The following is a 115,343-nucleotide window of genomic DNA, read 5'->3' as shown; positions in this document are numbered from 1 at the left end:
ATCAAGCCAGTGTAAATATTTTCTATAATTAGGCTGACTCAATATCTATTCTGCCCTGCTTGAGTCAGCCATTGTTTGTTTATGCTTCTCGAATGACAAGGGCATTTAATGCACGAGTTTCCGACGTAATCGTAGTTACGCCAGTCAAAATTCCTCCATCTGTTTCAATAACGATACGGTAAACGTGTGTTCCAACACCTGGTCTGTCTACCCAAGCAAGATTCGGGAATAAAGATGTGGTGGAAGCAACACCTAAAATAGGGATTAAAGATTCAATATCAAGTGATGCAAGTGGTGTAAATGCTCCGCCATTTGTAGAGCGTTCTAGACGATAAGTAATACCTGTTACTCTAGTGCCAACGCCAAGTACGGCCACTGCGAGTGATAGTTCAACCATTGAATCTAATTTTACTTCCTTCATCCCCGCTAAGCGTAGTGATTGGTTCAAGAGTAAGCACAGGAGTGGCGGTAACGGTTGCCGCTACGATAGGAACGGGTAAATCGGTTGTAGATTGTGTAAAAACAATCGTGGAAATAAGCCGTCATTACATAAGCAAGCCATTATACATCGCTTCCTTTCCGATAATTTATGCTTTCGCATCTATTGTAGTAAATGATAAATATAAGAAGAATATTCGGACAAATGACCATTGTTTCACCTATTTTTTCAGTCCTGTAGCGCCAGCACCTTTTGTAGGCAATTTTTTTCAGATTACCTCTAGGAAATTGCGTAAAAAGAAAACGACAAAAGCGATTCTATTTTCTCGTAATTCAAGTTCACTGAACGGGAGGGGAGAAATTTTTTATAATATTAGGGTGCGATCGCTTTTCTAAACGGCCTTTATGATGTTTAGCAGATGTGTGGCAAAAATTTTAATTTCATCCTCTTTTTTTATAATTTTTGCAATGAGAATATGATAGGATTGTAATGAATCACTTCATTAGGAGGCGGTAAAATGAAATTTTTGTACATCCTTTTAGCCTTGTTGGGCGGAATGATGGCAGGAATTCAGGCGCCTATCAACGGAAGCCTCGGTAAAAAAATCGGCAGCGTTGAAGGAGCATTTACTTCCTTTTTTATCGGAACGCTTTTTTTAACATTTTTGGTCTTATTTTTTGGAAAGGGACAAATCACCTATGTGTTTCAAGTGCCTAAGTGGAATTTGCTTGGCGGCTTGCTAGGGGCTTTTTTTGTGACTTTTGTCATTCTTTCTGTGCCGAACGTAGGGGTGGCTTTAACCATTTTTGCGGCAATCATTGGTCAAATCGTCATTAGCATTATCATTGACCATTTTGGCTTGTTCGGCGCGCAAAAAATTCCGATGAACGTCAACCGTTTGCTGGGCCTGGTGTTTATGCTGGCTGCTCTGTTCTTTATTTACCGAGGCAGTGTTTCATCATAGAATAGGAGGGGTTTCACATGTGAAATAATATGGTATCAAAGGGGATTGACATGCTACGGCAATTGAAGATGATTCAGAGCTGAAGAGAAAAATGCGGGAATTTTCTTAGTTTAGAGAGGTAATGGTGATGGGGTTGAATAACAGATGGAATGCTTTTATTTATAAATGTTGGGCGCCTGTTTATGATTTCTTTTTCAATCGAGGCTTGTTTTATTCAGCAAGAAAAAGGGTATTTGCGCAAGTGAATGTGGCAGAGGGGAGCAGGGTGCTTTTTGTCGGTGTGGGCACTGGGGCTGATTTAGCGTTTTTTCCGTTAGATAAGATAAAGGTCGTCGCGGTGGATTACTCTATCGAAATGCTGAAAAAAGCCAAAAGAAAATATCCCAATATTGAATTTATGCAGATGGATGCCCAATCTTTATCTTTTCCAGATTGTTCGTTTGATATGATTGTCGCGAGTTTAATTGTCAGTGTTGTGCCAAATCCGGAAAAAGCAATATTAGAGATGGCAAGGGTAGTAAAAAAAGGAGGAACAATCATTATATTCGACAAATTTGCGCCTAAACACAAAAAACTTTCAGTTGCGAAAAAAATTATTCGCCCTGTCATCAAGCTGTTGGGGACGGACATAGGCGTTTCATTTGAAAAGGTTTATAAGGCAATCAAACATGAATGCTGTGTAATTGAAGATTCCGATATAATGATGCGCGGCATGTATCGAAAGCTTGTCTTGAAAAAATAGCTGGCGTACATAGCAAACTTTCAGATTAATAAGCTTACATAGAAACGATATGTGCAATACAATAATGATAGAGAAGGCTGAAGAAGCGGACGCTAAAATGAAAATCGGCGTCAGTTTCTGTTTATTGTTGCGCTTGCGCCAAAAAACTTAGGTCGGCTTCAGAAGCAATTCGCGGTGGTTAATGCATGAAAAGCGGTCAATAGATGAATGAGGGAACTGACATGGAAGGGGACTCTGCCGGTGAGAAAGGAATTTTGTTGGTATATTTGCGCGAAAATGCAACTCGGCATTCAGGTAAAAACTTCTTATTTTTCGGCAAAAGTAGAGGATGAATTCGGGAGACTGGCCAATTTTTCAAAGTCTATACAAAATTAAGAAAATAATTTCAATTTTAAATAGTATTATAATTGTTTAGCCTGCTGATAATGTTTCCTGCATGAAGGGGGAAGAAAGAATGAAAGAATTATCGACTGCGCATCCATCTAAAGTCCGGGAATATATTCGCAGAAATGAATGGAGAAAGCCTACATCCGGTCTTGCTAACGGCTTTACTCAGGCGAATTTAGTCATTTTAAAAAAAGAATTGGCTTTTGAATTTTTATTATTTTGTCAGCGCAATCCTAAGCCATGTCCGGTGATCGATGTGACAGAACCAGGGTCTCCGGTTCCACGGCTCGTTGCACCTGATGCCGATTTGCGGACAGATCTTCCGAAATACCGAATTTATCGAAATGGAGAATTAGTGGAGGAAGTCGATAACATTATTTCTTATTGGGAAGATGATATGGTCGCCTTCTTGATTGGATGCAGTTTTACTTTCGAGAAAGCTTTGCTGGATAACGGAATTCCGGTTCGCCATATTGAATGCGGTACCAATGTACCGATGTATAGAACGAACATTCCTTGTGTCAAGGCTGGGCGCTTCGAAGGGCCTATGGTTGTCAGCATGCGTCCGATTCTGGAAAAGGATGTCGTGCGGGCCGTTCAAGTAACGAGCCGCTTCCCAGCTGTTCATGGGGCTCCTGTCCATATTGGGAATCCGGAATCCATTGGCATTCAAGATCTTCAAAAACCGGATTTTGGTGACCCTGTTCCGATAAAAGAGGGGGAAGTTCCGGTGTTTTGGGCGTGTGGCGTGACGCCACAGGCAGTGGCGATGCAAGTAAAGCCGGAATTAATGATCACCCATGCCCCCGGCCATATGTTTATTACTGATTTACGCGATGAACAGTTTGGCGTTCTATAATGAATTGGACGAAAAATAAAGGGATCCCGCTTTAGAATACGCATCTTTGGCCGGATTCCTTTATTTTTTCAATGTTTGCAGAAATCGCTGAAAAGGTGGCCAAGCCTTAATTATTTGGGAAAATCCTATTCTTGGTCCAGCAAACTTGGATCTCTGGAAAATAAAACAACAGTTTGCCGTTTCTTTTTCCAGCAATTCTGGAACTTCATCGAAAGGTGACTGTTTTAAACGATAAAAAGGCAATCGGAAAGATCGGGCCTGCTAAGCCGGGACAGAAGCGGCATTGGTTCGCTTCTCGCCAGCTCGGCTTTAACATTCAATTAAAAAACGTTAGGTAATGGCGCAAAAAATCAGGGAGGGATAATGGAAGAAAATGCTTGCGGACACGTGGAGATAAAAAGCTGCTCAATGACTTAGTTTAAAACAAATGATAGATATTGTTTGATTTTCTTTAAATAAAATGTAATAATTTTTTTTACAGAAGAAGAGCTATTTATTGTTGCGCACTTTGTTGTAATTTTTTAATAAACACTTTAAGTGGTGGTGAATTCGATGGATAGAGTAGAAGTAGGGGATTGGGTAAAAGGAAAAACGAAAAACGGGGAATTGATATACGGCTATATTGAAACAGCAAATGCACTACAAGAAACCGTCAAAATAAAAGTGATGGATTCTGATAATAAAGAAATTGTTGGAAAGACCGTTGAAACGCTAAAGCATTGGGTGAAAAAACTCCCTATATCGACCTTTGAGGACGAGGAACAAATTAAGGCGTTAATTGATATTGCTTTACAAACCAAGGATAAAAACTGGTTTATGGAACTGTCCGCCAAATTAAAAGCAATAAGGCAAGTTGCAAATGAAAGTGAAAAAAAGAATGACGATCACCCTTCTTTTAAAACAGATCGAGAACATACAGCATGAGAGGCTGAAGTGTGGAAAAATATCAAGGCGCGCGCAATCCGTCCAAACACGCTGAAAGAATGGGAAGCAAGTGGGATCGGTGAACAACGAAAATAGGTTTTATTTTCACAAATCTTTAAGGGATCGCGTTTTGCGGCTTCTACTGGTGCGCTGCCGATGGGACAAATCTTTCCGGTACGTTAGAAGCGGTGGCGCCGTATTGGAAGCAGGTGAACATCTCCGAGAGCCGTCGGAATCGGTGTGGTTTTGGAAACGTTGCGACGATTGAGTCATTGGACGAGGGCGAACCCGTCGATGATTCCGCGCTGTTTAAGCAGCTGAAAAAGATCGGTTTTAATGGGATAATGGCTTTCAAGGCTAGGGAGAAGGAGGCGGCGCTTGCAGTAAACTGCGCTGCCTATCTCGAAGCGTTCTGTGACATGGAGCGGCGTCTTGAGGCACATCCGTACTGGGTGGATTTGAAACTGGTTCCGTAAAATATGATTTCTTGGAAAGATGTATATGTAATGCTTCTTTTGCTGGTGAATGAAGGGGCTGCATCCCAAACGTTCGGGGGCAGCCCCTTATTGTTTGGGGCGAACCTTCATGGTCTCTTCGGTGCGAAGGTGGCCAGATTCTCTCTGTAACGAAATGGAGTATATTGTTGCTCTCCATTTCATTTGTTTGCTGTCAAATTTTTTTAGAAAAATATTCATATAACATTCAAAAACATAATGAGTCTATACCCGTTTATTTTCTTACACTAAAATTTAGCGGCGTTGCATACGGCCATAATGGTCAAATTTACTATTGTGATATATGTAACAGACAAAAGGTTTATTTCTTTATATGAATTTTACAAAAAGGGTGTAGAACAATGAGCAATATGAAATGGTTTCCATCTCGATTTAATGCGATTTCACAAACAGAAAGCGGAGAACTCATTCTTTACAATAGTTACACAGGCGCGATCGTTGTTGTGACAGCGGAAGAGAAAAAAGTTGTGCTGCAAGCATTAAAGCGGAGCGGCATCGACCGAGAATTATTGCCTATCGAAAAAACGCTTGTCGAATGCGGGTTTCTTGTTCCGGAGCAAGCAAACGAGGAAAAACGTGCCCAATTTTTGCACCAAACTTTACATCGAACGGATGTGATGCACCTTATTGTGCTTCCGACAGAAGCATGTAATTTTCGCTGTACATACTGTTATCAAGATTTTTCGCGTGGAAAAATGCGCCGCAATGTTGTTAATGGGCTAAAACATTTTTTAAAAAATAAAATCCCTAGACTGGAGCATCTTACTGTCAGTTGGTTTGGCGGAGAACCGTTATTAGCGTATGACATTATCGAAGAATTAAGCGAAGCGATCGTAGAATGGACCGATCGACATGGCGTAACCTATCAAGCGGAAATGTCCACGAACGGCTATTTTTTATCGAAACAAACATTCCAAAATTTATTGAAATATAAAGTGAATCGCTTTATGGTGACACTTGACGGAAGCAAAGACGTGCACGATGCACGCCGGGCTCTTGCGAACCGAGGACCTACGTATGAGACGATCATAAACCATTTGCTCGATATACAGACATTAGATGATTCTTTTGAAATTTACATTCGCATTAATTTTGATGAAGGCAACCTTTCACACATTCCGCGTTTTTTAGAAGAGTTGGCCGGTTATTTCGCGGGAGACTCGCGCTTTCAAATTTTTTGTCGCCCTGTTGGAAAATGGGGCGGCGCGAACGATGAAGATTTACCGATATGCGACCATCGTACAGCAGAGACAAAAATATGGGAGTTTACAGAAATGGGCATTCATCGTGGGTTAAATATGAGTTCGATCATTGAATCGATGTTAATGCCTACTGGGGCAGTTTGTTATGCAGCTAAGCCACATTCGTTTGTCATTGGCGCCAATGGTCAAGTGTATAAATGTACTTGTTTCCTTCACGAGGAATATAACCATGTTGGACGGCTTCATGACGATGGAACGATGGAAGTTGATTTTGATAAATTAGCTTTATGGGTCACGTCAGGAGAAGAACAAGACGAACATTGCCAAGCTTGTTTTTTTCGTCCTGCATGTCAAGGGAACCATTGTCCAATGTATCGCATACGTAAAGGAAAGCGCCCTTGCCCTTATGAAAAACGAAAAATTAAGCAAGTGTTGCGCCTAATTCATGCCCAACAATCTAAAATAAAGCAACAGTGACGCGCTGATTGGGGCAAAGCGTTTTAATGATTGGCGAGAGCACATTTCACAATAATGGGAGGAGGTGAATGATATGCGGATTTTGCGTCCTGCTGTTTCTCCAGTCACAGCGTCTAACTCAGGCAGACTTTCTAAATCTGTTCCGGGCAATTTAAAATAATGTATTTAAGCTTAGTATAATTTCTATCACTTGTCGATTTCTCCCCCTCACCAGAGAGAATGGAGTTGCCAAACTGTCGCTTTTTCCGAAGGATGTGCGTGTAATTGTCTTTTGCCAATAAAATGAAAGAGGGGCTCAATCCCAAAAGTTCGGGAGCAGCCCCTTGAATGTCATTATTTGGTGCAACCTTTCACGATCGCTTTGAGAGAAGGCGGCCGATTCCCGTTTAATTAGATGAGAAGAGAGAAGAGTTTCTCGGAACGGTTCGTTTTTGTTTTCCATTCTCCAGAAAAGCAGTTCGAATTAAAGCCATAGTTAGAGCTTGGTAGGAGTAAAAGAGGATTTGCTGAAATAGTTCTTAGTTAAATTTGTATAATCTGTTGTTCTAACCGTCTGTAATTTGTAAAAAAATATGGTTTAGAGATAGATCGGCGATAGTTATCCGTCAGAAATCAAGAAAAAATTTAAATGTTAAGTTTTATTACAAAGAATATTGAAAAAAATCGAAATTTTCTATTGACAACATGATTATGATCAAATTAATATGTATTTAGGACAGAAAAAGTTACATAAATCAAATTTATGTTACATTTATTTTGCATAAATATGTAATAAAATATAACACATAAAGATGTAAATTATGTTTAAGGTGTCATTTCTATTTTTTAAATATTATAAATATTTATATTATTTTTAAAAAATGAAAGGAGGTGGTGACAAGGGAGGGGAGCAATGAAGTTAAAATAGTGTTGGCTTTTATGTACACATTAAATTAATACCTAGTCTGTGGAGGTGAATGGTATGAACGGTCCTCATGATTTAGGTGGAAAACGTGATTTTGGCCCAATCATTAAACATGATCAAGAACCTCTTTTTCATGAAGAATGGGAAGCAAAAGTACTGGCGATGCATTTTGCTTTACTTGGACAAGGAGTAATCAACTGGGATGAATTTAGGCATGGTATAGAACGGATGGGATATGTTTATTACCTTACTTCAAGCTATTATGAACATTGGCTTGCTTCACTAGAAACCGTATTGGCCGAGAAAAATATCATTAACAGTGAACAGTATAGAAAGAGAATTAGGGAAATAGAATATGGCATGAGTGTACCTGTCAGCGAAAAGCCTGAGTTAAAAGAGTCTTTGTTATCCGAAGTGATCTATGGCACGAAAATATCATCCGAACGGAGAGAAAGCACTGTATCTCCGCGGTTTCGTCCTGGAGATAGAGTGAGGGTAAAACACTTTTATACAAACAAGCATACTAGATGTCCTCAATATGTCATGGGGAAAGTAGGAGTTGTAGAACTTCTTCATGGGAATCATGTTTTCCCAGACTCTAACGCTCATGGTGATGGCGAGGCTCCGCAACCGCTTTACAATGTGCGCTTTGAAGCAAGAGAACTGTGGGGAGGCGAGGCTCACGAAAAAGATAGTCTAAATCTCGACTTATGGGATAGCTATCTAACTCACGCGTAAAGGAGGAAAAATCATGAGTGTACAAAAAGTTCATCACAACGTTCTGCCTGAAAAGCCTGCTCAAACTCGGACAAAGGCTTTGGAATCGCTGTTGATCGAATCTGGATTGGTCTCCACTGATGCCCTTGATGCGATTATTGAAGCCTATGAAAATGATATTGGGCCTATGAATGGGGCAAAAGTTGTTGCAAAAGCTTGGGTTGATCCTGATTACAAAGAAAGATTGCTTCGGGATGGGACTTCGGCTATTGCAGAGCTTGGCTTTTTAGGGTTGCAGGGGGAGCACATGGTTGTTGTCGAAAATACGCCTAAAGTTCATAATGTAGTAGTTTGTACGCTATGTTCCTGCTATCCGTGGCCTGTCCTAGGCTTGCCTCCTTCATGGTATAAAAGTGCTTCATACAGGGCTCGAATTGTTTCAGAGCCAAGAACTGTACTTAAAGAGTTTGGGCTTGAACTGGATGATGATGTTGAAATTAGGGTTTGGGACAGCAGTGCTGAAATTCGATATTTAGTTCTTCCAGAAAGACCTGCAGGTACTGAAGGGTGGTCGGAAGAGGAACTGGCTAAACTTGTAACGCGTGACTCTATGATCGGTGTGGCCAAGATAAAGTCGCCTGTTAAAAAATAAGGGGGGACAAAAATGGTTCAATCAAATCTTCAAATAAAACCGGATGAGATTCTACCTGAACCTAGGAGAACAGAAAATGAGCCGGTTTTTAATTCCCCGTGGGAAGCCCGGATTTTTGCTATGACAATCAATTTGTATGACAAAAAATTCTTTGATTGGGAGGACTTTCGACAAGGATTAATAGCTGAAATTGCAGTTGCGGACAGCCTTCCTGAGAATGAACGACCAACCTACTACGAAAGTTGGCTGGCCGCTTTGGAAAAGTTGTTAATCAAGGATGGTATATTAACAAAAGAACAAATAGATGAACGCACTAAAGAATTGAAAGAAGGTATAAGAAAAAGTTGCTAGATCTTCCTATATTAAACTCCTCGCTCCTTTCAAAAAGGAGTGGGGAGGCTGTTTACCGAATTTATAGTGGAGGCTGTCGCATAGTAAATATGAACAAGGGCACCTACATCAAAAAAACTTAGTGTGTGGAGGAAAAGAAAATGGCGACTTGGGACTTATCGCGAATGAAGCATCACGTCTTCATATGCAACGGTAGCAGTTGCATGCGCAAGGGCGGCGAAGAGGTGACGAAGGCGATCCGGAGTGAAATTGCTGCCACCGGGATGGATGATGTGATTCATACGAGTCGGACCCGGTGCAACGGGAGATGCAAAGACGCGTGCGTCATTATCGTGTATCCGGAAGGAATTTGGTATAAGGACGTCACCCCTGCAGATGCCCCGGTGATTATCAGGCAACATTTGATTGGAGGAACACCACTGGAAGAAAGAATCAGCCATCGCTGCGTCAACGGGAAGTTCATACGCAGTCGAGGTGTAGAGACCGGAACGTTGAAAGCAACAAAGTTAGCTATGCAAAAAGATTTGCAATGATAGTGATGTTGAAAAAATGTAACCTTCTAATATGTCGATATGAAAAAAGATTACGAATACAACGTATGTGTACACGTCTTAATATAGAAAACAGTGGGTTCCACTTCTATGATCAACTCTGCTTTCTATAGGCCTTCATCTTTATTAGAATGCAAATCTTCATAATGTTATGACGAAGTACAATCGTTTCTTATGCATGAGCGACTAACAGTTTTTGCGGGTTTATCCTTACTGTTTTATGTGCAATGTTTCTAGTTTGGCGATGTCATTTTGTGCCTTATAAAAAATGATAACACATGTTTAACAATTTTTCAATACGGTGAACAACGATAAATGGCGCAAATACATCATGTTGTTCAGGTTGCGGATAGGGCAGTTTTTGTTTTGAAAGTAATATGGGGACGAGACTTGTGTTGTTCTACTGTTAGTAAAAGCGGATATCAAAGCAAGTAGAGTAATAGATCCGCGATAACTGTCCGTCACGAAGAAGTTAATAAGATAACTACATAAAGTAGGTTAAAGAAAATGGATTTTTTCAATTATCGAAAGGATTAAGCAACGTGAATCATTTACATTATCGTTTTGAATAACTTTATTTGTTGGAAAGGAGCACGATTCGTTTGGAATGGATATCATTTTCCTTTTATACCATGTTGATCGGCTTAAGACACGGGATGGATTCTGATCATATTGCTGCAATTGCCGATATGGTCGGTGCGGAAAAACAGAGAAACCAACAGTTGAAACTCGGGATCATGTACGCGATTGGGCACGGAGCGATCGTGTTCGTAATTGGGATGTTGGCGATTTTCGCCGGCACGCATTTGCCAGTTGGCTTTTTGCGAGTGATGGAACTTTTTGTTGGACTAAGTCTTTTGCTATTGGGGATGTTTATCCTTTATTCAGTCGTTCAGCAAAGAAACGACTACGAGTATCAAGGCCGCTGGAAGATTTTATCTGCCACGATTTATAAGCTTTTTCGGCGAAAAACGCTGACGGAGGACAAACTTTCCAAATTTGGCATCTTCGGCGCCTTTGTGATTGGCGTCATTCATGGAATTGGTGCGGAAACTCCGACACAAGTAATAGTGATCTCTAGCAGTGTTGGTTTGCAAAATTTGTTTTTTGCTGTAGCACAGCTATTGCTTTTTGTTATTGGCGTTTTGATGGCGACAATTTTTATGACGTATTTTGCCTCATGGGGATTTATAAAAGCGAAATTTAAGAAAAAGCTTTATTTGATCCTAGGTGTCCTGACAGGCTTTTATAGCGTAACATTAGGCATTTCGATTATCGGCGGAATGTAAGGAAACAGTGATATTTGTTGTTTTTATGCATTTCAAGCATGTCCATTATCGCTTGCTACCGTTTAAGGGAGGTGGTGCGCTCGAAGGAGAGGGGAAGCAGATTCATCATTCATTACAACATTCCAATCAAAAAAACTAAAAAAGAAGGAGGAAAATTAATATGAGACACGGGGATATTTCCAGCAGCAACGATACGGTGGGGGTAGCAGTCGTTAACTATAAAATGCCGCGCTTGCATACGAGAAAAGAAGTAATTGAAAATGCGAAAAACATTGCGAACATGATTATCGGCATGAAGCAGGGACTGCCGGGAATGGATCTTGTCATTTTCCCTGAATACAGCACGATGGGTATTATGTACGACAGGAAAGAAATGTTTGAAACAGCGACAACCATTCCTGGTGAAGAGACGGAAATCTTTGCTGAAGCGTGCAGAAAAGCAAATACTTGGGGAGTTTTCTCATTAACGGGGGAACAACACGAAGAGCATCCGCATAAAAACCCTTATAATACGCTCGTTCTAATCAACAATAAAGGAGAAATTGTACAAAAATACCGGAAGATCATTCCGTGGTGCCCGATCGAGGGATGGTATCCCGGAGATACGACATATGTGACGGAAGGGCCTAAGGGGATTAAAATCAGCTTGATTATTTGCGATGATGGAAACTATCCGGAGATTTGGCGTGATTGCGCGATGAAAGGCGCGGAATTGATTGTCAGATGCCAGGGATATATGTATCCGGCGAAAGAACAGCAAATCATGATGGCAAAAACGATGGCTTGGGCAAACAATGTATATGTCGCTATCGCAAACGCTACAGGTTTTGACGGAGTATATTCTTATTTCGGCCATTCAGCGATCATCGGTTTTGATGGTCGGACTCTCGGTGAGTGCGGCGAAGAGGAAAACGGAATCCAATACGCGGAGATTTCGATTTCCCAGATTCGCGACTTCCGCAAAAACGCTCAATCGCAAAACCATCTTTTCAAACTTTTGCATCGCGGATATACTGGAAAAATTCAATCTGGCGAAGGTGACAAAGGGGTTGCCGAATGTCCATTCGATTTCTACCGTACATGGGTGATGGATGCGGAAAAGGCAAGAGAAAATGTGGAAAAGATTACGAGAACAACAGTTGGCACTGCGGAGTGCCCGATTGAGGGGATTCCTCATGAAGGCAAAGTGAAAGAAGCAAACGTTTAAGGAAAAGAAACAAGAGGAGAGAAAGTGGAGGGGGTTAGACCAACTCCCTTCACTTTTCGCAGGAAGAAATTAGGAAAATAATTACATTTATAGAATATTTATTGAGACAACAAAGATTGCAGGGCGAAGACACTATACCACTGGAGGAAATAAATAGAAATGAACATAAGGATGTAGGAAAAAGAACATTGTTCGTGTTCTTTGGTTGGCAATTCGAAGGTGGCGATTGCTGTGGCAGCTAGAGATGCTTTTGTATTTCTATGTTTGTCTTATAAATCATATAAAGTTGATTAGTTATTATAAACTCTTGTTCTATCTCACTGCTTAATGTAGGTTCCATTACCGCATTAGCTTCGCTAACAGCTGCATTAGCGCTCAAGAATGGTTTTGGTTTATTTGGGGGAATCGCTGCTGGATTAGGAACGGGTTTAGTAATTGGAATAATCAATGGACTTCTTATACCAAAGTGGCGATCCCTCTATCGAAAGCAGGGGCTTAACAATTAGTGCATTGAGTTGTCACGGGAATCCGCTTCATCCGAATAAAAAGTTTGCTGCTCAATCCCATGAAGTGTGGAGAAAAACGGTGTTGTTGGCTGAACGTTTAGAAGTGCCTATTGTTAACGGATTTTCCGGATGCCCCGGAGATCGCCCGAACGCAAAATATCCTAATTGGGTGACATGTTCTTGGCCTCCAGAATATTTAGAGCTATTGGATTGGCAATGGAATGAAGTAGTGATTCCTTATTGGAAAGAAGAGGAAAAATTTGCGGCATTACATGGAGTAAAACAAATCGCATTTGAAATGCACCCTGGTTTTGTCGTATATAATCCGGAGACGTTATTAAAGTTAAGGGAACATGTAGGACCTAGCATTGGTGCTAACTTCGACCCAAGTCATTTAGTATGGCAGGGCATTGACCCGGTGGAAGCTATTAAAAAGCTAGGACGTGAAAAGGCCATCTTCCATTTTCATGCAAAAGATACATATTTGGATAAAACGAATATTCGGGTGAATGGCGTATTGGATACAAAACATTACAGTAACATTTTAGATCGTGCATGGACATTCCGATCCGTAGGCTATGGCCATGATGAGAAGGTTTGGAAGGATATTGTTAGCGCCTTGCGTGCAGTAGGGTATGATTATGTTCTTTCCATCGAACATGAAGACATGCTTGCGTCTATTGATGAAGGATTAAGCAAAGCGGTAAATTTATTAAAACAAATTCTTTTCAAAGAAACATTAGCGGAAATGTGGTGGGCTTAAGAATTGTTTTGTTAGAAATAAACGCTGTCTTTTGCCATAAAAAACGTTTTTGCGGGAATGCTATGTAGCGGCTGACGGGCGAATGCCGAAGTGTTCATTCTGTTTGTCAAAACATTGAATATGACGAGTATTGCATAATCATAATTAAGGAAGAACCTACGCCAAGTTGGCAAACAATTAGCGCCCTTAGCTTGACTGAAAAGGCTAAGGGCGTTTGGCATGAAAGAGGTTAGATAATAATAAATTCAAAACTTCCGAATATTTTTACTTCTTTTCCAACTAGGAACCCGCCTGTTTCAAGAGCCGCATTCCATGTCAAGCCATAATCTTCGCGGTTAATTTTTCCTTCGACATCAAAACCGGCGATGATGTTTCCAGTCATCGGATTTTTCGACTGTCCGTTAAATTCGACTTTGAACGTTTCTGTTTTGGTCACGTCTTTGATCGTTAATCGACCTGTTACTTCATACTCATGATCGGAAACTTTTTTGACAGAATCGCTGATAAACGTAATCGTTGGATAATTTTCCGCATCGAAAAAGTCCGCTGAGCGAAGGTGGTTGTCTCTGTCTTCGTTTTTTGTATCAATCGAGGCTGCTTGAATAGTTGCTTTCACTTTTGCTGATTCGAGCTGATGGATGTCACCTTCCACTTTAATATCAAATTCGCTGAACTCCCCTCTTGCTTTAGCAACCATCATATGCTTTACCTGAAAAGATATGGAACTATGAATTTTGTCCAATTGAAAGTTTGCCATTATTTCTTCTTCCTCCTTTTGTTTTGATATAATCATAACCGAAAAATATCTTGAATTCAAATATTTTTTGTTTAAGATAAAAAATATTTTGAGTTAAGAATGAGCTAGTTCCGAAAAGGAATCATGAAGCAGTGGAAACGCGCATATTGCAACCTTTCTCCATCTTCATTTTAGCGGTGTTTCTTAGTATTGCCGAACAACATGTGCCGCTTTCTTTTGATAGCGGATGCATGGTAACATTAGATTAAGTGTGATGCAGGATAGAGAGGAAGAATAATCATGATGAAGCAGTTGAGCATTTTAGCAAAAATTGAAAATCAAATGGAACGATTTTCGCGGGCGGAAAAAAAGATTGCAACGTATATTATGGAACATGCGGAACTTGTGCCAAACATGACGACGAAGGAACTGTCGAGAAACGCGGGAGCTAGTGAAGCAAGTGTCGTGCGGTTTTGCAAAGCGATTGGCATCGGCAGCTTTACTGCTTTAAAACTGGCGCTTGTTCGCGAATTGACGATAGCGGATATGAACATTAACGATTTTTCGATTATCGACAAGCAAGATACTCCGTATGACTTATTCAATAAAGTGACCTATGTCAACAAAGCGGCGGTCGAAGCGACGACCACAACGATTGATAAGCGTGAGTTGGAAAAAGCGGCGGAAGCAATGGTGAAGGCGAGCAAAATTTTATTTTATGGAGTCGGTGGCTCGGCTGCTTCCGCGATGGATGCGTGTTACAAATTTACGAAGCTAGGTTATGTGTCGGTGATGTCCCCCGATTTTCATACGATGCTTCCGCTTGTCGCAAATTTAGAGGAAGGGGATGTGTTTGTCGCGATTTCCACATCGGGAAGAACAAAAGATGTGCTGGAAATTGCGAGATTCGCAAAAAAACAAGATGCCACGGTGATTGCCATTACCAAACTCGATACGTCGTCACCATTGTATAAAGAAGCGGATATCAAGCTATGCCTTCCGGATGTCGAGCAAGACCATCGCATCGGAAGCATGGCATCACGAATGACGCAACTGAATATCATTGACGCGCTTTATTTAATTACGTTCCACCGAATGGGAAGCCTTGTTTTGGATAAATTCCATGAAACAAGAGAAGAAGTGGTGCGGTTGCGGAGATAAATCACGTTTATGGAAGCGGGCAATCAATGCCCGCGTTTCTCTTTTTTTGTATTTGTATATAAAAATTTTTTTGAAAATGGAAGAACAGATTGATATTTTGTTTCATAATTATATAATTAAATTAAGAAATAAAATTTCAAAAAGATGGAGAAGGTGACGAGATTGCTAGAACGCTTAACAACCGAACAACGAAATAACAAAACGCGGAATTTAGATGAAATGACGACGAAAGAAATTTTACAAGTGATGAATGAAGAAGATAAAACAGTGGCGATTGCCGTTTCAAAAGAATTAGCACAAATCGAAAAGCTTGTGCAAAAAGTGATTGCATCATTCCGGCAGGGTGGCCGGCTCATTTATATGGGAGCTGGCACGAGCGGTCGTCTTGGAATTTTAGATGCGGTGGAATGCCCGCCGACATTCGGGACGGAAAAAGAGATGGTACAAGGGCTGATCGCGGGAGGTTTGGAAGCGTTCACAAACGCGGTAGAAGGAGCGGAAGATAATGAAGAACTTGCGGTAAGAGATTTACAGTCGATTGGATTAACGGAGAAAGATATCGTTATTGGCATCGCGGCGAGCGGACGAACGCCGTATGTGATCAGCGGGCTTCGATACGCCAAACACATCGGCGCCACTACAGGAAGCATTGCCTGCAATAAAGGAGCGGAAATAAGCAAGTATGCTGATATCAGCGTGGAAGTGGAAACAGGCCCGGAAGTTTTAACAGGGTCCACCCGTCTAAAAGCAGGTACGGCGCAAAAGATGGTATTAAATATGATTTCCACCGCTTCCATGATTGGAATCGGAAAAGTATATAAAAATTTAATGGTCGACGTGCAGGCAACAAATGTTAAATTAAAAGAACGAGCCAAACGAATCATTATGCAGGCTGCCGATGTGGATGCCAAAACGGCAGAGCAGTATTACGAAGCGGCACAAGGACATGTGAAAACGGCGATTGTCATGATTTTGTTGCAATGCAGCTATGAGGAAGCGACAGAGCGCCTGCAAAAAGCGAATGGATTCGTCCGCCAGGCGCTTCAATAAAAAGGAAAGGGAGAGGTTGAAATGAAACGGGAACAACAAATGGCTATTAAAATGTTAGAACGACTTGGAGGAAAAGAAAATATTGCGCGCATCGCTCATTGCATGACGAGAGTGAGAGTGTCGCTATACGATCAGCAAAAGGCCGATATCGCAGGACTTAGAAACATTGATGGTGTTATGGGGGTCATTGAAGATGAAACGCTGCAAATCGTTGTCGGTCCTGGCGTCGTCAACAAAGTAGCGGCCGCGCTTTGCGAATTGACGGGGTTAGAGCTTGGGGAAGTGATTGAAGAAGATATTGCAGCGCAGAAAAAAACCGAGATTCAAAAGCGTAACCAAACGCCGTTTAAACGGTTGTTGCGCAAAATCGGCAGCATTTTTATCCCGCTTATACCTGGGCTTGTTGCATCGGGAATCATTAACGGAATCGCCAACTTTGCCAAAAACGCCGGTGCTGATCCAACGGAAACATGGCTGCAGCTATTATTGGTTATTGGCGGCGGCATTTTCGCTTCGCTTGGCATTTTAGTCGGATACAATACGGCAAAAGAGTTTGGCGGTACCCCTGTGTTAGGAGCAATCGCCGGAATTTTAGTATTTAACCCGGCGCTTGCCGATATGAAACTATTCGGGGAAGCGCTTACACCAGGACGGGGCGGATTGTTTGCGGTGATGTTGGCAGCGTGGCTGATGGCGGTCATTGAAAAGCGCGTCCGAAAATTTGTTCCGAATGCGGTGGATATTATTGTAACGCCGCTTGTCACCGTGTTAGTCGTATGTTTGTTTACGCTTATTGCCGTTCAACCGCTTGCCGGCTGGCTGTCTTTAGGGATTACGAGCGGAATCAAAGCGGTATTGGATATTGGCGGTGCAGTTGCCGGCGCCGTATTGGCGGGAACGTTTTTACCGCTCGTGATGGTTGGATTGCATCACGGCTTGACACCAATTCATATGGAATTTATTAATAAAATCGGTTCTACTCCCATTCTTCCGATTTTGGCGATGGCAGGGGCAGGCCAAGTAGGAGCGGCAATCGCGATTTTCGTCAAAACGAAAAACAAGCGGCTTCGCAACATTATTAAAGGGGCGTTGCCAGTTGGATTTTTAGGAATTGGCGAGCCATTGTTGTATGGGGTCACGCTGCCATTGGGAAGACCATTTTTAACTGCGTGCCTCGGCGCAGCGGTCGGCGGCGCGTTTCAGGCGGTGATGAAAACGGCCGCGCTTGGAATAGGGGTATCGGGATTATCGCTTATTCCGTTAATCGCTGACAATAAATATATTCTTTATTTCTTAGGGTTGGTCATCTCATATGTGTTTGGCTTCATTTTTACGTATTTCTTCGGCTTTAAAGAAGAAATGGCGGAAAACATTTAATGCTGGAGGAATCTATGTTTTATCTATCTTTTTACTTCACAGAACAGATGGATCAGATTGAAAAAAGGTTTAAACAGGCAAATCGCTTCGGATGTCGGGAACTATTTACATCGCTTCACATTCCAGAAGATGATCTTGCCATTTATCGCAAGCGGTTACAGGAAATTGGAAGGTTGGCGAAACGGTACGAAATCGAGATCGTCGCTGACGTTACTCCGGCTTCTTTGGCCAAAATAGGGACCGATGGCGACAGTCTCAAATTGCTTGTTAGCTCGGGAGTTAGCGGACTCCGGTTGGATGACGGGTTTTCCGTTGAAGAAGCGGCGCAGCTTTCCCAGCAGATCAAGGTTGTTTTCAATGCGAGCACGATGACGGAGGAAGAATGTGACAAGCTTGTTGACTGTGGCGTCAATTGGAATCATCTCGAAGCGTGGCACAATTTTTATCCGCGTCCGGAAACGGGGCTATCGAAAGAAGCGGTCATTCGAAAAAACAAGATGTTGCGCCGAAAAGGGATTCGAACGATTGCCGCGTTCATCCCGGGAAATAAAAAAAAGCGGGGTCCGCTTCATCAAGGTCTCCCGACGCTGGAGGCGCATCGGAACATCGATCCGCTTTGCGCGTACGCGGAATTAGTGCGGGATTGTGGCGTGAATAAAGTATTTGTTGGTGATGGTTCCGTGACAGATGAGGCGCTTGCGCGAATGAAGGAGTTTCGTGATGGCGTCATTCCGCTTCGCTATCGGCCGCTTATACAACAACACGAGCTGCTTTCCATGATCGAAACGGTTCATACGAATCGGCGCGATGCGGCAAGGGATGTCATTCGCTCCCTTGAATCCCGTTTATCTTTCTTGTGGCCAAAGCATTTGATGGTGCCAGCATGTACGATCGAAAGACCAAAGGGCAGTGTTACAATGGATAATATTCGATATGGAAGATATGCTGGCGAACTGCAAATCACATTAACGGATCTTCCGGCAGATGATAAAGTCAATGTGATTGGACGAATTATCGAAGACGATCTTCCTCTCCTTGCGTACGTCGGAGGAGGACAACGGTTTCGCCTTGTACAAGTCATATAAAAGCGCATGACTACCGATGCCAGTGGTTTTTAACATTTTTCCATCGAAGCCTCTATTCCTCTAAACGTAGTGAAGGTGGAAGATGAATCGGAAGTTTTTTAAAACAAACGTAAAAAACGGCTGATAGAAGAAAGAGAATCTTTATCGTATGGCAAAGAGGAGCAAGGCTTTTTCTTCTCGCGATATGATGATGCATGGTTATTTTTCCATTAATTATCGCATCGTAGGGATGTAGTAATCAATAAAATTTCCAGTACTAAAGCAGGAAATTGAAAAATTATTAAAAGAAATGAATGATTAGAAAAAGGATTTCTTGAATATAACAAATAGAATATAAGATTGTCGACATTGTCAGCAGTCTGTATCCACCGAATAAACGGTGGATTCTTTTATTTTTGGTTAATTTTAGTTAAAATATTAAAAAAGCAAAGGAAGGGACAAAGATGAAAGAAAAATTAAAGAATTATCGGTTTCCTATCATTTTGTTAGCTGCTATTCTTATTGGAAGCATTGTTGGATTTTTGATGGGAAAAAAAGCGGAAATCCTTAAGCCGTTTGGCGATGTGTTTTTAAATATGATGTTTATGATTGTGGTTCCGCTTGTATTTTTTTCGATTTCCTCGACGGTGGCCAATATGAAACATCTTCGCCAATTCGGACAAATTATGGGGACTACGTTGATTGTGTTTATCGCTACAGGATTTGTGGCTTCGGTGGTGATGCTTGTTGCGGTTCAATGGTTTCCGCCAGCAGAAGGAGTGTCTATTGAACTGAAACAGCCGGAGAATGTGGAAGATATCTCTTTAGCGCAGCAAATCGTGCAGACGGTGACCGTTCCCGATTTTATGGAATTATTATCAAAAAAATCGATGATGGCGCTTATTATTTTTGCCGTTTTAGTTGGTATGGCCGCTTCTCTTGCGGGTGAAAAAGGGAAACCATTTGCCTTATTTCTCCATAGCGCTTCCGAAGTATTTATGAAATTGATTTCGATTGTGATGTGGTATGCTCCGATCGGGTTGGGCGCTTACTTCGCTTCCTTAATTGGAGTGTTTGGTTCGGAAATTTTAGGTTCATATCTTCGTGTTGTATTGCTTTATTATCCAGTTTCGATAGCGTATTTCTTTATCGGGTTTACCGTTTATGCGTTTATTGCCGGCGGGAGAGCGGGGGTACAACGTTTTTGGCAGCATATTTTATCGCCTGCGGCCACGGCGCTCGCAACTGGAAGCAGCGTCGCTACCATTCCGGTAAACTTAGAGGCGGCGAAAAAAGTCGGTGTCCCGAAAGAAATACGCGAAACGGTGATTCCTATCGGCGCGACGATACATATGGATGGCTCATGTTTATCCGCCATTTTGAAAATTGCGTTTCTGTTTGGGATTTTTGAGCAAGATTTTTCTGGAATCGGAACGTTTTTTACTGCTATCGGGATTGCTATTTTGTCTGGAACGGTCATGAGCGGTGTACCCGGCGGCGGATTTATTGGGGAAATGGTGATTGTCACTCTCTACGGCTTTCCGATCGAAGCGCTTCCGATTTTATCGATGATTGGCGTGATTGTCGATCCGCCTGCGACGATGGTGAATGCTACTGGCGATAATGTTACTTCCATGGTGATTACTCGGTTTCTCAAAGGAAAGCGGTGGATGGAAGAGGCGGAAGAAATGTCTGATCGTTCTTCCGCGATTTCTTCCTTTTAGTGTAAGAAGAGCATGTTGCTCTTCTTTTTATTTTATTAGAAAAGGATGGGGATGTATAGGGACAAGATAAGTGGGGAACCATCTGCCGCAGGATTTGTTACTGAAGTTTCAAAGAAGGGAAAGCGGGCGGCAGTATAACGGACAGAACGTTTGCGGCCTCAAAAGCTTGCCTTCAACGGCTCAGCTATTTTTTGACTTCCATATAAAAAGCAGTTAAAAATTTCCGCACGTTAATTCGGCATTTTGTTGTTTTTTCTCCCGCTTCGAGCTCTTTCATACGCCTCCGGATTTCCGCAAAATCAAAAAGCCGGGGAGCGAAGTGCTCAAAAGTAGGATTTGTATAGTCCGTGAGCCCGAGGGAAGATAAATGGGTAAAAGCTTGCAACACGATGCGGCGAATGCGTTGTTCCATAGCGCGAACTTCCTTTTGTATTGCTGATTCATCACGAAGAGGGTCGTGCGTTTGCCGCACAAGCTCTGTGTATAATTCTTTTAAAGGGGGCAGTTCGTGAATCGTCTGTCCTTGTTTTTCTTTTTCCGCCAGCCAGCGCATGATAAGCAATAAATCTGATGCTCCCGCTTCCCCAGCAATACCTAACAGAAGAAGGAGATGCTGCGCTTGTTGTTCCAATGGTGTTTGTTCGGTTTGATGCAAAGGGGAAGGGGGAGTATTCGCTTGATCTAACGTCTTCAATAGCTGCCGAATCGAATCAAGGGAGTGAGAGATAGAGATATGTTCCGCTACCCGCTTCAATACCGCTACCACTTCGTGACGGTTAATCGGCTTTTGAATGTACGTATCGACGCCGTGAAGGTATGCCTGTCCAACCATTTCTTTATTTTCCACTTGGGAAATCATGACAAACTGTCCAGTAAACCCTTCCTCTTTTAATTTTTTCATCGTTTGAATTCCATCGCGTCCTGGCATTAATAAATCGATGAGCACTACGTCAACGGAATATAATTGGTCTGCTGATACGTCCAAGCCGTCTTCCGCTTGTCCAACGACTTCCCCGAGCTGGTTTTCCGTAATAATTTTTTCAAGCATTTTTCGCACGACGGCGTCGTCTTCAATCAGAAAAAAACGAAGAGGCATTATTGGCGTTCCTCCTTTCGCAGCAACTGACAGGTAGGAATGACCAGACGAAATGTGGTTTGTCCGGGCTTGCTGCCGACAAGCTGTATATGTCCATGAAGGCTTTGCACAATGTCCCGCGCATGGGTGAGACCGATTCCGGTTGACGGGTTTCCGTGTTGATCGTATTTTGTCGTAAAGCCAGGATGAAAAATCCAGTCAGCATCTTCCTTCGTAATGCCTATTCCAGAGTCCGTCACTTCAAAAACGAGATCGCTTTGCTCCAATTCTGCTTGCAGATGAATCGAGCCGGATGACGGAATGGCTTCCACGGCGTTGGCGACTAAGTTGTTTAATACGGAGAGCAGGGCGTAAACGTGGTCGGTCGATAAATCAACATGGCACGCTTGAGTAAACTGAATCTTTTTTCCTAATAGTTCGGCGTATTTTTTGTTAGCGCGTATGACCATTCCGCAAAGTTCGTTGATCGGAAGGCGACGCCGCAGCGGTTCTTGTCCGATTAATTTTGATAAGCCTGAAAAAATGCGCTGCACATCCTTTTTTACTTCATGGATATGCTCGGCGATATAGAGCGCGGAATGAGGCTCGACCTTTTTTCCTTCCACGAGAAGCGAGTACAAATCATAACTTTTCCGAGTGATTTCTTCGATGTATGCTATTGATTTTTGCAAGTAGAATGTTTCCTCATATAGCCCCGTATTAATCATCATAAGACGTTCAAGTTCCTGTTGCCGCGCTTCTCCTAGGGTGCGCAGATGCCTTATCATAAAAATATTGTATAGGCCAATGACGCAGAAGCTCCGCAAAATGCCAAACAACAACATCATCGCAATGATTTGGTATGTCAACGCGAATGGCTCGCCAAAGAAATGGCGAAAGAAAAGTTCGACTGCATTGGAAGTAAAATCAAGAGCGGCGCCAAGCAATCCGGCGCGAATCGGAAACTCCATAAAACGGCGGAAGTTAATGATTCTGGCAATCAATGCGAAACTAATGTAATAAAACGCAGCCGGTATATGGACGAGAAGACTATCGGACAACGTCGTTTGCCCTGTCAGCATGTCAAGGACAATACGAAATCCGGCTACGAATAATCCTGCGCAAACACCGATAAAAATTGGCGAAATCGTTGCGAATGAAATGAGCCCGAAAAAAAATACGGCGCTGCCTAATGAAAAGCGAAACGAACTATTAAACGGATTTACTTTCATTTCCCCAAAGAAAGCGGTAGCCAATATAAGAAACACTACGATCAAAAGCTGTTCACGCATTGTTTTCCCTTTTTTCACACATTTCTCACCATCCCCTTTTCTTATTATATAACAGGTTGGGATGGAATTTTATTTATCGTTTATTTTTGCCGCGAATATATGAATTCGTTTAACGCTGTTTATATTCAAGCCTTCTGGAAACAAGGGATAATGAATAATTGACAACAAAATACATGAGCGCGACGAGAATAAAAATCGGTATCACATAATTGACATTTCTTCCGTTAATAATTTGCGCATGATTCATTAATTCCGGGAGAGCGATAACGATCGCTAACGACGTGTCTTTCAGCAGTGAAATAAATTGGCTGACAATCGGCGGCACCATGCGACGCAATGCTTGCGGCAAGACGATATACCATAACGTTTGGATATAGGTGAGCCCAGATGAGCGCGCCGCTTCGATTTGTCCTTTGTCAATCGAGTTTAATCCGCCTCGGACGATTTCCGATAGCATCGCCGATTCAAAAACGACAAGGGCGACAATGGCCGCGTAAAATTTATCAAGCTTTAATCCTACTTCTGGCAGCGCGAAATACGTAAAGAAAATAATTAAAAGAAGTGGAAGATTGCGAATCGTTTCTACGATGACAGCGAAAATTTGCGAAATGCCAGGGATTTTTGTATAGCGTATCACACCGATGATAATCCCGAAGATAAAACTAAAAATAATGGAGATAAACGCAACTTCCAATGTCACCAAAAATCCTTGTAGCAAAAAGGCGAGATGCGCTGGAGAGTATGCGCCGATAAAGTCCATCTGTCCTTACCTCCTTGAATTATCGGCTTTTCGCCAAGCGGCGTTCCAAATATCCAACGCCAAGGCTTAGCGGTATTGTTAGTACAAGGTAAAACAGTGCGACGAAAATGTAAACGTCAAATGTAACAAACGTTTCCGACGAGATTAAATCACCAAAATACATGAGGTCAAGTCCGGCAATGACGCCTAAAACGGACGAGTTTTTTACAAGATTAATAAATTGGTTGCCAAGCGGCGGAATAACCATTTTGATTGCCTGCGGCAAGATGATATAGCGCATTGTCTGCAAATATGTCAATCCGGATGAGCGCGCTGCCTCCGTTTGCCCTTTTGGAACAGCGAGGATTCCCGATCGGATGACTTCGGCGATAAATGCGGCGGTGTACACCATCAAGCCTAACGTGCCTGCAGTAAACGGATCAAAGCGGATACCGACGGCGGGCAGACCGACAAAAAAGACAAAGACGATTAAAACGAGCGGAATGTTGCGGATGAATTCGACATAGGCCGCTCCAAGCCAGTTTAGCGGACGGATCGGGGCAATCCGGAAAATAGCGATAATGATGCCAATAATTAAACTTCCAATAAGAGCGAGGACGCTTGCTTTTAACGTATTGGCAAACCCTTGCATGTACATATCCCAATGATCGAACAAAATCGAATATCTTAACATGATGCTTCCACCTCTTTCCTGTCTTAAGATGAAACAGATGAGCGAAACAGGAGACGCTCATCTGTTCTTTCGTGATTATTGTTGCGGTTTTTTCCCAATCCATTTTTCATAAATTTTGTCATATTCGCCGTTTTCTTTAATTTCCTTTAAGTACTCGTTAATGACTTTCAAAAATTCTGTGTCCCCTTTGCGGACGGCGATGCCGTATGGTTCTTCGGTAAACGTTTCGTCAAGAACGCGGTAGTTTGGATCTTGTTTTGCCATCCCCCAAAGCAAAGCGTTATCTGTCGTGAGGGCATCGCCTTGCCCTGCTTTTAGCGCCGTGAACGCTTCGGCGTAGTTTTCAAATTCTAATACATTTACTTGCGGCGCTACTTTGCGGATGTTTTGCGCGGAAGTAGAACCTTTTGCCGTCAGTACGGTCATTCCTTTTTTCAAGTCTTTCACGCTGTTGATCTTGCTGTCTTTTTTGACAAGCAACGATTGGCCGGCCATGAAATACACATCGGAGAAATCGACTTCTTTTTTCCGCTCTTCGGTGATGGTCATTGTCGCGATAATCGCGTCGATTTCGCCGTTATTCAGCATTGGAATCCGCGTTTTGGATGTTACTTCTTTTAATTCAATTTTATTTTCGTCACCAAGAATTTTTTTCGCCAATCCTTTGGCGATATCGATATCAAACCCTTCCACTTTTCCGGTTTCTGGATTTTTTAGACCGAACAAGTTTAAGTCATATTTGACACCGACAATCAGTTTGCCGCGTTTTTTTATTTTCTCTAACGTGTTCGTTCCGGCTGACGTTTCCGTCGATTTTGTTCCGTCCCCATTGTTGGTCGTTGATGATTCGCTGCTGCATCCGGCTAATGCAGTAATGCTCAATAGAGCGGTAAGCGCGAGCGTAATCCACATTTTCCAAATCGTTTTTCTTTTCATAAAAAAACCCCCTTTGTTTGATTCGAACGTTTTTATTAATGGTTGAGAATGCGGCGCAAAAATACTTTGGCCCGCTCTTCTTTCGGGTTGGAGAAAAATTCTTCCGGCGGAGCTTCTTCCAAAATGCGCCCTTGATCCATAAAGACGATGCGATCTGCGACTTCACGGGCAAATCCCATTTCGTGCGTAACGACAACCATTGTCATTCCTTCTTTTGCCAATTGTTTCATGACGTCGAGCACTTCGCCGATCGTTTCCGGGTCAAGCGCCGATGTCGGCTCGTCAAATAACATGATTTTCGGCTTCATCGCCAATCCTCTGGCGATCGCGACGCGCTGCTGCTGACCGCCTGACAATTCGGACGGATAGGCGTTGGCTTTGTCCGGGATTCCTACTTTCTCTAAGTAGTACATTGCCGTTTCTTTCGCTTCTTTCTCCGGAATGCGAAGCACTTTCATCGGCGCCAGCGTAATGTTTTGCAATACGGTCATATGAGGGTATAAATTAAAATGTTGGAATACCATGCCGATATTGCGCCGCAGCTGGTTGATGTCGATGTTTTTGTCGTTGACTTTGACGTTATCGACGATTAATTCCCCGCTTGTAATCGTTTCTAAGCGGTTGATGCAACGAACTAACGTGCTTTTTCCAGAACCGGACGGGCCAATAATTACGACGACTTCCCCTTGATGAATGGTTAAGTTAATATCTTTCAGCACGTGGAAATCTCCATAATATTTGTTCACTTGATGAAAATAAATCAATAAACCCCCCTCCTTTTTTGTAAAAAATAGTTTATTTTTTCTAAATTTATTGTAAATACCGTCTACAGAAATCTACTAAAATCGACGGAAACCTTCTTTACTTCAATATAACGCGTGGGATATTTAAATTTATTACAAAATTTCCTTTTATATGAATAAAAAGAGTATTATAATATAATAGATGCATGTTATGGGAATGGTTTACACTTTAAGAAGGGAGAGAGAAAGATGAAATATCGGAAGCTTGGGAGAACAGGGTTAAAAGTGAGTGAAATTAGTTTAGGCAGCTGGCTTACATACGGCAATTCGGTTGAAAAAGAAACGGCGATCCGTGTCATTGATAAAGCGTATGAGTTGGGAATCAACTCGTTTGACACGGCAAATGTGTACGCTAAAGGGGAAGCGGAAAAAATCGTCGGCGAAGCATTGCGCAAGTATCCGCGCGAATCGTATGTATTGGCGACGAAAGTGTATTGGCCGATGGGGGATGGCCCAAACGACCGAGGCTTGTCGCGAAAACATGTGTTTGAGCAGCTTCACGCCAGCTTGAAGCGTCTACAGTTAGATTACGTCGATATTTATTATTGCCACCGCTATGATAAGGAAACGCCAATTGATGAAACATTGCGCACGATTGATGACCTTGTCCGTCAAGGAAAAGTATTGTATGTCGGCGTCAGTGAATGGACGGCCCAGCAAATCCAAGAGGCGCTTGGCACGGCCGATAAATATTTACTGGACCGCATCGTCGTCAACCAGCCGCAATATAACATGTTCCACCGTTACATTGAGAAAGAAATCATTCCGGTCTGCGAACAAAACGGCATTAGCCAAATCGTCTTCTCGCCGCTGGCGCAAGGGGTGCTGACCGGAAAATATAAACGGGGGCAAAAAGCGCCGGAAGGAAGTCGGGCGAGCGATCCGAAATCGAATATGTTTATCAACGACTTACTAAAAGAGGAAATTCTCGTCAAAGTAGAGCAATTGGAAAAGGTAGCCGCCGAACTCGGCATCACCCTTTCCCAATTGGCGCTCGCGTGGGTATTGCGCCAACCGAATGTCGCAAGCGCGTTAATTGGCGCAAGCCGGCCGGAACAAGTGGAAGAAAACGTCAAAGCCGTGGACGTTCAATTAACGGAAGATGTGCTTGAGAAAATCGAGCAAATTCTTGCATAGGCAAATTAAAGAGAAAAGAGGCAGGGGAAAAAGAAGTCTGCCTCTTTTTTAATCTAAAGGTTTTTATTTATATTTAAAGAAGGCAAGAAGAGCCATAATGGTTGGCAACATGATTAAAATTACCGATACGGAAAATCATAAAAGCTTTCTGCATACAAATGGAACTTGCCGCACAAAGCTATTAAAACTTCGCTGATCTCTTTTCATTAATTATTTTGTCATCCTTGTGAAAATTGAATAAACGTAACGGAAATTTTTTTGAAGGGAGAAACTTTCAACAAAATTGTTTTTGATAAACAATTACTTGACTATTATGAAAATTTATAATATTATAAACAAAAATTATCTCTACTTTAATTTTTTTATCTATATTATAAAACATAGTTTTATAATATAAAACAAAATAAATGTTTGTCATTAGCAATTATGCATTAAAACCACTTCTCTATTTCATGGAAAGAAAGTGCTCCTTCTATCTTATCTTGGTTATATTTGATAAACATAGTTTTATAAGTTAAAAAAACTTTTTCTGATGTTTTTAAAACATATTTTGAAAACGCTTAACTTTTTTGGTTGGGTAAGTAGCAAATTTGATTTGTAAAAACCAAAAAGAGAGGGGCTGTTCCAAAAAAATGAAAAAAATTAGCGTACTCCTTTTCGCATTTTCCGTCCTAATTTTCGTTATTTTATCGGGCTGTAGCGCTGAAAAGCAAACAGTACAGGGAGACGAAAAAAATAAAGGAGCTAAGGTGATTAAAGTAGCAAACTATTTTGCGGAAGATCATCCACAAAATATTGCTTTGAAGGAAAAATTCAAAAAAATAGTTGAAGAAAAGTCAGGTGGAACCCTTAAAGTACAGATTTATCCCAATAGTACTCTAGGAGCTGAAAAGGAATTTTATGATGGTGTTCGTAACGGCACCATTGAAATGGGGATTCCTGGATTGATTATGCAAAATGATATTCCAAAAATGGGAGTACCAGAGTGGCCGTTTTTATTTAAAGACTTCGAACACGTCAAAAAAGTATTAAATGGGCCGATTGGGAAAGAAATTGCGGCAGATCTTGAAAAACAGCATGGCGTTCACCCGTTAGCATGGAGTGCAAATGGATTTAGAATGTTTTCAGCTAATAAAGCAATAGACTCGATGGATGACTTTAAGGGGCTACGCATTAGAATGCCTAATATCCCTAACTACATTACCATTGGAAAATTGCTCGGAGCAAATGTTACGCCAATGCCAATATCAGAAGTTTTTACGGCACTGGAGCAAAAAGTGGTTGATGGACAGGATAATCCTATTGCTACATTACGTGCTTCAGGATGGTATGAGGTTCAAAATGATGTGCTGGAGTCAAAACATATGTTTAGCCCGAATATTTATATAATTAACAGTAATTTTTGGAATAGTTTAACTAAAGAGCAACAAAAAATTATTGAGGAAGCTGCAAAAGAATCAGCCAATTACGAATTTGAGCTTATGGAAAAGAGTTATGAAAAAGACAAAAAATTTTTAGAGCAACACGGAATTAAGTTTACAACACCAAGTTCGGAATTTACTAAACAAATGCAAGAAGCTGTACAACCATTATATGATGAACTTTTCCAAAAATATGACTGGGCGAAAGATTTGTATGAAAGAATAAAAGCGGAAGCAGAATAAATTGAACAGAAAGAAGGGCTGGTGGATCTATTGAAGAAACTTGGCAAACTAACAAATAGTATTTTAAACGTCTTGATGGCATTGACGCTTGCTATGATGTCTATTTTGGTATTCGGCAATGTTGTCTTGCGTTACGTATTTAACTCGGGCATAACCTGGTCTGAAGAAATGTCTCGTTTTCTATTTATTTGGATGGTATTTTTAGGAGCAATTGGTGCTCTGAGAGATAACGACCACTTGGGAGTGGATATACTTCTTAAGAAATTGCCGTTGGGTGCTAAGCGAGTTGTCTTTATTCTCGGTAATTTAATCGTTCTTTATGTGCTATGGTTACTTCTTGATGGAAGTTGGAAGATAACTATAAGTAACTTGCATAGTACGGCACCTGCAACGGGCTTGCCATTAGCTTATGTTTACGGAATTGGAATCATCGTGAGTATCGGAATGGGAATCATTGTATTGTTTAATATTTATCGAGCCTTATTTCAAATAAATGCGCTAGAAGAGCTTACACGAATGAAGGAATCGGAAGATGAAATCATACAAGCAGTTCATGAAGAAATCACGGAATCGCACTACGGTCAAAAACAGGGTGCAGCTGGAGGTGAGAGGTAGATGGCATTGGCTGTTTTTGTTGGTTCGTTAATCGGTGTCATGGCGTTAGGGATGCCTATTGCTTTTGCGCTTTTAGTAAGTGGTGTTGCTCTGATGTTTTATCTCGATATTTTCGATACTCAGATTATCGCGCAAAACCTCATTGACGGGGCTGACAATTTTTCTATGCTGGCGATCCCTTTTTTCATTCTTGCGGGAGAATTGATGAATGCCGGTGGGATTTCCAATCGAATTATTCACTTTGCCCTGTCTCTCGTTGGTCATATTCGTGGAGGGTTGGGGTATGTAGCGATCATTGCCAGCGTTCTTTTTGCAGGTTTATCCGGTTCAGCAGTAGCGGATACAGCAGCTCTCGGTGCGATTCTCATTCCAATGATGGTTAAAGCCGGATATGACCGAAACCGATCTACCGGTCTTATTGCGGCTGGCGGTATTATTGCGCCGATCATTCCTCCGAGCATACCGATGATTATTTTTGGGGTAACGAGCGGTTTATCGATTACTAAATTATTTATGGCAGGGATCATTCCGGGTCTTCTCATTGGCTTATGTTTGGTAGTATGTTGGTGGTTTATGGTAAGAAAAGATGAGGTAGAAGTTTTTCCACGCAAATCTGTAAAAGAAATACTATCAGCTACCCGTCAAGCCATTTGGGCGCTTCTATTACCTGCTATTATTGTTGGAGGGCTTCGTGGGGGGATCTTTACTCCTACAGAAGCAGCTGTCGTGGCCGCGTTCTATGCATTATTTGTCGGTATGTTCATTTATCGTGAATTGAAAATACAAGATTTGTTTAAGGTGCTAGTAGCCTCTGCAAAGGCAACAAGTATGGTAATGTTCCTTGTTGCAGCAGCTATGGTATCAGCATGGTTGATCACGGTTGCCAATATCCCGTCAATCGTAACGGATATGCTCGGACCGTTCGTCGAGAATAAGTTGCTGCTTCTGCTGGTGATTAATGCATTAGTTCTATTAGTTGGTACTGCCATGGATTTGACACCTACTATTCTCATTCTTACTCCTGTTTTAATGCCTATTATCGAAAAAGCTGGAATTGATCCGGTGTACTTTGGGGTACTTTTTGTACTCAATAACTGCATTGGATTACTGACTCCTCCAGTTGGCACAGTATTAAATGTAGCTTGTGGGGTAGGAAAAATAGGGATGGAGGACATTATGAAAGGGATATGGCCTTTCTTACTGGCGGAAACTCTTGTTCTTATATTGCTTATTCTGTTTCCGTCTATTGTTACTGTTCCACTTCAATGGTTTACGAGCATGTAATTTTTGTATAAAAAAGATACATTATTTCTCACCTGTACGCATTGAATTAAAAAGAACGTTTATTTTTAAAAAACAGCATCTTCAATAAATATTACACAATTGCTCAACTGGCCATAAAAAGGATATAGAACAAAAGGAAAGAAGGATGAACAAAAAACTGGGAGGACAAAGCATGAAAAAAATAGTTGCGGTTAGGAAGGTAATCATTGGTTTCCTATCAATAGGATTACTTTTTCTAAGTGCTTGTAGTTCTAATGCAACCCAAGGAGGAATAAAACCTAAAGGAATTCAAGAAAGGGTTATTAAGGCGGGAATTGGATTAAATGAGGATCACCCAGAAGGACAAGGGCTTCTCAAATTCAAGGAAATAGTAGAGAAACAAAGCGGGGGAAAATTGAAAGTCCAGACGTATTTTAGCGCATCTTTAGGCGATGATTTAAAAATGACGGAGGCACTTCAAGGTGGCACACAAGAAATTACGATTCCATCAACTTCCCCATTAGTCGGGATAATTAAAGAGTTTGGCATATTGGATTTTCCGTTTCTTTTTAATACTGCAGAAGAAGCAGACGAGATTTTAGATGGACCTATAGGCAAAAAATTGCTAGAAAAGCTTCCTGATCATGAACTGGTTGGCCTTGCTTATTGGGAAAATGGATTCCGCCATGTAACAAATAGTAAGCATCCAATCAACACAACAGATGATCTTAAAGGTTTAAAATTGCGGACAATGCAAAATCAAGTGCATATTGATGCATTTAAAAAACTTGGTGCTAACCCAACACCAATGGCTTTTTCAGAAGTTTTCACAGCCCTTGAAAGCAAAACAGTTGATGGTCAGGAAAATCCATTGGCGACGATTAAATCCAATAAATATTATGAAGTACAAGATTATTTGAGCCTTACTAAGCATGTTTACACACCATTTGTTTTCTTAGTTAGCAAAAAATTTTGGGATAGCTTATCGCCAGAAGAACAGAAGATTCTGCGGGATGCAGCTGTGGAAGCTGGCAAGTATCAACGGGAGCTTAGTCGTCAAGAAGATAAAAAGGCATTAGAAGAGTTAAAGAAAACCGGTATCAAAATTAATGAAGTGAGTGATGAACAACGGCAAAAGATGGCAGAAGACATTAAGCCTGTGATCGATAAATATGCTAAAGAATTTGGAGAAGATCTTGTAAATGAGATGTATAATGAATTAGAAAAAATTAGAAAATGATCATCATTTATTAAGCATGTTTTAAAAACGAAGTGTAAGGATTTGTAAATAGGAATTAGAGAGTCCAGTATGTCTTTTCTCTGTTTTCAAAAGGTATACAGACAGATAATGATATAGCTATGGCTAATAAGAGGGAGGAAAAATGGAAATCATTAATGATCTGCTCAAAGGTGTACCGATTCCGAAAATGATAAAGATTAGGCAACATTTTCATGCTCCTGAAATTGCAGATGTTCCTAAAGCAATCCATGAGAGTATCCAGCAGGCCAATGTTCTCCATAGAATTTCCCCTGGCGATCGCGTGGCAATTGCTGTAGGAAGCCGTGGCGTGGCAGATATACCAATGATTACTCGAGAAGTCGTGAACGCTGTTAAACAGGTAGGTGGAAATCCTTTCATTGTACCGGCAATGGGTAGTCACGGTGGGGCAACTGCTGAGGGACAGAAAGAGGTACTAATACATTTGGGAGTTACAGAGGAGTTTGTAGGTGCGCCTATTTGTTCTAGTATGGAGGTAGTAGAAGTAGGAAGGTTAGATAATGGCCTTCCAGTTTATACAGATAAACTTGCATATGAGGCAGATAAAATCATTGTCATAAATAGGGTTAAACCACATACAGCTTTTCGGGGCCCGGTTGAAAGCGGATTAATGAAAATGATAACAATTGGTCTCGGTAAGCAAAAAGGTGCCGAAGCGGCCCATAAATATAGCTTTAAGTATATGAGTAAACATGTTGTTGAAATGGCAAAAATAGTTATTCGCAAGGCACCGGTTATTTTTGGTGTAGCTGTTTTGGAAAATGCGTATGATCGCCCTGCCAAAATTGTTGCGGTCCCAGCCGAGCATTTCGAAACAGTGGAGCCTGAACTGCTGCTAGAGGCAAAAGCATTGATGCCAAGAATTATGTTTAGCCCAATTGATGTGCTTGTAGTAGATGAAATAGGGAAGGATATTTCAGGAGATGGAATGGATCCAAATATTACAGGCAGGTACGCTACTCCCTATGCAACCGGCGGCCCGGAAGTGACACGTATCGTAGTGTTAAGTTTATCTGAAAAAACACAGGGCAACGCCAATGGCATTGGCCTCGCTGATATTACAACAAATAAAGTTAAGGAACAAATCGTATGGGAAAAAGGATACGCCAATGCTTTAACAAGCACGGTGGTCTCTGTAGTAAAACTACCAATGTGTTTAGAAACAGAAGAGTTAGCAGTGAAAGCAGCGATCAAAACCTGCAATGCTTTTGATATGAACAGAGTCAGAATGGTCAGAATAAAAAATACGCTGGCACTTAGGGATATTTGGATTTCTGAGAGCCTCTTAGATGAAGCCAGACAAATGAAGGATATAGAGATTTTATCGGAACCTTTCGAAATGGATTTTTCAATCACTTAGAAAAAATATAATTTAGGTGTCTAGCGTTAACTATCAAATCCAAATAGTCATAAACCAAGTTTCTATTCATCGGGAAAGGGGGAGTATTATGCCGGCGGTTAAATATCCATATGTGAAGAGCAAAGTCAATCCGTATCACGACAACGTGCAGGGAAAAGCAAACGAACCTATATGTGTGGCAGGCCTGCTTGATCGTTCTAAACAGATCCTTGGTCCCGAATTAAAAGGAATGCAGCCAGATTGGACGTTGGAAGAAATATATGACCGATTACATCATAATGCTCCTAGAATTGCGATTATAGGAGGATCCGCTGATCACCCTGCCCATATTATGGATTTTCAAACGATCGCTCGAGCCGCCATTCGCATTTGGCAAAATGGAGGAGTTCCGTTTCAATTTTCGACGCCGGTAATGTGCGACGGGACGGCACAGAGCAACCAAGGAATGAGTTATTCCTTACAAAGCCGAAATGCTGTCGCGCAGATGATTGTTAATCAGATGGAAGCACATAGCTATCATGGGGCTTTTGTCATTCAAGGTTGCGATAAACAACCGCTTGGGGTTGTCAGCGCTCTGGCACATCTTGATCGTGTTCGCAGGGAAAGAGGCGAAGCTCCTTTCTTTGCCACTTTTGCTCCGGCGCATGTTTTAAAAGGAGGAACCATTCCCCCGCGCTTATATGCTGAATTAGAAGAAGTTGCCCGGCATGCCGAGTCAATAGGGGAGGAAGATATTGCATACGATTTGCGCGATGCACTTTCATATATTTTGCAATGTTCATCAAACACTGCATTCCAAGGTGTATTGGAAAGAGCAAGAGAAAAAGGGATTATTACAATAGAACAACATGAAGATTATGAAAAACGTTTAGCAGTAGCAACTTGCGATAGTCAGGGTGGGGTGTGCGCATTTAACGGAACTGGCAATAGTTCCAGACATCTCATAGCAGGTTTGGGACTGATTCATCCCGCACTGGAGCTTTTAACTGCTCCACCTACACAGGAACAGATAAACGCTGCACTGGATAGCTTGGTGCATTTGATCAATAACCCAATATATGGAGTTACTAATATAATGGCTACGAATATTAAAAACGCCATTAGAATTCATAGTGCCACTGGCGGATCTACCAATATTATGATGCATATTGTCGCTGCAATGCTTTATGGAGGGTATCAATTTGATTTATGGGAATACGATAAAATTCATCATGAAGTGCCGATTCCGGATTTATTTGACTACAGTTTAACACAAGGAAGAGATATCTACGCTTTAGCCATTCAGTGCTGCAGTGGGAAAATAAGAGGAATGGAAACCGTATTTCATGAGTTGATGAATAACGGAGTTCCAATGGACATTGATGCGCCGACGGTTACGGGAACGACATGGAGAGAAAGACTTTCTGTGAAGAAAGATCAATTGCCAGCCGAAAATATCAAAAATAATCCAATTATTCTCTCTAAACCAAAACGGCCATTTAGCGGTGTTGATGTTTTATCAGGAAATTTTTTTGAAAGCGCAGTAGTAAAAATGAGCGGAATGTCAACAAGACAAATTGATGAGTTCGATAAGAAAATTGCATTTGTTCTATATTATGAAAATGAAGATGATGCAAATGAAGGGCTTCTAGATGTTAATCTGTTAGAAAAACTGAAGTTAAATCGTAGTTTTAATGATAAAAGCTTGATCGCTGTATTAAAACATAATTCCCCGCATCTATTTGATTCGTTAAAAGACAAGGAATATGATGAATTATTCGATACGATGGTGAAAGAAGGCGCGCTAAAAATAGCTGTCGTTATATCCGGTCAAGGGCCAGAGGCGTTTGGTATGCCGGAAATGTTTACACCAATGCAACATATTAATGCGAACAGACAGTTAAAGCGTATTGCTACTCTCATCAGCGATGGACGCTATTCAGGTGTAACATACGGGGCGGCTATTGGTCACATGACTCCTGAGGCAATTAAGGGTGGAGGCATACTCTATTTGAAAACAGGAGATCTTCTATATATTGGCCTTCGGGAACGGAAAATTCAGTTTTTAAATGCAAGTGCTTTTCAAGACGGTAAACTTTTATTTGAATTTGAGAGTATTAAACAGGAAAGAAAAGAGATTGCAAAAAACAGACTAGAAAATATGCGCAAACGTCAACGGCGTATTGCAGCCAGCAATCGTTTAATTGGGCATACGGATGCTGCAAACGGGGTAGTGCCTTTCTATGTAGCCGAGGAAGCAGTATACGATTATAAAAAAGATGTTTTCTTCCCTAGTTTGCGGGGAAGCAAATAGTAAGCAATAAAGTAGAAAGGAATGCGGAGAATTTTCGGAAATAATTTAAAAATATCATAATAACAATTAATAAAAATTTTTCGTCATTGTTCTTCACTCTCTATATTATAATTATTAAAAGATAAATAGGTATAGCGCCAATATAAATTGTTAAAGAGGGTGAAGAATATGCCGCTGATTCAATCTGTTGACCGTGCTCTCCGTATCTTAGATCTATTTGATGAATATGAAACAGAGTTAAAAATTACGGATATTAGCGAAAAAATGCAACTTCATAAAAGCACTGTGCATTCACTGTTAAAAACGCTCCAACACCATCATTATATAGAGCAGAATCCGGAAAATGGTAAGTATAGATTAGGAATGAAATTGTTTGAAAGAGGAAATTTAGTTATTCGCCATCTTGATATTCGGGCAATTTCCAAAAAGTACTTAATCGATATATCTGTAAAAACTGGCAATACCGTTCATCTTGTTATACTTGATGGGAAAGAAGGAATTTATATTGACAAGGTAGAAGGAACCTCGGGGACAGTTTTATATTCGAGGATTGGAAGGAGAGTTCCTGTTCACAGTAGCGCGGTAGGAAAAGCGTTAATTGCTTTCAAAGATGATAAAGAACTTAAGGAGTTTTTAAAAGGGTATGTTTATAAGCGTCATACTGCTAACACTATCACTAGTGAGGAACAATTTCTTGCCGAGCTTGATAAAGTTAGAAAAAATGGCTATGCGCTTGATAATGAAGAAAACGAACCAGGTATTGCATGTGTGGCTGTTCCTATTTGGGATCATTCTGGAAATGTCATAGCGGCGATGAGCATATCCCAACCGTCTGCGAAAGTCAATGATTTGGTGCTTAAGGAAGAAGTGCAATTATTAAAAAATGCTGCCAATCTTATTTCTAAAGAGTTAGGGTATTCTAAACATGGAAGTTTACATCCATAAAATATAATCTAAACGCATTTTTTATCAAAATAATAAAACAGAGTTTTTTAATATAAAACAAAAGGAGACGAATTTATGAGAATCATTCGATATTTAAACGGAAATTCAGATGCCGTATTAGCTGCTGTTACAGATGATAATCAAATATACCCTCTTCCATTCAACGACTTTATAGATATTATTTATGAAGCAAAAAAAGCAGGATTGACCCCTTTCAATTACATTTATGGATTCATTACCGGACAAGAGAGTTTGCAAAAAGAGTTATCTGAATTAAACCTGCTTGTGCCAATTGTTGCGCCTGAGGTTTGGGCTTCAGGTGTCACGTACGAAAAAAGTCGCGAAGCAAGAAATTACGAGACGACAGATAAAGCAAACGGTGGCGAAACATGTTACGACAAGGTATATAACGCACAAAGACCTGAGATATTCTTTAAATCTACCGCTGCCCGTACTATAGGTCCTAATGAACCGGTTTATTTGCGGAGTGATTCGAACTGGCAAATTCCCGAACCTGAAGTGGGCTTAGTGATAACCAAAGAAGGGGAAATCGTTGGATATACGATTGGCAATGATATGAGCTGCAGAGATATTGAAGGGGAAAATCCTCTTTATTTACCGCAGGCTAAAATATGGAAGAATTCATGCTCAATTGGTCCAGCAATCCGACTTTCTGAAACGGTAAAAAATCCGTACGATCTTCAAATAACGTGCCGTATATATCGAAACAACCAACTTGTAGTAGAGGAAAGTGCAAATACAAGGCAATTAAAAAGAAAATATGATGAATTAATTTCTTTCTTAATTCGTGATAACAAAGTATTTGATGGAACTGTATTGTTAACAGGTACATCTATAGTTCCACCAAATCATTTCACCCTGCAAGATCAGGATCGTATTGAGATTGAAATTCCAGAGATAGGTGTGCTTTCAAATCCAGTAAAAGCATTAGTAAACAAAACCGTTGCAAAATAAGTGTCAAAGTCTCCCTTTATATTATAGATGGCAAGGCTATTTAGGTTTCCATATTCAAAATAATAGGGAATAGGAGTGAAGTTGTGATGACAGTGCAAGCAGAAGTAAAAACATATTTTAACTATATCAATGGAGATTGGGTAAGTTCGGTAACGAATGAAGTGGAAGCAAGCATAAACCCGGCTAATAAAAATGAAGTTGTTGGATATATTCAACGTTCATCTATAGAAGATTTAAACAAGGCAGTGGCCGCGGCGAAACGGGCGCAAAAATCGTGGTGGAAACTATCCGGTGTAGAGAGAGGAGAGTATTTATACAGAGCGGCGGATATTCTGGAAGGACGTCTCGAAGAAATTGCGGAAACGATGACAAGAGAAATGGGAAAGACGTTTGGTGAAGCAAAAGCAGAGACGCTGAGGGGAGTCAATATATTACGTTATTATGCCGGAGAAGGGGTTAGAAAAATTGGCGATGTTATTCCATCAAGCGATAATGAGGCGCTAATGTTCACCACTCGAGTTCCGCTCGGAGTAGTTGGTGTCATTTCGCCGTGGAATTTCCCTGTAGCTATTCCTATATGGAAGATGGCGCCTGCTCTTGTATATGGAAACACCGTTGTTTTAAAACCTGCAAGCGAAGCTGCTGTAACGGCTGCCAAAGTGATGGAGTGTTTCCATGAAGCCGGCTTTCCGAAGGGAGTCGTCAATATGGTATGCGGTCCGGGTTCTGTAATCGGCCAAGGGATCGCGAATCATCCAGATATTAATGGGGTTACATTTACAGGTTCAAATAATGTAGGAAAACAGGTAGGAAAAGCAGCTTTTGAACGCGGTGCGAAATATCAATTGGAAATGGGAGGAAAAAATCCTGTCATTGTCGCTAAAGATGCGGACTTGGATCTTGCCGTCGAAGGAACGATAAATGGGGGATTGCGTTCAACGGGTCAGAAATGCACTGCTACAAGCCGTGTCTTCGTTGAAAGCGAAGTATATGAAACATTTAAAGAAAAACTTCTCGCTAAAGTAAAACAACTAAAAATAGGAAATGGGATGGACAGCGGAACATGGATGGGGCCGTGTGTAAGTGAGGCGCAATTAAATACCGTTCTCTCCTATATTGAAAAAGGAAAAGCAGAAGGAGCAAATTTAATTTACGGCGGTAAAAGATGTATAGAAGGTGAATTTGCCAATGGCTTTTATGTAGAACCAACTATTTTCGAAAATGTAGACATAAATATGACCATTGCACGGGAAGAAATATTTGGACCTGTGCTTGCGTTAATCAAAGTCCGTGACATTCAGGAAGCATTGGAACTTGCCAATGACACAGAATACGGATTAAGCGCCTCCATTTATACAAAAGATATTAGCAATATTCTCTCATTTATTAATGAAATAGAAGCTGGGCTAGTAAAAGTAAATGCGGAAACAGCCGGAGTGGAGTTTCAAGCTCCTTTTGGTGGAATGAAACAATCAAGCTCTCATTCTAGAGAACAGGGGCAGGCAGCAATAGAGTTTTTTACATCTATTAAAACAGTGTTAGTTAAGGCATAAATCATCGTGTTCCCCTCATCTACTTTGAGGGGAACATCCTGTCACATCTCTAGTTAAAGATATTTGCGGCGACCAATATGGTATGTATCCATCTTTTGATTAAGCAAAATAAACGAAGCTGTATCACGGAGGGATATAAATTTGGAAGAGAACTTATTGGAGACAAAAAAAGAGCAGCTTATTCATCTCTTAAGGGATATGGGAAACGTATTAGTAGCTTTTTCGGGTGGAGTAGATAGCACATTTTTGTTAGCGGTTGCAAAGCAAGCACTTGGTGATCGCGTGATGGCGGTTACTGCAGTTTCAGAAACGTTTCCAACGCGGGAAGTAGAGTTGGCCTCCAAGCTTGCCAAACAAATAGGTGTCAAACACTTGAAGCTTCAAATGAATGAATTAGAAAACGCCGATTTTGTCAAAAATGACTTTGCCCGCTGTTTTCATTGTAAAAATCATTTGTACACACAGTTAAAAGAGTTGGTTAAGAAATATGGAGATATATATACGATTGTTGACGGTTCTAATATGGATGATTTAGGAGAATACCGCCCGGGATTGAAAGCAGCGCGACAACTTGGTGTGCGGAGTCCTCTTCAAGAAGCGGGACTTTACAAGGATGAAATCCGGATATTGTCAAAGGAAATGGGGCTGGAAACATGGAATAAGCCTTCCTTTGCCTGCTTATCATCGCGTATCCCTTATGGAATGAAAATTACGAAAGAGAAAATCGATCAGCTTGATAAATCTGAAGAATTTCTCTTGGAGCTTGGTTTTTATCAAGTTCGTGTTCGCCATCATGGAGAAATAGCTAGAATTGAGGTTTTGCCTGAAGAGATGCCGCGTATCATTAAATATCATCAGGAAATCCATAATCAATTAAGAGAATTAGGATTTTTATATGTGACGCTTGATTTGGGAGGATATAGATCAGGAAGTATGAATGAAGTTTTGAAAAAAGGAATGGTAAAATGAAAGATTCGCTTAGAGAAGTGCTTAAGCAATTAAAAGACGGGAATATCTCTGTAGAAGAAGCATACGAAACATTGCGCACATACGATTATATTGGATATGCAACAGTGGACATTCACCGCGAAAAAAGGAAGGGTTTCCCAGAAATAATTTTTGGTGAGGGGAAAAATAAAGAACATTTACTCGGTATTTTCGAAAGATTAATGAAATTTCATAAAAAAGTACTTGCCACACGTATTAATAAGGAAAAGGCAGATTATCTGATAACAAATTTACAAGATCGCTATCCTCTCGAATGCTTTCATTATCATAGTGATGCAAAGGCTTTTTATTGGGTTTCTAAAGACTATGTGGAGACAAAGAAACAAGGATACATAGCTGTTGTCAGTGCAGGAACGTCAGATTTTGCTGTTGCTGAAGAAGCTGCGGTGACTGCTGAGTTTTTAGGTTGCGAGGTCAAGCGAATATATGATGTAGGTGTTGCTGGTATTCATCGTTTATTAGATAGAGTATCAGTTATTGAACAGGCGCACGTCGTGATCGTAGTTGCAGGTATGGAAGGGGCGCTTGCGAGTGTGGTAGGAGGGCTTGTGTCAAAGCCAGTTATTGCTGTACCGACAAGTGTGGGATATGGGGCTAATTTCCAAGGGATCTCCGCTTTGCTTGCGATGTTAAATTCATGTGCTAGCGGAGTCTCTGTTGTCAATATTGATAACGGCTTTGGGGCTGGATATTATGCTGCTACTATTCTATCTGTCATTGAACAGTCCATCGTAAAGGCAATGAAACAAGAGGAGGAAAGGAATGAAGATTCTCTATCTTGATTGTTTTTCGGGAATTAGTGGCGATATGATGGTTAGTGCTTTGGTAGATGCGGGGGCATCACCGGAACGGATTGAAACAGAATTAAAAAAGCTTCCGATTTCAGGGTATAAATTACAATGGAGCAAGGTCATAAAAAAGGGGATTTCTGCTATAAAGTTGGATGTAATCCTAGATGATAACTGCAGAGACCGTGATGCTTACTCCCGCCATCATGATTCGTTAAATCATTCAACCTCGCATTCACATAGGCATTATTCTCACATAGTCGATATGATCAATCACTCAGAATTACCTCCGGAAGTAAAGAAACGTAGTCAACAAATTTTTCATTCTATTGCCACGGCAGAGGCAAAAATCCATCACATTCCTATTGAAAATGTTCACTTCCACGAGATAGGTGCAATTGACTCAATTGTTGATATTGTCGCCACAGCTGTCGCGTTAGAAGAGCTTAAAATTGATCAAATCATTTCTTCTCCTATTCCGGTTGGAAGTGGATATATCGATTGTGCGCATGGGACCTACCCTGTTCCAGCTCCTGCGACGTTGGAGATACTTCGAAACGTACCAATAAAGGCTAGCAAATTGCCGTTTGAGTTAACAACCCCAACCGGAGCTGGGATTGTGAAAAGTCAAGTGACTGCATTTGGACCAATTCCGGCAATGACAATATCATCAATTGGATACGGTGCAGGAACACGTGATTTGCCAAATCAGCCGAATGTTTTACGTGTTGTAGTAGGCGAAATGGTTGATGTTTTGTTAGAACATGAATGTTCATTGCCTTTGCAGCAAGAGGTGATTCACATTCTAGAGTGCCATGTAGATGACATGTCGGGGGAAGCGTTGGGATATGTCATGGAAGGGCTTTTTCAAAAAGGGGCACTCGATGTGTTTTATACACCCATCTTTATGAAGAAAAACCGCCCTGGGGTCCTTCTTACTGTTTTGGCTTCGCCCAATAGTGCCGAGGAATGTGAACAATTTATTATCAAAGAAACGACAACCCTTGGTGTCAGGAAAAATATATGTATAAGAAGTATTCTAGGAAGAAATAGTGTGAGTGTTCCTACACCGTATGGAAATATTCGTGTAAAACAGGCTATACAGAATGGAAAAATAATAAGGCAAGTACCAGAATATGAGGATGTAAAAAAAGCCGCTACTGATTATCAAGCTGCTTTTTTAGAAGTATATACAGCGGCGGTGGAATATGCTAGGAAAAGATCAAGAGAAGAAGAACCGCAATGAATTAGATGTGCTTTCCACTTTAATAATGGATGGACTTTTTGGAATTCAACATTTTTTGGGGCCTGATCGTGTAATAGATCTAACAAAAACAAAAGTCTGTTTCGCTTCCTGCTAAACGGTATTTTAAATTTATTTTGGAAGGATGAAAGCAATGGATTATAAGTTTAAAGGGATCATCCCACCTGTAGTTACGTTATTTAATAAGGATGGCAAGTTCGATTGGGAAGCCAATTATGTGCTTGCGGATCATTTAATCAAAAAAGGAGTTCACGGATTGCTCTATATGGGAAGCATGGGGGAGTTCTCTTCTTTGACTGTTGAAGAAAGAAAACTTTTTGTCGAAAAAATGGTTCGATATGTAGATGGGCGTGTCCCTGTTTTAATTGGTACAGGCACTGCCTCATTACAAGATACTATTTATTTATCACAACACGCTGAGTATATTGGAGCGAATGGTGTGCTAGTGGTAAATCCATTTTATTGGAAATATACAGAACGCCAATTATATGACTATTATATAAATGTAGCTAAAAGTATCACAATTCCTTTGATTATATACAATATTCCTTCACTCACGGGTCAAGATTTATCTCCTAACCTTATATTAAGGTTAGCAATGGATCGAGAGAATATAGTTGGAGTTAAAGATACGACGGAAAGATTAGGGCATATCCGACAATTAATTGGCATTACGGAGCAAAGACCCGATTTTTCTGTTTTTGCCGCTTTCGATGATCTTCTCCTTCCTGCGCTTCAAATAGGGGCGGCTGGCGGAATCAATGGTACTGCTACTTTCTTGCCGGAATTATCTGTCCGATTATTTGAGAGTTTTAAAGCTGGTCAATATCAAACAGCACTAACTCTAAATGAATCCCTCCTCAAGCTTATGTCCATTTATGAGCTTTCCCAACCTTTATTTATGGCGGTTAAGGAAGCAGTTCATCAGCTTATTTTAGGCCATCAGACGAGCCCACGGTTGCCTATCGCAGAATGTGACGACTTAAAAAAGGCGGTTCAGTTATTTCTCAAACAAAATAATTTATTTTCCTACAACAATTAAAAACTAAACGTGACGGATTGCAAATAGGAATACTAATGAAAAAGCCAATCGATTCGTCGCTCTCTATCACTACACTAGACTAGTCCATATCAACGTATTTTTAAGAGAAAGGATGCATCATATCTATGAAAGAAACGAGAGAATTTCTTCAATCATTAGGCTATCCAAGCAGCGATCTCTATGATCTTCCTACGTCTACAAAACGCTTCCCTGACGGGGCACAATACCGTATTGAGATCCCGAGTGTAGAAGGTCCACGTGCTTTACAAGCAACACTCGAGGAAGCAGAACGATTGGGAGTAACCATTCACCGTGTATCGCAGGGAAGTGGAATTATGCTGTTAACAGATGATGAGATTAGGGAAATGTGCCAGATTTGTGCGGATCGTGGGATGGAGTTGAGTCTTTTTGTCGGCCCTAGGGGTACATGGGATGTTAGTGCCCAACCATTTACAAGTTCAGGGAAAGTCGCGGGGCTTAGACACGAAGGAATCGATCAGCTGGTTTATGCCATTGAAGATTTAAAAAGAGGAGCAAGTTTAGGATTACGTGGCGCTTTAGTTGCTGATGAAGGTTTGTTGCTTTTAACGAAGGAAATGAAAAAACAAGGAATACTACCACAAGATTTTGTGGTTAAAGTATCCGTTCAAATGATGGCGTCCAACCCAGTGTCTATTAAGCTGATGGCGGAATTAGGTGCAGATACGTATAACGTCCCTACCGCTTTGACTTTGCCTAAACTGGCGGCTATTCGTCAAGTAATCGATATTCCAATTGATATATATGTAGAGGTACCGGACGGATTTGGCGGTTTTATTAGACATTATGAAATTCCGGAGATTATTCGTATTTTATCACCTGTTTACATTAAATTTGGGTTACGCAATCATCCTGATGTGTATCCATCAGGGAGGCATCTGGAGTCGGTTAATATGGATCTATGTCGGGAAAGAGTTCGGCGAGCGGCATTAGGGATGCGGATGATTGAACAATACTACCCGGAAGCAGCGATGTCTGAATTAGGAGCAGAGGGTTTGGGTGTCCCGGTAATCGGCTCGTTCAAAAAAACAACGGTTTGAAGAGGAGAAAGGGTGAAGCTACATGGCTCCTTTTTACCGCACTGTTATGATGAATCCTAAAGATAACGTCGCCACTGCTTTAGACTATATCCCTGCTGGCAGTGTAGTAAAAGTAACGTGTCAGGGAAAAGAGTACGAAATTGAAACCAAAGAAAATATTGAGTTTGGGCATAAATTTGCTGTTATTTCTATTAAGAAAGGTGAGGATATATTCAAATACGGGGAAGTTATTGGAGTTGCCTCTAAGGATATTGCCGTAGGTGAGCATGTGCATATCCATAATGTAGAGGGGAAAAGGGGAAGGGGAGATAAGATAAATGAAAACAGCACAGCTTTGGGGCTATAGACGTCCTGACGGTCGAGTGGGAGTTCGCAATCATGTGCTTATATTGCCTACCATTGTTTGCGCTACGCAGGCAGCAAAGCAGGTAACAGAACTTGTTCATGGTACTGTTTCCTTTATTCACCAGCATGGTTGCGCTCAAGTAGGCGTTGATTATGATCAAACATTCCGCACATACGTTGGAATGGGCACCAATCCAAACGTATATGGTGTAGTCGTTATGGGGCTTGGTTGTGAGACGCACCAAGGGAGAAGTGTTGCCCAAGAAATTGCCAAAAGCGGCAAGCCGGTTGAACTGGTATCCATTCAAGATCATGGGGGGACGCTTGGGGCGATTGCAGAGGCAGCGAGAATTGCAACGAAAATGGTACAAGATGCTTCTGCTTTAGTCCGGGAACCGTTTGATATTAGCGAATTAATTGTAGGAACAGAGTGTGGAGGATCAGATGCCTGTTCAGGGCTCTCAGCCAACCCAGCAGTTGGTTATGTAAGCGACATGATTGTTGACAGAGGAGGTACGGTGATTTTAGCAGAAACAACCGAACTGATTGGGGCAGAACATCTTTTAGCAAACCGTGCTGTTGATGACCGAGTAGCTAAAAAAGTATATCAAGTCATTGAAGCGATGGAGAAACGAGCAATGATGATGGGAGTGGATATTCGTACCGGAAATCCGAGTCCAGGGAATCGAAAGGGAGGCCTCACAACACTGGAAGAAAAATCACTGGGAGCGGCTGCCAAGGCTGGTACCAGACCATTGCAAGAGTTAATCGACTATGCTCAACGGCCAACAAAAAAAGGATTGGTATGGATGGATACTCCTGGTCATGATATTGAACAATTGACGGGAATGGTTGCTGGTGGGGCGCAAATTGTTTTATTTACAAGCGGACGTGGAACACCAACTGGTTCGCCAATTGCCCCTGTCATTAAAATTGCTACCAATACTCCGATGTTTGAAAAAATGAGGGAAAACATGGACATTAATGCAGGAACAATCATTGAAGGAACGGAGTCTCTAGAATCGGTAGGAGAAAGAATTTTCAACGAACTTCTATTAACATCTTCTGGAAAACTAACGAAAGCGGAAATTTTAAAACAACATGATTTTGGTATTTGGAGAATTGGCCCAACATTTTAGTAGTTTAAATTATCTGGCGAGATCCGTTTTATTAGAAATTGCCAAAGAAGCAGATATTATTTACCTAGATTGGTTGCAATTATAGCAAGAACTAGTATTATTACTTGTCCGCCCTATCTTTTACTATGGATGAACGAAAGTACAGAAAAAATTTAGGGGGAGAGAAAAATGAAAAAATTTAAAGTAGCGGTGACCGATTATGAATTTCAAACACTGGCTCCTGAACAAGAAGCACTTTCCTCACTGGATGTAGAATTTGTCGCCGTGCAGTGCCGTACTGAAGATGAGGTAATTGCTGCCTGTAAAGATGCTGATGCGATTATTAATCAATACGCCCCTGTCTCTGCGAAAGTAATTGCAAACTTAGAAAAATGTAGAGTTATCTCACGATATGGGGTAGGTGTCAATACCATCGATGTGGATGCTGCTACCCAAAAGGGCATCATCGTTGCCAACGTAACGGATTATTCAGTAGATGAAGTATCTGACCATGCTTTTGCTTTGTTGCTTTCATTGGTGCGCAAAGTTGTTAAATTAAATAGTGAAGTAAAAAATGGATTGTGGAATTTTAATTTAGGAAAACCAATTTATCGATTACGTGGCAGAACACTTGGACTTGTAGGACTAGGAAGAATTCCACAGGCATTAGCCAAAAAAGCACAATCTTTTGGCCTAAATATCATTGCTTATGATCCATATATTCCGCAAGAGGTAGCCAATCAATTAAATGTTAAATTGGCAGAATTAAACGATCTATTTAAACAATCCGATTACATTTCTGTTCATGCCCCGTTGACGAAAGATACACGTGGAATGATAAGCGACGAACAATTTGATCTTGCGAAAAAGGAACTATTTATTGTAAATACAGCTCGAGGCCCTGTTATTGATGAAGCTGCTTTAATTCGCGCTTTGCAGGATGGAAAGATTGCAGGTGCAGGTCTAGATGTTACGGAATATGAGCCCATTCAACCAGATAATCCTCTTCTCAAAATGGAGAATGTGATTATTACACCGCATGTTGCTTGGTACTCTGAGGAATCCGAAAGGGAACTAAAACGAAAAACCGCTCAGAATGTTGCTGATGTATTATCGGGATATTATCCTAAATATTTAGTGAATCCTGGCGTGAAAGAGAAAGTGCATTTAAAAGAAAAGGAATTGTACGTATAAAAGCAGCCGCCGAACTCGGCATCACCTTTACCCAATTGGCGCTTGCCTGGGTATTGCGCCAGCCGAACGTCGCAAGCGCGTTAATTGGCACAAGCCGGCCGGAACAAGTCGAAGAAAACGTCAAGGCCGTGGGCGTCAAATGAACGGAAGATGTGCTGGAGAAAATCGAGCAAATTCTTGCATAGGTATAAAAGAGGGTTGCAGAGATCGGTCGAGTCCCAATAATTGTATAAAATCCACTCCCTGTCCAGCGAACTTAGATATCTGGGAAATAAAGCCGCATTATGCCATTTATTTTGACACAAAGTTCTAGACTTCATTCGGAGATCCATGTGCATCCTATCCACTTTCTCCAATGTTAGAAAGTATGTCGAAAAAACGCTCCTAAAACGGCTACAACCGTTGATATATCCACATTTATAAAAAGAGGAGAGCGAAAGGATAACGGGTTCGGTTCAGAAGTACAAAATTAAAAAAAACAGTACAAATAACAGCATAATTAGCACAAAATTCGAACCAAATTTAACAAAGTAAAAAGCACATTAAAACGCTTGGGCTTATTCCAAGCGTTTTAAACTAAAATTATATTGACTTGTTAAATTAAGACTGTTACTAAAAGGTTACTACCGTACTTCAATTACAAATGCAGAACTTGAATCTCCCTTTTCCCATCTTGCTGAAACATCATACACATATACACCTTTTTCTTTTGGTAATAGTATCACATTATCATTTATTGGAATATTTTCTGTTTTTTCATTTGTAAGCCATCTATTTACTACTAATGTATTTTCTTTAGGCTCGTCTTTGAATTCTATTTTCAATTGGGAATTTGGTGGTACAACCACAGGTTTTAGTTCTTGATTTTTAATGAGTTCTGGCGGAGAACTTGTATCAGCACAAACAGAATTAAGTAATCCATTCCAACAATACGAACCTTGTGTCACTTCTACCTTTTTTTCTCCAACGGTTATGGTTGGTAAAGGTGGTTTAGCACTAAATAGTCCAATAACAAAATAACCCCCAATGCCTAACGCAATTAATACTAATAATGTAATTAAAAACTTTTTCATACACTTCCCCTCTCGTGGGTTAATTTTCCCCTTTGCTAATTCTCTGAGTAATCTATATATTTAGTTTAACATAAAATACCAAAATCCTTAAAAAGGATTTCGCCAAAAAATATTGATATTTCAACAAAAATAAAAAGAGGCTGTCCTCAAAAGGTCGTTTTACCGACCTTTTGGGACAGCCTTTTCAATTTTGTACTCAACAACCGAACCCGTTAGCGGAAGGATTGCCTCTTTTTTTATGGCGGTAGGTCGATGCAAAGGATTTCTCATGCCAGCAGCGAAAAATATGAAAATAGATAAAAAGGAAGGTGAAGGAGGGACTTTGCATGTGCGGCAGCGTATATGGATATGAAGAAATCGTGTTGCGCGCCGAGCAGACGTTAAAAGAAGCGGTGCAGCTATTTATCCGCTATGAAATAAACGAAATTCCGGTAATCGACCGTCAGCGCCGGGAAATGGGTCGGTTGACATACAGGATGCTGCTGAAAGCGTTGGCGGACAAATGGGATGATGACGAAACAATAGAGTCGTTATGGAACGCGCAGGAAACGACAGTGGAACATACAAAAGAACAGCCGGCCGATGTTCCGCCTAAAAGCCATACGTCCGTTTCGGAGTTGATCACCGAGATTCAGAGGCTGAAACTGGAATTGCAAGAGGCGCATAGCATGGTGGAGATGATGAAAACTGTTCTTGATTCGGCATATGAAGGAATTGCTGTCGTGGACGCACAAGGCATTATTCGTGAAATAAACAAGGCATATTGTCAGTTTCTCGGCATTCGCAGGGAAGATGCGATCGGAAAACATGTGACAGAAGTCATTGAAAATACAAGATTACATATTTGCATCGAATCGGGTGTTCCAGAAAGAGGATTTATTCAGAAAATTTTTGATCAGCCAATGGTTGTGCATCGCATTCCAATTTGGCGAGAAGGAAAAGTGGTCGGAGCAATTGGGATGCTCATTTTTCAAGGAGTTTCGGAAGTGTATCAAATTTTTCAGCGAGTGCAAGAGTTGTCGCGTCAAGCTAGTCAAAAAGAAAAGCAGGTAAAACGTGCGGCTTTTCCAAAAAAACAAATTTCAGGTTTGGATAGCATTGTCGGCCGCAGCCCAGCGATTGCAAAAATTAAACAAATGGTGAGAAGAGCAGCGCGTGTGCCATCTACTGTGTTAATTACCGGAGAAAGCGGAACGGGAAAAGAAGTGCTGGCGAAAGCGATTCACCAATCGAGTCCGTATGTTGACGGCAATTTTGTCAGCGTTAACTGTGCAGCAATTCCTGAATCGCTTCTTGAAGCAGAATTGTTTGGCTATGAAGAAGGGGCGTTTACCGGAGCGAAAAAAGGTGGAAAGCCGGGAAAGTTTCAACTTGCCCATAAAGGGACGTTATTTTTAGATGAAATAGGCGATATGCCGCTATATATGCAAGCGAAAATACTGCGAGTGTTAGAAGAGAAAAAAGTGGAGCGAGTCGGCGGCGTAGCGGAAATGGAGCTCGATGTTCGCATCATCGCCGCTACGAATAAAAATTTAGAAGAAATGGTGCAAAAAGGTCAGTTTCGCGAAGATCTTTTCTACCGCCTCAATATTATTCGCATTCATATTCCTGCCTTGCGGGAGCGGAAAATGGACATCCCTTATTTGCTTGCCTACCATATGGAAAGGATTTGTGAGCAGTTCGGCTTAAAACAAAAAGAATTCACAAAAGAGGCGATGCAAGCGCTTATGGATTATTCATGGCCGGGAAATATTCGCGAACTTGTCAATGTAGTGGAATGGTTGGTTGGAATGGTGGACGGGCAAAAAATCGAAAAGGAGCACTTGCCTTCCCATATTCTTTCTTCCGCTCTGTTTATGAAAAACGGCCGTGAAGTGGAAGAAAGAAAAAATATCATCGAGCAACCAGATGCTCATTGGCGGGACATTGTTGATTATTATGAACGCGAAAGAATCAAGCAGGCATTAATTGAGGAAAAGGGAAATAAAGCAGCGGCAGCGAGAAAATTAGGCATGCATCGGTCCACACTTTATGAAAAACTAAAAAAATACAATCTATAAATACGTTGGAATAATGTACAAATATGTCGGAAATATGTCGGATAATTGTCGGTGCATCATTGCTATAATAAAAAACTGAATATTAAACTAGCGGAAAAACAGCGGGGTTCCGGCTTGGCATGACTTTTGCATGATTATCATATTGAAAGCGTTATCAAAAGGAGGAGGAACAATGCCACAAATGCATCAACTTCTCATGCCAAGCCGGATTTTATATGGGCGCGGTGCTTTTAACGAAATCGGGAATCAAGCGCGTCTGCACGGGAATAAAGTGCTTATTATCAGCGATCCTGTCATGGAGAAGCTCGGCAATGTCGCGTTTTGTGAAGAACATTTACGAAAAAAAGCGCTTCCATTTGCCAAGTATACAGGGGTAGATACGGAGCCGACCGATATTCATGTAAAGGAAGCGCTCGAAGTTTGCCGCCAAGAGCGGTGTGATGTCATCGTTGCTATTGGCGGAGGGAGCAGCATTGATACGGCGAAAGCGGTGGCGGTCATGATGACAAACGAAGGAACGATCAGCGATTATGTGGGCAATGCCAAGCCGTTTGCGAACAAACCGCTTCCGCTTATCGCCGTTCCGACGACTGCAGGCACCGGTTCCGAGGTCACGAAAGTTACCGTCATTATTGACACGCAAACGGACGTCAAAATGATGATTTCCCAGCCCGAACTATTGCCGGCTGTCGCGATTGTCGATCCGATTTTAACCGTATCGTGTCCGCCGCCGGTGACCGCGGCAACTGGGATAGACGCGCTATGCCATGCGATCGAAGCATATATTTCGCGGCGCGCCCATCCAGTAACCGACGTATTGGCGCTATCGGCAATCGAAGCGATCATGGGGAATTTGCGCCAGGCGTATAAAAATGGCAACGATATTGATGCGCGCGAGAAGATGGCAATCGGCGCGATGGTGGCAGGTGCTGCATTTTCCAACGCATCGGTGACGCTTGTCCACGGGATGTCACGGCCGATCGGCGCACTTTTTCATGTTCCGCACGGCGTGTCGAACGCGATGCTGCTGCCGGGGGTGCTGGAATTTACAAAAAAGAGCGCGATAGAAAAACTTGCAGTGATCTCCCGTCTGATCAAGCCGGAATTAAAGAACGCCTCCGATGAAGAAGCGGCCGATGCGCTTATTTTGGAAGTGAAACAGCTCTGCCGGGATCTCCATATTCCAAATATGAAAACATGGGGAATTGAAAAAGAACAGTTTGACAAAGCCGTTGATAAAATGGCGGCCGATGCGCTAGCGAGCGGCAGCCCGGGAAATAACCCAAGAGTTCCGACTCATGAAGAAATTGTTCAACTCTATCATGTTTGCTATGATTATGATTTTTGTTCAACGAATTCAATATCGCTTTAGTCAAAGGAAGGGGTCAAGGGGGAAGGGGAGAAAAGGTGATGGATCTTCTTGTTATTATTCTTGCTTTAGCATTGTTAATGTTAATTGCTTACAGAGGATTTTCTGTTATTCTTTTTGCACCGCTGTGTGCATTGCTGGCGGTCATTCTTACTGAACCTAGCTACGCGCTTCCGTTCTTCTCGAATATTTTTATGGAAAAGATGGTTGGTTTTATTAAACTTTATTTTCCTGTTTTCTTATTAGGGGCTATTTTTGGAAAATTGGTCGAAATGTCAGGAGTAGCATCATCGATTGCCAAAATCATTATTCAATTAGTTGGGGCCAAACGCGCCATTTTAGCTATTGTTTTAATGTGCGCCATCTTAACTTACAGCGGGGTCAGCTTGTTTGTTGTCGCGTTTGCTGTTTATCCGTTTGCTGCCAACCTTTTTCGTGAAGCGAATATTCCTAAACGGTTAATTCCCGGAACGATTGCTTTAGGTTCTTTATCGTTTACGATGGACGCTTTGCCGGGGACACCGCAAATTCAAAACGTGATTCCTACTTCTTTTTTCAAAACGGATATCTATGCTGCCCCAACATTAGGGATAATCGGTTCCATTTTCATTTTTGTTCTTGGAATGATGTATTTGGAATTTCGGCGCAAAAAAGCAGAAGCGGCTGGCGAAGGGTATTACGGGTTTGGCGATCCGCGTTCAGAAATGGCTACTGCAGCAGAAGCAGAGGCACTTCCCGTCCATTTACCTATAGAAGGGACAACAAGCAAAGCACGTCAATGGTTAGCATTTTTGCCTCTTGTTTTAGTAGGTGTGATGAATAAGTTTTTTACGGTAAATATTCCAAAGTGGTATCCTAATGGTTTTGATTTTACCAAGATCGGTTTAAAAGAATTTGGGACGGTTGAACTTCCTAATGTGGTTGGAATCTGGTCTGTCGAACTGGCGCTGGTGATCGGTATTATCGCTACGATTGCTTATAATTGGAAAGGCATCGCGCAAGGGTTTAAAAACGGTGTAAATGCCAGCATTGGCGGCGCTTTATTGGCTGCCATGAATACAGGTTCAGAGTATGGATTTGGCGGTGTCATTGCGGCGTTGCCAGGTTTTAGCATAGTTCGTGAAGGAATTTCTCACACTTTCACAAACCCGTTGGTAAATGGGGCGGTAACGACGAACGTTTTAGCGGGGATTACCGGTTCTGCTTCTGGTGGAATGGGGATTGCTCTTAGTGCTATGGGGGAAAAGTATGTGGAAATGGCAACAAGTTATAATATTCCGCTAGAAGTGATGCATCGCGTTGTGGCGATGGCTTCAGGAGGCATGGATTCCCTCCCGCATAACGGAGCAGTGATTACACTTCTTGCTGTCACAGGATTGACTCACCGCCAGTCTTATCAAGATATTTTTGCGATCACTATCATTAAGAGTATTGCTTGTTTCTTTGTGATTGCTGTGTACAGTTTAACCGGACTTGTTTAACAAACAAAATTGAAGGGGGAATGAAATAATGGCTTCAGCGACTACTGTACAAACATTGAAAAACTTTATAGGTGGACAATGGGTAGAATCTTCCTCAGGAAAGATGGAACTCGTTCCTAATCCGGCTACTGGAGAAGCGTTGGCTTATGTTCCGATTTCTTCACGGAAAGAATTAGATCAAGCAGTTGCGGCAGCAAAAGAAGCATTTAAAACATGGAGCAAAGTGCCTGTACCGCGCCGCGCCCGCATTCTTTTCCGCTACCAGCAGCTCCTTGTTGAGCATTGGGAAGAGTTAGCTCGCCTTGTTACATTAGAAAACGGCAAGAGCTATGATGAAGCGTACGGTGAGGTTCAACGTGGGATCGAATGCGTAGAGTTTGCTGCGGGAGTTCCTACTTTAATGATGGGGCAGCAGCTTCCAGATATCGCCACGGGAATCGAATCAGGCATGTACCGCTATCCGCTTGGCGTCGTTGCCGGAATTACGCCTTTCAATTTTCCGATGATGGTCCCATGCTGGATGTTTCCTTTGGCGATTGCCTGCGGAAATGCGTTTGTGCTGAAACCGTCTGAACGCACGCCAATGTTGGCCAACCGCTTGGCGGAACTATTTACGGAAGCCGGTCTTCCAGAAGGGGTCCTAAACATTGTTCATGGAGCGCATGATGTCGTCAATGGCATTTTAGAGCATAAAGACATTAAAGCTGTATCGTTTGTCGGCTCGCAGCCGGTAGCGGAATATGTATATAAAACGGCAGCGGCTTATGGAAAACGGGTGCAAGCTTTGGCAGGTGCGAAAAACCATTCCATTGTTATGCCAGATGCTGATTTGGACTATGTCGTTACAAATATTATTAATGCCGCGTTTGGCTCGGCAGGGGAACGCTGCATGGCGTGCGCAGTAGTAGTGGCCGTAGGCGATATTGCGGATGAGCTTGTGGAACGTTTAAAGAAAGCAGCCGATGAGATAAAAATCGGCAATGGTTTACAGAAGGATGTCTTTTTAGGTCCCGTCATTCGTCAGTCTCATAAAGAACGGACCATCAAATATATTGAAATCGGCGAAAAAGAAGGAGCGCAGCTTGTCCGTGACGGACGCCGCGATTCTGCTGCAAGCGGAGAAGGCTATTTTATCGGACCGACGATTTTTGACCATGTGAAGCCGGGCATGACGATTTGGACAGATGAAATTTTTGCGCCTGTCTTGTCGGTTGTTCGGGCTCGGGATTTAGATGAAGCCATTCAAATTGCCAACAAGTCCGAATTCGCCAATGGCGCATGCATTTACACCGACAGCGCGAAAGCAGTCCGTCAATTCCGTGAAGAAATCGATGCCGGCATGCTCGGTGTCAACGTGGCGGTTCCGGCGCCGATGGCGTTTTTCCCATTCTCCGGTTATAAAAACTCTTTCTATGGAGACCTTCATGCAAATGGCCGCGACGGCGTTGAATTTTATACGCGTAAAAAGATGGTGACGGCGAGGTATTGAAACCGTAATATGTGATAGTTAGATAGGAAGGACTGAATCAACAGACTCAGTCCTTTTTTTGTTGTGCAGCAGCATGTAAGCGGGGGCATTGTTGCAGATCTATTTCAAATTACTTGAATACTCTAGATGCTTCTTAAACTTGTTTTAGCAAATCCCAGATTCAAAATGCATATACATTGCTTTTTGTTTATGTAATTTTTGGATATTTGCCGAACAGATGTCGAACAGACAAAGGATTATGACAAAAGTGAATGGAGTTAGTTGGTTAAAAATGTCGAATCAAAACGACTATTATTAAAAAATGGCAATAATGTGGCGGACAAAATGATATTTACTTTTCATTGAATGCATAATGTAAGCGTTTTAAGATAAAGGTACATCCTAGGAGAAAAGGAGGAAATGAAACATGGCTTATACAACAGAAAATCAGTCTAGCTTTCGTGTGAAGATTCAGCGTTTTGGTGGCTATTTAAGCGGAATGATTATGCCGAATATTGGGGCATTTATTGCGTGGGGAATTATTACGGCGCTATTTATCCCGGAAGGATGGCTGCCAAATGAAGCGTTTGCGAAACTTGTCAGTCCAATGATTACGTATTTATTGCCACTATTAATTGGTTATACGGGTGGCAAAATGATTTACGATGTTCGCGGCGGCGTCGTCGGTGCCACAGCGACAATGGGAGTCATTGTCGGTTCGGAAATTCCGATGTTTCTAGGAGCAATGATTATGGGACCACTCGGTGGTTACCTAATCAAAAAGTTTGACCAGCTGATTCAAGGGAAAGTGAAACAAGGCTTTGAAATGCTAGTCAATAACTTTTCCGCCGGAATTATTGGCGGGCTATTAACATTAATTGCATTCAAAGGGATTGGACCAGTTGTTTCGGCAATTAGCAAAACGTTAGCAGCAGGTGTAGAAAAAATTGTTGATTGGCACTTATTGCCATTGGCGAATATTTTTATTGAACCAGCAAAAGTTTTATTCCTAAATAATGCGATTAACCATGGAATTTTAAGCCCGCTTGGTATTGAACAAGCGGCGAAAACAGGAAAATCGATTTTATTCCTACTTGAAACAAATCCGGGACCAGGTCTTGGTATTCTACTGGCATATTGGTTGTTTGGAAAAGGAACGGCAAAACAATCCGCACCGGGAGCTGCAATCATTCATTTCTTAGGCGGGATTCATGAAATTTACTTCCCATATATTTTGATGAAACCGATTTTAATTTTAGCTGCAATGGCTGGTGGAGTTAGTGGAGTATTAACATTTACCATCTTCCATGCTGGGCTTGTAGCGGTTCCATCCCCAGGAAGTATTTTTGCACTATTAGCGATGACGCCAAAAGGAAACTACCTTGGGGTATTGGCAGGGGTATTTGTCGCTGCGGCGGTGTCATTCTTTGTCGCATCTATTTTCTTAAAGTCGGCGAAAAATACTGAAGAAGAAGATATCACAAAAGCGGCTGAAAAGATGCAACAATTAAAAGGCAAAAAGAGCGATGTTGTTGCTGTGTTGAAAAATGAAGAAAAAGCAGCCCCAGCTAACGTAAGAAAAATCGTATTCGCTTGTGATGCAGGAATGGGTTCTAGTGCGATGGGAGCATCTATTCTGAGAAATAAAGTGCAAAAAGCTGGATTAAATATTGAAGTAACGAATACGGCAATTAACCAACTTCCGCCAGATGCAGATATCGTCATCACCCATCAAAATTTAACGGATCGCGCAAAAGAAAAATTGCCAAACGCTTTCCATGTATCAGTGGAAAATTTCTTGAACAGTCCTAAATATGACGAGCTTATCGAAATGTTAAAGAATAAAGGGTAAGCGCTTGCTTGCCCTTTTTTCGCAAGAATGTATTTTTAAAAAATGGCAACAATAAAGGTGACGAAAAAGCAATATCTATTTATTGTAGCAAAAAGGATAGGGACTTAAAATTTTTATTGAACAGGTTATTTATTTTCTAAATCATGTCAACAATGGTTGCGCAAGATGGGGGGTGAAGGGCGATGTATATATCCGCACGGGAGCGAAAAATACTAGATATTTTGTTGTCTAATGACGAAGGAATGACGGTAGGAGAACTTGCCCAGCAACTAGATGTCAGCAACCGTACCATCCATCGGGATTTAAAAGGGATTGAGCATATTTTAAAAGATTATCGTCTGCGGCTTGTCAAAAAAGCGGGGGTCGGCATTCGCGTTATTGGGGAGGCAGAAAAGAAAAAAGAGCTGGCGCTTCATCTATTTCATTTATCTCATAAGGAATATACACCAGAGGAACGCCAAGTGATCATTCTGATTGCTTTGCTGGAAGCAACGGAGCCCGTCAAGCTATTATCGCTTGCAAACGACCTCAATGTTACCGTCGCAACCATTAGTCATGATTTAGATAAAATCGATCAAATGATAGGAAAATATGAACTTTCCTTAATCCGAAGAAGAGGATATGGAGTAGAAATTACTGGATCTGAGTCTGCAAAGCGGAGAATGATAAGTGAACTACTATTTCGTCATGTGGATGAACATGAGTTTCTTTCGTTAATGAAAGAATCTATTCAAAAAAAGTCCAGCAATACATTGAATACGGTTACAGAAAAACTTCTCGGGCTAGTTGATAAGAAAAAATTAGTCATCATTGAACAACAAATTGAACAGATCAAGGAAGAGCTTCCGTTTACGATTGCCGACAGTTCGTATATTGCGCTGGTGGTCCACCTTGCTTTAGCAATAGAGCGGATCAGCCAAGGGGAATCGATTAATTTTGAACAGCGATATTTAGAAACCATTCAGACAACCAAAGAATACAAAACCGCAGAAAAAATTGCGCGGTCGTTAGAACGAGCTTTTCGCATCACGATTCCAATGGAAGAAATCGGTTATATTACGATGCATTTAATGGGAGCGAAACTTCGCGACCGCCAAGGTTATATGCTAGAAGAGGCAAGTTTGGAAGTAGGCATCAAGGCGCAAGAGTTAATTCGGTTTGTCAGCGCTGAACTGCATGTAGATATCGCGAACGATTATACGTTATACGAAGATTTAGTTATCCATTTAAAACCAGCGCTTTATCGCATCCAGCATAACATGGGGATTGCCAATCCACTTTTGGAAAAAATTGTGCAAGATTATCCAGAACTTTTTGCGGTATTAGAAAAAGGAGTGAAACAAGTATTTCCGGATGTAAGCGTTCCACAGGAGGAAATTGGTTATTTAGTTCTCCACTTTGCGGCGGCGTTATTAAGGAAAAAGAAAGGATTGCGTGCGTTGGTGATCTGTTCGAGCGGGATCGGGACGGCAAAAATATTAGCAACAAGATTGAAAAAAGAAATTCCCGATATTGTACACATGGAACAGATCTCTGTTTTTGAATTGAGAAACAAGGATGTAACGCGATACGACTTGGTCGTTTCGACCGTCCCGATCGATGGCTTGGCACAGCCATATTTTGTTGTCAGTCCAATGCTGCAGGAAGAAGAGGTTACGTCGATTAAACAGTTTTTAAAAAACAGAAATGCGGTTTCCTGCAAAGAAGACGTAGATGACGCGGCAGAAAAATCTAATGATGTGATCAAGAAAATGGCTTCCATTCAAAAAACGAGCGAAACGATTTTCCGTATTTTGGAAGGGTTTTCATTACAACAAGTAAATAGCCATTCCATTAAAGAAGTATTAGCGGAAGCGTGTCATCAGCTATGGCAAAAAGGAATCATTCGCGATTCTGGGAAAGTTCTTGCAGAATTGTTGCGGAGAGAAAGACTAGGAGGATTGGGAATACCGGAAACGCCGCTTGTTTTGTACCATGCTCGAAGCCCTGCGGTGCTTTTTCCATCTTTCACAATTTATAGGTTGACGAAATGCCAAACAGTCAAAGGAATGCACGATCAGCCGGTGGATGTGAATACCATTTTGCTGCTGCTAGCGCCCGATTCAGCTAGTCAAGAAACGCTGTCCGTATTAAGCCATATCAGCACATTAGTCATTAAAGATGAAGATAGCATAGCATTATTCGCAAAAGGGGATCGCGAACAGGTGCATTCGTTTTTAAGCCATCATTTAGAGAAATTTTTTATGACTATCTTTAATAACAACGTAAGGAGTGAATGACATTGTCAATGCCAATTTTACAGAAAGAAAATATTGTATTGCGTGCACGAGTGGAAAATAAAACGGAAGCTATTCGTTTAGCAGGTCAAATTTTGGTCCATCACGGTTATGTGGAAGATGCTTATATTGACAAAATGTTTGAGCGGGAAGCGTTAACATCCACATATATGGGGAATTTTGTCGCTATTCCACACGGTACAGAGGATGCGAAACAATTTGTCAAACATTCTGGTATTTCGATTGTCCAAATCCCTGATGGCGTTGATTTCGGGGATGGCAATATTGCAAAACTATTGATTGGAATCGCTGGAAAGAATAATGAGCATTTGGATATTCTTTCAAAAATCGCTATTGTTTGTTCGGAAATGGAAAATGTAGAGACAATGATTAAAGCGGCGACAGAAGAAGAGATTCTTCGCCTTCTAAACGAGGTGAATTAATGATGTTAGCGGTTCATTTCGGAGCAGGAAATATTGGGAGAGGATTTATCGGGAGTTTGCTTTCTCAATCGGGCTATGAAGTCATATTTGTAGATATTAATGATGAAGTGGTCCGTTTATTAAAAGAAAAACAAGAGTATCGAGTGATCATTGCTGATGAAAATAAACAAGAGCAGCTGATTCGCAACGTTTCTGCCGTTAATAGCCAGACGGAACGCGAAAAGGTCATTGATTATATCACAAAGGCCCATCTTGTTACAACGGCGGTTGGACCGCATATTTTGCCAGCAATCGCCACGATTCTTGCTGAGGGATTACAAAAGAGGGTGGCGATAAATCAAACACCGCTTCATATTATTGCTTGTGAAAATATGATCGGTGGAAGTGATGTGTTAAAGAGCCATGTCTTTGCTATGATTTCCGAAGCAGATAAACCGTTGTTTGAAAAGTACTGCGGTTTTTTGAATTGTGCGGTAGACCGTATCGTTCCGAATCAAAAACACGCCGAGCCTCTTTCCGTTGTGGTTGAGCCGTTTTTTGAATGGGTGATCGAGAAACGAAATATCATCGGCGGTATTCCGTCAATTCAAGGAGCTCATTTTGTCGATGATTTACAGCCTTATATTGAGCGCAAGCTTTTTACTGTAAATACCGGGCATGCGATTGCCAGCTATTTAGGATACTACAAAAAATTACAAACGATACAAGAAGCGATGAATGATGACGAGATACGTTCGGATGTGGAAAAAGCGCTTCATGAATCTGGTGCGGTGTTAGTAAAGAAATATGGATGGAATGAGAGCGAACATGAATCCTATATTCAAAAAATCATTCAACGCTTTATGAATCCTTCTATTTCTGATGAAGTAGTCCGGGTTGCTCGTTCTCCAATCCGCAAGCTTGGAGCGAATGATCGCCTTATCGGACCGGCTGTTCAATATTATGATTTGTTCGGCCAAGTACCACGTGGTTTAGTCAAAGGAATTGCCGCGTTATTGTTGTTTGATTATGAGAACGACAAGGAAGCTGTCGCATTACAACAAACTATTCAAAAATCAGGAGTAGAAGAAGCTTTATTCCAATATTCACAATTAGAAAAAGATCATCCTCTTGTGGTGGCTATAAAAAATCAAATACAGCTTCTCTAAATTAAGTAAGTAAGCGTTTAACCTGTCCGCTGCAATTTTGGCGGGGACAGGTTTTTTTTCATGAACAAAATGTGCATAATTATTTTTATTTCCAAAAAAACATTATTCAGAAAATTGCTGCTATAATTACCTCTGAAAATGTAAACGCTATCAAAAATGGGAGGACAGGTGCAATGAAAAAGCGGTGGAGTTTGTTGATTATAGGGGGACTCTTGTTGGTGTTGGCAGCTTGCACTGCGACGACAAAGCTGTCTAACAAACAAGCAAATTATCCAACAAAGCCGATTGTGTTTGTTGCTCCTTCAGGAGCTGGGGGAGGCTGGGATTTGACAGCTAGGGCGATTACGAAAGTATTAAGTAAAACTGGTTTAGTCAAACAGACGATGACAGTGGAGAATAGACCGGGCGGAGGTGGAGCCGTGTTTATGGCGGAATACGCGACACAAGATAAAAATAACGACTATAAACTATTTGTCAATTCTCCGCCGATCATTATTAACAACTTAAAAGCGGAAGGAAACAGCCCATTCGGTTATAAAGATACAACACCGCTTGCCCAGCTAACCAAAGATTTTGGAGCGATCGTGGTCAGATCGGATTCAAAATTTCAGTCATTGTCTCAATTATTGGATGCGATTAAGCAAAAGCCGAAGTCGGTGACGGTGGCCGGTGGATCTGCGCCAGGGTCGATGGATCATTTAGTTGCGATTCTTCCTATCTATAAATCTGGTATTGATCCGAAAACAGTGAAATACGTGTCGTACGACGGCGGCGGGGAAGCAATGGCGGCGCTGCTTGGCGGGAATGCTGATGTCATTGCAACGGACGTTTCTTCTGTCGGGGAATATGTAAAAGCAGGAAAAGTGCGGGTGCTTGCTGTTTCTGCGCCGGAGCGTCTTGGCGGTGTTTTGAAAGACGTGCCGACGATGAAAGAGCTTGGCATTGACGCGGAATTTACGATTTGGCGCGGCGTCTTTGGTCCAAAACAAATGTCTGACGATGCGAAAAAGTTTTGGGATAATGCATTCAAAAAATTATCCGAGCATGAAAAATGGAAAGAGGAGCTGAAAAAGCAAGGATGGGAAGCAGAATATAGAAGTTCGGAAGAATTTACAAAATTTTTGCAAGAGCAAGAACAACTCATTAGCGACATGTTAAAATCGCTCGGAATGCATAAGTAAGCGAACAGGAAAGAGAATTCTTCCCCATCTTTATAACAAGAATGGAGGTACGGGAGTGAGCAAAACGTTTGATCGCATTGCTGCCGTCGCCTTTTTAGCCGTTGGCTTCTTGTTTATGGTGGAAAGTCTGCGAATCTCAAAGAGCGCGTATGGGAGTGCCGTTGGACCAAACGTGTTTCCGTTTTTGCTAGGACTTATTCTTGCGCTATTGAGCATTAAGCTGCTATTCGAAACGACAAGATATGCACATTCAGGAAGCCAAAAGCAGCCGCTGCAATATAAAAAATTTTTCATCATTTTGCTTGCCGCTATTCTCTATGCTGCTTTATTAGAAACGATCGGCTATGTGATTACCACTTTCGCATTCCTTGTTGTTGGATTTCAGACAATGGAAAAAGGTGCGCTGTGGAAATCGGCGTTGCTTGCCGCTTGTTTTTCGCTTGGGGTGTACGTGCTATACGCCAAGCTGTTGCAAGGAACGCTGCCTAGCTGGCCGATTTGGTTGCAGTAAAGGAGGAAGGAAAGTATGGATGCACTGACATTTTTAATTAATGGCTTCCAAACAGCGCTGCAGCCGCATAATCTGTTTTTCGCTTTTCTTGGCGTGCTGATCGGTACGGCTGTAGGAGTGCTGCCAGGGATTGGCCCGATGAGCGGGGTAGCGCTGTTAATTCCTGTAACCGCTTCGATGACATCTGGGCTTGACCCAGCCCAAGCGGCGACCAGTTCGATTATTTTGCTTGCCGGCGTCTATTACGGGGCAATGTATGGCGGCTCGACGACGTCCATTTTGTTAAATACGCCTGGAGAGTCTTCCTCTGTTGTTACGACATTGGACGGATATCAAATGGCAAAGCAGGGAAGGGCGGGGGCAGCCTTAGCGATTGCAGCAATCGGTTCGTTTGTTGCAGGGATTGTTTCCTTAATTGCCCTCGTGCTGTTGGCAGAGCCACTTTCCAATTTAGCGTTGAAATTCGGCCCGGCGGAATACTTTTCGCTGATGATTCTCGGATTGGCGGCTGTGAGCGGATTAGCGGGGAACTCGATGACAAAAGCGTGGATGATGACCGTTTTCGGCTTGCTGCTTTCGACGATTGGGCTTGACAGCGTATCAGGCGTAGCGCGGTTTACGTATAATATCTCTTTCTTATACGGCGGCTTGGAATTTTTAACGGTGGCGGTCGGTTTGTTTGCCTTAGGAGAAGTATTCAAAGCCATTCTTCATAAAGAGAAAAATGACGGCGAAATCGCAAAAATTGGCCGTGTCCTTCCGTCGAAAGCAGAGCTGAAAGAAAGCGCGGGACCAATTGCGCGCGGATCGCTGCTAGGTTTTTTTGTTGGCGTATTGCCGGGTGCGGGGGCAACGCTTGCCTCGTTTTTCTCTTATATCATGGAAAAGAAATTAAGCAAAACACCTGAGAAATTCGGAAAAGGAACGATTGCCGGCGTGGCGGCGCCGGAATCAGCGAACAATGCCGCTTCAGGAGGGGCGATGATCCCAATGTTGACGCTCGGAATCCCTGGCTCGGGGACGACGGCGATTTTAATGGGCGCATTAATTATGTATAACGTCCAGCCTGGCCCGCTCCTTTTCGACGAACATCCGGATGTCGCTTGGGGGCTCATTGCCAGCATGTTTATCGGCAATGTGATGTTGCTGATTTTAAACATGCCGCTTGTCAAGATATTTGCGAAAATCATTGAAACGCCGACTAAGTACTTGCTGCCGCTTATTATTGCGATTTCTGTTTTTGGCGTGTATGCGGTGCAAGTGACAACATTTGATGTGTTTTTACTCATTGGGTTTGGCGTGTTAGGTTATTTGCTTGCGGAGCATGATTTTCCACTCGCCCCGCTTGTATTAGGGCTTGTGCTTGGTCCAATGATTGAAAATAACATGAGAAGAGCGCTTACTTCGTCGAACGGCGATTTTATGGTATTTTTCGAAAAACCAATCTCGCTTGTATTGCTTGTCATGGCGTTTTTGTGGATTGTTGTACCGTTTATCATGAAATTAAAAGGAAAGTCGATCATCGTAAACGAAGATATGTAGCTAGGAAAAGACTATTGCCTTTCGGCGGATAGTCTTTCTCTATTTTCCCGTCAAGGAGAGAGGAAAATGAAACTGCAAACGCGGCTGATTATCATTATTTGCTCATTGCTTTTGTTTGTCATCGTTTTTCTTTCTTTTTTATTTCAGCACATGTTTGCGACAACGTTGAAGGAACAAATCGGAATGCGGGCGCTGAACGTAGCGGAAACGGTGGCTGCTACGCCGCACATTCGGGACGCTTTTAGGAAGCCGGACCCGCATCAACAAATTCAGCCGTTTGCAGAAATGATCCGCCGAAAAACGGGTGCGGAGTACGTTGTCGTGGGAAACAAACAAGGAATTCGTTACGCCCATCCGCTTCCGGATCGAATTGGGAAGAAGATGGTCGGGGGAGATAATGATGAGGTGCTTGAGGGAAAAGCGATTATTTCCGAAGCGGTTGGTTCGCTCGGTCCGGCGATACGCGGAAAAGCGCCGATTTTCGATGAACAAGGAAATGTGATTGGCATCGTATCGGTAGGTTTTTTGCTGGAAGATATTGAGGACATCGTTTGGTCATATACCGCAAAAATTTTTTTATTTTCTATCCTTGCGCTATTGTTAGGGATTATTGGAGCAATTGCCATTGCCAAAACGGTGAAAAAATCGATTCATGGATTGGAACCGAAAGAAATCGGGGCATTGTATCAAGAAAAAAAGGCGATTTTGGAAGCGATTCGCGAAGGAGTTATTGCCGTGAATCATGAAGGAATCATTACAATGGTCAACAAAACGGCGATGGCGCTGTTAGGGTGTGAAAAAGAACAGGATGTGCTAGGAAAATATATTTTGCATATTATTCCTCATTCTAGGTTGTTAGAAGTAATTCGAACAGGCGAAGCCGAATATGATGACGAAATGATCTTAGGAGAAGAGACGGTAATTACCAATCGTATTCCGATTTTCGACAAAAAAGGAAGCGTCATCGGGGCAGTATCGACATTTCGCAATAAGTCAGAACTGTACCGGCTGACAAAGGAGCTTTCCCAGCTGAAAAGCTATGCTGATGCACTGCGGGCGCAGACGCACGAGTTTTCCAATAAATTATATCTTATCTCTGGATTAATTCAGCTAGAATCTTATGAAGAAGCGTTGGAACTCATTACAAAAGAAACAAACATGCAGCAGGATATCGTTCGTTTTGTGATGAAAGAAATTCCTGACCCGATTGTCGGAGGGTTATTAATTGGAAAATTTAACCGCGCCAATGAGCTGAAAATTCAATTTGATATCGATCGGCAAAGCAGTTTTAAAGATATTCCAAAGCATTTAGATCGCGATCATCTTGTCACAATTATCGGCAATATTATCGATAATGCCATGGAGGCAGTGTTGCACAATGGGCGTGGCGAAAAGCGGGTAACCGTATTTTTAACTGATCTTGGCGACGATCTAATCATCGAAGTGGAAGATAACGGAATGGGGATTCAGGAGGAGATTGCTGAACAAATATTTGAACGGGGATTTTCCACTAAGGCGAAAGCACAGAGAGGATACGGCCTTGATTTAGTAAAAAAATCGTTAAAGATGCTTGGAGGGCATATTACTTATCAATCAGAGCGAGAAAAAGGAACCGTTTTTACCATTATCATTCCGAAGCAACGGGGGGATTATGATGGAATGCGCTATTCAAGTGCTCATTGTCGAAGATGATAAACGCATTGCCGAAATTAACCGCCGCTTTGTCGAAAAAGTGGAAGGATATGAAGTGGTCGGGATTGCCACAAATGAACAAGAAGGAAAAGAACTTGTGAAAGTGCTGCAACCTGATTTAGTGCTGCTGGACATTTATTTTCCTGATATGAACGGGATTCAATTTTTAAAATGGATTCGCGAGCATTTTGTAAATATCGATATTATTATGATTACGGCCGCAAGAGAGATTGATACATTGAAACAAGCGATGCATGGCGGAGTGTTTGATTATATTATCAAGCCGATTATGCTCGATCGTTTTACCGAAACATTGGTAAAATACAAAAAATATTATCATAAAATGCATGAGCTGATGAAAGAAAAAGAGTGGATTGGACAAGAGGAAATCGATCAGTTGATTCGACGTGAACGTATCTCTGGCGATACAGAAGAGGAACTGCCAAAAGGAATCCACCGATTGACATTGGAGAAAGTGCTGGCAGTAGTGAAACAATATCAAGATGGCATTACAGCGGAGGAAGTTGGGAAACTCATTGGCGCGAGCCGGACGACATCAAGGAGATATTTAGAATATCTCGTTTCCATTTCTCAAGTGACGGCTGACATTTTATACGGCTCTGTTGGAAGGCCGGAAAGAATTTACAAGCTAAAACGATAAGGAGGAAGACGGCTTGGATGTTTTGAGCCTCATTCTGCTTCATGTGATGTTACCGGTATTTTTGCTTGTCGGTCTTGGCGCGCTGTTGCATCGCATTTTTCATTTCGATATGAACACATTATCGAAATTAAACGTATATGCGCTATTGCCGGCCGTTGGATTTGTCAACATTTACGAAAGTAACATTGATGCGGATGTGTTGATGAAAGTGTTAGGGTTTTTGTTGGTGCAAAATGGGGCGTTAATTGCCATTAGTACGGCCATGGCAAAACTGCTAAAGCTTGACCGGAGCCTATCCGCTACATTTCAAAATACGATTGTTCTCAACAATTCCGGCAATTTTGGCATTCCGGTAAGCCAGCTTGTGTTTCATCAGCAACCGTTAGGGCTGTCGATTCAAATCATCGTGACGATTTTCCAAAATTTCCTTACAAATACATACGGTGTATGGAATTTTTTATCTGCTGGTAAAAAGAAAGGGAAAGTGGCGGCGGAATTTTTGAAAAACCCAATTATTTATGCGCTTTTGTTTGGACTGCTTTTTCGGTCGTTGCACATTCCGGTTCCATCGTTTATTTGGAATCCCTTTCAAAATGTCGCCAATGCGTTTTTGGCAGTTGCGTTGCTGACGCTGGGAGCGCAAGTAGCCTATATTGATTTCAAACGGTTCCCATCACTGTTGTTTCTTAGCGTTTTCGGGCGCCTCCTTCTTTCGCCGGCGGTTGCTGCTATGATTATTTTTGCATTGCATCTTAATGGAGTGACCGCCCAAGCATTGTTTATCACAAGTTCGTATCCTTGCTCCAGAAACACGGCGCTTTACGCTTGGGAATATGGCCACCATCCAGATTATGCGGCCCAAGCGGTATTGATGTCAACGCTGTTTAGTTCGGTGACGGTGACAATGAGCGTCTATCTCTCGAAAATTTTATTCTAATCTATTTTTGGCAAATATAGAAAATGGCGCGAACTAGATGGTTTCGCGCCGTTTGCCATGCTATTGGATTTGTTTAAAAAGCTTGACCGCTTGTTTTGGAATCCAAAATTGTTCTGCACTGTAAACAACAAGCCCTTCTAATTCGTACGTTTTGTTTTTGACGATCATGATGTTTTTGTTTGCAGGAAATTCGGCAACCGTCTCTCCTTTTTTCACGATCAACTTAGGATTTTGTGCATCTGTGTTGTCGATCGTTACGGTCGCTCCTATCGCTGCAAATTTTTCTTTCGCGTTGACAAATAGCCGTTTATTTAAATCGTTCAATTGAAAGCCCATCGCTTTTGCCATGATGTGGGCTAAATCCGTATTTTCAAATGTGCCGATTGGACGGTTCGGGCCGTAGGTGTAGAGAAATACATCTTCTCCTGTATGTCCGCTGGTAGTAAATCCAAGATTCGCGCGTGCGGCCAGCAATTCCGTCAATGTTTTGCGAAGATCCTTGGATTCGTTTAATTTTTTCTTCTCATCGGCGGTTAATGAGTCTAATCCGTATAAACGGGCAACTTCTTCTAAATTGGATTTGTCCGCTTTTAATTGGCTCATGGCTCCTTCTAGCGTCATTTTCGCTTTTTTCAGCGGATCGATATATGCGGAAACAGGGGTTTCAGGGTACGACTGATCGGTGTTGCGGTTACCGATCGTAATGCCGCTGTTGCCGTGGTCGGTTACGGCAATGACGAGCGTGTCGTTACGTTTTTTCGCAAAGGAAAGCGCTTCTGCGACCGCTTTGTCAAAGGCTAGCACTTCGCTGATAATTCCTACAGGATCATTGGCATGGGCCGCCCAATCCGGCTGGCTGCCTTCCACAAATAAGAAAAATCCGTCTTTATCTTTTGAAAGTGTATCGATTGCTTTTTTCGTCATTTCCGCTAACGTTGGCTCATTAGGTCTTGTATAAGGACGGTTCATATCTTGTGCAAGCGCGTCATCGGCAAACACGCCCCAAATTTTGTCGGATGTTGAACGAAGCAGCTCGTCTCGCGTTTCCACGACATCATATCCTTTTTTCTTAATGACTTCTAGCATATTTTCATTGTCTTTTCGGTTATTTGTTCCGCTGCCCGGAAGTAACGCTTCTTTCCCGCCGCCTAAAACGACTTCGATATTTTGATACACTTGCTGTTCAGCGATATCCGGAAACAAGTTTCGGTGCTTGACATGGGCGGAGAAGCCTGCCGGCGTGGCATGTTGAATGGCAGATGTTGCGATAATTCCCGTTGCTTTCCCCATCAATTCGGCGCCTTCGAGCACATTTGCGACCGGCTTCATAGCACGTTCTTTCGAAATGGACGGTACGCTAGGAGAATTCACTACACTTGGGAGAATGCCGATGTACTTGTCATTGGATTTAAATCCGGTTGCCATCGCGGTGGCAGCCGGGGCAGAGTCTGTGATTGCCGATTCGGCTGAATACGTCCGAACAGCGCCGCTTGCCATTTCATCCAAAGCGAGCGGTTCCCCTTTATACCATCTTGCCAATGTTGTCGCTCCCGCGCTTGTTCCATCCATTACCATCATAATCACATTTTTAATTGGTTTGGATTTTTGCTTTTCCTTTTCTTCTTCGCGCGCTGCGAAAGCAAAAGATCCGGCGGTGAGCGAGCCGATTAACGCAAAACTGATAATTTTTTGGCCGATGTTTTTCAATTTTGCATCCTCCTTCATCCGTAAATTAGATTATGTATCTATATCATGATCATAAAATCGCTTTATTAACGGCGTTTTGCGATAAGATAAATATTTTGCGAAAATATGTTAATTTTTTGAAATCAAAAATTTTTAATAAAAATAGTTGTAAAACGTTTTCATTCTGTTTTATAATTGGACTAAACCGGTTTATGAAAACGCTTATAAATACTAAACCGATTTAGTAATGAAAGAGGGATCCCTTTGAAAAAAGTTACGATGGCTGACGTTGCGAAATTGGCGAATGTTTCGAAAAGCACGGTGTCGCAATATTTAAATAAACGTTATGAATATATGAGCGAGGAAACGAGAAAGCGAATTGCCCGGGCGATTGAAGAGTTAGGATATCAGCCGAATATTATCGCACGCAGCTTAAAACAGAAAACAACAATGACAATCGGAGTGGTTGTCTTCAACATTTTGCACATGCTTACGACGCAGGTGCTGCATGCGATTGAGGAAGCGTGCCAACAGCGCGGTTTCCATGTCATCGTTTCTAATTCCGATGACGATCCGGAGAAAGAAAAGAAATATATTGAGATGCTGCGGGCAAAACAAGTCGATGGCTTGATTATTTTTCCGACAGGAAAAAATGCTGATGTATATCAAAAAATGGTCGAAGAACGGTTTCCGCTCGTGTTCGTTGACCGGATGGTTCCGGGGGTCAAAGCGGATGCGATTCTGCTTGATAATCAAAAGGCTGCTGCCTTGGCAGTCGAGTATTTTGCTGAGCGTGGTTACGAACGAATCGGAGTCGTCGCACCTCCGCCTGTTTCCCACATCATTCCAAGGATGGAGCGCATTGAAGGATTTCGGCAAGCGTTAGCGGAAAAAGGACTTCCAGTTGTTGACGATTATTTTATTACGACGGAGATTCCATATATTCAAAAAAAATTAGCAAGGTTGTGTGCATCTGGACGCTTGCCGGAAGCGTTGTTTGCGATAAATGACTTAACGTTGATGGAAGTTTTGCATTTTATTAAAGGAAATCATATTAAAGTTCCTGACGAACTGGCGATCATTAGCATCGATGATGTTCCGTTTGCCAATGTTTATACTCCGACGCTAACGACAATCGCACAGCCGACGTTTGCCATGGGGAGAAAAGCGGCAGAGCGCCTGTTTTTGCAAATCGCAAAAGAAAACAAGCATCGACCGCAAATTTTTCGCTTTTCGCCTACGTTTATCGAACGAGGGTCGGTAAAAGAAAAAACATCATAGAAAGAGGGAACAGATATGAAAGCAAAACAACAAATTGTAATTGGCGTCGATATCGGAACGACGAGCACAAAAGCGGTGGCGTTTGGCGAACAAGGGCGGACGCTTGCCTCCCACGCGATGGATTATCCAATTATACAACAGCATCCAGGCTGGGCGGAGCAAGATCCGGAAGAGATTTTCTCCGCCGTTGTCCAAACTGTAAACGGTGTCATCTCTAAGTTGAATATTGCTTCTAGCCAAGTGAAGGCGATCGGATTCAGCGCGGCGATGCATTCTTTAATGGCGCTCGATGTATCAGGGCGCCCGCTTACCCGTTGCATCATTTGGGCCGATAACCGCAGTGTCGGACAAGCGGACCGCCTTTTACGGGAGTGGAACGGACTGGATATTTACAAGCGAACTGGAACACCGATTCATCCGATGTCGCCGCTTCCGAAACTGCTTTGGCTGAAGGAAGAGCAGCTAGACGTATTCCGGCAGGCGCATAAGTTCGTGTCCATTAAAGAATATGTCTTGTATCGGCTATATGGCCAATATGTTGTCGACTATTCGATCGCTTCGGCAACAGGTCTGTTTCGTTTAGATACGCTTGACTGGGATGCAGATGTTCTTGAATTTCTCGGCATTACGAGGGCGCAGTTATCAAGTTTAGTACCAACGACGCACATATTGCGGGGGATGAAGAAAGAATTGGCCGAGCAAATGGGCTTGCATCCGGACGTCCCTGTCGTTGTCGGAGCTAGTGACGGGGTGCTTGCCAACGTCGGCGTCGGGGCGATTTTGCCAGGGGAAGCAGCGATTACGATTGGAACAAGCGGCGCGGTGCGTACGATTTCCCCTGTACAAAAAACGGATGAAAAAGGGCGGACGTTTTGTTATGCGTTGTCGCCAAACCATTGGGTCGTCGGTGGGCCGACGAACAACGGCGGCATTTTACTGCGATGGCTCCGTGACGAATTTGGCAGCCAGGAGCGCGAAGTGGCGAAAAAGCTTGGCATTGATCCGTACGATTTGCTGACAAAATACGCCGAAAGAGTTCCGGCAGGTTCGGAAGGATTGCTGTTTCTTCCATTTTTGTCAGGAGAACGTGCGCCGTACTGGAACGCGAATGCAAGAGGGACATTTTTCGGCATCAGCCTTCATCATAAGCGGGAACATTTTATTCGCGCGGTGATGGAAGGGGTATGTATGAGCGTCTTTTCCGTCGCTCTGGCGATTCGCGATGTCACGGGGCCGCTGTCAGAAATTCGCGTGTCGGGCGGTTTTGCCAAATCCCCGTTTTGGCGGCAAATGCTTGCGGATATGATGGGAAAAGAGCTGTTAGTACCGGAAACGCACGAGGCGTCGGCGTTAGGCGCTGCGGCATTGGCATTGTACGCGCTTGGCGACATCCCATCATTAGATACGGTGAAAACGTGGGTTCATATTTTATCGCGCCATGTGCCAAATGAGAAAAATACGCTTATTTATTCCGAACTATTTGATATGTATATGCGGTTATATGATCGCTTAAAAGATGAGTTTGATGTTATCGCTTCGTTTCAACGGAAGGATTCAGCGTTATGCGTCATGACTAAATCGGTTTAGTTTACATTAAGAACAACAGAGGGGGCATGGAAAATGGGAATCGCGATTGTGATTGCTGCGATTGTTGTATTATTGCTGCTCATCACGGTGGCGAAAATGCATCCGTTTGTCGCTTTGATTTTGACATCCGTTGGCGTCGGGCTGGCAATGGGCATGCCACTAATCGCACCGTCGCCGGAAACGCCGGGAATTATTGATTCCATTAAAACAGGTCTTGGCAATACGCTTGGCTTTTTAGCGATCGTATTGGCGCTTGGGACGATGCTTGGAAAAATGATGGCGGAGTCCGGAGGAGCCGAACGCATTGCGAAAACATTGATTGACCGTTTTGGCCAAAAACGCGTCCATTGGGCGATGATGATCGTCGCATTTTTAGTGGGTATCCCAGTATTTTTCCAAGTAGGATTCGTGCTGTTAATTCCGCTTGTGTTTACGATTGCGATGGAAACGGGAATTTCGCTAGTGACGATTGGTATTCCGCTTGTTGCCGGATTGTCGGTCGTGCATGGGCTTGTTCCGCCGCATCCAGCAGCGATGGCCGCCGTCGGCATTTTTAAAGCCGATGTCGGGACAACGATTCTTTATTCCCTTATTGTCGGGCTACCGACAGCCATTATCGCCGGGCCATTGTTTGGAAAATGGATCGGGTCGCGCATGTATAAAAAAGTGCCGGGGGAAATCGCCGAGCAGCTTGTGCAGCATAAAGAAGAGAAAGATCTTCCAGGCTTTGGCAACACGTTATTTACGATTTTGCTTCCGGTCATTTTAATGCTGATTGCTTCCATTGCCAATGTCGCGCTAGATCAAGCGTCGGAAGCAGCGAAAGTGTTGCGCTTTATCGGAGATCCGATCATCGCGCTGCTGATCGCGACGATTTATTCGTTCTTTAGCCTTGGCTACGCGCGCGGATTCAATCGCGATAAAGTGTTGCAATTTGCCAATGACTGCCTTGGTCCTGTCGCCAATATTTTGCTTGTCATCGGCGCTGGCGGAGCGTTCAATAAGGTGCTGCTTGATTCTGGCATTGGCGATCAAATCGCCGACTTGGCCAAACATTCGCATATGTCTCCGCTGCTATTAGGCTGGGGAATTGCCGCGCTCATTCGGATCGCGACAGGTTCTGCGACGGTATCGATGATGACGGCGGCTGGCATTGTCGCCCCAATTGCCGCCAGCATGCCTGGTACGAACACGGAATTGCTCGTATTAGCGACAGGAGCAGGATCGCTCATTTTATCGCACGTCAACGACTCCGGCTTCTGGATGATCAAAGAGTATTTCGGCATGACCGTCAAAGAGACGTTGATGACATGGACTGCGATGGAGACGATTATTTCCGTTGTCGCGTTTGGATTGATTGTATTGTTGAACTTAGTGGTTTGAGAATAGAAGAAAAAACGTCAGGAACTTGCTTTAACAAGTCCTGGCGTTTTTTTGTTAAATTTCATGTGATAATTTATGACATAAAAATTCGAAATATATTATATTTTTAGATTTTCATCTTGCTTAAACGGGAAAAACATGTATAATTTTGTATATAAATATTACATAATATGTTATTTAATATTACATAAAATGAAGGAGGGAGAAAAAGCTTCTCATGAGGCCATGTGAAGATTTCACAAAATCAGGCATATGCCTGATTCTAATTAGCTATCATAATTTAGAATCTTGTAAGGAGTGTTTACATGAAGAGATTGGAATGGAAAGCTTTTAAACTGTTAATCTTGCTTTTATGTGGGCTTATGTTTGTATTAAACGGATGTGCCGCATCGTCGGCAGTCGATGAGATGAAAGAAAAGCCAAAAGAAACAAGCACATCGGAAACAGGTGACACGGTCAAGGTAGGCATTCTCCATTCGCTGAGCGGCACGATGGCAATCAGCGAAGTATCGTTACGCGATGCGGAGTTAATGGCTATTGAGGAGATTAATGATTCTGGTGGACTTTTAGGTAAAAAAATTAAACCAGTGATTGAGGATGGGGCGTCCGATTGGCCGACGTTTGCAGAAAAGGCGAAAAAACTGCTGCAGAAAGACAAAGTGGCGGCGATCTTTGGCGGATGGACATCGGCAAGCCGAAAAGCGATGCTTCCCGTCGTAGAGCAAAATAATGGTTTGCTTTGGTATCCTGTGCAGTACGAAGGGATGGAGTCTTCGCCAAATATTTTTTATACAGGTGCGACAACCAATCAGCAAATCGTTCCGTCGGTAAGCTGGCTGCTCAAAAATAGAGGAAAAAAATTTTTCTTGCTTGGCTCGGATTATGTGTTTCCGCGTACAGCCAACAAAATCATTAAAGCTCAATTAAAGGCGGAAGGCGGACAATTGGTCGGCGAAGAGTACACACCGCTTGGCCATACGGATTATAGCACGATTATTAGCAAAATTAAAGAAGTGAAGCCGGATGTTGTCTTTAATACATTAAACGGAGACAGTAATGTCGCTTTCTTTAAGCAATTAAAAGATGCTGGGATTACCGCAAAAGATGTAACGGTGATGTCTGTCAGCATCGCAGAAGAAGAAATCCGCGGAATTGGCGGCGATGTGCTGGCTGGCCATCTTGCCGTGTGGAATTATTTCCAGTCAACGGATACACCGGAAAATAAAGCATTTGTAGAAAAATATAAAAAGAAATACGGTAAGGATCGAGTCACCGATGATCCGATTGAAGCAGCGTATTTCGCCGTCCATTTATGGGCGGAAGCAGTAAAGAAAGCGGGCTCTTTTGATGTCGATAAGGTGAAAAAAGCGGCCGATGGTATTGAGTATAAAGCGCCTGGCGGAACGGTAAAAATCGATGGGGAAACGCAGCACACATGGAAGATTGTGAGAATAGGAGAAATCCAGGCAAATGGACAGTTTAAGGAACTATGGAATTCCGGAAAGGCGGTCAAGCCAGATCCTTACTTAAAAAGCTATCCATGGACGAAAAATTTAAATTAAATGAAAGACATCCGTTGTGGAAAGGAGTTTAGGCTCCTTTCCATTTCCAAGAAAGGAGGAGGCTTTGTTGTCTGTCGTTATTACGCAAGTTTTTAACGGTTTTAGCTTAGGGTCGATTTTGCTTTTTGTTGCTATAGGGCTGGCGATTACCTTTGGGTTGATGGGCGTCATCAACATGGCTCATGGCGAATTGATCATGGCGGGAGCGTACATGACGTACGTCGTTCAACAAATATTTGCCAAGTATGCGCCGCAAGCGCTGGAATATTACTTTTTCGTCGCTATTCCTGCTGCCTTTTTTGTTTCGGCTTTCCTTGGCTGGGGGTTAGAACAACTATTAATCCGGCATTTATATCATCGGCCGCTGGATAGTTTGTTGGCGACATGGGGCGTCAGCTTGATTTTGCAGCAAATCGCGCGCACGTTTTTTGGCGCGCCAAATGTAGCCGTGCTTCCTCCTGGATGGTTGGATGGAGGGGTCCGCGTTGCGGGAATGGTTTTTCCATACAAACGGCTGTTTATTTTAGCATTCGTCATTTTATCCATTTTTGCCCTTTATGTTTATTTAACGAAAACGCCAGCCGGCCGCAGAATAAGAGCCGTCACGTTGAACAGAGATATGGCTTCTTGCCTTGGCATTTCTACTCGGAAAGTCGATGCATATGCTTTTGCCATTGGTTCCGGCTTTGCCGGTTTAGCGGGCTGTGCGCTGACATTGCTCGGTCCGATTGGTCCAACGATTGGAACGTATTATATTGTCGATGCGTTTATGGTTGTCATTTTGGGAGGAATAGGGAAACTGATCGGCACGGTGCTGGGAGCGTTCGGAATCGGATTGGTCAGTACGTTGATGGAGTATTCGACAAGTGCGACGATCGCCAAAGTGATAATGTTTGCGCTTATTGTTGCCTTTTTGCAATGGAAGCCTTCGGGGCTTGTCAGTATGAAAACAAGATCGCTCGATTAAGGGGTGGCAAAGATGATAAAAAAAGGCTGGCTTTATTGGCTGTTTTTCCTTGCTTTGTTTGCAGCACCGTTTTATTTAACGGAATTTCGTTTATCGCTGCTCGGAAAATTTCTTTGCTTTGCCATGATCGCGATAGGGCTTTCTTTGCTTTGGGGCCATACCGGGATTTTAAGTTTAGGACATGGCGTGTATTTTGGTTTAGGCGCTTACTGTATGGCAATGTACTTAAAACTGGAGTCTGCGCCTGGACGATTGCCTGATTTTATGGAGTGGAGCGGTGTAAACCAGCTCCCGTGGTTTTGGAAACCGTTTGAGCATCCGCTGTTTGCTATTTCTTCCGCCATCATCATTCCGGTGCTATTAGCAGCATTTTTGAGTTATTTTACGTTTAAAAACCGGATTAAAGGCGTCTATTTTTCTTTATTGTCACAAGCTGTCGTTGTTGTTTTTGTTACGTTGTTCATCGGAAAGCAAGAATGGACAGGAGGGACGAATGGATTAACGAATTTTTCTACCGTTTTCGGTTTCTCGTTATCTTCTCCTCTTACCCAAATTGTTCTTTACTGGCTTACCGTTTGTTTGCTTTTGCTTATTTTCCTTTTTTCCCGTTGGTTAACGGTGAGCCGTTTCGGCCGGGTGCTTGTAGCCATTCGGGATGGGGAAAATAGGGTTCGCTTTTTAGGTTTTAATCCAACAACGTACAAGGTGTTTGTCTATAGCCTTTCCGCGGCTTTTGCCGCGTTGGCGGGCGTAATGTTTGTTTTGCAAGTCGGGCTGATTTCTCCGGCGATGATGGGGATTATTCCTTCGATTGAAATGGTATTGTGGGTTGCTGTCGGGGGAAGAAGTTCATTAATTGGGGCTGTGATAGGTGCTATTGTGACGAACAGTGCGAAAAGCTTCTTTAGCGAAAATTATCCTGATATATGGCTGCTATTTTTAGGAGGATTATTTATCGGTGTGGTGATGTTTTTGCCAAACGGACTTGCAGGCGTATACGAGTCTTTTAAGCAAAGAAAACGACAATGGGAGGGGAGAACACATGAAGCCGGTTCTCATGTGTCGCGAAGTGTCGGTAGATTTTGACGGATTTCACGCATTGCAAGGGGTAAATTTGGAAGTTTATCCGCACGAAGTACGATTTTTAATCGGGCCAAACGGGGCGGGAAAGACGACGCTCTTAGATGTAATCTGCGGCAAAACAAGAGCGTGCAGCGGGAAAGTATTATTTTACTCACACGATATTACGAAAATGCCGGAGCACAAAATTGTACGGCTTGGGATTGCGCGAAAGTTTCAAGGTCCATCGATTTTTCGCCAGTTGACCGTATGGGAGAATATGGAACTGGCTTTAAAACAAGACCGCGGATTGTTTGCGGTTTTGCGGGCAAAATTGTCGCGGGAAGAGCGGGATGCTATCATCACGCTGCTGCAACGCATCCAATTATTCGATTATGCTGGGCAAAAGGCTGGTTCTCTTTCACACGGCCAAAAGCAGTGGCTGGAAATTGGCATGCAGCTTATCCAATTTCCTCAGCTGTTGTTGCTTGATGAACCGATTGCTGGGATGAGTGAAGCGGAGCGGGAACGGACAGGAGAGTTGATCCACGAAATCGCGCGCAACTGTGCCGTCGTCATCGTCGAGCATGATATGGATTTTGTCCGCCGTTTTTCCAAGCAAGTAACGGTCATGCATGAAGGGAAAGTGTTATGTGAGGGGACAATGGAGGACATTCAGCGAAATGAAAAAGTGATAGAAGTTTATTTAGGAAGGGAAGAGAAAGCATGTTAAGCGTGCAAAACATTGCGGCCGGATATGAACAAAGCGTTGTATTGGAAAATGTTAGCATTAACGCACAAAAAGGCGCTGTAACGGCGGTGCTTGGGCGAAATGGCGTCGGAAAAACGACGCTTATCAAAAGTATCATCGGGTTAATCCAACCAATTGCCGGCAAAATCGAGTGGGAGCATCAAGATATTACCTCATTGCCGCCTGAAGAGAGAGTAAGAAAGGGGATTGGTTATGTTCCGCAAGGAAGGGAAATTTTTCCTACGTTAACAGTGGAAGAAAATTTATTGCTGGGGCTGGAGGCACTTCCGGAGAAAGCCAATCCGTCACAAATTTTAGCAGAAGTTTACGAGTTATTTCCGATATTAAAAGAAATGCTGCATCGAAAAGGGGGAGACTTAAGCGGCGGGCAGCAGCAACAGCTGGCCATTGCCCGGGCGCTGATGGGGCAGCCAAAGTTGCTTTTGCTTGATGAGCCGATGGAAGGAATTCAGCCATCGATCGTACAGCTTATTCGTGATGTCATTGTCAAAATGGCCAAAGAAAAAATGATTGGGATTGTCCTTGTCGAGCATAGCTTAGATTTGGCATTTTCATGCGCTGACTACTTTTACATTTTTGACCGCGGCACCGTTGTCGCACAGGGGCGTGTCAGTGAAACGAACATGCATGACATTCAACAATTCTTAACTGTTTAAAAATAAAAAGGAAGGAGAGAACAATGAGATTAACCGCCCGTGAACAAGAGAAATTGCTTATTGTCGTAGCAGCGGATCTTGCACGCCGCCGTAAAGAGAGGGGGTTAAAGTTAAATTACCCTGAAGCAGTCGCTTTAATTACCTATGAAATTTTAGAAGGTGCGCGCGATGGACGTACGGTAGCAGAGTTAATGCAATACGGGACAACGATTTTGACCCGTGATGATGTGATGGAAGGAGTGCCGGAAATGATCAAAGACATACAAGTGGAAGCGACATTTCCTGATGGCACGAAGCTTGTTACGGTTCATCATCCGATTCGTTAAAAGGGGAGGGGAATTATGATCCCAGGGGAATATTTGTTAAAACAAGAAGTAATTGTTTGCAATCAACATAAGCCGATAACAAAAATCGTGGTGAAAAATCGCGGGGATCGTCCGATTCAAGTCGGCTCACACTTTCATTTTTTTGAAGTCAACTCGTTTCTTGAATTTGACTGCCAAGCAGCGTACGGGAAGCATTTAAATATTCCAGCAGGAACAGCAGTGCGCTTTGAACCTGGGGATGCAAAGCAAGTGGAACTTATTCCTTTTTCTGGAAAGTGTTATGTTTATGGATTGAATAATTTGGTCAACGGCCCGCTTGACCGAGGCAAGAAAGGGGAGTAAATGGATGAGTTTTCAAATGTCACGAAAACAATATGCGGACATGTTTGGACCGACAACAGGAGATTGTGTTCGTTTAGCGGATACCGATTTATGGATTGAGATCGAACAAGACTTTACCGTCTATGGCGATGAAGTAAAATTTGGCGGCGGAAAAGTCATTCGTGATGGAATGGGGCAACACCCGCTTGCCACACGCGCGGAATCGGTAGATTTAGTGCTGACGAACGCGATTATTGTAGACTATACCGGAATCTATAAAGCCGATATCGGGGTTAAAGACGGGAAAATCGCCGCCATCGGGAAAGCGGGCAATCCGTTGTTAATGGATGGAGTCAATATCATCATCGGAGCGGCGACAGAAGTTATTGCGGCGGAGGGGAAAATTGTTACTGCAGGAGGAATTGACGCCCATATTCACTTTATTTGTCCGCAGCAAATCGAAACGGCCTTGTCATCGGGGATTACGACGATGATCGGCGGCGGAACCGGACCGGCGACAGGAACAAATGCGACGACGTGTACCCCTGGGGAATGGAACATCTACCGTATGTTGGAAGCAGCCGAAGCGTTTCCGATGAATCTTGGATTTTTAGGGAAGGGAAACGCATCAGCGAAAGAGCCGTTAGCGGAGCAAATTCGCGCAGGAGCCATTGGCTTAAAGCTTCATGAAGATTGGGGGACAACAGCAGCGGCCATTGATGCCAGTTTGCAAATCGCGGACGAATATGATGTGCAAGTGGCGATTCATACCGATACGCTGAATGAAGGGGGATTTGTCGAAGATACATTACGGGCGATTAACGGACGCGTCATTCACACATATCATACGGAAGGAGCGGGCGGGGGACATGCGCCAGATATTATTAAAGTAGCGAGTTTTCCAAATATATTGCCTTCTTCTACGAATCCAACGCGGCCTTATACAAAAAATACGTTAGATGAGCATTTAGACATGTTGATGGTTTGCCATCATTTAGATCCGTCTGTTCCGGAAGATATTGCCTTTGCGGATTCTCGCATTCGCAAAGAAACGATTGCAGCGGAAGATATTCTCCATGATTTAGGCGTTTTTAGCATGATCAGCTCCGATTCGCAGGCAATGGGGCGCGTCGGGGAAGTGATTTTGCGCACATGGCAAACGGCGGATAAGATGAAAAAGCAGTTTGGAAAATTGCCAGAAGATAAAGGAAGAAGAGGAGATAATTTTCGCGTAAAGCGGTACATTGCCAAATATACGATTAATCCGGCGCTTACCCATGGGATTGCGAAGTACGTCGGATCGGTAGAGGCAGGGAAATTAGCCGATTTAGTCGTTTGGCATCCTGCATTTTTTGGTGTAAAACCAGAACTTGTTTTGAAAGGGGGAATGATTGCCTATAGCGTTATGGGAGACCCAAACGCCAGCATTCCGACTCCGCAGCCGGTTATGTATCGGCCGATGTTTGCAAGCTATGGAAAGGCTTTATATAACACTTCGATTACATTTGTATCAAAAGCAGCTTTTGAACTCGGAATCCCGCAGAAATTGAAGTTGCAAAAAATCATTCAACCGGTAGAGCACATTCGCCGTTTGTCGAAAAAGGATATGGTATATAACAATGCGATGCCAAAGATTGATGTCGACCCGCAAACGTACGAGGTAAAAATCGACGGAACCCTTGTTACGTGTGAACCAGCCGAAGTGGTTCCAATGGCGCAACGATATTTTTTATTTTGAGGTGATAAAAAATGATTGTCGAAAAAATAATCGGAAATATTAAAATGTTAGACAAATTGCCGCCGCACATAGAACGGGTATATTTAAGCAGCGATGATTTAGTCAAACGAATTCAGCGCGTTGTCACCGATCACGGAACAGAACTAGGAATTCGTTTAAAAGAAACAAAGGAATTAACCGATGGCGACATCTTATTGATGGATGAGAAAAATATGATTATTGTAAGCGTGCTGCCTGATGATTTGCTTGTCATTCGGCCCACGTCAATGAAACAAATGGGGGAAATTGCGCATCAGCTTGGGAATCGCCATCTGCCTGCTCAGTTCGAAGGGGAGGAAATGCTCGTTCAATATGACTACTTAGTAGAAGAGCTGCTAAAACAATTACATATTCCGTATCAGCGGGAAAAACGAAAAGTAAAACAAGCATTTCGTTACATCGGCCATCGCCATGATGGATAAGCTGTTGCCTTTATTGCAGCTCTGTGATTCGAACTTTCCCTCCGGAGCATTTTCCCACTCTTTCGGATTTGAAACATATATTTCTAATGAAAAAATCAATAACGTTGAAACGTTTCGCGATGCGCTCTGCGTTTATATCCAAACGCAATTGACGTATACTGATGGCTTGGCGTGCCGGTTAACGTACGATTTTTTAGAGAAGAAATCAAAAGAAGATGTATGGCGGTTAAATGAGATATTGGCGGCACTTTGCCTGGCGAGAGAAACAAGAGAAGGAACGCGGATGATCGGGGAACGAATGTGGAAAATTTGCAGAGAAATCTATTCTTTTAACATATGGAATGATGATAAAAAGAAACGCGGGTATATGCATCCTGCTCTTGTTTTTTCCATAGTTTGCTATCGTTTGCAAATTCCGAAAGAGACGACGGTTTTATCGTATTTGTATGCTTCTGTCCAAGCGCTTGTTCAAAATGCGGTTCGCGCTATTCCGCTCGGCCAAACCGATGGGCAACGGCTGCTTGTTTCCATGCGGCCGCATTTGCTCAAAGCGGTGCAGAAGATCGATACATTAACAGAAGAAGAGTTGGGAGCGGCAGCGCCGGGATTGGAAATTGCGCAAATGCAGCATGAACAGCTTTCCGTTCGCTTATTTATGTCTTAATTTTTTGAAAAGGGGAGGAATGGAGATGGAACCAGTAAGAATAGGAATCGGCGGGCCGGTCGGTGCGGGAAAGACGATGCTTGTCGAAAAGCTTACTCGGGCGTTTCATCGTGAATTCAGCCTGGCAGTCGTAACAAATGATATATATACAAAAGAGGATGCGCAGTTTTTAGTGAAACATAGCGTGTTGCCGGAAGACCGGATTATTGGCGTCGAGACAGGAGGATGTCCGCATACCGCCATTCGTGAGGATGCTTCGATGAATTTTGCGGCGATTGACGAGTTAAAAGAGCGTCACCCGGATGTCGAAATTATTTTTATCGAAAGCGGCGGCGATAATTTGGCCGCCACATTCAGTCCGGAGCTCGTTGATTTCTCTATTTATGTGATTGATGTAGCGCAAGGGGAAAAAATTCCGCGCAAAGGCGGGCAAGGAATGATTAAATCGGACTTGTTGGTTATTAATAAAATCGACCTCGCTCCTTATGTAGGAGCAAGTTTAGAAGTAATGGAGCGGGATGCAAAAGCGGCGCGCGGAACAAAACCGGTTATTTTCACCAATTTAAAGGAAGAAATTGGATTAGCGGAAGTAGTGGAGTGGATTCACCAACAAGTGATGTTGGCAGGGTTGGAAGAATGAGCTGGTCAGGGCTGTTACGGTGTACGGCTGTGAAGCAAAACGGCCGTACGGTTATTTCCGATTGCTATTATGAGGGAGCATTGAAATTGGCCCGGCCGATCTACCTTCATCCTTCCGAGCCGACGATTTACTTGATTCATGTAGGAGGAGGGTATGTAGACGGAGATCGATATAAGACGGAAATCATGCTGCAAGAAGGAGCACATCTGATTGCCACCACGCAATCGGCAACGAAAATATATAAAACAGTCAAGACTCCTGTACAACAACATACGTCATTTTACCTGGATGATCAAAGTGTGCTCGAATTTTTCCCCGACCCGGTCATTGCTTATGAAAAAGCGCAATTTTATCAAGAAACGACCGTTTATATGAAAGAAAATTCTACTTTCATTTATGGGGATATTATGACGCCAGGGTGGTCAGAAAGCGGAGAGCCGTTCCGCTACGATTGGGTCCGTTCGAAATTCAAGCTTTATTATGAAGGCAGTTTAATGTTGTTTGATCATCTCTATTTTGAACCGAGCACAGGGATGACAGGAATTCTTCAGATGGAAGGATATACGCATTTTGGTTCTCTATTTGTGATTAGCCCTTTTATGACAAAAGATATTCTGCACAAATTCGAGTGGATGGCAACACGTTTTCCTGCTTCTGCTCACCTTGGCTGGTCTACCCCTATGATTCCGGGATTGATTGTTCGTGTTTTAGCCCACGAAACGTATGTGATTGAAACGGTTTTTCAAATGATTCATCAGTTTATTCGCGAAGAATGTTTTCAAGAGGAACCTATTTTTCTGCGAAAGTACTAAAAAGATAAGGAGATGAAGTGCTGGTGAGCGCCGTATTGCCGGTTTTGCTTTTTGGATTTGCCTTAGGCATCAAGCACGCAACAGAGCCGGATCACGTTATCGCTGTATCGACTATTGCGAGCCGAACGAGTAAGCTTTCCCTTTCATCTCTTGCCGGGGTTTTTTGGGGGATCGGCCATACCGTAACTCTATTTGTCATTGGCATGGTTATGATAGGGATGGAACAACAAATACCAGAAACCACAGCAATGTGGTTGGAACTAGTCGTTGGATTTATGATTGTAGTCTTGGGGATTACAAGTTTTCGTTCGGCCTATGCTATTCCTATTAAAAAGGAAGTAAAGATAAATCATCTTCATTTAAAATCGACATTCATTGGTATTGTCCATGGGCTAGCCGGCAGTGCCGGAATGGTGCTTTTAACGTTAACAACCGTTAATCATCGATGGCAGGCGCTGTTGTTTGTACTGATATTTGGCATGGGAACGATCGTTGGCATGATGTTATTCACTACTTTCTTAGGGCTGCCGTTTATCTGGATGAAACAGAAGCAAACGATTTATCAGTTCTTTGTAAAAGTAATTTCGCTGATTAGTATCATATATGGCTTATACTATATGTATCACATTGGTATAGAAGAAGGACTGTTATTTTAAACATATACACCATCCCCGTCTTTCAAAGGGGAGAAGGGGATGGTTTTTGTTATTGTGACTAAAACACAAACATAAACGGGTGTTCTTCGCAAATCGCAATATCATGAAAATATATATTCTATTTCAAAATGGGTTGGATCTATTTTTATGTTGAAGAAGGATGATGTAGACATTTAGAGCGTCGCTGCTTTCATCCGTTATTTACATATTAGTTGTTTAACAAGCAACAGCTCATCGCGAATCGGAATGCCGTCTGAGCTGACGAGCGGAATGCCTGGTTTCATTTGTCTTGCTTTTTCCACAGCATTCGGGAAAACTTTAACAATCTGGTAACCCCGTTTTTGATAAAAGCGCAGAGCGTGCAAATTATCGTTTGTCGTGATTAAGCGGATCATGACACATCCATGCTGCGCAGCAAATGTTTCCACTTGTTGCAAAAGAGCGCTGCCGACACCTTGTTTTTCGATCACGCTGTCTAGCGAAACAATTTCGCATTCTTCCGCGTTGATAATATAAGTAATAAGACCAACTATTTCTCCGCTGCTTTGGACCGCGGCAAAGCCGTCCAGCTCGCTGCAATCATACATTCCCGTCGAAACGACCATTTGCGGGCTTCCCCAATGGGCGGTAAAAAATTGTTGCACGGTCGAGCGGTCTAAAAGATGGGTAGGGATAATGTTCATGTCTCTAGCACTCCTTGTGGTAATTATACTTAAATTTGTCATACAAGAATAAAGGGATCTTGGTCTGTTCATAAAAAAGGTCTAGTGCGACCAAAAATGTGTAGGACGGCGCTAGTGATGAAGAAGAACGTGTTTTTTCTTTATTAATGTAAGGGTGATGCACCATTCAACAAATTGAATATGAACCTCTCATCATGAAAGACAAGAGAGGTTTGCCCACTTTCTTAACCAATGAACAAAACGTTCGCGGCTTTAATATCATAAATCCAATTCCGCTGCCACCGCTCTTACCGGCGAGCCGTCACATCCCGGCAAATAAAGGGGGAGCGCAATAATATATGGGTCAGTAAAGTCAATTTTATCGAAGTTCGTAAAATTTTCCCCGATCACTCCATTTGCAGCGGTAATCGCTTCGTGTGCCGGGAAGGAAGAGCCGTCAGGCGGATCAATGTTTAACGCATCGATAAAAAATGTGCGGATTCCTTGTTCCAACATTGCCCGGATGACGTCGATGGCAATGTGCGGGTGGCGAAAATAACGCTCCGTTCCCGCATATTGGGACCAACCAGTGTGAAACAGGGCAATCATTCCCGGTTCCAGTTGCGGCAAGTAATGTTTGACATCACTTAATGTAATCGCCTCGCCGTCGTTTTTTCCCGTCACATCGATGACAATCCCTTTGCCGAGAAAATACGTCAACGGAACCTCATCGATTCGCAGGCCATCTTCGCGGAAATGAAAGGGTGCGTCCACATGTGTGCCGGTATGCGAACCGAGAACAAGGCGGCTGACATGGTAGCCGTTTTGTGCGAATGTTGCCGCCGGTTCGATATGCGGTTTTGGATCTCCGGGGTAAACCGGGGTTTGTGCAGTAATGGGCATCGATAGATCCACGATTTTTTTGATATTCATGTCTATTCCACTCCTTGGAAAATATCTGTTCGCCGCTCGTTCATCATTGTGTAAAAGGTTTGCTTTAATTCCCGGCGCCAGTGTTTGTCTATGGTTGCCCGTATGATCTCTTCTTGATCATCCATGTTGGCGGTGGCGATTTCGTTTCCATCTGGCCCATAAATAGAGGATAAACCAAAGAAATGGAAAGGAAAAGACCGGCCTACTTGGTTGCATGCGGCGACATAGACGGTATTATCAATCGCGCGTGCCATTGCAAATTTTTGAAAAGGTTCGTGAAACGGGGACTCCCATGCACATGGAACAAGAAGAAGCTCGGCTCCGCGAGCCGCCAGATGCCTTGCTAGTTCTGGAAAAGCTAAGTCCCAGCAAATCATCAAACCGATGCAGCCGAGTTCTGTATCTACTAGTACTGGTTTGGACCCGGGAGTAAACCACGCTTTTTCTAACGGGGTTAAATGGACTTTTCGATAATTCCCTACACATTGCCCGCTCGGATGAATCAGGATGAGAGAGTTATAGAGATTTATCTTGTCATCTTTTTCGACGTATCCGTAAGCAATATATAATTGAAGTTTTTGCGCAAGCCGGCTCATTCGCTGAAATATAAAGCCATCCCATGCTTGGGCAACGTCTTTAAGCGTTTTGGACAAAACGTAACCAGCGGTACAAAGTTCCGGGAACAGGAGAAGGCGAACACCGGGAAATTTTTGTTTGCATTCGTTTGCGATGGCTTCCATTTTTGCGAGATTGCCAGAAATATGGCCATTTGCCGGCGTCATTTGTGCCAGTGCTATTTCATACGATATTGCCATAAATTATCCCTCCATGCTAGTCGGGGCTTCGAGTTCCACGGTATGTGCTCTGCTCGATGTTTGTTTTGTGATTTTCATCAATCCCCAATAGCCTGCTCCCGATAAGAAAAACGTTAACATGGTCGAACCGATCGCAAGCGGACGAACGTACGTAAAGCAATAGGCGAAAACGGCACCGATGATATACGCCGCATATGCGGCCATATTAACTCCTTTTTGGTACTGATACCGTCCTTTTGTATCAAAAAGAATATCTTCCGCATCATATATTCCTCTTTTGATCAAAAAGTAATCGACGAGAACAATGGCGAATACAGGAATGAACAGTGTGGCAATGAGCATAATAAAATTAAAGAAATGGGACATGAGAGTTTCTTTTAACAAGGCGCCGAGGGTACAAATGATTCCCATGATCAATGTCGGCTTCCAAAATCCTGCGCGCGGGAAGACGTTCATAAAGGACATCGTCGCACTATATAATGCCATGACGTTGGTAGATAGTACAGAAAAGAAGACGACAATGGATGCGATCAAGCCAAATCCGTAAGCGGCAAGGAGAATAGTAGGGTCATATGTTCGTTCCATGTTGGAAGCAATGCTAAACCCACTGACGACAGCACCGAGCCCCATCGCTACAATCGAAGCAACGAGATAACCAAAGTAGGTTCCCCAAAATCCGCTTTTTTCCGATTGGCAGTTTCGGTTAAAATCGCAAACGGTCGACATCCAGGAAAACGCTGTCGCAACGACGATATCAAAAGCGACGATCATTGTGATCGATGGATGTTTGCTTACTTTCATTTCTAATAGTGTGGAGATGTGATACGTCGTAAAAATTTTATAAAAAACGAGAAAGGATAAAAGCAACATTGCGATCGATATATATTTTTCGATTCGTTCTACCCCGCGGTGGCCGAAAATCGTAATAATGACGACAAGCAGTTCGGTTAAAATCACAAATAAATTAATATTGCTGTATCCCGTAGCGTGATGAACCGCATAATTAAGGCTAAGGCCAGCCATATACGCTTGAATCCAGCTCCAGCCAATTAAAATAATCGTATTGACAAGGGCTGGAAGGATTGCTCCTTTTTGTCCGAAAGCGGCTCTAGTGATAACCATGGTGGGGAGCCCGGTTCGAATGCCGATGTTTCCGGTAAGAGCGAGCGGAACGGCGCCGATCGCGGAGCCGACAATAATCGCAAGCATTGCACTGGAAAAGGAAATATCGGGAACGAACATCATGCCTGTCATCACGGTAGTAATGACGACGTTTGCAGCAATCCAAAGAGTAAAGGTGCTAAAAAAATTCATGCTCCGTTCGTTCATCGGTGTTGGTCGAATATCATCATGCCCAAAACGTTCTGTCCATTTTGCCATCAACAGCTCCTCCTTACTTAAAATTTATAATATTCAGAATAATTTAAATATACATCGATTTCGCCGCAAGGACGAAATCGAAACGTTATTGATACCACCCGAGTGGTTTTCCATTTTCGCTTATATTCACGTGTTTTGTTTCCGTAAAAGCGGTGAATCCTTGTAGGCCAAGCTCCCTGCCGATTCCGCTTTGTTTAAAGCCGCCCCAAGGCGCATCGACATAAGGGGTGTGATAACTGTTAATCCAAATCGTTCCTGCTCTCAGCTTTCTGGCGATTTGTTCTGCCCGTTCGAGATTGCGGGTGAATATGCCAGCTGCCAGCCCATATACTGTATCATTTGCCAATTCGATTGCTTCTTTATCATTGTTGAAGCGTTGTACGGTAATGACAGGACCAAAGATTTCTTCTTGCACGATGCGCATGTCTTGGTGAACATGGACAAAAACGGCGGGGGAGAGGTAATATCCTTGTTTTTTGATGCGTTCGCCGCCTCGGAGCAGGACAGCTCCTTCTTGCAATCCGAGTTGGATATATGTTTCTACTTTTTCTAAATGAGAGGAACTGATTAATGGCCCCATCTCCGTTTTTTTGTCTAAAGGATCTCCGATGCGAAGGGAATCTAGTCTTTTTATCAGTTTATCTATCAATGAATCATAAAGATGTTCATGGACAAGAATTCGCGAAGCGGCGACACACACTTCTCCTTGATTTAAAAAAGAAGCAAACATCGCCCACTCTACAGCGTTATCCAGATCAGCATCTTCGAAAACGAGAAGCGGAGATTTTCCGCCGAGTTCCAGGGAAACCCGTTTGAAGCTGCCAGCGCATTGTTCGTAAATCCATCGCCCTGTTTTGGTTCCGCCGGTAAAGGATATTTTTTCTACATGAGGATGTGTCACCAATGTTTCCCCAACAGGAGAACCGCCCCCTGGAACAAGATTAAACACTCCCGGCGGAAGACCGATGGAATCGATAAGTTTGGTTAGTTCTAGTAAAGATAATGGGGTTAATTCTGATGGTTTAAAAACGATGGTATTTCCTGCAGCGAGCGCAGGTGCGATTTTCCATATCCCCAATAAAAGCGGGAAATTCCAAGGAACAATGAGTGCGCAAACTCCGATTGGTTCTTCGATGATTTTGCTTGTTGTTCCATCAGCCATTTTCTTTTCTGTAATGGTTCGTTGTTCGAGAAAGTCGGCATAATAACGAAGGCATTGTACAGAATCGCTCACATCGAGACGTGACTCACGGATCGGTTTTCCCGTATTGATCGTCTCTATATAAGCAAATTTTTCCGTGTTTTTCTCTAGCAGATCTGCTAATTGACGAAGAAAGGAAATTCGATTACTTGGATTCGCCGGCCAATTTGTGTATCGGAAAGCATGACGGGCGGCTTCGACCGCTTCCCATGTTTGTTGCAAGGACGCTTCATTAATTTCTGTGATGACTTTTTCGTTGGAAGGATTGATAATCGATCTTTTTTCTCCGTTTCCTATATGCCATGTACCGTTTATATACACATGGTAATTGGACATAAAAGGACGCTCCTTTTAGTGAGATGCTCTCATTGCGTTGTTGTTGCAGATAAGTTTTTTTGCAGCGATCGCCTTTTCTTTAAAGCAACCAGCGTGATCATCTCATATATAATGGCAGATGCTAGCACTGCTGTAATTTCTCCGCTATCGTAAGAAGGCAATACTTCAACGAGGTCAAATCCGACAATGTTTAGCCCATCGAGTCCTCTTACATATTCCAGTGCTTCATAGCTGGTTGGCCCTCCCACTTCCGGTGTGCCGGTGCCGGGAGCAAACGCAGGATCAACAAAGTCGATATCATAGGAAACGAAAACAGGTTTATCACCTGCACGTTTGTGAATGCGTTTCATTACTTCAGAAAATCCAATTTGCCGAACTTCCTTCATGGTAATCACTTCAAAACCAAGCCGCCGCGCATCTTCTATATCATCCGCGCTGTAAAGCGGCCCGCGCATGCCGATTTGAATGGAATGATCAACATCTAGCAATCCTTCTTCGACAGCACGGCGGAATGGCGTGCCATGCATATATTTTTCACCATAGTAATGATCCCAAGTATCTCCGTGGGAGTCAAAATGAACAAGCGCCACTGGACCAAAGCGTTCATAAAATGCCCGCAAGTTTCCTAATGTAATCGAATGATCGCCGCCCATAATAATCGGAACGATGTTTTTCTTCAGCAATGGCAGCAGCTCTTTTACGATATTGTCGTACGTTCGCAGCGCGTTTCCTGGAATGACGTCAATATCCCCATAATCTACTCCAGAACAATATTCAAAGATATTAATATCCATATCTGGATTGTAAGGGCGAAGCAATACGGAAAAATTTCGAATATGTTGCGGGCCATACCGCTGCCCGGTTCGGTTGGAAGCGGCAGTATCAAATGGCACACCGAGTATAACAAAATCAACGTTGTCTGTTGTTTTGATATTTTCTAAACGCATAAATGTTCGAACTCCGCAAAAGCGGGGAGATTGGGATGAATCTTTTGGCTTATACATGTAAAAACCTCCTTAAAAAATATTCTGCTGTTTATAAAATGCAAAAAGTGTGCCAAAAAAGAATAGAGGTTTTTGCCAAAAAATACGATGAATGAATTCAAAAGTGAATGAAAAATAAAAAATCAATTCAAAAATGGATTTTAATCCACTTTTGAATTGATGCCGTATTTTTTTAGTTTTCTCACCACGGTTGGCTGACTAATTCCAAGATAATCTGCCATTTCATAAGTTGTTTTACATTGTTTTGCTGCGCGCAAGAGCCATTGCCGTTCTACCTGTTCAATCGCTTCTTTAAGTGTAGCGGGTTCTTTCTCTTTTTCTAACCATTGATTAGATCGTGTAGATTGGGGGTGCTTTTGGATAGAAAAAGGGAGATATTCAGGATAAATGGCTTTTGTTTCGGAGGTAATGACTAACCTTTCCATCATATTTTCTAATTCTCGTACATTGCCAGGCCAATCATAATCGACGAGATGGTCAACAATGGCTGGATGAAAATATTTATCCATATGATATTTTTGGTTGAATTTTTCTAAAAAATATTGTGCTAACATGAAAATGTCTTCTTTTCTCTCACGCAAAGCAGGTACGTAAATCGGAATAACATGCAAACGATAAAATAAATCTTGCCGGAATTTCCCCTGCTTCATCATTTCCTCTAAGTTCTGATTTGTCGAGGCAATAAGGCGAAAGTCAATCGTTCTTTCTTTAATTCCCCCAACGCGTGTTACTTTTTTCTCTTGTAACACTTTTAGCAGCTTCGCTTGCATCGAAAGTGGGAGTTCGCCAATTTCATCAAGAAAAAGAGTCCCCTTATCGGCTAATTCGATCAGCCCTGGCTTCCCGGTTTTTTGTGCACCGGTAAACGATCCTTTTTCATATCCAAACATTTCCGATTCAAATAGCGATTCAGGAATCGCGCTGCAATTCACTTCGATAAATGGCTGGTTTCGTCTCGGACTGTTTTGATGGAGGGCACGGGCAAATACATTTTTTCCGACTCCGGACTCGCCAAGAAAAAGAACCGTTGCGTCTGATTTAGCAACCCGATGCACTAGCTTCCAAATACGCTGCATGACCTTGCTTTGGATTATAATGTTTTCATGTTTTAATTCTTCCATTTCGATTTGATAATGTTCCATCTGCATTCTTAGTTTTTCATAGTCTTCTTTTAGACGCTCCAACTCTGTTAAATCATGCGAAAAACTAATCACGCGGATAATGTTGTTTTGTTTATCGAATACAGGTACGCCAGTTGCCATGACGACACGGCCAGTTGGTGTTCGCTGCATGATTTGAACTTCTTTTTTCTCCTTTAGCACTTTGGCTGTCACAGAAGGGGAAAATATATTTTCTTTTTCTAATTGATATACGGACTTTCCAATAAGATAAGAAACTTCTTTTCCATAAATGGAAAGACAGTTGGGGCTGGCGCGGAGAACCATTCCGTTTCCGTCTGTAATGACAATATTATCGTTAGAAGATTTTAATATGGCACCTAACTCTAATTCCAACACATCCGTTGCACTTCGCATGCTCTCCCTCCCAGCTGTTTATCAGAACTTACATTATTAATTATTCAAAAAAACGTAAAATCCCTTTTTCTTTCTCATAACGCCTTTGGCATGTTTTTTGCATCTATAAGCAAGTGAATACAAAGCGATGGAGGGAGAAATAGATGAAGACGGAAGCAAAAAAATTTATACAGTTAAAAACAACGATCCCGGGACCAAAAGCGACAGAATTACTCAGAAAAAAAGAACAGAATGTTCCTCGGGGACCGTTTAATACATTATCTACGTTTGCGGCCAAAGGGGAAGGGGCGCTCTTAACGGATGTCGACGGAAACACGTTTATTGATCTTGCCGGGGCGATTGGAAGCCTCAATGTCGGCCACTGCCCGCCGAAAGTGGTGGAAGCGATTAAGGCTCAAGTTGACCAATATATTCATCCTTGCTTCCATGTGATGATGTATGAGCCGTATATTCAATTAGCAGAAAAATTAAATGAAATTACTCCAGGCACTCATCATAAAAAAACCTTTTTCTTAAATAGCGGAGCGGAAGCGGTCGAAAACGCTATTAAAATTGCCCGGAAATATACAGGAAGGAAAGCGATTATCTCCTTTGAAAGAGGATTTCACGGACGTACACTTCTTGCGATGTCGCTCACAAGCAAAGTCAAACCATATAAATTTGGATTTGGCCCATTTGCCCCAGATACGTACAAAATGCCGTATCCATATTATTACCGCAAGCCATCTGGCATGACAGACGAAGAACTAGATGCAGAGATTTTAAGACGTTTGGAAGACTTCTTTGTATCCGAAGTCCCAGCAGAAGAAGTAGCAGCGATTATTATGGAGCCAGTACAAGGGGAAGGCGGCTTTATTGTGCCGTCGAAAACGTTTGTGCAAGGAGTAAAACAAATTTGTGAAAAATATGGTATTCTATTTATAGCAGACGAAATCCAAACAGGATTTGGACGAACTGGAAAGATGTTTGCTATGGAACATTTTGCTGTGGTGCCAGATTTAATAACGATGTCGAAATCCATTGGCGCAGGTGTACCAATCAGTGCGGTTACCGGAAGAGCAGAAGTAATGGATGCGCCGAACCCTGGGGAAATCGGGGGAACGTATGGAGGCAGCCCACTTGGTTGTGTCGCGGCATTGCAAGTCATTGATATGCTGCGACAAGAACAGCTAGTCGAGCGTGCGAATGCCATCGGGCAAACGGTAATGAACCGATTCAGACAGCTCCAAGAAAAATACGAAACGGTTGGTGATGTGCGTGGACTTGGAGCAATGGTGGCAGTTGAATTTGTGAAGGATTCTGAGACAAAGGCGCCGAATAAAGAATTGACCGCGGCAATTTTGCAAGAATGCCATCAGCGCGGTGTCATTGTCATGAGCGCCGGCATATACAGCAACGTCATTCGCCTATTAACACCGCTTGTGATTACCGATGAGCAGTTAGCGGAAGCGTTGGATGTGGTGGAGGGAGTTATCAGTGAATTGGCATGATATTTTGAGGCAAAAAAGTTATGAAGAAAGAGGGGGAAACAATGAAAACAACGCTTGACAAAAAGAAACTCTATATTAACGGTGAATGGGTGGAAGCGAAATCGTATACCACGTTAACGTCTCCTTATTCGGGCGAAGCGTTAGCGGAGATTCCTATGGCGACGGAAGAGGAAGTCGAACGGGCGATTGCCGCAGCGTATGAAGCGAGAAAAGAATTGGCCAGCATGCCGGCGTACAAACGGGCGGAGATTTTAGAAAAAGTGGTCGCAGAGCTGCAGGAACGCGCAGAAGAAGCGGCGCGCATCATTGCGCTTGAAGCAGCCAAACCGATTACAACGGCAAAAGGGGAAGTGGCGCGGACGATTCAAACGTACAAATTTGCCGCCGAAGAAGCGAAACGGATTCATGGAGAAACGGTTCCGCTTGATGCGGCGCCAGGCGGGGAAAATCGCGTCGCCTTTACTGTAAGAGAGCCGATCGGCGTCATCGGCGCAATTACACCGTTTAACTTCCCAATGAACCTGGTGGCGCATAAACTCGGTCCAGCGGTTGCCTCGGGCAATACGGTCGTGTTAAAGCCGGCAAGCCAAACGCCGCTTTCCGCCTACTTTATCGCGGAGCTGTTTGAAAATGCGGGGCTGCCAAAAGGAGCATTAAATGTCGTAACGGGAAGCGGAAGAACCGTCGGCGATAAAATCGTCACCGATCCGCGCATCAGCATGATCACCTTTACCGGCAGCCCGGAAGTTGGAATCGGCATCCGCAACAAAGCGGGCTTAAAGCGGGTGACGCTCGAACTTGGCTCCAACTCTGCAGTCATTGTCGATGAACAAGTAGACGTCGACCGCATTATTCCGCGCTGCGTGTTTGGCGCGTTTTCCTTCCAAGGGCAAGTGTGCATTTCGCTCCAGCGCATTTACGTGCATGAAAAGCGGTATGACGAGTTTGTCGAAAAATTTATTGCCGCTGCGAAACAACTAAAAGTAGGAGATCCATTGGATCCAAATACGGATGTTTCTGCGTTAATCACGCCAAAAGATGTCGATCGGGCGCTCGCCTGGATCGAAGAAGCGAAACAAGGCGGAGCCAAAGTCGCGCTTGGCGGTGAACGGGACGGAAACATCCTGCTTCCAACCGTGATTTTAGACGCACAGCCGACGATGAAAGTATCATGCCAGGAAGTGTTTGCGCCAATTGTCTTGATTAACCGCGTCCGCTCAATCGAAGAGGCGATCGAGCTCGTCAATGATTCGCGGTACGGATTGCAAGCGGGCGTATATACAGATAATATACATGTCGCCTGGGAAGCAGCGGAAAAACTGCATGTCGGCGGCGTGCTGATCAACGACATCCCGACGTTCCGCGTTGACCATATGCCATACGGCGGCGTGAAAGAGAGCGGAGTCGGCCGCGAAGGGCTTCGCTATGCGATTGAAGAGATGACGGAATTGAAACTGGTTATTTTCAACCGCAATCGGTAATCATGAGCCGTATCACCTTTTTGGTGGTACGGTTTTTCTTTTTTTACTGAATAGATGCTTGCATGCATGAAGCAGAAAAAGAAATGGAAATCGATGATTAATTTAGAAATGAATTTTTTAATTCAAAAATGAATTAAAAAGACAGTTACACCGGTAATTTAAAATAAGACGGAGGAGTACGCACAAGCGGAATGATGGAACGAGGAATTAGCCATTCTTCATTCTCTATTTTTTTCTAAAATTTTAGACAATTATAGAGAAGCAAGTTCTTATGAAAGCAAAACAACGCTAGAAACAGCAAAAATTGGTATGATCGGATATCTGATGCGTGTAAATTTTAAAAATATTGAATTATATAAATATTGGTATGATATTTGCATAATTTTTTTATGAACAAACTGATTTGCCAAAGGGGAGAAACGCACATGACAGAGAACAACTGGATGCATCTCTATCACAAAATTTCCGATTTACTTGCGCCAACGATGGCCAAAGACCATCCGAACTTGCCGGTGGTAAAGGAAGAAGGATGCTACTACTACGGACTGGATGGAAAAAAATATCTTGATTTTACTTCCGGTATTGCTGTTGCCAATACGGGGCATCGCCATCCGAAAGTCGTACAAGCCATCAAAGATGCCGCGGACCGCCTTATGCATGGGCCAAGCGGAGTAATCATGTATGAATCGATCCTTCGTTTGGCTGAAGAACTAACGCATATTATGCCTGAAGGCCTGAACTGTTTCTTTTTTGCGAACAGCGGAACGGAGGCGATCGAAGGGGCTATTAAGCTGGCAAAACATGTGACGAAAAGGCCGTATGTTGTCTCGTTTACGGGATGTTTTCATGGCCGTTCTTTAGGGGCGCTTAGCGTAACGACGTCCAAAAGCAAATACCGAAAATATTTGCAGCCAAACGGATTGACGTATCAGCTTCCGTATGCCAATCCAAAAGATTGTCCGAATGGGGAAGACCCGGATATGTATTTTGCGAATCAGCTTGAAAAAGACGCGGCTTCTTTGTTTGCTCACCAAGTCACTCCGGAAGAAGTGGCATGCATGATTTTAGAACCAGTGCTTGGGGAAGGAGGGTATATTGTGCCGCCAAAAGGCTGGCTGCGCAAAATAAGAGAGATTTGTGACCGCTATGGAATTTTACTCATTTTCGATGAGGTGCAGACGGGGTTTGGCCGCACTGGTGAATGGTTTGCGGCACAAACATTCGGCGTCACCCCAGACATTATGGCGATCGCCAAAGGAATTGCTTCCGGCCTTCCGCTAAGCGCAACGGTTGCCTCAAAAGAGTTGATGCAGCAATGGCCGCTAGGGAGCCATGGCACGACATTTGGCGGCAATCCCATCGCATGTGCGGCAGCGCTTGCCACATTAGAAGTATTTAAAGAAGAAAATTTACTGGAAAATTGCAAAAAAGTTGGAAAATACGCCCGTGAGAAGCTGGAAGTGTTAAAAGCAAAGCATCCAGTAATTGGAGAAGTGCGTTCGATCGGGCTTATGATCGGTATCGAGATTGTTCATCCGCATACTGGCGAACCGAATGGAGAGGGAGTGATGGAGATTTTGAACCGCTGCCTGCAAAAAGGAGTTCTTTTCTATCTATGTGGGAATAAAGGAGAGGTCATTCGCATGATTCCGCCGTTGACCGTGACGAAAGAGCAGATTGACGAAGGATTAAACATGCTAGATCAGGCACTGACAGAATACGAAATAGAAATTGGCGCACATCCGATGATGACGAAAATGGCTGGAAAATAACAGCAGTTCATTTGTTAAAAATAAGGGGATGGGGGAATTTTCATGAGCATACTTGATACAGGGGTTATTCTATTTTATTTTCTTCTTTTAGTTATCGTAGGGATTTTGGGAGCGAAAAAAGCGAAAACAGTAGAAGACTATGCGCTTGCCGGCAGAAATCTCGGATTGTTTATCTATCTTGGCTGTCTGTCTGCGGTCATTCTTGGCGGCGCCTCGACGATAGGAACAGCTAAATTAGGGTATCAATTCGGGCTTTCAGGCATATGGTTTGTATTCATGATTGGTCTTGGAATTACCGTGCTCGGTTTGTTTTTTATTCATCAAATTTATGGTGCAAATGTTACTACGATTAGTGAATTGCTTGGACGCCGGTACAATAAAGAAACACGCTTGATTAGCGCGCTTGTAGCAGCCATTTACACGATGATGGTTTCCGTTACGCAAGTCATAGGAATGGGCACTATTATTCATGCTGTGCTAGGTTGGAATATGACGGTTTCGATGTTAGTCGGCGGGGGAATCGTGCTGTTTTATACAATTCTCGGGGGAATGTGGAGCGTTACCATGACAGATATTATTCAGTTTATCGTCATGACAGTCGGCATTTTTTTCGTTATGCTGCCGCTTAGTTTATCCTATGTTGGCGGATGGAAATCACTCTCTGAACAATTGCCTGCCACGCATTTTGATCTGACATCAATGGGATGGGCGAACATTTTTCAATACTTTTTGCTATATACTTTAGGAATGGTGGTATCACAGGATATTTGGCAGCGGGTGTTTACGGCACGCACAACAAAAATTGCCCGGAGCGGTGCAGTATACGCTGGCCTATACAGCTTTGCCTATGCATCAGCATTAAGCATTATTGGCATGTGTGCAGTCATCGTTTTCCCAACCATTAACGATCCGCAAAATGTATTTGCAAAAATGTCGCTGACGATCTTGCCACACGGTTTGGTAGGGCTCATTTTGGCAAGTGTATGTTCTGCGCTCATGTCCACTGCTTCTGGAACGTTGCTTGCTTCTTCTACTCTTTTATCCCATGATATTTTGAAGCAGCATTGGCTAAAAGACATTAGCGATCAAAAGTTTGTTTTTCTGTCACGAATGATCACTTTAGCCATTGGAATTACCGCGATTACGTTTGCCATTTGGATTCAAGATGTGCTCGTCGCATTGGATGTGGCTTATGCGATTTTATCCGGCGCCATTTTTGTTCCTGTAGTTCTCGGTTTCTTCTGGAAAAAGGCGACAGCGAAAGCTGGTTTCTATTCGATTATTATTAGTTCGCTGGTCGTGCTTGTCGGTTTGGCAGTGGAAGGATTAAGTTCTACCAATCCGATTATGTATGGGATTGCAGCCAGCATTGTTTCTATGATTATCTTTTCTTATCTGCAGCCATCTTCCAACATACAAAATGGCAACATCGTATTGGAAGAGTGGGAAGATGAACAAGGTGCGCTTTAACGGGAACCTGTATCCCCTTTTGGGTGATACGGTTTTTTCTTGAAAAATTAAAGGAGTTTTGCGATCAAATGAGAAATTTAATATAGGAAATTGGTCAAACAGGGGGATAGTCATGGAAACAGTCGTTCTTTCATTTTCGGGAAATGTGGCGGTATTGGAGCTGAACCGTCCGGATTCGTTAAACGCGATGAATGAACAAATGTTACAGGAGCTGCTCGAAGCGTTGCGCCAAATTGAGCAAAGCGATGCGCTGATCGTTCTTATTCGCGGAAAAGGAAGAGGATTTTCCGCTGGCGGCGATATTAAAACGATGCTAAATGCAGACGAACCAGAAAGATTTCCTGAGATCATGAACAACATTCAAGAAGTTATTATGATGTTATACAGCATGCCGAAAATCGTCGTTTCTGTCGTCCATGGGCCAGCGGCAGGGCTGGGGCTAAGCTTTGCTTTAGCGAGCGATTATATCATCGCAACGAAAGAAGCGCGCCTGGCGATGAACTTTATCGGCATCGGACTGATTCCAGACGGAGGCGGACATTTTCTTTTGGCGAAGCGAGTCGGGCAAGTCAAGGCGAAGCATATCATTTGGGAAGGAAAACTGATGAATGCCGAAGAAGCGTATGAACTCGGCATTGTCGACATAATTGTTGACGATGAAGCTAAAGCTGAGGAAAAAATCGCCGAATGGCAGGCAAAACCGCTGCAGGCGATGATCGCGACGAAGAAGCTGTACGTCAATTTGACAAAAGATGAATTGCTAAAAGTGCTTCAGTTCGAAACAGAGGAACAGCAAAAAATGCGGCAAACGGAAGATCATCGCGAAGGAGTGCGCGCTTTTTTAGAAAAAAGGAAGCCGAAGTTTCAGGGGAGATAATTAAGAAGCCCTTGCCGAAGAATCTTTTGCAAAGGTTCTTCAGCAAGGGCCGTTTCTATTCATCTATGAAAGTTCGTGTAGAGTAAGCTTATTCACTTCATATAAACATGATTAGTCTCTTTGAAATACGATACGTCCGTTAATCATCGTCACTTCTACGTTTTGCCGCAAATCGAATGGGTCGCCGCTCCAAATAACAATGTCCGCGTCTTTCCTGGCTTCCACCGAACCAACGCGATCATCGATTCCTAAATGTTTTGCGGCATTTAATGTAATCGCCTGCAGGGCAAAGGATTCCTCTAATCCGTGTTTGACCGCAAGAATCGCGCTTGTCATTAAATGTTCAATGCCGACGACAGGGTGGTCTGTTGTAATCGAAAAAGGCACTCCGGCATCGCGTAAAGCAAGCAGTGTATGCCAACCTTTATCGGCAAGCTCAACTTTTGAACGGGTAGACATGGTTGGACCGACGGACACCTGTATTCCGTTTTCTGCGAGGTAACGGGCGACATGGTGACCTTCGGTGCAATGCTCAATCGTATACGCAAAACCAAACTCTTTTGCCAAACGAATCACCGTCATAATGTCATCTGCACGGTGTGCGTGAACGCGCAGCGGCATTTCTTTTTTTAATACTTTTGCTAGATTTTCCATTTTTAAATCACGATCGACTTCTTTTCCGCTCTCTACTTTTTGCAGATACGTTTGCGCTTGAATAAACTGTTCGCGAAACAGAGCGGCAATTCCCATTCTTGTTGTTGGGAGTTTTCCTTTGTCTCCATAGACCCGTTTTGGATTTTCACCAAAAGCCGCCTTCATTCCTGAAGGGTTTCTCACGACCATTTCATCAACGGTTTGCCCCACTGTTTTGATAACCACCATTTCTCCGCCAATGACGTTAGCGCTTCCCGGCATCACTTGCACAGTGGTTACTCCTGCTCTTCTCGCATCATCAAATCCTTTATCTTTTGGATTAATTCCATCGATCGCTCTCACGTGGGGAGTAGCTGGAGAACTAATTTCATTAAAGTCATGTCCTTCTTTTCCAATGCCTTCTTCATGGATGCCAAGATGGGTATGAACGTCAATTAAGCCTGGTGTAATAAATTTTCCTGTCGCATCAATGATATGAGCACCATGACAGAAGGGACGTTTTCGCACTTGATGCCCGACCTCTTTAATTTTCCCGTTTTCTACGACAATGCAGGCATTTTCGATTTTTTGCCCGTTTCCTACTAACAGTGTGCCGCCATGAATGACAATCATCGCAATCATCTCTCCTTTTATGAAAAATTTTTTTCTAATAAGTATAAAAAAACACTATTGAATTTTTAAATAATTGTAATTATAATAAAAAATCAAATAGTCCTAATTAAGATAATAAATTGTATTTTTTGTATTGTAAACCGGTATCTGAATTTAGTTTTAATAACTTTTTAAAATACAAAAATAAAAAAATAGTATAGAAAAGGGGTAATTATGAAGTACGAAATTGATGAACTGGATAGACAAATTATTAAATTATTATCTAATGATGGAAGAATGTCGTTCACAGAAATTGCTAGTAGATTGAATGTAACAGAAAAGACCATTCGGACAAGATACAAAAACTTGGTTGATCATGAGATTCTCGAAGTAGTGGGAGTGGTCAATCCGATTGCGATCGGAATTCGGGCAGGGGCCATCATTCAACTAAAAGTGGAGCCACAAAAATTGTCGGATGTCATTGGTCGATTAAAAGAAATGAAAGAGGTCCGCTATATTACGTTAACCTCTGGATGTTATCAGCTTTTAATCCAAATCGCGGTTCCGAGTCAAGATGAGATTACAGATGTGGTAAAGACATTAAATAACATTCGCGGAATTATTGAAATGAATACCATTATACAACTAGAAGTGTATAAAAATACGTTTGATTACATTTAATATCGTGCTAAACGTGGTTATTCTCTCACGAAAGTCATTGATTGAAGAGATTGGAAAGCAACGATAGTAAACGGACGATTGCTCTATCGTTTAATGAGCATTCAACTTTTTAATCATTAAATATCAAGTAAAGGGGTGTGAATACTATGAAAATTTTTATCTCAGCGGATATGGAAGGAATTTCAGGAGTTGCGACTAACCAGCAGCTAAAAACAAATAGCGAGTACCAGCGGTTTCGTAAGCTTATGACGCAAGATGTGAATGCAGCCATTGAGGGAGCATTTCTTGGAGGAGCAACGGAAGTGGTGGTTGCTGATGGACATGGAAATATGTCTAACATTCTCATTGAAGAATTAGATCCAAGAGCCCGGCTCATTTCCGGCAGCAATCGAGTCATGTGCCAGCTTGAGGGGCTTGACGACAGTTTTGACGGCATTATGTTTGTCGGCCACCATGGGCGTGAGAATGGTTCGGAAAGAACGGTCATCAGCCACAGTTTAGCGGGAATTTGTGTAAACGAAATTAAGATTAACGGCCGTGTTGTTGGCGAAACGGAAATGAATGCGTTCGTAGCTGGTTATTACAACGTTCCTGCCATTTTTATTTCAGGCGACGATGCATATGTCAACGAAGTCCGCAAAACATTGCCGCATGTGGAAGCGGCGGTAGTAAAACGCGGGATTGACCGTTTTGCGGCGGAATTGCTCCATCCTATAAAAGCACATGAACTGATTAAAGAGAAAGCGAAAAAGGCCGTGCAAAAAGCAAAGCAATGTCCGCCGTTGAAAATCGGGGGGCCTGTCACATTCGAAATCGAATTTAAAGGGCCAAATCAAGCAACGATGACCACAACGCTTCCAACAGTCACATTAATAGGGCCTCGGACCATTACGTTTACATGTGATGATATTGTCACCGCTTATAAGCATATGTGGGGATGTGTCATCATTGCGATGACAGCGACAAATGGAGTATTAGGCCATGTGAATGCTTCATGATCCGTGAAACAGTCACAGAAGGAGGGGTGGGCATGTACATTGTCAAGCGCCTGTTTACAATGATTGTTACGATTTGGCTCATCGCTACGTTGACATTTATTATTATGAAATCTATTCCTGGCGATCCGTTTGCCTCAGACGCCAACGTATTACCAGAGGAAGTATTGCAAAATATTAGAGCGAAATATAACTTGGATAAACCGTTGCCTGTTCAGTATGTGCTATATATGAAAAATTTATTAACGTTTGATTTAGGGCCATCGATTCAGTCGGAAACAAGAGATGTCAATACATTGATTGCTGATGGATTCCCTGTTTCTGCCGTTCTCGGATTGCAATCGTTGGTGATTGCGCTTCTGTTTGGAATACTGCTAGGCATTATTGCTGCGTTAAACCATAATAGATTGCTTGATCATGTGGCCATGTTTTTGGCGATTATCGGTATTTCCGTTCCTAGTTTTATTTTGGCGCCTTTGCTAATCAAATATTTCGCAGTTGAATGGAAGTTATTACCTGTAGCATCTTGGGGAACATGGGCTCATTCGATTTTGCCATCCATCGCTTTAGCCACTACCCCAATGGCAGTCATTGCCCGTTTTATGCGCTCTAGCATGTTGGAAGTAATGCGGCAAAATTATATTAAAACAGCGGAAGCAAAAGGACTGTCTCCTGTAGCCATTGTTATTAAGCATGGTATCCGAAATGCGATTTTACCAGTAATTACATTTATTGGTCCATTATTTGCTGTTTTAATTACAGGCACCTTTGTGATCGAGAAAATTTTTGCCATACCAGGGCTTGGAAAATATTTTGTCGACAGCATTTTTAACCGTGACTATCCTGTTATTTTAGGAACGACCGTGTTTTTTAGCACGATTCTAGTCATTACGTTGTTTCTCGTCGATATTTCTTACCGTTTGATTGATCCAAGAATCAAGTTAACGAGTAAGGGGGATTAAGCATGATTTTACAAAAAGAAGAAGATGCTTTATTTCGCCCCATTGATCGCAGCAGGCTCGAATCTGACGTCATTCAAAGGCCGAGTCTTAGCTTTGGGAAACAGGTCCTCATCAATATTGTTAAAAATAAAATGGCGATGCTGGGAGCGGTTCTTTTATTAGCTATTGTCATTATGGCGATTGTAGGTCCCCATCTAGTTCCATACAGCTATTCCGAGCAGAATTTGGCGAATGGCAGCCAACCTCCTTCTAGCAAGCATTGGTTCGGAACGGATGATTTAGGAAGGGATATGTGGTCACGTACTTGGTATGGAGCGCGCATATCGCTGACCGTCGGGCTCGTCGCTGCGTTCATCGATTTAGTGATAGGAGTTCTTGTGGGCGGAGTATCAGGGTATATGGCAGGAAGAGGAAAACTTGGGGATCGTATTGACAATATCTTAATGAGGATTGTGGAAATACTGTACGGCATTCCGTATCTATTAATCGTGATTTTGCTTATGGTCATTATGGAACCGGGATTATGGACGATCATTATTGCGCTTTCGATTACGGGATGGGTAGGGATGGCCCGAATTATTAGAGGCCAAATTCTCCAGCTAAAGCAGCAAGAGTATGTGATGGCGGCACAAAAATTAGGAACATCACACGCGAAAATCATTTTCCGCCATTTGTTGCCTAATACATTAGGAATTATCATTGTCAATTTAACCTTTACGATTCCACAAGCGATCTTTGCTGAATCGTTTTTAAGCTTTTTAGGATTAGGAGTACAAGCTCCGTTTGCAAGCTGGGGAACGATGGCAAATGATGCTTTAGGTGTTATTTTAAACGGTCAATGGTGGAGACTATTTTTCCCTGGGTTTATGATTGCTTTGACCATGTTTGCCTTTAACGTATTTGGGGACGGCTTACAAGATGCGCTAGATCTAAGAACAGGAAAATAGGAGGTGATTGTCTCCATGAACCATTTATTAGAAGTAGAGCATCTTAAAGTGACATTCCCGACGTATGGCGGCGAAGTTCAGGCAGTTCGCGATGTTTCGTTTTACGTCGATCAAGGGGAAGTTGTCGCTATTGTTGGGGAAAGCGGAAGCGGCAAGACGGTAACCGTTCAAACGATTATGGGATTAATTCCAACGAAAAACATTAAGGATGGAAACGTCCGCTTTAATGGAAAAGATATTATTCATTTATCGAAAAAAGAAATGCGAAAATTAAGAGGTTCAGAAATAGGAATGGTTTTCCAAGACCCGATGACATCATTAAATCCAACAATGAAAATCGGAAAACAGATCGCAGAAGGGATACGGAAACATCAAAAACTGTCGAAAGCCGAAGCAAAGCAAAAAGCGATAGAATTGTTGCGTCTAGTAGGGATTCCGAACGCGGAACAAAGGTATCATCAATATCCCCATGAATTCAGCGGGGGAATGAGACAAAGAGTGGTGATTGCCATTGCTTTAGCATGTAATCCGAAACTGCTTATCGCGGATGAACCGACAACGGCGCTAGATGTTACGATTCAAGCGCAAATTCTCGATTTGATGAAAGATTTGCAAAGAAAGATGGGGATGTCGATTATCTTAATTACGCATGACTTAGGTGTAGTGGCTGAAATGGCGCAGCGGGTCATCGTCATGTATGGCGGAACCGTGGTGGAGGCGGGCACCGTTTTTGATATATTCGAAAATCCTAAACATCCGTATACATGGGGGCTATTGCGTTCTATTCCAAATTTGCATGACAAAGTGAAGAAACGTCTAGTGCCGATAGAGGGCTCTCCCCCGGATCTTTTTTCACCGCCAAAAGGATGCCCATTTGCACCGCGTTGTCCATATGCGATGGAAATTTGTGCAGAAAAAAGCCCGCAAGAATTCGATATTTCGAATGGACATACAGCAAGATGCTGGCTGAATGACCCTAGAGCTCCCAAAGTGGAAGCGTTCATTGCAGCAGGGAGGGAGTAATAGATGTCTGAGGAGATTCTTCAAGTAGAAAATGTAAAAAAGCATTTTAAGATCGGTCCTAACCAAACGGTAAAATCGGTAGACGGGATTTCCTTCTCTATTCGCAAAGGAGAAACGTTTGGGTTAGTCGGCGAAAGCGGAAGCGGAAAATCGACGTTAGGAAAAACGATTGTCGGTCTTTATCCTGCTACTTCGGGCCAGATCCGCTTTGACGGCCATGAATTAGGGCGTTTAGATAGACAGGCGCAAAGAAAATTGAATCGAGAAATGCAAATGATTTTCCAAGATCCGCACGCATCATTAAATCCGCGAATGAGGGTGGGCGACATTATTGCGGAAGGGATTGATGCCCACCATTTAGCGAAAGGAAAAGAAAGACAAGAATTAGTGTATCACCTTCTCGAAAGGGTAGGATTGCGGCCTGAACATGCAGAGCGGTTTCCTCACGAATTTAGTGGAGGTCAAAGACAACGGATTGGCATTGCGCGTGCATTGGCGGTAAAACCGAAATTTATTGTCGCCGATGAGCCGATCTCCGCTTTAGACGTTTCCATTCAAGCACAAGTAGTTAACTTGCTCGATGATTTAAAACAAGAAGAAAATTTAACCTATTTGTTTATTGCGCATGATCTTGGAATGGTAAAACATATTAGCGATCGGATAGGGGTGATGTATCTTGGAAAAATGATGGAAATTGCAGAAAGTTCCGATTTATTTGAAGAACCGTTGCATCCTTATACGCAAGCGCTTTTGTCAGCGATTCCGATCCCAAATCCAAGACTAGCTAGAAAAAGGGAAAGAATCGTTCTTTCAGGAGATCCACCCAGTCCTGTTCATCCTCCAAGCGGCTGTAGATTTCGAACGAGATGCCCATATGCAATGGACATTTGTTCCAAAGTGGAGCCAGCTTGGAGAGAAGTAAAGAAAAACCATTGGACAGCTTGCCATTTGTATAATCAATAAACAATTTCTAAAGGGGGATAAAAAACATGAAAAAAGCTTTTGCAAGTATATTCGCATTACTATTATTGGTTTCTGCCGTGTTAACTGGATGCGGAAGCAAGGGAACTTCGGGAGATGGAGCAGCCAAAAATATTAAGCAAGAAATTACGTTAAATGCGATGAGCGAACCTCCAAGTTTAGACCCTGCCCTTGCATCAGATACAACATCAGGATGGATTATCGATCACTTATTTGAAGGACTGTATACGAAAAATCAAAAAGGGGAACCTGTATTAGGAGCTGCAAGTGATGTAAAAGTATCTGAAGATGGAAAAACTTATACGTTTACGATTCGCGATGATGCAAAATGGTCTGACGGCGATCCGGTGACCGCCCAAGATTTTGAATATGCTTGGAAACGAGTGCTCGATCCGAAGACAGGGAGCCCGTTCGCATTCTACATGTACTATATTAAAGGTGCCGAAGAATATAACAAAGGAAAAGGAAGCGCCGATCAGGTAGGAATTAAAGCCTTAGATGATAAAACGCTGCAAGTTGAACTAAAGGCACCATTAAGTTATTTTGACAAGCTATTAACAATGTGGACGTTTTATCCGGTGAAAAAATCGCTCGTCGAATCGAACCCAAAATGGGCTGCCGAAGCAAAAGGCTATGTAAGTAATGGAGCTTACCAACTGACCGAATGGAAACATAACAGCGAAGTGGTGATTGAAAAGAATCAGCACTACTGGAACAAAGACACGATCAACATGGAAAAAGTAACGTGGAAGATGGTTAATGACGCGACAACATATTATCAAATGTACAAAACAGGAGAGCTCGATTTAATTGCAACTTTGCCTACAGATGCGGTTGCTCAAGAAAAAAATAATAAAGAATACAAAGTCGTTCCGTATTTTGGAACTTATATGTTTATGTTTAACGTAGCTAAAGAGCCGTTCAATAACGCAAAAATTCGCCGTGCGTTTGCCATGGCCATCGATCGCAAAGCAATTGTAGAAAACATCACTAAATCAGGAGAAAAACCAGCATATGCGTTTGTTCCATATGGGGCGGACACTCCGGATGGTGATTTCCGCGAAGTAGGCGGCGCGTACTTTGAAGAAAATGTAAAAGAAGCGAAAAAATTATTACAAGAAGGAATGAAAGAAGAAGGTTGGAGCACGCTGCCAGAAGTTACTTTAATTTATAATACGGCCGAAAACCATAAAAAAATTGCCGAAGCAGTTCAAGAAATGTTGAAAAGAAATCTTGGCGTGAAAATTAAACTGGCTAACCAAGAATGGAAAACGTATTTGGAGACAACAGAGCAATCGAATTTCCAAATGGCACGTATGGGCTGGATAGGAATTTTTGTCGATCCAACCGTTATTTTAGACTATTACTTAGGCGATAGCCCGAACAACCGCACCAACTGGGTAAACAAACAATTCGATGATTTAATGGCTAAAGCGAAAGTCGAGCAAGATGATAAAAAACGTTATGAACTTCTCCATGAAGCGGAAAAAGTATTAATGACAGATATGCCATTTATCCCTGTTTATTTCTACTCGCAAAACTACTTAACGTCGCCGAAATTCAAAGGCATTGTGTATCCTGTCAACCGTTATCCAGATGTACGCTGGGCGAAAAAAATAGCTGAATAATTGATAAAAAAGGGAAGAATTATTTTCTTAAAAAATAATTCTTCCCTTTTACCTCATAAAGGGGAGATAGCGATATGATGCTGTATTTCAGCACATTTTTTTGCACTGCTGCTGTTTTGCTGCTGACGAAGATGATATATGGGGTCAATACGCTTACTTTTATTAATCAATGCTTTTTATATGGCCTCACTATATTGGTGGTTGGGGCATGCATTTTTATTTACCAAACAGGGTTTTTTCGTTTTTTCTTCAAAGGATTTCGGCAAATGTATCAGTTTATTGTGCCTAAACCAAAGATACTAATTCGTGAAGAAGAAAGGCTGGCTAATGACGTTTGGTGGAAAGAGTGGAGAAGCAGAACGCTCAATAATGTCAAGAAAATTTTGCTAGGCATTGGCACAGGTTCTATATTTATATCTTTAATCTACTATATAAAAGAATTTTAGGGGGAAAAGAAACAAATGAAAAAACTTTTATTAACGGGTTTTGTTCCGTTTTTAGAATTTCCTATTAATCCTACGGAACAAATTGCAAAAAATCTGGATGAAAAAATCATTGGAGATTATCAAGTTTATGGGCGTATACTTCCGGTGGACTTTTCGGAATCTGCGGCAAAATGCTTGGAATACTTGGAACAGATCCAACCGGATGTAGTGATTTCCCTTGGGCTCGCGGCAGGGCGTACAAAAATTACTCCAGAACGAATTGCTATTAATTGTAAAGACGGGGGTCCTGATAATCGGGGGATGCAGGCGCAAGACGAGCGGATTGTCGAGGATGGACCAGCAGCCTATTTTTCGACATTACCGGTCCGCCGTTTTGTCAATGTTTTAAATGAAAAAGGATACCCTGCGCAAATTTCCAATACAGCGGGAACATATTTATGCAATAATGTGATGTATTCCGTTTTGCATAAAGTGCAGAGCGAAAACATGCCTGTAAAAGCTGGATTTGTTCATCTTCCTGCTTCGCACGAATTAGCCATTCAGAAACCAACTCTCCCAAGCTGGTCGCAAGAAGACTTGCAAAAAGCGGTGATGTGCATGATCGAAGCATTAGATTAGCTCTCCATCTAAAATAAGAGCTTGTTAGTGAACAGAAATGCAGAGGATAAGTAGTACAGAAAGAACCGGCCTAATATTAAGGTCGGTTTTTCATTTGAAAAGATCTTCTAAGTTGATTTGAAATCCCTTTAGCACATCAGATTGAGCGATTCCTTTTTCCTTCAGCGCGTCCAGCTGTTGATATTGCCCTTCATCGTTTAGGGAATACATTTGCACGATGTTTAACATTGGATTGACGATCCAGTATTCATTTACGCCATATTGCATATATAAATTCAGTTTAAAAACGAGATCGTGGGATTGGTTAGAGGGGCTTAATATTTCGATAATAAGTGTTGGCACTCCTACAAATTTATTTTCCATCAATCCACTTTTATCGCATACCACTGATAAATCGGGAACCACTATTTTCGTTCCTTCCATTTTATCGTTTTTTAGTTCTACATCAAAAGGTGCGTGGAACACTTCGCAATCTTTGCCTTCTAAAAAATGGAATAATTTAGCGTGAAGTCTTCCTGAAATTCGTTGATGTCTAGTAGAAGGTGATGGTGACATAAAGACAATGCCGTCAATATATTCTAATATTCTTTCTGTATTTTCTCTCATTTTGTAAAATTCTTCGAGAGAGATAAAATTTTTTTTCGGTAAGCTCACAACAACATCCTCCCTCTTTTGTTTTCGCTTCTTGTTTATATTATAAGCGACGATTATTCGTTTTCGGAACTGGCACTGCTTTTTCAAAAATCTGGCCGCAAAAACAATTTATCAGCATACGTGGTGTGGAAACAGATGAAGTCGATTAAGCATGGATCACTGGAAAACTGCCGCTTTTTTTACATAGCTTCCGGAACTTAATCGATGAAGCCCGGGATTTATGTAAAAAGAAACATCCCATGTTTCATTTTCCAGACACCTAAGTTCGCTGGACTAGGAGTCGGATTTGGCAGAAACAATTAGGACTTGGTTCAACGAAGTTTAAATGATTTTTTATGCAGGAATTTTGCGTGTATCTTTGGAAGATTTTATATGAAGTACTTTATGGAGAAAGGTGAGGAAAATGCTGAATACCATTTCTGTTCCAATTATTCAAGCGCCGATGGCTGGAGGTGTTTCAACTCCAGCGCTGGCTGCGGCTGTATCGAATGCAGGAGGGCTTGGTTTTTTGGCAGGTGGTTATAAAACGGCGGAAGAAATGCGCAAAGAAATTGCCGCAGTCCGGGAGATGACCGATAAGCCGTTTGGCGTTAACGTTTTTGTCCCGAGCGAAGAAGACGTGGACGAGAAAGCGCTGCTTCGTTATCGACAAGTGTTGGAGAAAGAAGCGGAACGATTCGGCGCGCAGCTTGGGGAGGCAAAATGGGATGATGATGATTGGGAAGCAAAGCTCGCTGTTTTGTATGAAGAAAAAGTTCCTGTAGTAAGCTTTACATTTGGTTGCCCTTCACCTGATATTATCGCAAAATTGAAAGACAACGGTTCGTTTGTCATCGTGACTGTGACATCAACGGAAGAAGCGTTGATCGCCAAACAGGCAGGGGCGAACGCATTGTGTGTGCAAGGGTCAGAGGCGGGTGGACATCGAGCGTCATTTCGCAATAACGCCGCTTCCCATGAAAATGACAGCTTGCTTGTTTTATTGCAACAAATTCGTGAAGCGGCCAATATTCCGCTGGTTGCCGCCGGAGGAATCATGAGCGGGCGCGATATCGCCGCGGTGCTTGCAGCGGGGGCGTGCGCTGCTCAATTAGGTACGGCGTTCTTGCGCTGCCCGGAAAGCGGTGCAAATCCGCTGCATAAAAACGCATTAGTCGATCCGCAATTTTCAGCCACTGCAGTTACCCGCGCCTTTACAGGGCGCCCTGCCCGCGGATTGGTGAACCGCTTCCTGATCGAATATGATAAGCTGGCCCCTGCGGCATATCCGCACATTCACCATATGACAAAGCAGCTTCGCAAAGCAGCTGCTCAAGCAAACGATCCGCAGGCGATGTCTTTATGGGCCGGGCAAGGATATCGCTTGGCGAAAGATATGCCGGCTGGAGAGATTGTACAGTTGTTAATGAAGGAATTGAGAGAGATGGTGAATAAATAGGGAAATGATTGAATTATGGAGTAACAGATCTTTTATTTATCGTTCTAGCATTCATAATTCGTATGTCTAAATATGTTTTAAAACTTGTCTTAGTTGAGAAAAGAGGGGGTGACACATAGTCACCTCCATTAATGTTTAATGTGCAATCATAGTAAAAGAGGGATGGATTTTATGCAGAAATGTATTTTTATTTTTATAATAGTTGATATTTTTATGAATATTTTTTATAATTAAGAAAAAGAATTTAGTTAAACGATTAATAGCATGAGGAGATTCTCAATGGTTAGACTTAAAGATATTGCAGAAAGAGCAGGAGTGTCTACAGCAACCGTATCGTATGTTTTAAACAATAAAGGTAATGTTAGCGAAGAAACAAGAAAAAAGATTTTGAAGATTTTAGATGAATTAGAGTATAAACCTAACCAAATAGCGAAGAGTTTAAAAACCCGGAAAACGAGCACGGTCGGGGTTATTGTGGAGGATATTACTGTTTTTAATGCCCCTGAAATTATTGATGGAATTAACGAGTGTGCCGAAGCACATGGTTTTTCGATACTTTTGACGAATTTAAGATTGTATAAAAGAATAGGAAATAATTTTTCTAATGTAGACAAGTGTAAGCATTTGATTACCAATGCTGTAGATAGTTTATTAAGTAAACAAGTGGACGGAATTATTTATATAGGAGTTCATACGAGGGATGTTACGGGATTAATATCGGAAATAGACAAACCATTAGTATATACATATTGCTTCGCTGATTCGGGATATTCTGTAAACTATGATGATGAATTTGCTTCTTTTGAAGCGACAAATTACCTTATTGAGAAGGGGCATCGGAAAATCGCTCTCATCAGCGGATTAATTGATTCGATTCCGGCTCATGAAAGATTTAATGGGTACCATAAAGCGCTTATGAAACACCAACTTATCCTTAATCCGTCGTATGTGAAAACAGGGGATTGGAGTTACGAAAGCGGTTATAAGATGGCAAAAGATTTATTACTACAAAAGGAGCCTCCGACGGCGATTTTAGCGATGAATGATCTGATGGCAGGCGGAGTTCTTGAGGCTTGCAGAGAGCTTGGTATCCAAGTGCCTCAAGATTTATCGGTGATTGGCTTTGACAATAGAGAGTGTAGCCTATATTATACGCCAAAGTTAACAACAATGGATCTTCCTTTAAGAAAAATGGGTGCCAAATCTATGGAAAAAATATTGAGACTGCTGAGTGGAGAATTGGAAACGATAGAAATGAATACAAAACTTCGATGCCAATTAATTGTGCGGGAATCTGTATCTTCCCCACGCTAAAATTAAAAAGGAGGTGTTCGCTTGCTGTTCAGTTAATCGTTTAAGGAATTAATTGTATTTTTTATCAACAATTTTCTGGTAAGATACTAAATTTTTTCTATATTTTAATTTAATCGATTAAAATACTGTAAATTTATTTCATCCATGAGGATATTCTCTTGATTAAGGGGGTGATACCGAGAGTTTCGGTTTTATTTTAAGCGTTTTCCAAAGCAAATAATAATTTTTTTCGGGGGGGAGAAGATTTTTATGAAAAAACCTTATATTACTCTCATGTCCGTTTTTATTCTTATTGTATCTATCGTTTTAGGGGGGTGTAGTGGAAGCGGCACGACTGCTAAAAAAGAGGATGGAAAAGTAACGATTAGCTTTAGTATGTGGGATACGTTAGATGAAAGCAAAGCTAACTTTATCACTGCGTTTGAAAAGAAGTATCCTAATATTAAGGTGAAATTAGTGAATATTCCTGAAGATTACTCTCAGAAAATTAACTCTATGATCATTGGTGGTACGGCTCCTGATGTCATACTAGCATGGGAAGCAGATATTCAGCGTTTTGCCAAAAGTGGCGCTATCGATCCGCTCGATAAATATATTAAAAAGACAAAGGCGTTTAAAATGGATGACTTTATCCCGGCAGTTAGCCGCTTGAACAAAGAAAATGGTAAGATTTATGGATTGCCTTGGTGCTATGCAACGGAGTTTTTATATTACAACAAAGATATGTTTGATGCAGCAGGTGTTGAGTATCCAAATGAAAGTTGGACATGGAAGGATTTTGAAGAAGCTGCAAAAAAACTAACCATTCGGCAAGGAGACAAAACTGTTCAATGGGGTGCTGATGCGATTTCCTTTCCTGGAATTTGGTATTCAATGATTGGTGCAGCGGGCGATGACATCGTTGATAAAAACGGAAACCTTGATTTATCAAAAGGATTAAGAAAGGCGCTTGAATTTCAAAATAAACTTACGAATGTAGACAAAGTTTCTCCGCAACCGTCTGTCGGTGGAGAGGTTGTAGATTTATTTGCAGCAGGAAAGGCGGCAATGACACGCAATGGTAGTTGGTACATTTCCAGCTATCGCAATAACAAATTTCGTTGGGATATTGCACCACTTCCAAAGGAAGAACGATCCTATGCTTCGCTTCATACAGGGTTCTTCACCATTAATAGTAACAGTAAACATAAAGAGGAAGCTTGGAAGTTTATCGAGTTTATGATGAGCGATGAAGGACAATCAATGATTAGTAAGATGTATAATAATCCATCAGCGCGTGAGAGTGTTGCGGCGAAAGGCGATTATAAAGTTGCGGGAGAAAATGGGCCGACAAATTGGGATGTCTTTGATAAAACGGCACAGTTTGCTGATTTTGGCTATGTGCTAGTCAATCCTTCTATTACAAACGATTTGGTAAGCGATTTCAATGCTGTATTGTTAGGAAAAAAAGATATTGAAGAAGTTATTAAAACAGATGTTCCAAAAGCTCAAAAGCAAATAGAAAAAGACAAGTAAGATGAGAATTAGGTGCCTTTTTATCTTTTTGAAAAATAAGAAAAGGCACCTTCTTAGCCATATAACATGGAACATGAAAAGGGAGGAGGAGAGGAAAAAGATGAGGAAGAACGCTTGGAAGGAAAATCTCTCAGCATATGCTTTTCTTTCCCCTTGGATCATAGGGTTTCTTTTGTTCACAGGTGGGCCTATTATCGTTTCGTTTCTTTTAAGCTTCACAAAATGGAATTTATTAGGAAGCCCGCGGTTTATTGGATGGGAAAATTATAAATATATGTTTTCAGGAGAGTCAGACTTTTTAAATTCACTAAAAGTAACCATATTGTTCACTGTCATCAATGTATCGGTCAGTGTTATAGCTTCTTTGTTTTTAGCTGTTCTGTTAAACTTTAAAGTTAAATATATAAGTATTTTTCAATTTTTCTATTTTGTGCCTGCAGTAATGCCTAGTGTAGTGATGGCATGTGTATTCAAATTAATGTTTAACAAAGAGTTAGGTGTCGTAAACTACTTATTATCTCTAATAGGGGTAGATCATCCGCCGAACTGGCTAAGCGATAGTTTTTGGGTATGGCCTACTTTAGCGATAGCAAGCATATTTACTTATGCCACTGGGCAAATGATGTTGATTTTTCATTCAAGCCTTAAGGAAGTGCCAAAAGAGCTATATGAAGCTTGTGATTTAGATGGAGCCAATTTTATGCAAAGGTTTTTCTATGTCACTTTACCATCGATCTCACCAATCATTTTATTTAATACGGTAGTTGCGACTATTAATTCGTTTAATAGCTCCTTTACACTCATTTATCCTCTTACAAATGGAGGGCCGGATAATGCAACAGAAGTGTTAAGTTTAAGCATCTATAAAAATGCATTTAAATTGTTTGATATGGGCTATGCTTCTGCTTTAGCAGTGGTATTATTTATCATTGTTGCACTAGTATCTGCGCTTCAATTCCGATTATCTAGAAACTGGGTGCACTATGATTAAAAAGAGGGGATATTACTATGGCACAGCTTCAAAGCAAGAGTAAAGAAGAGGTTGAGTATAAGACAATAAGAGGAAACGTTCGTTTTTCTGGGATGATCAAAAAGAATGGAAAAACATTTATTCAATATGCTATTTTGGTTATTGTCGCAATTTTTATGTCTTTTCCAATTATTTGGATTTTATCTAATTCGTTGAAAACGTTAAATGGTATTAGTCAATACCCTCCTCAACTAATACCAAGTGACCCTCAGTTCGGGAACTATATTGAAATATTAAAGAATAGCAATACGCTTATTTATTTACGAAATACATTGATTTTAATCGTTGGTAATACAGTAGGGACATTAATATCTAGTTCCATTGTTGCATATCCGTTAGCAAGAATGAATTTTAAAGGTGTAAATCTTATATTTTCCATTATTTTAGCAACAATGATGGTACCAACAGTTACAACGATTATCCCGCAGTTCATTTTATTCCGCCATTTAGGCTGGCTAGACAGCTTTCTTCCTATGATTGTACCAAGTTTTTTTGCATATCCATACAATGTATTTTTATTCCGGCAGTTTTTTAAGACAATACCAAAAACACTTGATGAAGCGGCAATGATAGATGGATGTTCTAGATGGCAAATATTCACTAAAGTGCTTGTACCAATAGCAAAACCTGTTTTCATTACCGTGGGGGTTTTGTCGGCTATTTATTGGTGGAATGAATTGTTTACACCGTTGATCTTTATCGATTCCGAAGACTTAAAACCATTAACGATTGGGGCATTAACCTCTTTTAAAGTTCACGGAGCAACCAACTTAAACGCGTGGAATTTGCAAATGGCGATGGCGATGATTATGGCTATTCCGCCAATGTTGCTATACTTGTTTGCGTCTAAGTTTTTAATTGCCGGGATTAAAACATCGGGGCTTAAAGACTGAATAGCCGTAAATGAGCAAAATATGTTCAATATTAGTTTATTTATTATTTTTACTAGAATTTATGATACAAAAGGAAAAAGGGGATGGAAAAATGCATAAGTTAGTGCGAAACGGCCTGGAACCTGTTCCATTTACGAAGGTAACTATTGAGGACCACTTTTGGGCTCCTCGAATACGCATAAATAGAGAGCATACAATTCCCTTTCAATATCAAAAATGTAAAGAGACTGGGCGCATTGATGCATTTAAATTGGATTGGAAGCCGGGAATGGAACCGGTTCCCCATATTTTTTGGGATTCGGATGTTGCCAAATGGATTGAAGCGGCTAGCTATAGTTTAGCAACGCATCCTGATCCTGGTCTAGAACGTTTAGTGGATGAGGTAATTGATTTAGTTGCATCTGCACAACAGCCGGACGGCTATTTAAATATCTATTTTACAGTTGTTGAACCGGAAAAAAGATGGACGGATCTTCGGGATGCCCATGAATTGTATTGTGCAGGGCACTTAATAGAAGCCGGTGTAGCTCATTATGAAGCGACGGGAAAGCGAAAACTGTTGGATGTTGTTTGTCGTTATGCGGATTACATCGATACCGTGTTTGGACCAGAGGAGAATAAGAAAAAAGGGTATTGCGGACATCCAGAGATTGAACTAGCGCTTGTGAAATTATATCGAGTGACTGGGGAAGAGCGGTATTTAAAACTTAGCAAGTTTTTTGTAGATGAA

103 protein-coding genes and 3 pseudogenes (1 of these 106 running past the window's edge) are annotated in these 115,343 nt (G+C 42.3%); 87 read left to right on the top strand and 19 right to left on the bottom strand.

Going from position 1 to position 115,343, the window contains the following annotated elements; all coding sequences use genetic code 11:
- Positions 1 to 79 precede the first annotated feature (79 nt).
- Positions 80 to 562 (bottom strand): annotated as a pseudogene (locus MWM02_RS11460) (hypothetical protein).
- Positions 563 to 956: 394 nt separating this feature from the next.
- Here MWM02_RS11460 and MWM02_RS11455 point away from each other — a divergent pair.
- From MWM02_RS11455 to MWM02_RS11395, 13 genes and pseudogenes are all read left to right on the top strand, one after another.
- Positions 957 to 1,403 carry a DMT family transporter gene (locus MWM02_RS11455; RefSeq protein ID WP_064552948.1) on the top strand — a complete coding sequence of 149 codons (447 nt, stop codon included), beginning with the start codon at positions 957 to 959 and terminating at the stop codon, positions 1,401 to 1,403.
- Positions 1,404 to 1,536: 133 nt separating this feature from the next.
- Complete coding sequence (locus MWM02_RS11450) at positions 1,537 to 2,145, top strand: class I SAM-dependent methyltransferase (protein ID WP_064553208.1); 609 nt, start codon at positions 1,537 to 1,539, stop codon at positions 2,143 to 2,145.
- 454 nt (positions 2,146 to 2,599) lie between these two features.
- The gene (locus tag MWM02_RS11445; protein ID WP_244402058.1) at positions 2,600 to 3,391 is read left to right on the top strand and encodes a putative hydro-lyase; all 792 of its coding nucleotides are present in this window, start codon (positions 2,600 to 2,602) and stop codon (positions 3,389 to 3,391) included.
- 552 nt (positions 3,392 to 3,943) lie between these two features.
- On the top strand, positions 3,944 to 4,315 hold the full coding sequence (locus MWM02_RS11440) for an IDEAL domain-containing protein (protein WP_064552952.1): 372 nt from the start codon (positions 3,944 to 3,946) through the stop codon (positions 4,313 to 4,315).
- A gap of 188 nt (positions 4,316 to 4,503) precedes the next feature.
- Entirely contained in the window at positions 4,504 to 4,791 is a 288-nt protein-coding gene (locus MWM02_RS11435; protein WP_244402057.1) for a hypothetical protein, read from the top strand.
- Positions 4,792 to 5,171: 380 nt separating this feature from the next.
- Positions 5,172 to 6,509: a radical SAM/SPASM domain-containing protein gene (locus MWM02_RS11430; protein ID WP_244402056.1), complete on the top strand. Its 1,338-nt coding sequence runs from the start codon at positions 5,172 to 5,174 to the stop codon at positions 6,507 to 6,509.
- A gap of 961 nt (positions 6,510 to 7,470) precedes the next feature.
- Complete coding sequence (gene nthB, locus MWM02_RS11425; protein ID WP_244402055.1) at positions 7,471 to 8,151, top strand: nitrile hydratase subunit beta; 681 nt, start codon at positions 7,471 to 7,473, stop codon at positions 8,149 to 8,151.
- 13 nt (positions 8,152 to 8,164) lie between these two features.
- Positions 8,165 to 8,782 (top strand): nitrile hydratase subunit alpha, encoded by a 618-nt coding sequence (gene nthA / locus MWM02_RS11420; protein ID WP_064552958.1) that lies wholly within the window; start codon positions 8,165 to 8,167, stop codon positions 8,780 to 8,782.
- 12 nt (positions 8,783 to 8,794) lie between these two features.
- Positions 8,795 to 9,133 carry a nitrile hydratase accessory protein gene (locus MWM02_RS11415; RefSeq protein WP_064552960.1) on the top strand — a complete coding sequence of 113 codons (339 nt, stop codon included), beginning with the start codon at positions 8,795 to 8,797 and terminating at the stop codon, positions 9,131 to 9,133.
- 140 nt (positions 9,134 to 9,273) lie between these two features.
- Positions 9,274 to 9,666, top strand: a complete 393-nt coding sequence (locus MWM02_RS11410) for a (2Fe-2S) ferredoxin domain-containing protein (RefSeq protein WP_244402054.1) — start codon at positions 9,274 to 9,276, stop codon at positions 9,664 to 9,666.
- A 620-nt stretch (positions 9,667 to 10,286) separates the two neighbouring features.
- Positions 10,287 to 10,973: a High-affinity nickel-transporter gene (locus MWM02_RS11405; RefSeq protein ID WP_244402053.1), complete on the top strand. Its 687-nt coding sequence runs from the start codon at positions 10,287 to 10,289 to the stop codon at positions 10,971 to 10,973.
- 160 nt (positions 10,974 to 11,133) lie between these two features.
- A complete protein-coding gene (locus tag MWM02_RS11400; protein ID WP_244402052.1) occupies positions 11,134 to 12,180 on the top strand; it encodes an aliphatic amidase in 1,047 nt (348 codons plus the stop codon).
- A gap of 477 nt (positions 12,181 to 12,657) precedes the next feature.
- Positions 12,658 to 13,449 (top strand): annotated as a pseudogene (locus tag MWM02_RS11395) (sugar phosphate isomerase/epimerase family protein); the annotation flags it as partial.
- A 229-nt stretch (positions 13,450 to 13,678) separates the two neighbouring features.
- Here the strand turns inward: MWM02_RS11395 and MWM02_RS11390 are convergent.
- Positions 13,679 to 14,206, bottom strand: a complete 528-nt coding sequence (locus tag MWM02_RS11390) for a YceI family protein (protein WP_244402051.1) — start codon at positions 14,204 to 14,206, stop codon at positions 13,679 to 13,681.
- A gap of 282 nt (positions 14,207 to 14,488) precedes the next feature.
- Between MWM02_RS11390 and MWM02_RS11385 the strand changes: the two genes are divergently transcribed.
- The 5 genes from MWM02_RS11385 (at position 14,489) to MWM02_RS11365 (ending at position 20,561) form a co-directional block, all read left to right on the top strand.
- On the top strand, positions 14,489 to 15,346 hold the full coding sequence (locus MWM02_RS11385) for a MurR/RpiR family transcriptional regulator (RefSeq protein WP_064553213.1): 858 nt from the start codon (positions 14,489 to 14,491) through the stop codon (positions 15,344 to 15,346).
- Between the two features lie 162 nt (positions 15,347 to 15,508).
- Complete coding sequence (gene murQ / locus MWM02_RS11380) at positions 15,509 to 16,396, top strand: N-acetylmuramic acid 6-phosphate etherase (RefSeq protein WP_244402050.1); 888 nt, start codon at positions 15,509 to 15,511, stop codon at positions 16,394 to 16,396.
- Positions 16,397 to 16,417: 21 nt separating this feature from the next.
- Positions 16,418 to 17,773 (top strand): PTS transporter subunit EIIC, encoded by a 1,356-nt coding sequence (locus tag MWM02_RS11375; protein ID WP_064552972.1) that lies wholly within the window; start codon positions 16,418 to 16,420, stop codon positions 17,771 to 17,773.
- Between the two features lie 14 nt (positions 17,774 to 17,787).
- Positions 17,788 to 18,858 carry a DUF871 domain-containing protein gene (locus MWM02_RS11370; protein ID WP_244402049.1) on the top strand — a complete coding sequence of 357 codons (1,071 nt, stop codon included), beginning with the start codon at positions 17,788 to 17,790 and terminating at the stop codon, positions 18,856 to 18,858.
- A gap of 443 nt (positions 18,859 to 19,301) precedes the next feature.
- Positions 19,302 to 20,561: a dicarboxylate/amino acid:cation symporter gene (locus MWM02_RS11365; protein WP_064552977.1), complete on the top strand. Its 1,260-nt coding sequence runs from the start codon at positions 19,302 to 19,304 to the stop codon at positions 20,559 to 20,561.
- Between the two features lie 184 nt (positions 20,562 to 20,745).
- Here the strand turns inward: MWM02_RS11365 and MWM02_RS11360 are convergent, their stop codons facing one another.
- The 6 genes from MWM02_RS11360 to MWM02_RS11335 all read right to left on the bottom strand — a co-directional run bounded on the left by MWM02_RS11360 (position 20,746) and on the right by MWM02_RS11335 (position 26,061).
- Entirely contained in the window at positions 20,746 to 21,657 is a 912-nt protein-coding gene (locus MWM02_RS11360) for a response regulator (RefSeq protein ID WP_064552979.1), read from the bottom strand.
- Positions 21,657 to 22,928: an ATP-binding protein gene (locus MWM02_RS11355; RefSeq protein ID WP_244402048.1), complete on the bottom strand. Its 1,272-nt coding sequence runs from the start codon at positions 22,926 to 22,928 to the stop codon at positions 21,657 to 21,659. Before MWM02_RS11355 ends, MWM02_RS11360 begins: the two co-directional genes overlap by 1 nt.
- A 109-nt stretch (positions 22,929 to 23,037) precedes the next feature.
- Entirely contained in the window at positions 23,038 to 23,688 is a 651-nt protein-coding gene (locus MWM02_RS11350; RefSeq protein WP_064552981.1) for an amino acid ABC transporter permease, read from the bottom strand.
- Positions 23,689 to 23,707: 19 nt separating this feature from the next.
- On the bottom strand, positions 23,708 to 24,361 hold the full coding sequence (locus tag MWM02_RS11345) for an amino acid ABC transporter permease (RefSeq protein ID WP_064552983.1): 654 nt from the start codon (positions 24,359 to 24,361) through the stop codon (positions 23,708 to 23,710).
- A 75-nt stretch (positions 24,362 to 24,436) separates the two neighbouring features.
- Positions 24,437 to 25,297, bottom strand: a complete 861-nt coding sequence (locus MWM02_RS11340; protein ID WP_064552985.1) for a transporter substrate-binding domain-containing protein — start codon at positions 25,295 to 25,297, stop codon at positions 24,437 to 24,439.
- A gap of 35 nt (positions 25,298 to 25,332) precedes the next feature.
- The gene (locus tag MWM02_RS11335) at positions 25,333 to 26,061 is read right to left on the bottom strand and encodes an amino acid ABC transporter ATP-binding protein (RefSeq protein ID WP_003251064.1); all 729 of its coding nucleotides are present in this window, start codon (positions 26,059 to 26,061) and stop codon (positions 25,333 to 25,335) included.
- 228 nt (positions 26,062 to 26,289) lie between these two features.
- Here MWM02_RS11335 and MWM02_RS11330 point away from each other — a divergent pair, with 228 nt between their 5' ends.
- The 19 genes and pseudogenes from MWM02_RS11330 to MWM02_RS11240 all read left to right on the top strand — a co-directional run.
- Complete coding sequence (locus tag MWM02_RS11330) at positions 26,290 to 27,237, top strand: aldo/keto reductase family protein (RefSeq protein WP_064552986.1); 948 nt, start codon at positions 26,290 to 26,292, stop codon at positions 27,235 to 27,237.
- 632 nt (positions 27,238 to 27,869) lie between these two features.
- Positions 27,870 to 28,901 (top strand): TRAP transporter substrate-binding protein, encoded by a 1,032-nt coding sequence (locus tag MWM02_RS11325; protein ID WP_244402047.1) that lies wholly within the window; start codon positions 27,870 to 27,872, stop codon positions 28,899 to 28,901.
- A gap of 75 nt (positions 28,902 to 28,976) precedes the next feature.
- Entirely contained in the window at positions 28,977 to 29,516 is a 540-nt protein-coding gene (locus tag MWM02_RS11320) for a TRAP transporter small permease (protein ID WP_481861775.1), read from the top strand.
- A complete protein-coding gene (locus MWM02_RS11315) occupies positions 29,517 to 30,800 on the top strand; it encodes a TRAP transporter large permease (RefSeq protein ID WP_064552993.1) in 1,284 nt (427 codons plus the stop codon). It abuts the gene before it with no gap.
- 172 nt (positions 30,801 to 30,972) lie between these two features.
- The gene (locus MWM02_RS11310; protein WP_244402045.1) at positions 30,973 to 32,019 is read left to right on the top strand and encodes a TRAP transporter substrate-binding protein; all 1,047 of its coding nucleotides are present in this window, start codon (positions 30,973 to 30,975) and stop codon (positions 32,017 to 32,019) included.
- A gap of 142 nt (positions 32,020 to 32,161) precedes the next feature.
- A complete protein-coding gene (locus MWM02_RS11305; protein WP_244402044.1) occupies positions 32,162 to 33,418 on the top strand; it encodes a nickel pincer cofactor-dependent isomerase, group 22 in 1,257 nt (418 codons plus the stop codon).
- 88 nt (positions 33,419 to 33,506) lie between these two features.
- On the top strand, positions 33,507 to 35,711 hold the full coding sequence (locus MWM02_RS11300) for a dihydroxy-acid dehydratase domain-containing protein (RefSeq protein ID WP_244402043.1): 2,205 nt from the start codon (positions 33,507 to 33,509) through the stop codon (positions 35,709 to 35,711).
- A gap of 168 nt (positions 35,712 to 35,879) precedes the next feature.
- Complete coding sequence (locus MWM02_RS11295; protein WP_244402042.1) at positions 35,880 to 36,656, top strand: IclR family transcriptional regulator; 777 nt, start codon at positions 35,880 to 35,882, stop codon at positions 36,654 to 36,656.
- A 75-nt stretch (positions 36,657 to 36,731) separates the two neighbouring features.
- On the top strand, positions 36,732 to 37,631 hold the full coding sequence (locus tag MWM02_RS11290) for a fumarylacetoacetate hydrolase family protein (RefSeq protein ID WP_064553003.1): 900 nt from the start codon (positions 36,732 to 36,734) through the stop codon (positions 37,629 to 37,631).
- Between the two features lie 86 nt (positions 37,632 to 37,717).
- Positions 37,718 to 39,184, top strand: a complete 1,467-nt coding sequence (gene gucD / locus MWM02_RS11285; RefSeq protein WP_064553005.1) for an alpha-ketoglutaric semialdehyde dehydrogenase GucD — start codon at positions 37,718 to 37,720, stop codon at positions 39,182 to 39,184.
- A gap of 141 nt (positions 39,185 to 39,325) precedes the next feature.
- Complete coding sequence (gene larE / locus MWM02_RS11280) at positions 39,326 to 40,153, top strand: ATP-dependent sacrificial sulfur transferase LarE (RefSeq protein ID WP_244402041.1); 828 nt, start codon at positions 39,326 to 39,328, stop codon at positions 40,151 to 40,153.
- Complete coding sequence (gene larB / locus MWM02_RS11275; protein ID WP_244402040.1) at positions 40,150 to 40,974, top strand: nickel pincer cofactor biosynthesis protein LarB; 825 nt, start codon at positions 40,150 to 40,152, stop codon at positions 40,972 to 40,974. Before larE ends, larB begins: the two co-directional genes overlap by 4 nt.
- The gene (gene larC / locus MWM02_RS11270; RefSeq protein WP_064553012.1) at positions 40,955 to 42,226 is read left to right on the top strand and encodes a nickel pincer cofactor biosynthesis protein LarC; all 1,272 of its coding nucleotides are present in this window, start codon (positions 40,955 to 40,957) and stop codon (positions 42,224 to 42,226) included. Before larB ends, larC begins: the two co-directional genes overlap by 20 nt.
- A 151-nt stretch (positions 42,227 to 42,377) precedes the next feature.
- The gene (locus MWM02_RS11265) at positions 42,378 to 43,286 is read left to right on the top strand and encodes a dihydrodipicolinate synthase family protein (protein ID WP_244402039.1); all 909 of its coding nucleotides are present in this window, start codon (positions 42,378 to 42,380) and stop codon (positions 43,284 to 43,286) included.
- A 125-nt stretch (positions 43,287 to 43,411) separates the two neighbouring features.
- Positions 43,412 to 44,365, top strand: a complete 954-nt coding sequence (locus MWM02_RS11260) for a U32 family peptidase (protein ID WP_244402038.1) — start codon at positions 43,412 to 43,414, stop codon at positions 44,363 to 44,365.
- 22 nt (positions 44,366 to 44,387) lie between these two features.
- Complete coding sequence (locus MWM02_RS11255) at positions 44,388 to 44,711, top strand: UxaA family hydrolase (RefSeq protein ID WP_064553019.1); 324 nt, start codon at positions 44,388 to 44,390, stop codon at positions 44,709 to 44,711.
- Positions 44,683 to 45,849 (top strand): UxaA family hydrolase, encoded by a 1,167-nt coding sequence (locus MWM02_RS11250; RefSeq protein WP_244402037.1) that lies wholly within the window; start codon positions 44,683 to 44,685, stop codon positions 45,847 to 45,849. Before MWM02_RS11255 ends, MWM02_RS11250 begins: the two co-directional genes overlap by 29 nt.
- A gap of 168 nt (positions 45,850 to 46,017) precedes the next feature.
- Complete coding sequence (locus MWM02_RS11245) at positions 46,018 to 47,022, top strand: C-terminal binding protein (RefSeq protein WP_064553022.1); 1,005 nt, start codon at positions 46,018 to 46,020, stop codon at positions 47,020 to 47,022.
- Positions 47,022 to 47,165 (top strand): annotated as a pseudogene (locus MWM02_RS11240) (aldo/keto reductase); the annotation flags it as partial. The gene MWM02_RS11245 and the pseudogene MWM02_RS11240, both read left to right, overlap by 1 nt.
- Positions 47,166 to 47,645: 480 nt before the next feature.
- On the opposite strand, the gene MWM02_RS11235 reads toward MWM02_RS11240, so the two are convergent.
- On the bottom strand, positions 47,646 to 48,095 hold the full coding sequence (locus MWM02_RS11235) for a hypothetical protein (protein ID WP_244402036.1): 450 nt from the start codon (positions 48,093 to 48,095) through the stop codon (positions 47,646 to 47,648).
- A 326-nt stretch (positions 48,096 to 48,421) separates the two neighbouring features.
- Here MWM02_RS11235 and MWM02_RS11230 point away from each other — a divergent pair, with 326 nt between their 5' ends.
- The 14 genes from MWM02_RS11230 to MWM02_RS11165 all read left to right on the top strand — a co-directional run bounded on the left by MWM02_RS11230 (position 48,422) and on the right by MWM02_RS11165 (position 66,716).
- The gene (locus MWM02_RS11230; RefSeq protein ID WP_244402035.1) at positions 48,422 to 50,155 is read left to right on the top strand and encodes a sigma 54-interacting transcriptional regulator; all 1,734 of its coding nucleotides are present in this window, start codon (positions 48,422 to 48,424) and stop codon (positions 50,153 to 50,155) included.
- Positions 50,156 to 50,336: 181 nt separating this feature from the next.
- A complete protein-coding gene (locus MWM02_RS11225; protein ID WP_275973754.1) occupies positions 50,337 to 51,527 on the top strand; it encodes an iron-containing alcohol dehydrogenase in 1,191 nt (396 codons plus the stop codon).
- Between the two features lie 38 nt (positions 51,528 to 51,565).
- Positions 51,566 to 53,005, top strand: coding sequence for a GntP family permease (locus MWM02_RS11220; RefSeq protein WP_244402033.1), 1,440 nt, complete (start codon positions 51,566 to 51,568; stop codon positions 53,003 to 53,005).
- Positions 53,006 to 53,033: 28 nt separating this feature from the next.
- The gene (locus MWM02_RS11215; protein ID WP_244402032.1) at positions 53,034 to 54,494 is read left to right on the top strand and encodes a CoA-acylating methylmalonate-semialdehyde dehydrogenase; all 1,461 of its coding nucleotides are present in this window, start codon (positions 53,034 to 53,036) and stop codon (positions 54,492 to 54,494) included.
- 406 nt (positions 54,495 to 54,900) lie between these two features.
- Positions 54,901 to 56,325 (top strand): PTS mannitol transporter subunit IIBC, encoded by a 1,425-nt coding sequence (locus tag MWM02_RS11210; RefSeq protein WP_064553030.1) that lies wholly within the window; start codon positions 54,901 to 54,903, stop codon positions 56,323 to 56,325.
- Between the two features lie 182 nt (positions 56,326 to 56,507).
- Positions 56,508 to 58,604 (top strand): BglG family transcription antiterminator, encoded by a 2,097-nt coding sequence (locus MWM02_RS11205; protein WP_244402031.1) that lies wholly within the window; start codon positions 56,508 to 56,510, stop codon positions 58,602 to 58,604.
- Between the two features lie 8 nt (positions 58,605 to 58,612).
- Complete coding sequence (locus MWM02_RS11200; protein ID WP_481861774.1) at positions 58,613 to 59,044, top strand: PTS mannitol transporter subunit IIA; 432 nt, start codon at positions 58,613 to 58,615, stop codon at positions 59,042 to 59,044.
- 2 nt (positions 59,045 to 59,046) lie between these two features.
- The gene (locus MWM02_RS11195) at positions 59,047 to 60,192 is read left to right on the top strand and encodes a mannitol-1-phosphate 5-dehydrogenase (protein ID WP_064553036.1); all 1,146 of its coding nucleotides are present in this window, start codon (positions 59,047 to 59,049) and stop codon (positions 60,190 to 60,192) included.
- Between the two features lie 173 nt (positions 60,193 to 60,365).
- The gene (locus MWM02_RS11190) at positions 60,366 to 61,373 is read left to right on the top strand and encodes a tripartite tricarboxylate transporter substrate binding protein (protein ID WP_244402029.1); all 1,008 of its coding nucleotides are present in this window, start codon (positions 60,366 to 60,368) and stop codon (positions 61,371 to 61,373) included.
- Between the two features lie 55 nt (positions 61,374 to 61,428).
- On the top strand, positions 61,429 to 61,884 hold the full coding sequence (locus MWM02_RS11185) for a tripartite tricarboxylate transporter TctB family protein (RefSeq protein ID WP_244402028.1): 456 nt from the start codon (positions 61,429 to 61,431) through the stop codon (positions 61,882 to 61,884).
- Between the two features lie 15 nt (positions 61,885 to 61,899).
- Positions 61,900 to 63,426 (top strand): tripartite tricarboxylate transporter permease, encoded by a 1,527-nt coding sequence (locus MWM02_RS11180; protein ID WP_064553042.1) that lies wholly within the window; start codon positions 61,900 to 61,902, stop codon positions 63,424 to 63,426.
- 66 nt (positions 63,427 to 63,492) lie between these two features.
- A complete protein-coding gene (locus MWM02_RS11175; RefSeq protein WP_244402027.1) occupies positions 63,493 to 65,118 on the top strand; it encodes an ATP-binding protein in 1,626 nt (541 codons plus the stop codon).
- Complete coding sequence (locus MWM02_RS11170; protein ID WP_244402026.1) at positions 65,081 to 65,779, top strand: response regulator; 699 nt, start codon at positions 65,081 to 65,083, stop codon at positions 65,777 to 65,779. The genes MWM02_RS11175 and MWM02_RS11170 overlap by 38 nt, the downstream gene beginning before the upstream one ends.
- 13 nt (positions 65,780 to 65,792) lie before the next feature.
- A complete protein-coding gene (locus tag MWM02_RS11165; protein WP_244402025.1) occupies positions 65,793 to 66,716 on the top strand; it encodes an AEC family transporter in 924 nt (307 codons plus the stop codon).
- Positions 66,717 to 66,776: 60 nt separating this feature from the next.
- Here the strand turns inward: MWM02_RS11165 and MWM02_RS11160 are convergent, their stop codons facing one another.
- Positions 66,777 to 68,423 carry an alkaline phosphatase gene (locus MWM02_RS11160; protein ID WP_244402024.1) on the bottom strand — a complete coding sequence of 549 codons (1,647 nt, stop codon included), beginning with the start codon at positions 68,421 to 68,423 and terminating at the stop codon, positions 66,777 to 66,779.
- Positions 68,424 to 68,666: 243 nt separating this feature from the next.
- On the opposite strand from MWM02_RS11160, the gene MWM02_RS11155 reads away from it, so the two are divergent.
- From MWM02_RS11155 to MWM02_RS11080, 16 genes are all read left to right on the top strand, one after another.
- Positions 68,667 to 69,683, top strand: a complete 1,017-nt coding sequence (locus tag MWM02_RS11155; RefSeq protein ID WP_244402023.1) for a LacI family DNA-binding transcriptional regulator — start codon at positions 68,667 to 68,669, stop codon at positions 69,681 to 69,683.
- 15 nt (positions 69,684 to 69,698) lie between these two features.
- Positions 69,699 to 71,270, top strand: a complete 1,572-nt coding sequence (gntK, locus tag MWM02_RS11150) for a gluconokinase (RefSeq protein ID WP_244402022.1) — start codon at positions 69,699 to 69,701, stop codon at positions 71,268 to 71,270.
- 33 nt (positions 71,271 to 71,303) lie between these two features.
- Complete coding sequence (locus MWM02_RS11145; protein WP_064553057.1) at positions 71,304 to 72,653, top strand: GntP family permease; 1,350 nt, start codon at positions 71,304 to 71,306, stop codon at positions 72,651 to 72,653.
- Between the two features lie 305 nt (positions 72,654 to 72,958).
- Positions 72,959 to 74,215, top strand: a complete 1,257-nt coding sequence (urtA, locus tag MWM02_RS11140) for an urea ABC transporter substrate-binding protein (protein WP_244402021.1) — start codon at positions 72,959 to 72,961, stop codon at positions 74,213 to 74,215.
- 67 nt (positions 74,216 to 74,282) lie between these two features.
- Entirely contained in the window at positions 74,283 to 75,182 is a 900-nt protein-coding gene (gene urtB / locus MWM02_RS11135) for an urea ABC transporter permease subunit UrtB (RefSeq protein ID WP_244402020.1), read from the top strand.
- A gap of 12 nt (positions 75,183 to 75,194) precedes the next feature.
- Positions 75,195 to 76,268 (top strand): urea ABC transporter permease subunit UrtC, encoded by a 1,074-nt coding sequence (gene urtC / locus MWM02_RS11130; protein WP_064553063.1) that lies wholly within the window; start codon positions 75,195 to 75,197, stop codon positions 76,266 to 76,268.
- Positions 76,225 to 76,974, top strand: a complete 750-nt coding sequence (gene urtD, locus MWM02_RS11125; RefSeq protein WP_064553065.1) for an urea ABC transporter ATP-binding protein UrtD — start codon at positions 76,225 to 76,227, stop codon at positions 76,972 to 76,974. The genes urtC and urtD overlap by 44 nt, the downstream gene beginning before the upstream one ends.
- On the top strand, positions 76,968 to 77,669 hold the full coding sequence (gene urtE / locus MWM02_RS11120) for an urea ABC transporter ATP-binding subunit UrtE (RefSeq protein WP_064553067.1): 702 nt from the start codon (positions 76,968 to 76,970) through the stop codon (positions 77,667 to 77,669). The genes urtD and urtE overlap by 7 nt, the downstream gene beginning before the upstream one ends.
- Positions 77,670 to 77,692: 23 nt before the next feature.
- A complete protein-coding gene (locus tag MWM02_RS11115) occupies positions 77,693 to 77,995 on the top strand; it encodes an urease subunit gamma (RefSeq protein ID WP_064553069.1) in 303 nt (100 codons plus the stop codon).
- Positions 77,996 to 78,010: 15 nt separating this feature from the next.
- Positions 78,011 to 78,337: an urease subunit beta gene (locus MWM02_RS11110; protein ID WP_244402019.1), complete on the top strand. Its 327-nt coding sequence runs from the start codon at positions 78,011 to 78,013 to the stop codon at positions 78,335 to 78,337.
- A gap of 4 nt (positions 78,338 to 78,341) precedes the next feature.
- Positions 78,342 to 80,054 carry an urease subunit alpha gene (gene ureC / locus MWM02_RS11105; protein WP_064553074.1) on the top strand — a complete coding sequence of 571 codons (1,713 nt, stop codon included), beginning with the start codon at positions 78,342 to 78,344 and terminating at the stop codon, positions 80,052 to 80,054.
- An 11-nt stretch (positions 80,055 to 80,065) separates the two neighbouring features.
- Positions 80,066 to 80,515 carry an urease accessory protein UreE gene (gene ureE / locus MWM02_RS11100; protein ID WP_064553075.1) on the top strand — a complete coding sequence of 150 codons (450 nt, stop codon included), beginning with the start codon at positions 80,066 to 80,068 and terminating at the stop codon, positions 80,513 to 80,515.
- A complete protein-coding gene (locus tag MWM02_RS11095) occupies positions 80,508 to 81,179 on the top strand; it encodes an urease accessory protein UreF (protein ID WP_064553219.1) in 672 nt (223 codons plus the stop codon). The genes ureE and MWM02_RS11095 overlap by 8 nt, the downstream gene beginning before the upstream one ends.
- Before the next feature lie 25 nt (positions 81,180 to 81,204).
- Positions 81,205 to 81,819, top strand: coding sequence for an urease accessory protein UreG (gene ureG / locus MWM02_RS11090; protein ID WP_244402018.1), 615 nt, complete (start codon positions 81,205 to 81,207; stop codon positions 81,817 to 81,819).
- Positions 81,816 to 82,631, top strand: coding sequence for an urease accessory protein UreD (locus MWM02_RS11085; protein WP_064553079.1), 816 nt, complete (start codon positions 81,816 to 81,818; stop codon positions 82,629 to 82,631). The genes ureG and MWM02_RS11085 overlap by 4 nt, the downstream gene beginning before the upstream one ends.
- 23 nt (positions 82,632 to 82,654) lie before the next feature.
- Entirely contained in the window at positions 82,655 to 83,287 is a 633-nt protein-coding gene (locus MWM02_RS11080; RefSeq protein ID WP_099458914.1) for an urease accessory protein UreH, read from the top strand.
- Between the two features lie 197 nt (positions 83,288 to 83,484).
- On the opposite strand, the gene MWM02_RS11075 is transcribed toward MWM02_RS11080, so the two are convergent.
- From MWM02_RS11075 to MWM02_RS11045, 7 genes are all read right to left on the bottom strand, one after another.
- The gene (locus MWM02_RS11075) at positions 83,485 to 83,970 is read right to left on the bottom strand and encodes a GNAT family N-acetyltransferase (RefSeq protein ID WP_064553081.1); all 486 of its coding nucleotides are present in this window, start codon (positions 83,968 to 83,970) and stop codon (positions 83,485 to 83,487) included.
- A gap of 258 nt (positions 83,971 to 84,228) precedes the next feature.
- Complete coding sequence (locus MWM02_RS11070; protein ID WP_244402017.1) at positions 84,229 to 84,882, bottom strand: cyclase family protein; 654 nt, start codon at positions 84,880 to 84,882, stop codon at positions 84,229 to 84,231.
- Positions 84,883 to 84,884: 2 nt separating this feature from the next.
- Positions 84,885 to 85,697: a carbon-nitrogen hydrolase family protein gene (locus tag MWM02_RS11065; RefSeq protein WP_244402016.1), complete on the bottom strand. Its 813-nt coding sequence runs from the start codon at positions 85,695 to 85,697 to the stop codon at positions 84,885 to 84,887.
- A 3-nt stretch (positions 85,698 to 85,700) separates the two neighbouring features.
- Positions 85,701 to 87,077 (bottom strand): purine-cytosine permease family protein, encoded by a 1,377-nt coding sequence (locus tag MWM02_RS11060; protein ID WP_244402015.1) that lies wholly within the window; start codon positions 87,075 to 87,077, stop codon positions 85,701 to 85,703.
- Between the two features lie 85 nt (positions 87,078 to 87,162).
- Positions 87,163 to 88,614, bottom strand: coding sequence for an aldehyde dehydrogenase family protein (locus tag MWM02_RS11055; protein ID WP_244402014.1), 1,452 nt, complete (start codon positions 88,612 to 88,614; stop codon positions 87,163 to 87,165).
- A gap of 29 nt (positions 88,615 to 88,643) precedes the next feature.
- On the bottom strand, positions 88,644 to 89,618 hold the full coding sequence (gene speB / locus MWM02_RS11050) for an agmatinase (RefSeq protein ID WP_064553091.1): 975 nt from the start codon (positions 89,616 to 89,618) through the stop codon (positions 88,644 to 88,646).
- Between the two features lie 140 nt (positions 89,619 to 89,758).
- Positions 89,759 to 91,153 (bottom strand): sigma-54 interaction domain-containing protein, encoded by a 1,395-nt coding sequence (locus MWM02_RS11045; protein ID WP_244402013.1) that lies wholly within the window; start codon positions 91,151 to 91,153, stop codon positions 89,759 to 89,761.
- Between the two features lie 143 nt (positions 91,154 to 91,296).
- On the opposite strand from MWM02_RS11045, the gene gabT reads away from it, so the two are divergent.
- The 5 genes from gabT (at position 91,297) to MWM02_RS11020 (ending at position 98,243) form a co-directional block, all read left to right on the top strand.
- Positions 91,297 to 92,643, top strand: coding sequence for a 4-aminobutyrate--2-oxoglutarate transaminase (gabT, locus tag MWM02_RS11040; RefSeq protein WP_244402012.1), 1,347 nt, complete (start codon positions 91,297 to 91,299; stop codon positions 92,641 to 92,643).
- A 41-nt stretch (positions 92,644 to 92,684) separates the two neighbouring features.
- Positions 92,685 to 94,124 carry an aldehyde dehydrogenase family protein gene (locus tag MWM02_RS11035; protein ID WP_064553097.1) on the top strand — a complete coding sequence of 480 codons (1,440 nt, stop codon included), beginning with the start codon at positions 92,685 to 92,687 and terminating at the stop codon, positions 94,122 to 94,124.
- A gap of 425 nt (positions 94,125 to 94,549) precedes the next feature.
- On the top strand, positions 94,550 to 95,896 hold the full coding sequence (locus tag MWM02_RS11030; protein ID WP_064553099.1) for an aspartate aminotransferase family protein: 1,347 nt from the start codon (positions 94,550 to 94,552) through the stop codon (positions 95,894 to 95,896).
- Between the two features lie 42 nt (positions 95,897 to 95,938).
- Positions 95,939 to 97,366, top strand: a complete 1,428-nt coding sequence (locus MWM02_RS11025; protein WP_244402011.1) for a sodium:solute symporter family protein — start codon at positions 95,939 to 95,941, stop codon at positions 97,364 to 97,366.
- Between the two features lie 112 nt (positions 97,367 to 97,478).
- Positions 97,479 to 98,243, top strand: a complete 765-nt coding sequence (locus tag MWM02_RS11020) for an enoyl-CoA hydratase (RefSeq protein ID WP_064553103.1) — start codon at positions 97,479 to 97,481, stop codon at positions 98,241 to 98,243.
- 111 nt (positions 98,244 to 98,354) lie between these two features.
- On the opposite strand, the gene MWM02_RS11015 is transcribed toward MWM02_RS11020, so the two are convergent.
- Positions 98,355 to 99,509 carry an amidohydrolase gene (locus tag MWM02_RS11015; RefSeq protein WP_244403620.1) on the bottom strand — a complete coding sequence of 385 codons (1,155 nt, stop codon included), beginning with the start codon at positions 99,507 to 99,509 and terminating at the stop codon, positions 98,355 to 98,357.
- A 213-nt stretch (positions 99,510 to 99,722) separates the two neighbouring features.
- Between MWM02_RS11015 and MWM02_RS11010 the strand changes: the two genes are divergently transcribed.
- From MWM02_RS11010 to pcp, 9 genes are all read left to right on the top strand, one after another.
- On the top strand, positions 99,723 to 100,169 hold the full coding sequence (locus tag MWM02_RS11010) for an Lrp/AsnC family transcriptional regulator (RefSeq protein ID WP_064553107.1): 447 nt from the start codon (positions 99,723 to 99,725) through the stop codon (positions 100,167 to 100,169).
- Positions 100,170 to 100,315: 146 nt separating this feature from the next.
- Positions 100,316 to 101,167, top strand: a complete 852-nt coding sequence (locus MWM02_RS11005; protein WP_244402010.1) for a M55 family metallopeptidase — start codon at positions 100,316 to 100,318, stop codon at positions 101,165 to 101,167.
- Between the two features lie 32 nt (positions 101,168 to 101,199).
- Positions 101,200 to 102,126 (top strand): ABC transporter permease, encoded by a 927-nt coding sequence (locus MWM02_RS11000; RefSeq protein ID WP_275973734.1) that lies wholly within the window; start codon positions 101,200 to 101,202, stop codon positions 102,124 to 102,126.
- 2 nt (positions 102,127 to 102,128) lie between these two features.
- Positions 102,129 to 103,073 carry an ABC transporter permease gene (locus MWM02_RS10995; RefSeq protein ID WP_244402008.1) on the top strand — a complete coding sequence of 315 codons (945 nt, stop codon included), beginning with the start codon at positions 102,129 to 102,131 and terminating at the stop codon, positions 103,071 to 103,073.
- Positions 103,074 to 103,088: 15 nt separating this feature from the next.
- The gene (locus MWM02_RS10990) at positions 103,089 to 104,096 is read left to right on the top strand and encodes an ABC transporter ATP-binding protein (protein ID WP_244402007.1); all 1,008 of its coding nucleotides are present in this window, start codon (positions 103,089 to 103,091) and stop codon (positions 104,094 to 104,096) included.
- A 3-nt stretch (positions 104,097 to 104,099) separates the two neighbouring features.
- Positions 104,100 to 105,059 carry an ABC transporter ATP-binding protein gene (locus MWM02_RS10985; protein ID WP_244402006.1) on the top strand — a complete coding sequence of 320 codons (960 nt, stop codon included), beginning with the start codon at positions 104,100 to 104,102 and terminating at the stop codon, positions 105,057 to 105,059.
- A gap of 26 nt (positions 105,060 to 105,085) precedes the next feature.
- Positions 105,086 to 106,705, top strand: a complete 1,620-nt coding sequence (locus tag MWM02_RS10980; RefSeq protein WP_244402005.1) for a peptide ABC transporter substrate-binding protein — start codon at positions 105,086 to 105,088, stop codon at positions 106,703 to 106,705.
- Between the two features lie 74 nt (positions 106,706 to 106,779).
- Complete coding sequence (locus tag MWM02_RS10975; protein ID WP_064553119.1) at positions 106,780 to 107,151, top strand: DUF3899 domain-containing protein; 372 nt, start codon at positions 106,780 to 106,782, stop codon at positions 107,149 to 107,151.
- Between the two features lie 15 nt (positions 107,152 to 107,166).
- Positions 107,167 to 107,769 carry a pyroglutamyl-peptidase I gene (gene pcp / locus MWM02_RS10970; protein WP_064553121.1) on the top strand — a complete coding sequence of 201 codons (603 nt, stop codon included), beginning with the start codon at positions 107,167 to 107,169 and terminating at the stop codon, positions 107,767 to 107,769.
- A 90-nt stretch (positions 107,770 to 107,859) separates the two neighbouring features.
- Here pcp and MWM02_RS10965 read toward each other — a convergent pair whose 3' ends face one another.
- On the bottom strand, positions 107,860 to 108,423 hold the full coding sequence (locus tag MWM02_RS10965; protein WP_244402004.1) for a Uma2 family endonuclease: 564 nt from the start codon (positions 108,421 to 108,423) through the stop codon (positions 107,860 to 107,862).
- A gap of 403 nt (positions 108,424 to 108,826) precedes the next feature.
- Between MWM02_RS10965 and MWM02_RS10960 the strand changes: the two genes are divergently transcribed.
- The 6 genes from MWM02_RS10960 to MWM02_RS10935 all read left to right on the top strand — a co-directional run.
- Complete coding sequence (locus tag MWM02_RS10960; protein WP_244402003.1) at positions 108,827 to 109,861, top strand: nitronate monooxygenase; 1,035 nt, start codon at positions 108,827 to 108,829, stop codon at positions 109,859 to 109,861.
- Between the two features lie 279 nt (positions 109,862 to 110,140).
- The gene (locus MWM02_RS10955) at positions 110,141 to 111,175 is read left to right on the top strand and encodes a LacI family DNA-binding transcriptional regulator (protein WP_244402002.1); all 1,035 of its coding nucleotides are present in this window, start codon (positions 110,141 to 110,143) and stop codon (positions 111,173 to 111,175) included.
- 249 nt (positions 111,176 to 111,424) lie between these two features.
- A complete protein-coding gene (locus tag MWM02_RS10950; RefSeq protein ID WP_244402001.1) occupies positions 111,425 to 112,690 on the top strand; it encodes an ABC transporter substrate-binding protein in 1,266 nt (421 codons plus the stop codon).
- Between the two features lie 100 nt (positions 112,691 to 112,790).
- Positions 112,791 to 113,681 (top strand): carbohydrate ABC transporter permease, encoded by an 891-nt coding sequence (locus MWM02_RS10945; RefSeq protein WP_244402000.1) that lies wholly within the window; start codon positions 112,791 to 112,793, stop codon positions 113,679 to 113,681.
- A gap of 17 nt (positions 113,682 to 113,698) precedes the next feature.
- Entirely contained in the window at positions 113,699 to 114,613 is a 915-nt protein-coding gene (locus MWM02_RS10940; RefSeq protein ID WP_198401619.1) for a carbohydrate ABC transporter permease, read from the top strand.
- Between the two features lie 91 nt (positions 114,614 to 114,704).
- On the top strand, positions 114,705 to 115,343 hold the start of the coding sequence (locus tag MWM02_RS10935; RefSeq protein WP_064553134.1) for a glycoside hydrolase family 127 protein. The gene runs 1,266 nt beyond the window's last position; 639 of the gene's 1,905 nt are visible here — the first part of the coding sequence; the start codon lies at positions 114,705 to 114,707; its stop codon lies off the right edge, out of view.

It is taken from the genome of Parageobacillus sp. KH3-4, from assembly GCF_022846435.1.
GTDB lineage: Bacteria > Bacillota > Bacilli > Bacillales > Anoxybacillaceae > Parageobacillus > Parageobacillus thermoglucosidasius_A.
This window is presented reverse-complemented; position numbering and strand designations above follow the sequence as displayed.

Excerpts from the sequence above, each read along its gene's own strand:
- MWM02_RS11360 (WP_064552979.1), bottom strand. The coding sequence starts at position 21,657 with ATGCCTCTTCGTTTTTTTCTGATTGAAGACGACGCCGTCGTGCGAAAA.
- MWM02_RS11290 (WP_064553003.1), top strand. The coding sequence starts at position 36,732 with ATGAGAATCATTCGATATTTAAACGGAAATTCAGATGCCGTATTAGCT.
- MWM02_RS11210 (WP_064553030.1), top strand. The coding sequence starts at position 54,901 with ATGGCTTATACAACAGAAAATCAGTCTAGCTTTCGTGTGAAGATTCAG.
- MWM02_RS11320 (WP_481861775.1), top strand. The coding sequence starts at position 28,977 with ATGGCATTGACGCTTGCTATGATGTCTATTTTGGTATTCGGCAATGTT.
- MWM02_RS11060 (WP_244402015.1), bottom strand. The coding sequence starts at position 87,077 with ATGGCAAAATGGACAGAACGTTTTGGGCATGATGATATTCGACCAACA.
- MWM02_RS11295 (WP_244402042.1), top strand. The coding sequence starts at position 35,880 with ATGCCGCTGATTCAATCTGTTGACCGTGCTCTCCGTATCTTAGATCTA.
- MWM02_RS11430 (WP_244402056.1), top strand. The coding sequence starts at position 5,172 with ATGAGCAATATGAAATGGTTTCCATCTCGATTTAATGCGATTTCACAA.
- MWM02_RS11000 (WP_275973734.1), top strand. The coding sequence starts at position 101,200 with ATGTACATTGTCAAGCGCCTGTTTACAATGATTGTTACGATTTGGCTC.
- MWM02_RS11115 (WP_064553069.1), top strand. The coding sequence starts at position 77,693 with ATGAGATTAACCGCCCGTGAACAAGAGAAATTGCTTATTGTCGTAGCA.
- MWM02_RS11230 (WP_244402035.1), top strand. The coding sequence starts at position 48,422 with ATGTGCGGCAGCGTATATGGATATGAAGAAATCGTGTTGCGCGCCGAG.
- MWM02_RS11375 (WP_064552972.1), top strand. The coding sequence starts at position 16,418 with ATGAAACGGGAACAACAAATGGCTATTAAAATGTTAGAACGACTTGGA.
- pcp (WP_064553121.1), top strand. The coding sequence starts at position 107,167 with ATGAAAAAACTTTTATTAACGGGTTTTGTTCCGTTTTTAGAATTTCCT.
- gucD (WP_064553005.1), top strand. The coding sequence starts at position 37,718 with ATGACAGTGCAAGCAGAAGTAAAAACATATTTTAACTATATCAATGGA.
- MWM02_RS11190 (WP_244402029.1), top strand. The coding sequence starts at position 60,366 with ATGAAAAAGCGGTGGAGTTTGTTGATTATAGGGGGACTCTTGTTGGTG.
- MWM02_RS11365 (WP_064552977.1), top strand. The coding sequence starts at position 19,302 with ATGAAAGAAAAATTAAAGAATTATCGGTTTCCTATCATTTTGTTAGCT.
- MWM02_RS11220 (WP_244402033.1), top strand. The coding sequence starts at position 51,566 with ATGGATCTTCTTGTTATTATTCTTGCTTTAGCATTGTTAATGTTAATT.
- MWM02_RS11170 (WP_244402026.1), top strand. The coding sequence starts at position 65,081 with ATGGAATGCGCTATTCAAGTGCTCATTGTCGAAGATGATAAACGCATT.
- MWM02_RS11070 (WP_244402017.1), bottom strand. The coding sequence starts at position 84,882 with ATGAATATCAAAAAAATCGTGGATCTATCGATGCCCATTACTGCACAA.
- MWM02_RS10995 (WP_244402008.1), top strand. The coding sequence starts at position 102,129 with ATGATTTTACAAAAAGAAGAAGATGCTTTATTTCGCCCCATTGATCGC.
- MWM02_RS11145 (WP_064553057.1), top strand. The coding sequence starts at position 71,304 with ATGGGAATCGCGATTGTGATTGCTGCGATTGTTGTATTATTGCTGCTC.
- MWM02_RS11315 (WP_064552993.1), top strand. The coding sequence starts at position 29,517 with ATGGCATTGGCTGTTTTTGTTGGTTCGTTAATCGGTGTCATGGCGTTA.
- urtE (WP_064553067.1), top strand. The coding sequence starts at position 76,968 with ATGTTAAGCGTGCAAAACATTGCGGCCGGATATGAACAAAGCGTTGTA.
- MWM02_RS11385 (WP_064553213.1), top strand. The coding sequence starts at position 14,489 with ATGAAGCAGTTGAGCATTTTAGCAAAAATTGAAAATCAAATGGAACGA.
- MWM02_RS10980 (WP_244402005.1), top strand. The coding sequence starts at position 105,086 with ATGAAAAAAGCTTTTGCAAGTATATTCGCATTACTATTATTGGTTTCT.
- MWM02_RS11110 (WP_244402019.1), top strand. The coding sequence starts at position 78,011 with ATGATCCCAGGGGAATATTTGTTAAAACAAGAAGTAATTGTTTGCAAT.
- MWM02_RS11415 (WP_064552960.1), top strand. The coding sequence starts at position 8,795 with ATGGTTCAATCAAATCTTCAAATAAAACCGGATGAGATTCTACCTGAA.
- MWM02_RS11325 (WP_244402047.1), top strand. The coding sequence starts at position 27,870 with ATGAAAAAAATTAGCGTACTCCTTTTCGCATTTTCCGTCCTAATTTTC.
- ureG (WP_244402018.1), top strand. The coding sequence starts at position 81,205 with ATGGAACCAGTAAGAATAGGAATCGGCGGGCCGGTCGGTGCGGGAAAG.
- gabT (WP_244402012.1), top strand. The coding sequence starts at position 91,297 with ATGAAGACGGAAGCAAAAAAATTTATACAGTTAAAAACAACGATCCCG.
- MWM02_RS11075 (WP_064553081.1), bottom strand. The coding sequence starts at position 83,970 with ATGAACATTATCCCTACCCATCTTTTAGACCGCTCGACCGTGCAACAA.
- MWM02_RS10940 (WP_198401619.1), top strand. The coding sequence starts at position 113,699 with ATGGCACAGCTTCAAAGCAAGAGTAAAGAAGAGGTTGAGTATAAGACA.
- MWM02_RS11030 (WP_064553099.1), top strand. The coding sequence starts at position 94,550 with ATGACAGAGAACAACTGGATGCATCTCTATCACAAAATTTCCGATTTA.
- MWM02_RS11440 (WP_064552952.1), top strand. The coding sequence starts at position 3,944 with ATGGATAGAGTAGAAGTAGGGGATTGGGTAAAAGGAAAAACGAAAAAC.
- MWM02_RS11340 (WP_064552985.1), bottom strand. The coding sequence starts at position 25,297 with ATGAAAAGAAAAACGATTTGGAAAATGTGGATTACGCTCGCGCTTACC.
- MWM02_RS11255 (WP_064553019.1), top strand. The coding sequence starts at position 44,388 with ATGGCTCCTTTTTACCGCACTGTTATGATGAATCCTAAAGATAACGTC.
- MWM02_RS11035 (WP_064553097.1), top strand. The coding sequence starts at position 92,685 with ATGAAAACAACGCTTGACAAAAAGAAACTCTATATTAACGGTGAATGG.
- MWM02_RS11345 (WP_064552983.1), bottom strand. The coding sequence starts at position 24,361 with ATGTTAAGATATTCGATTTTGTTCGATCATTGGGATATGTACATGCAA.
- MWM02_RS11300 (WP_244402043.1), top strand. The coding sequence starts at position 33,507 with ATGCCGGCGGTTAAATATCCATATGTGAAGAGCAAAGTCAATCCGTAT.
- urtC (WP_064553063.1), top strand. The coding sequence starts at position 75,195 with ATGATAAAAAAAGGCTGGCTTTATTGGCTGTTTTTCCTTGCTTTGTTT.
- MWM02_RS11025 (WP_244402011.1), top strand. The coding sequence starts at position 95,939 with ATGAGCATACTTGATACAGGGGTTATTCTATTTTATTTTCTTCTTTTA.
- nthA (WP_064552958.1), top strand. The coding sequence starts at position 8,165 with ATGAGTGTACAAAAAGTTCATCACAACGTTCTGCCTGAAAAGCCTGCT.
- MWM02_RS11205 (WP_244402031.1), top strand. The coding sequence starts at position 56,508 with ATGTATATATCCGCACGGGAGCGAAAAATACTAGATATTTTGTTGTCT.
- MWM02_RS11410 (WP_244402054.1), top strand. The coding sequence starts at position 9,274 with ATGGCGACTTGGGACTTATCGCGAATGAAGCATCACGTCTTCATATGC.
- MWM02_RS11180 (WP_064553042.1), top strand. The coding sequence starts at position 61,900 with ATGGATGCACTGACATTTTTAATTAATGGCTTCCAAACAGCGCTGCAG.
- larC (WP_064553012.1), top strand. The coding sequence starts at position 40,955 with ATGAAGATTCTCTATCTTGATTGTTTTTCGGGAATTAGTGGCGATATG.
- MWM02_RS11015 (WP_244403620.1), bottom strand. The coding sequence starts at position 99,509 with ATGATTGTCATTCATGGCGGCACACTGTTAGTAGGAAACGGGCAAAAA.
- MWM02_RS11055 (WP_244402014.1), bottom strand. The coding sequence starts at position 88,614 with ATGTCCAATTACCATGTGTATATAAACGGTACATGGCATATAGGAAAC.
- MWM02_RS11065 (WP_244402016.1), bottom strand. The coding sequence starts at position 85,697 with ATGGCAATATCGTATGAAATAGCACTGGCACAAATGACGCCGGCAAAT.
- MWM02_RS11215 (WP_244402032.1), top strand. The coding sequence starts at position 53,034 with ATGGCTTCAGCGACTACTGTACAAACATTGAAAAACTTTATAGGTGGA.
- larB (WP_244402040.1), top strand. The coding sequence starts at position 40,150 with ATGAAAGATTCGCTTAGAGAAGTGCTTAAGCAATTAAAAGACGGGAAT.
- MWM02_RS11445 (WP_244402058.1), top strand. The coding sequence starts at position 2,600 with ATGAAAGAATTATCGACTGCGCATCCATCTAAAGTCCGGGAATATATT.
- ureE (WP_064553075.1), top strand. The coding sequence starts at position 80,066 with ATGATTGTCGAAAAAATAATCGGAAATATTAAAATGTTAGACAAATTG.
- MWM02_RS11045 (WP_244402013.1), bottom strand. The coding sequence starts at position 91,153 with ATGCGAAGTGCAACGGATGTGTTGGAATTAGAGTTAGGTGCCATATTA.
- MWM02_RS11455 (WP_064552948.1), top strand. The coding sequence starts at position 957 with ATGAAATTTTTGTACATCCTTTTAGCCTTGTTGGGCGGAATGATGGCA.
- urtD (WP_064553065.1), top strand. The coding sequence starts at position 76,225 with ATGAAGCCGGTTCTCATGTGTCGCGAAGTGTCGGTAGATTTTGACGGA.
- MWM02_RS11310 (WP_244402045.1), top strand. The coding sequence starts at position 30,973 with ATGAAAAAAATAGTTGCGGTTAGGAAGGTAATCATTGGTTTCCTATCA.
- MWM02_RS10975 (WP_064553119.1), top strand. The coding sequence starts at position 106,780 with ATGATGCTGTATTTCAGCACATTTTTTTGCACTGCTGCTGTTTTGCTG.
- MWM02_RS11245 (WP_064553022.1), top strand. The coding sequence starts at position 46,018 with ATGAAAAAATTTAAAGTAGCGGTGACCGATTATGAATTTCAAACACTG.
- MWM02_RS11305 (WP_244402044.1), top strand. The coding sequence starts at position 32,162 with ATGGAAATCATTAATGATCTGCTCAAAGGTGTACCGATTCCGAAAATG.
- MWM02_RS11250 (WP_244402037.1), top strand. The coding sequence starts at position 44,683 with ATGAAAACAGCACAGCTTTGGGGCTATAGACGTCCTGACGGTCGAGTG.
- MWM02_RS10955 (WP_244402002.1), top strand. The coding sequence starts at position 110,141 with ATGGTTAGACTTAAAGATATTGCAGAAAGAGCAGGAGTGTCTACAGCA.
- MWM02_RS11235 (WP_244402036.1), bottom strand. The coding sequence starts at position 48,095 with ATGAAAAAGTTTTTAATTACATTATTAGTATTAATTGCGTTAGGCATT.
- gntK (WP_244402022.1), top strand. The coding sequence starts at position 69,699 with ATGAAAGCAAAACAACAAATTGTAATTGGCGTCGATATCGGAACGACG.
- MWM02_RS10990 (WP_244402007.1), top strand. The coding sequence starts at position 103,089 with ATGAACCATTTATTAGAAGTAGAGCATCTTAAAGTGACATTCCCGACG.
- nthB (WP_244402055.1), top strand. The coding sequence starts at position 7,471 with ATGAACGGTCCTCATGATTTAGGTGGAAAACGTGATTTTGGCCCAATC.
- MWM02_RS11195 (WP_064553036.1), top strand. The coding sequence starts at position 59,047 with ATGTTAGCGGTTCATTTCGGAGCAGGAAATATTGGGAGAGGATTTATC.
- MWM02_RS11350 (WP_064552981.1), bottom strand. The coding sequence starts at position 23,688 with ATGGACTTTATCGGCGCATACTCTCCAGCGCATCTCGCCTTTTTGCTA.
- MWM02_RS11020 (WP_064553103.1), top strand. The coding sequence starts at position 97,479 with ATGGAAACAGTCGTTCTTTCATTTTCGGGAAATGTGGCGGTATTGGAG.
- ureC (WP_064553074.1), top strand. The coding sequence starts at position 78,342 with ATGAGTTTTCAAATGTCACGAAAACAATATGCGGACATGTTTGGACCG.
- speB (WP_064553091.1), bottom strand. The coding sequence starts at position 89,618 with ATGTATAAGCCAAAAGATTCATCCCAATCTCCCCGCTTTTGCGGAGTT.
- MWM02_RS11265 (WP_244402039.1), top strand. The coding sequence starts at position 42,378 with ATGGATTATAAGTTTAAAGGGATCATCCCACCTGTAGTTACGTTATTT.
- MWM02_RS11330 (WP_064552986.1), top strand. The coding sequence starts at position 26,290 with ATGAAATATCGGAAGCTTGGGAGAACAGGGTTAAAAGTGAGTGAAATT.
- MWM02_RS11200 (WP_481861774.1), top strand. The coding sequence starts at position 58,613 with ATGCCAATTTTACAGAAAGAAAATATTGTATTGCGTGCACGAGTGGAA.
- MWM02_RS11225 (WP_275973754.1), top strand. The coding sequence starts at position 50,337 with ATGCATCAACTTCTCATGCCAAGCCGGATTTTATATGGGCGCGGTGCT.
- MWM02_RS11355 (WP_244402048.1), bottom strand. The coding sequence starts at position 22,928 with ATGCGTGAACAGCTTTTGATCGTAGTGTTTCTTATATTGGCTACCGCT.
- urtA (WP_244402021.1), top strand. The coding sequence starts at position 72,959 with ATGAAGAGATTGGAATGGAAAGCTTTTAAACTGTTAATCTTGCTTTTA.
- MWM02_RS11400 (WP_244402052.1), top strand. The coding sequence starts at position 11,134 with ATGAGACACGGGGATATTTCCAGCAGCAACGATACGGTGGGGGTAGCA.
- MWM02_RS11095 (WP_064553219.1), top strand. The coding sequence starts at position 80,508 with ATGGATAAGCTGTTGCCTTTATTGCAGCTCTGTGATTCGAACTTTCCC.
- MWM02_RS10985 (WP_244402006.1), top strand. The coding sequence starts at position 104,100 with ATGTCTGAGGAGATTCTTCAAGTAGAAAATGTAAAAAAGCATTTTAAG.
- MWM02_RS11085 (WP_064553079.1), top strand. The coding sequence starts at position 81,816 with ATGAGCTGGTCAGGGCTGTTACGGTGTACGGCTGTGAAGCAAAACGGC.
- MWM02_RS11370 (WP_244402049.1), top strand. The coding sequence starts at position 17,788 with ATGTTTTATCTATCTTTTTACTTCACAGAACAGATGGATCAGATTGAA.
- MWM02_RS11005 (WP_244402010.1), top strand. The coding sequence starts at position 100,316 with ATGAAAATTTTTATCTCAGCGGATATGGAAGGAATTTCAGGAGTTGCG.
- MWM02_RS10950 (WP_244402001.1), top strand. The coding sequence starts at position 111,425 with ATGAAAAAACCTTATATTACTCTCATGTCCGTTTTTATTCTTATTGTA.
- MWM02_RS10960 (WP_244402003.1), top strand. The coding sequence starts at position 108,827 with ATGCTGAATACCATTTCTGTTCCAATTATTCAAGCGCCGATGGCTGGA.
- MWM02_RS10945 (WP_244402000.1), top strand. The coding sequence starts at position 112,791 with ATGAGGAAGAACGCTTGGAAGGAAAATCTCTCAGCATATGCTTTTCTT.
- MWM02_RS11010 (WP_064553107.1), top strand. The coding sequence starts at position 99,723 with ATGAAGTACGAAATTGATGAACTGGATAGACAAATTATTAAATTATTA.
- MWM02_RS11175 (WP_244402027.1), top strand. The coding sequence starts at position 63,493 with ATGAAACTGCAAACGCGGCTGATTATCATTATTTGCTCATTGCTTTTG.
- MWM02_RS11390 (WP_244402051.1), bottom strand. The coding sequence starts at position 14,206 with ATGGCAAACTTTCAATTGGACAAAATTCATAGTTCCATATCTTTTCAG.
- MWM02_RS11260 (WP_244402038.1), top strand. The coding sequence starts at position 43,412 with ATGAAAGAAACGAGAGAATTTCTTCAATCATTAGGCTATCCAAGCAGC.